The 115,343-nt window shown below is 54.1% G+C and carries 100 protein-coding genes, 4 pseudogenes and 1 riboswitch (2 of these 105 cut by a window edge); of the genes and pseudogenes, 48 read left to right on the forward strand and 56 right to left on the reverse strand.

Features of this window, described 5'->3' with window-relative positions:
- The 3 genes from N1689_RS08040 to N1689_RS08050 all read left to right on the forward strand — a co-directional run.
- A protein-coding gene (locus N1689_RS08040) for a sugar phosphate isomerase/epimerase (RefSeq protein WP_260058501.1) crosses the window boundary here: on the forward strand, window positions 1-467 show its final stretch. Its footprint begins 595 nt before the window's first position; only the last 467 of its 1,062 coding nucleotides appear in the window; its start codon lies beyond the left edge, outside the window; its stop codon occupies window positions 465-467.
- A gap of 68 nt (window positions 468-535) precedes the next feature.
- Window positions 536-1,516: a LacI family DNA-binding transcriptional regulator gene (locus N1689_RS08045; protein WP_260058503.1), complete on the forward strand. Its 981-nt coding sequence runs from the start codon at window positions 536-538 to the stop codon at window positions 1,514-1,516.
- Window positions 1,517-1,679: 163 nt separating this feature from the next.
- A complete protein-coding gene (locus N1689_RS08050) occupies window positions 1,680-2,405 on the forward strand; it encodes a pirin family protein (protein WP_161734580.1) in 726 nt (241 codons plus the stop codon).
- A 41-nt stretch (window positions 2,406-2,446) separates the two neighbouring features.
- Here N1689_RS08050 and N1689_RS08055 read toward each other — a convergent pair whose 3' ends face one another.
- The 4 genes from N1689_RS08055 to N1689_RS08070 are packed head-to-tail and all read right to left on the reverse strand — an operon-like array spanning window position 2,447 to window position 7,236.
- Window positions 2,447-3,268: an alpha/beta fold hydrolase gene (locus N1689_RS08055; protein WP_161734582.1), complete on the reverse strand. Its 822-nt coding sequence runs from the start codon at window positions 3,266-3,268 to the stop codon at window positions 2,447-2,449.
- 50 nt (window positions 3,269-3,318) lie between these two features.
- Window positions 3,319-4,947 carry an MFS transporter gene (locus tag N1689_RS08060; RefSeq protein WP_260058506.1) on the reverse strand — a complete coding sequence of 543 codons (1,629 nt, stop codon included), beginning with the start codon at window positions 4,945-4,947 and terminating at the stop codon, window positions 3,319-3,321.
- The gene (locus N1689_RS08065; protein WP_161734587.1) at window positions 4,934-5,356 is read right to left on the reverse strand and encodes a DoxX family protein; all 423 of its coding nucleotides are present in this window, start codon (window positions 5,354-5,356) and stop codon (window positions 4,934-4,936) included. The genes N1689_RS08060 and N1689_RS08065 overlap by 14 nt, the downstream gene beginning before the upstream one ends.
- 2 nt (window positions 5,357-5,358) lie before the next feature.
- Window positions 5,359-7,236, reverse strand: a complete 1,878-nt coding sequence (locus N1689_RS08070; protein ID WP_260058507.1) for an amidohydrolase — start codon at window positions 7,234-7,236, stop codon at window positions 5,359-5,361.
- 289 nt (window positions 7,237-7,525) lie between these two features.
- Between N1689_RS08070 and N1689_RS08075 the strand changes: the two genes are divergently transcribed.
- The 5 genes from N1689_RS08075 to N1689_RS08095 all read left to right on the forward strand — a co-directional run bounded on the left by N1689_RS08075 (window position 7,526) and on the right by N1689_RS08095 (window position 14,726).
- On the forward strand, window positions 7,526-8,218 hold the full coding sequence (locus N1689_RS08075) for a hydrolase (RefSeq protein ID WP_010670331.1): 693 nt from the start codon (window positions 7,526-7,528) through the stop codon (window positions 8,216-8,218).
- A 62-nt stretch (window positions 8,219-8,280) separates the two neighbouring features.
- On the forward strand, window positions 8,281-8,502 hold the full coding sequence (locus N1689_RS08080) for a DUF1427 family protein (protein WP_161734592.1): 222 nt from the start codon (window positions 8,281-8,283) through the stop codon (window positions 8,500-8,502).
- 2 nt (window positions 8,503-8,504) lie between these two features.
- Complete coding sequence (locus tag N1689_RS08085; protein ID WP_260058508.1) at window positions 8,505-8,759, forward strand: XapX domain-containing protein; 255 nt, start codon at window positions 8,505-8,507, stop codon at window positions 8,757-8,759.
- Window positions 8,760-8,802: 43 nt separating this feature from the next.
- Complete coding sequence (locus N1689_RS08090) at window positions 8,803-9,186, forward strand: response regulator transcription factor (RefSeq protein WP_161734598.1); 384 nt, start codon at window positions 8,803-8,805, stop codon at window positions 9,184-9,186.
- Window positions 9,186-14,726: an AAA family ATPase gene (locus tag N1689_RS08095; protein WP_260058510.1), complete on the forward strand. Its 5,541-nt coding sequence runs from the start codon at window positions 9,186-9,188 to the stop codon at window positions 14,724-14,726. The genes N1689_RS08090 and N1689_RS08095 overlap by 1 nt, the downstream gene beginning before the upstream one ends.
- Window positions 14,727-14,754: 28 nt before the next feature.
- On the opposite strand, the gene N1689_RS08100 is transcribed toward N1689_RS08095, so the two are convergent.
- The gene (locus N1689_RS08100) at window positions 14,755-15,375 is read right to left on the reverse strand and encodes a response regulator transcription factor (protein ID WP_161734604.1); all 621 of its coding nucleotides are present in this window, start codon (window positions 15,373-15,375) and stop codon (window positions 14,755-14,757) included.
- Window positions 15,376-16,173: 798 nt separating this feature from the next.
- Between N1689_RS08100 and fdhF the strand changes: the two genes are divergently transcribed.
- Together fdhF and N1689_RS08110 are read left to right on the forward strand one after the other, a co-directional pair.
- Window positions 16,174-19,146 (forward strand): formate dehydrogenase subunit alpha, encoded by a 2,973-nt coding sequence (gene fdhF / locus N1689_RS08105; RefSeq protein WP_260058512.1) that lies wholly within the window; start codon window positions 16,174-16,176, stop codon window positions 19,144-19,146.
- Window positions 19,146-19,631 carry a DUF1641 domain-containing protein gene (locus N1689_RS08110; protein WP_260058514.1) on the forward strand — a complete coding sequence of 162 codons (486 nt, stop codon included), beginning with the start codon at window positions 19,146-19,148 and terminating at the stop codon, window positions 19,629-19,631. The genes fdhF and N1689_RS08110 overlap by 1 nt, the downstream gene beginning before the upstream one ends.
- Before the next feature lie 16 nt (window positions 19,632-19,647).
- Here the strand turns inward: N1689_RS08110 and N1689_RS08115 are convergent, their stop codons facing one another.
- Together N1689_RS08115 and N1689_RS08120 are read right to left on the reverse strand one after the other, a co-directional pair.
- Window positions 19,648-20,058, reverse strand: a complete 411-nt coding sequence (locus N1689_RS08115; protein WP_260058515.1) for a GFA family protein — start codon at window positions 20,056-20,058, stop codon at window positions 19,648-19,650.
- A gap of 156 nt (window positions 20,059-20,214) precedes the next feature.
- The gene (locus tag N1689_RS08120) at window positions 20,215-20,985 is read right to left on the reverse strand and encodes a DeoR/GlpR family DNA-binding transcription regulator (protein WP_161734612.1); all 771 of its coding nucleotides are present in this window, start codon (window positions 20,983-20,985) and stop codon (window positions 20,215-20,217) included.
- Between the two features lie 120 nt (window positions 20,986-21,105).
- Here N1689_RS08120 and N1689_RS08125 point away from each other — a divergent pair, with 120 nt between their 5' ends.
- On the forward strand, window positions 21,106-22,257 hold the full coding sequence (locus N1689_RS08125; protein WP_260058516.1) for an MFS transporter: 1,152 nt from the start codon (window positions 21,106-21,108) through the stop codon (window positions 22,255-22,257).
- 82 nt (window positions 22,258-22,339) lie between these two features.
- On the opposite strand, the gene N1689_RS08130 is transcribed toward N1689_RS08125, so the two are convergent.
- From N1689_RS08130 to N1689_RS08145, 4 genes are all read right to left on the reverse strand, one after another.
- Window positions 22,340-22,981, reverse strand: a complete 642-nt coding sequence (locus tag N1689_RS08130; RefSeq protein WP_222925846.1) for a DUF1109 domain-containing protein — start codon at window positions 22,979-22,981, stop codon at window positions 22,340-22,342.
- A complete protein-coding gene (locus N1689_RS08135) occupies window positions 22,968-23,522 on the reverse strand; it encodes a sigma-70 family RNA polymerase sigma factor (protein ID WP_161734687.1) in 555 nt (184 codons plus the stop codon). The genes N1689_RS08130 and N1689_RS08135 overlap by 14 nt, the downstream gene beginning before the upstream one ends.
- A 71-nt stretch (window positions 23,523-23,593) precedes the next feature.
- Window positions 23,594-24,835 carry a protein-disulfide reductase DsbD gene (locus N1689_RS08140; protein WP_260058517.1) on the reverse strand — a complete coding sequence of 414 codons (1,242 nt, stop codon included), beginning with the start codon at window positions 24,833-24,835 and terminating at the stop codon, window positions 23,594-23,596.
- Window positions 24,836-24,859: 24 nt separating this feature from the next.
- Window positions 24,860-25,417: a peroxiredoxin gene (locus tag N1689_RS08145; RefSeq protein WP_222925844.1), complete on the reverse strand. Its 558-nt coding sequence runs from the start codon at window positions 25,415-25,417 to the stop codon at window positions 24,860-24,862.
- Window positions 25,418-25,784: 367 nt separating this feature from the next.
- On the opposite strand from N1689_RS08145, the gene N1689_RS08150 reads away from it, so the two are divergent.
- Together N1689_RS08150 and N1689_RS08155 are read left to right on the forward strand one after the other, a co-directional pair.
- Window positions 25,785-26,993, forward strand: coding sequence for an aldose 1-epimerase family protein (locus N1689_RS08150; RefSeq protein WP_222925869.1), 1,209 nt, complete (start codon window positions 25,785-25,787; stop codon window positions 26,991-26,993).
- Between the two features lie 272 nt (window positions 26,994-27,265).
- Window positions 27,266-27,409 (forward strand): annotated as a pseudogene (locus N1689_RS08155) (type II toxin-antitoxin system ParD family antitoxin); the annotation flags it as partial.
- Between the two features lie 378 nt (window positions 27,410-27,787).
- Here N1689_RS08155 and N1689_RS08160 read toward each other — a convergent pair.
- A complete protein-coding gene (locus N1689_RS08160; protein WP_260058518.1) occupies window positions 27,788-28,561 on the reverse strand; it encodes a 2OG-Fe(II) oxygenase family protein in 774 nt (257 codons plus the stop codon).
- A 99-nt stretch (window positions 28,562-28,660) separates the two neighbouring features.
- On the opposite strand from N1689_RS08160, the gene N1689_RS08165 reads away from it, so the two are divergent.
- Window positions 28,661-29,566, forward strand: a complete 906-nt coding sequence (locus N1689_RS08165; RefSeq protein ID WP_260058519.1) for a LysR substrate-binding domain-containing protein — start codon at window positions 28,661-28,663, stop codon at window positions 29,564-29,566.
- Window positions 29,567-29,670: 104 nt separating this feature from the next.
- Here the strand turns inward: N1689_RS08165 and uca are convergent, their stop codons facing one another.
- The 6 genes from uca to N1689_RS08195 form a co-directional block, all read right to left on the reverse strand.
- Entirely contained in the window at window positions 29,671-33,276 is a 3,606-nt protein-coding gene (gene uca, locus N1689_RS08170) for an urea carboxylase (RefSeq protein WP_260058520.1), read from the reverse strand.
- Between the two features lie 128 nt (window positions 33,277-33,404).
- Entirely contained in the window at window positions 33,405-34,040 is a 636-nt protein-coding gene (locus N1689_RS08175) for an urea amidolyase associated protein UAAP2 (RefSeq protein WP_260058521.1), read from the reverse strand.
- Between the two features lie 10 nt (window positions 34,041-34,050).
- Window positions 34,051-34,779: an urea amidolyase associated protein UAAP1 gene (locus N1689_RS08180; RefSeq protein WP_253418205.1), complete on the reverse strand. Its 729-nt coding sequence runs from the start codon at window positions 34,777-34,779 to the stop codon at window positions 34,051-34,053.
- Window positions 34,776-35,561: an ABC transporter ATP-binding protein gene (locus N1689_RS08185; protein ID WP_222925838.1), complete on the reverse strand. Its 786-nt coding sequence runs from the start codon at window positions 35,559-35,561 to the stop codon at window positions 34,776-34,778. Before N1689_RS08185 ends, N1689_RS08180 begins: the two co-directional genes overlap by 4 nt.
- A complete protein-coding gene (locus N1689_RS08190) occupies window positions 35,558-36,373 on the reverse strand; it encodes an ABC transporter permease (RefSeq protein ID WP_222925837.1) in 816 nt (271 codons plus the stop codon). Before N1689_RS08190 ends, N1689_RS08185 begins: the two co-directional genes overlap by 4 nt.
- Before the next feature lie 24 nt (window positions 36,374-36,397).
- Entirely contained in the window at window positions 36,398-37,453 is a 1,056-nt protein-coding gene (locus tag N1689_RS08195; RefSeq protein ID WP_161734653.1) for a putative urea ABC transporter substrate-binding protein, read from the reverse strand.
- A 60-nt stretch (window positions 37,454-37,513) separates the two neighbouring features.
- Window positions 37,514-37,612: riboswitch (guanidine-I (ykkC/yxkD leader) on the reverse strand.
- A 286-nt stretch (window positions 37,613-37,898) separates the two neighbouring features.
- Here N1689_RS08195 and N1689_RS08200 point away from each other — a divergent pair.
- Window positions 37,899-38,948, forward strand: coding sequence for an ABC transporter substrate-binding protein (locus N1689_RS08200; protein WP_260058522.1), 1,050 nt, complete (start codon window positions 37,899-37,901; stop codon window positions 38,946-38,948).
- On the forward strand, window positions 38,948-39,634 hold the full coding sequence (locus tag N1689_RS08205) for a molybdate ABC transporter substrate-binding protein (RefSeq protein WP_260058523.1): 687 nt from the start codon (window positions 38,948-38,950) through the stop codon (window positions 39,632-39,634). The genes N1689_RS08200 and N1689_RS08205 overlap by 1 nt, the downstream gene beginning before the upstream one ends.
- A gap of 62 nt (window positions 39,635-39,696) precedes the next feature.
- Here the strand turns inward: N1689_RS08205 and N1689_RS08210 are convergent, their stop codons facing one another.
- Both N1689_RS08210 and N1689_RS08215 read right to left on the reverse strand, forming a co-directional pair.
- Window positions 39,697-40,278 (reverse strand): DJ-1/PfpI family protein, encoded by a 582-nt coding sequence (locus N1689_RS08210; protein ID WP_260058524.1) that lies wholly within the window; start codon window positions 40,276-40,278, stop codon window positions 39,697-39,699.
- Window positions 40,279-40,444: 166 nt separating this feature from the next.
- On the reverse strand, window positions 40,445-40,828 hold the full coding sequence (locus tag N1689_RS08215; protein ID WP_161734662.1) for a cupin domain-containing protein: 384 nt from the start codon (window positions 40,826-40,828) through the stop codon (window positions 40,445-40,447).
- A 273-nt stretch (window positions 40,829-41,101) separates the two neighbouring features.
- Here N1689_RS08215 and N1689_RS08220 point away from each other — a divergent pair, with 273 nt between their 5' ends.
- Window positions 41,102-41,899 carry a MetQ/NlpA family ABC transporter substrate-binding protein gene (locus tag N1689_RS08220; protein WP_161734665.1) on the forward strand — a complete coding sequence of 266 codons (798 nt, stop codon included), beginning with the start codon at window positions 41,102-41,104 and terminating at the stop codon, window positions 41,897-41,899.
- Window positions 41,900-42,032: 133 nt separating this feature from the next.
- On the opposite strand, the gene N1689_RS08225 is transcribed toward N1689_RS08220, so the two are convergent.
- Window positions 42,033-42,740 carry a phage antirepressor KilAC domain-containing protein gene (locus N1689_RS08225; protein WP_161734668.1) on the reverse strand — a complete coding sequence of 236 codons (708 nt, stop codon included), beginning with the start codon at window positions 42,738-42,740 and terminating at the stop codon, window positions 42,033-42,035.
- Between the two features lie 390 nt (window positions 42,741-43,130).
- On the opposite strand from N1689_RS08225, the gene N1689_RS08230 reads away from it, so the two are divergent.
- Both N1689_RS08230 and N1689_RS08235 read left to right on the forward strand, forming a co-directional pair.
- Complete coding sequence (locus N1689_RS08230; RefSeq protein ID WP_033735722.1) at window positions 43,131-43,565, forward strand: 6,7-dimethyl-8-ribityllumazine synthase; 435 nt, start codon at window positions 43,131-43,133, stop codon at window positions 43,563-43,565.
- 55 nt (window positions 43,566-43,620) lie between these two features.
- A complete protein-coding gene (locus tag N1689_RS08235) occupies window positions 43,621-44,094 on the forward strand; it encodes a nuclear transport factor 2 family protein (RefSeq protein WP_161734671.1) in 474 nt (157 codons plus the stop codon).
- Window positions 44,095-44,137: 43 nt separating this feature from the next.
- Here the strand turns inward: N1689_RS08235 and N1689_RS08240 are convergent, their stop codons facing one another.
- Entirely contained in the window at window positions 44,138-44,533 is a 396-nt protein-coding gene (locus N1689_RS08240) for a hypothetical protein (RefSeq protein WP_222925750.1), read from the reverse strand.
- A 360-nt stretch (window positions 44,534-44,893) separates the two neighbouring features.
- On the opposite strand from N1689_RS08240, the gene N1689_RS08245 reads away from it, so the two are divergent.
- From N1689_RS08245 to N1689_RS08255, 3 genes are all read left to right on the forward strand, one after another.
- Window positions 44,894-45,664: a MerR family transcriptional regulator gene (locus tag N1689_RS08245; RefSeq protein ID WP_161734678.1), complete on the forward strand. Its 771-nt coding sequence runs from the start codon at window positions 44,894-44,896 to the stop codon at window positions 45,662-45,664.
- Between the two features lie 121 nt (window positions 45,665-45,785).
- Window positions 45,786-46,181, forward strand: coding sequence for a DUF1090 domain-containing protein (locus N1689_RS08250; protein ID WP_253418179.1), 396 nt, complete (start codon window positions 45,786-45,788; stop codon window positions 46,179-46,181).
- Window positions 46,182-46,645: 464 nt separating this feature from the next.
- Window positions 46,646-47,920 (forward strand): Glu/Leu/Phe/Val dehydrogenase, encoded by a 1,275-nt coding sequence (locus N1689_RS08255; RefSeq protein ID WP_161734684.1) that lies wholly within the window; start codon window positions 46,646-46,648, stop codon window positions 47,918-47,920.
- A gap of 41 nt (window positions 47,921-47,961) precedes the next feature.
- Here the strand turns inward: N1689_RS08255 and N1689_RS08260 are convergent.
- Window positions 47,962-48,543 (reverse strand): annotated as a pseudogene (locus N1689_RS08260) (ROK family protein); the annotation flags it as partial.
- Between N1689_RS08260 and N1689_RS08265 the strand changes: the two are divergent.
- A pseudogene (locus tag N1689_RS08265) lies at window positions 48,541-48,675 on the forward strand (ABC transporter); the annotation flags it as partial. The pseudogenes N1689_RS08260 and N1689_RS08265 overlap by 3 nt on opposite strands.
- A gap of 166 nt (window positions 48,676-48,841) precedes the next feature.
- Here the strand turns inward: N1689_RS08265 and N1689_RS08270 are convergent.
- Window positions 48,842-49,222: a hypothetical protein gene (locus N1689_RS08270; RefSeq protein WP_222925746.1), complete on the reverse strand. Its 381-nt coding sequence runs from the start codon at window positions 49,220-49,222 to the stop codon at window positions 48,842-48,844.
- Between the two features lie 901 nt (window positions 49,223-50,123).
- A complete protein-coding gene (locus tag N1689_RS08275; RefSeq protein WP_161736813.1) occupies window positions 50,124-52,064 on the reverse strand; it encodes a methyl-accepting chemotaxis protein in 1,941 nt (646 codons plus the stop codon).
- Window positions 52,065-52,585: 521 nt separating this feature from the next.
- On the opposite strand from N1689_RS08275, the gene N1689_RS08280 reads away from it, so the two are divergent.
- Window positions 52,586-53,716: a Fic family protein gene (locus N1689_RS08280; protein WP_260058525.1), complete on the forward strand. Its 1,131-nt coding sequence runs from the start codon at window positions 52,586-52,588 to the stop codon at window positions 53,714-53,716.
- Window positions 53,717-53,759: 43 nt separating this feature from the next.
- Here the strand turns inward: N1689_RS08280 and N1689_RS08285 are convergent, their stop codons facing one another.
- The 20 genes from N1689_RS08285 to N1689_RS08380 form a co-directional block, all read right to left on the reverse strand.
- The gene (locus N1689_RS08285) at window positions 53,760-54,506 is read right to left on the reverse strand and encodes a glucosamine-6-phosphate deaminase (RefSeq protein WP_161736811.1); all 747 of its coding nucleotides are present in this window, start codon (window positions 54,504-54,506) and stop codon (window positions 53,760-53,762) included.
- 92 nt (window positions 54,507-54,598) lie between these two features.
- A complete protein-coding gene (locus N1689_RS08290; RefSeq protein ID WP_260058528.1) occupies window positions 54,599-55,993 on the reverse strand; it encodes a glycoside hydrolase family 1 protein in 1,395 nt (464 codons plus the stop codon).
- 12 nt (window positions 55,994-56,005) lie between these two features.
- Window positions 56,006-57,865: a PTS beta-glucoside transporter subunit IIABC gene (bglF, locus tag N1689_RS08295; RefSeq protein ID WP_161736809.1), complete on the reverse strand. Its 1,860-nt coding sequence runs from the start codon at window positions 57,863-57,865 to the stop codon at window positions 56,006-56,008.
- 136 nt (window positions 57,866-58,001) lie between these two features.
- A complete protein-coding gene (licT, locus tag N1689_RS08300; protein ID WP_161736808.1) occupies window positions 58,002-58,835 on the reverse strand; it encodes a BglG family transcription antiterminator LicT in 834 nt (277 codons plus the stop codon).
- A 163-nt stretch (window positions 58,836-58,998) separates the two neighbouring features.
- Window positions 58,999-60,330 carry a carbohydrate porin gene (locus N1689_RS08305; protein ID WP_260058761.1) on the reverse strand — a complete coding sequence of 444 codons (1,332 nt, stop codon included), beginning with the start codon at window positions 60,328-60,330 and terminating at the stop codon, window positions 58,999-59,001.
- A 720-nt stretch (window positions 60,331-61,050) separates the two neighbouring features.
- Window positions 61,051-61,392, reverse strand: a complete 342-nt coding sequence (locus N1689_RS08310; RefSeq protein ID WP_161736795.1) for a YebG family protein — start codon at window positions 61,390-61,392, stop codon at window positions 61,051-61,053.
- 156 nt (window positions 61,393-61,548) lie between these two features.
- Window positions 61,549-62,343 carry an SIR2 family protein gene (locus N1689_RS08315; RefSeq protein ID WP_003855101.1) on the reverse strand — a complete coding sequence of 265 codons (795 nt, stop codon included), beginning with the start codon at window positions 62,341-62,343 and terminating at the stop codon, window positions 61,549-61,551.
- On the reverse strand, window positions 62,340-62,900 hold the full coding sequence (locus N1689_RS08320) for a non-canonical purine NTP pyrophosphatase (RefSeq protein ID WP_161736794.1): 561 nt from the start codon (window positions 62,898-62,900) through the stop codon (window positions 62,340-62,342). Before N1689_RS08320 ends, N1689_RS08315 begins: the two co-directional genes overlap by 4 nt.
- A 150-nt stretch (window positions 62,901-63,050) precedes the next feature.
- A complete protein-coding gene (locus tag N1689_RS08325) occupies window positions 63,051-63,950 on the reverse strand; it encodes an ABC transporter substrate-binding protein (RefSeq protein ID WP_161736793.1) in 900 nt (299 codons plus the stop codon).
- Entirely contained in the window at window positions 63,947-64,741 is a 795-nt protein-coding gene (locus tag N1689_RS08330; RefSeq protein ID WP_222925743.1) for an amino acid ABC transporter ATP-binding protein, read from the reverse strand. The genes N1689_RS08325 and N1689_RS08330 overlap by 4 nt, the downstream gene beginning before the upstream one ends.
- Window positions 64,725-65,651: an amino acid ABC transporter permease gene (locus tag N1689_RS08335; protein ID WP_260058529.1), complete on the reverse strand. Its 927-nt coding sequence runs from the start codon at window positions 65,649-65,651 to the stop codon at window positions 64,725-64,727. Before N1689_RS08335 ends, N1689_RS08330 begins: the two co-directional genes overlap by 17 nt.
- 9 nt (window positions 65,652-65,660) lie before the next feature.
- A complete protein-coding gene (locus N1689_RS08340) occupies window positions 65,661-66,179 on the reverse strand; it encodes a GNAT family N-acetyltransferase (protein ID WP_098050091.1) in 519 nt (172 codons plus the stop codon).
- 10 nt (window positions 66,180-66,189) lie between these two features.
- Window positions 66,190-67,131 (reverse strand): ABC transporter substrate-binding protein, encoded by a 942-nt coding sequence (locus tag N1689_RS08345; RefSeq protein WP_161736790.1) that lies wholly within the window; start codon window positions 67,129-67,131, stop codon window positions 66,190-66,192.
- An 11-nt stretch (window positions 67,132-67,142) separates the two neighbouring features.
- Complete coding sequence (locus N1689_RS08350; RefSeq protein ID WP_260058531.1) at window positions 67,143-68,456, reverse strand: LLM class flavin-dependent oxidoreductase; 1,314 nt, start codon at window positions 68,454-68,456, stop codon at window positions 67,143-67,145.
- Window positions 68,457-68,536: 80 nt separating this feature from the next.
- A complete protein-coding gene (locus tag N1689_RS08355; protein WP_253418163.1) occupies window positions 68,537-69,688 on the reverse strand; it encodes an amidohydrolase in 1,152 nt (383 codons plus the stop codon).
- Between the two features lie 19 nt (window positions 69,689-69,707).
- Window positions 69,708-70,706, reverse strand: a complete 999-nt coding sequence (locus tag N1689_RS08360) for an MsnO8 family LLM class oxidoreductase (protein ID WP_260058533.1) — start codon at window positions 70,704-70,706, stop codon at window positions 69,708-69,710.
- Between the two features lie 416 nt (window positions 70,707-71,122).
- Window positions 71,123-71,698, reverse strand: coding sequence for a hypothetical protein (locus N1689_RS08365; RefSeq protein WP_260058534.1), 576 nt, complete (start codon window positions 71,696-71,698; stop codon window positions 71,123-71,125).
- On the reverse strand, window positions 71,695-72,057 hold the full coding sequence (locus tag N1689_RS08370; RefSeq protein ID WP_260058535.1) for a DUF2778 domain-containing protein: 363 nt from the start codon (window positions 72,055-72,057) through the stop codon (window positions 71,695-71,697). The genes N1689_RS08365 and N1689_RS08370 overlap by 4 nt, the downstream gene beginning before the upstream one ends.
- Window positions 72,057-72,518 carry a type VI secretion system tube protein TssD gene (gene tssD, locus N1689_RS08375; protein ID WP_260058536.1) on the reverse strand — a complete coding sequence of 154 codons (462 nt, stop codon included), beginning with the start codon at window positions 72,516-72,518 and terminating at the stop codon, window positions 72,057-72,059. Before tssD ends, N1689_RS08370 begins: the two co-directional genes overlap by 1 nt.
- A gap of 408 nt (window positions 72,519-72,926) precedes the next feature.
- On the reverse strand, window positions 72,927-73,661 hold the full coding sequence (locus tag N1689_RS08380; protein ID WP_222925737.1) for a GntR family transcriptional regulator: 735 nt from the start codon (window positions 73,659-73,661) through the stop codon (window positions 72,927-72,929).
- A gap of 432 nt (window positions 73,662-74,093) precedes the next feature.
- Between N1689_RS08380 and N1689_RS08385 the strand changes: the two genes are divergently transcribed.
- From N1689_RS08385 to N1689_RS08455, 15 genes are all read left to right on the forward strand, one after another.
- Window positions 74,094-74,543: a PTS sugar transporter subunit IIA gene (locus N1689_RS08385; protein WP_222925736.1), complete on the forward strand. Its 450-nt coding sequence runs from the start codon at window positions 74,094-74,096 to the stop codon at window positions 74,541-74,543.
- 47 nt (window positions 74,544-74,590) lie between these two features.
- Entirely contained in the window at window positions 74,591-74,863 is a 273-nt protein-coding gene (locus N1689_RS08390) for a PTS sugar transporter subunit IIB (RefSeq protein ID WP_003855084.1), read from the forward strand.
- Window positions 74,864-74,901: 38 nt separating this feature from the next.
- A complete protein-coding gene (locus N1689_RS08395) occupies window positions 74,902-76,275 on the forward strand; it encodes a PTS ascorbate transporter subunit IIC (protein WP_260058537.1) in 1,374 nt (457 codons plus the stop codon).
- A gap of 549 nt (window positions 76,276-76,824) precedes the next feature.
- Complete coding sequence (locus tag N1689_RS08400; RefSeq protein WP_260058538.1) at window positions 76,825-78,387, forward strand: aspartate aminotransferase family protein; 1,563 nt, start codon at window positions 76,825-76,827, stop codon at window positions 78,385-78,387.
- 1 nt (window position 78,388) lies between these two features.
- Window positions 78,389-79,681, forward strand: coding sequence for a lysine N(6)-hydroxylase/L-ornithine N(5)-oxygenase family protein (locus tag N1689_RS08405; protein WP_260058539.1), 1,293 nt, complete (start codon window positions 78,389-78,391; stop codon window positions 79,679-79,681).
- A gap of 1 nt (window position 79,682) precedes the next feature.
- The gene (locus N1689_RS08410; protein WP_260058541.1) at window positions 79,683-82,037 is read left to right on the forward strand and encodes a GNAT family N-acetyltransferase; all 2,355 of its coding nucleotides are present in this window, start codon (window positions 79,683-79,685) and stop codon (window positions 82,035-82,037) included.
- Between the two features lie 78 nt (window positions 82,038-82,115).
- On the forward strand, window positions 82,116-83,345 hold the full coding sequence (locus tag N1689_RS08415; protein ID WP_260058543.1) for an MFS transporter: 1,230 nt from the start codon (window positions 82,116-82,118) through the stop codon (window positions 83,343-83,345).
- Between the two features lie 213 nt (window positions 83,346-83,558).
- Window positions 83,559-85,193, forward strand: coding sequence for a TIGR04028 family ABC transporter substrate-binding protein (locus N1689_RS08420; RefSeq protein WP_260058545.1), 1,635 nt, complete (start codon window positions 83,559-83,561; stop codon window positions 85,191-85,193).
- A 12-nt stretch (window positions 85,194-85,205) separates the two neighbouring features.
- On the forward strand, window positions 85,206-86,147 hold the full coding sequence (locus N1689_RS08425) for an ABC transporter permease (protein WP_161736337.1): 942 nt from the start codon (window positions 85,206-85,208) through the stop codon (window positions 86,145-86,147).
- Complete coding sequence (locus tag N1689_RS08430) at window positions 86,144-86,989, forward strand: ABC transporter permease (RefSeq protein WP_260058546.1); 846 nt, start codon at window positions 86,144-86,146, stop codon at window positions 86,987-86,989. The genes N1689_RS08425 and N1689_RS08430 overlap by 4 nt, the downstream gene beginning before the upstream one ends.
- Complete coding sequence (locus N1689_RS08435; RefSeq protein WP_260058548.1) at window positions 86,986-88,605, forward strand: ABC transporter ATP-binding protein; 1,620 nt, start codon at window positions 86,986-86,988, stop codon at window positions 88,603-88,605. Before N1689_RS08430 ends, N1689_RS08435 begins: the two co-directional genes overlap by 4 nt.
- Entirely contained in the window at window positions 88,602-89,609 is a 1,008-nt protein-coding gene (locus N1689_RS08440) for a putative FMN-dependent luciferase-like monooxygenase (RefSeq protein WP_222925728.1), read from the forward strand. The genes N1689_RS08435 and N1689_RS08440 overlap by 4 nt, the downstream gene beginning before the upstream one ends.
- Entirely contained in the window at window positions 89,606-90,706 is a 1,101-nt protein-coding gene (locus N1689_RS08445) for an alkylhydroperoxidase domain protein (protein WP_260058550.1), read from the forward strand. Before N1689_RS08440 ends, N1689_RS08445 begins: the two co-directional genes overlap by 4 nt.
- A gap of 2 nt (window positions 90,707-90,708) precedes the next feature.
- Window positions 90,709-91,848: an amidohydrolase gene (locus tag N1689_RS08450; protein ID WP_253418138.1), complete on the forward strand. Its 1,140-nt coding sequence runs from the start codon at window positions 90,709-90,711 to the stop codon at window positions 91,846-91,848.
- Window positions 91,849-91,868: 20 nt separating this feature from the next.
- Entirely contained in the window at window positions 91,869-92,714 is an 846-nt protein-coding gene (locus N1689_RS08455) for a VOC family protein (RefSeq protein WP_260058554.1), read from the forward strand.
- 113 nt (window positions 92,715-92,827) lie between these two features.
- Here the strand turns inward: N1689_RS08455 and N1689_RS08460 are convergent, their stop codons facing one another.
- From N1689_RS08460 to fhuE, 3 genes are all read right to left on the reverse strand, one after another.
- Window positions 92,828-93,238 carry a type II toxin-antitoxin system HigA family antitoxin gene (locus N1689_RS08460; protein WP_260058556.1) on the reverse strand — a complete coding sequence of 137 codons (411 nt, stop codon included), beginning with the start codon at window positions 93,236-93,238 and terminating at the stop codon, window positions 92,828-92,830.
- The gene (locus tag N1689_RS08465) at window positions 93,235-93,546 is read right to left on the reverse strand and encodes a type II toxin-antitoxin system HigB family toxin (protein ID WP_253418132.1); all 312 of its coding nucleotides are present in this window, start codon (window positions 93,544-93,546) and stop codon (window positions 93,235-93,237) included. The genes N1689_RS08460 and N1689_RS08465 overlap by 4 nt, the downstream gene beginning before the upstream one ends.
- Window positions 93,547-93,890: 344 nt before the next feature.
- Window positions 93,891-96,113: a ferric-rhodotorulic acid/ferric-coprogen receptor FhuE gene (fhuE, locus tag N1689_RS08470; protein ID WP_260058558.1), complete on the reverse strand. Its 2,223-nt coding sequence runs from the start codon at window positions 96,111-96,113 to the stop codon at window positions 93,891-93,893.
- 443 nt (window positions 96,114-96,556) lie between these two features.
- On the opposite strand from fhuE, the gene pagP reads away from it, so the two are divergent.
- The gene (pagP, locus tag N1689_RS08475; protein WP_161736328.1) at window positions 96,557-97,129 is read left to right on the forward strand and encodes a lipid IV(A) palmitoyltransferase PagP; all 573 of its coding nucleotides are present in this window, start codon (window positions 96,557-96,559) and stop codon (window positions 97,127-97,129) included.
- Between the two features lie 17 nt (window positions 97,130-97,146).
- Here pagP and N1689_RS08480 read toward each other — a convergent pair whose 3' ends face one another.
- Window positions 97,147-98,286 carry a site-specific integrase gene (locus N1689_RS08480; RefSeq protein WP_260058559.1) on the reverse strand — a complete coding sequence of 380 codons (1,140 nt, stop codon included), beginning with the start codon at window positions 98,284-98,286 and terminating at the stop codon, window positions 97,147-97,149.
- A 276-nt stretch (window positions 98,287-98,562) separates the two neighbouring features.
- On the opposite strand from N1689_RS08480, the gene N1689_RS08485 reads away from it, so the two are divergent.
- Window positions 98,563-100,737, forward strand: a complete 2,175-nt coding sequence (locus N1689_RS08485) for a TonB-dependent siderophore receptor (RefSeq protein WP_202605063.1) — start codon at window positions 98,563-98,565, stop codon at window positions 100,735-100,737.
- A 72-nt stretch (window positions 100,738-100,809) separates the two neighbouring features.
- On the opposite strand, the gene N1689_RS08490 is transcribed toward N1689_RS08485, so the two are convergent.
- Window positions 100,810-101,919 carry an SDR family oxidoreductase gene (locus N1689_RS08490; protein ID WP_260058561.1) on the reverse strand — a complete coding sequence of 370 codons (1,110 nt, stop codon included), beginning with the start codon at window positions 101,917-101,919 and terminating at the stop codon, window positions 100,810-100,812.
- A 591-nt stretch (window positions 101,920-102,510) separates the two neighbouring features.
- Here N1689_RS08490 and N1689_RS08495 point away from each other — a divergent pair.
- The 6 genes from N1689_RS08495 (at window position 102,511) to N1689_RS08520 (ending at window position 110,239) form a co-directional block, all read left to right on the forward strand.
- Window positions 102,511-103,401 carry an antimicrobial resistance protein Mig-14 gene (locus tag N1689_RS08495; RefSeq protein WP_260058562.1) on the forward strand — a complete coding sequence of 297 codons (891 nt, stop codon included), beginning with the start codon at window positions 102,511-102,513 and terminating at the stop codon, window positions 103,399-103,401.
- 170 nt (window positions 103,402-103,571) lie between these two features.
- Entirely contained in the window at window positions 103,572-104,732 is a 1,161-nt protein-coding gene (locus N1689_RS08500; RefSeq protein WP_260058563.1) for an efflux RND transporter periplasmic adaptor subunit, read from the forward strand.
- 1 nt (window position 104,733) lies between these two features.
- Window positions 104,734-107,829: a multidrug efflux RND transporter permease subunit gene (locus N1689_RS08505; RefSeq protein ID WP_260058565.1), complete on the forward strand. Its 3,096-nt coding sequence runs from the start codon at window positions 104,734-104,736 to the stop codon at window positions 107,827-107,829.
- Window positions 107,830-108,000: 171 nt separating this feature from the next.
- A complete protein-coding gene (locus tag N1689_RS08510; RefSeq protein ID WP_260058567.1) occupies window positions 108,001-108,696 on the forward strand; it encodes a response regulator in 696 nt (231 codons plus the stop codon).
- Window positions 108,693-109,790: an ATP-binding protein gene (locus N1689_RS08515; RefSeq protein WP_260058569.1), complete on the forward strand. Its 1,098-nt coding sequence runs from the start codon at window positions 108,693-108,695 to the stop codon at window positions 109,788-109,790. The genes N1689_RS08510 and N1689_RS08515 overlap by 4 nt, the downstream gene beginning before the upstream one ends.
- Window positions 109,791-110,014: 224 nt before the next feature.
- The gene (locus tag N1689_RS08520; protein WP_161736935.1) at window positions 110,015-110,239 is read left to right on the forward strand and encodes a hypothetical protein; all 225 of its coding nucleotides are present in this window, start codon (window positions 110,015-110,017) and stop codon (window positions 110,237-110,239) included.
- Window positions 110,240-110,530: 291 nt separating this feature from the next.
- Here N1689_RS08520 and N1689_RS08525 read toward each other — a convergent pair whose 3' ends face one another.
- Both N1689_RS08525 and N1689_RS08530 read right to left on the reverse strand, forming a co-directional pair.
- Window positions 110,531-110,827 carry a hypothetical protein gene (locus tag N1689_RS08525; RefSeq protein WP_405038674.1) on the reverse strand — a complete coding sequence of 99 codons (297 nt, stop codon included), beginning with the start codon at window positions 110,825-110,827 and terminating at the stop codon, window positions 110,531-110,533.
- A gap of 205 nt (window positions 110,828-111,032) precedes the next feature.
- Window positions 111,033-111,344 (reverse strand): annotated as a pseudogene (locus N1689_RS08530) (hypothetical protein).
- A 212-nt stretch (window positions 111,345-111,556) separates the two neighbouring features.
- Here N1689_RS08530 and N1689_RS08535 point away from each other — a divergent pair.
- Window positions 111,557-112,069, forward strand: a complete 513-nt coding sequence (locus tag N1689_RS08535; protein ID WP_260058571.1) for a hypothetical protein — start codon at window positions 111,557-111,559, stop codon at window positions 112,067-112,069.
- A gap of 402 nt (window positions 112,070-112,471) precedes the next feature.
- On the opposite strand, the gene fetB is transcribed toward N1689_RS08535, so the two are convergent.
- The 4 genes from fetB to N1689_RS08555 all read right to left on the reverse strand — a co-directional run.
- A complete protein-coding gene (gene fetB, locus N1689_RS08540; protein ID WP_161736938.1) occupies window positions 112,472-113,251 on the reverse strand; it encodes an iron efflux ABC transporter permease subunit FetB in 780 nt (259 codons plus the stop codon).
- Complete coding sequence (fetA, locus tag N1689_RS08545) at window positions 113,238-113,906, reverse strand: iron efflux ABC transporter ATP-binding subunit FetA (protein WP_260058573.1); 669 nt, start codon at window positions 113,904-113,906, stop codon at window positions 113,238-113,240. Before fetA ends, fetB begins: the two co-directional genes overlap by 14 nt.
- A gap of 261 nt (window positions 113,907-114,167) precedes the next feature.
- On the reverse strand, window positions 114,168-114,656 hold the full coding sequence (locus N1689_RS08550) for a hypothetical protein (protein WP_222925787.1): 489 nt from the start codon (window positions 114,654-114,656) through the stop codon (window positions 114,168-114,170).
- 188 nt (window positions 114,657-114,844) lie between these two features.
- Window positions 114,845-115,343 carry the 3' portion of a DUF1345 domain-containing protein gene (locus N1689_RS08555; protein WP_161736497.1) on the reverse strand. It continues 161 nt past the right edge of the window, so only the last 499 of its 660 coding nucleotides appear in the window; its start codon lies off the right edge, out of view; its stop codon occupies window positions 114,845-114,847.

Below are 115,343 nucleotides of genomic sequence, written 5' to 3' on the forward strand. Positions count from 1 at the left end.
TTGAGCGTTTTCTGGCGGAGGTGAATCACCATCCGCGCTGCAATATTCTGTTCGACCCCAGCCATCTGCTGTTGCAACACATCGACTATCTGCAGTTTATCGACCTCTACCATCCGCGTATCAAAGCCTTTCACGTTAAGGATGCTGAATATCAGCTTAACGGACGCAGCGGCGTCTATGGCGGTTATCAGCCCTGGCTGGCACGGACCGGACGCTTTCGCTCGCCGGGCGATGGCCAGATCGACTTTGGTCGTATTTTCAGCAAGCTGGCACAGTATGACTATGATGGCTGGGCGGTGCTGGAGTGGGAGTGCTGCCTGAAAGAGGGCGAAACCGGGGCGCGTGAAGGTGCAGAGTTTATCCGTCGCCATATTATTCCCGTGGCTGACCGCGCGTTTGATGATTTTGCTTTAGCAGAGAACGCCCCATCGATACGCCACCAGCTGGGGCTGGATCGCGACGTCTGAGGTGGCCATGTGGATTCAGCGGATGAGCGGTGAGTCGGCTTTACACGCATTAAAACAGAAGGATCGTTATGTCTGTTCAGAAAATCGCCCGGATGGCGGGTGTTTCAGTTGCTACGGTTTCCCGGGTGTTGAATAACAGCGACAGCGTAAAACCAGCTAATCGCCAGAAAGTCCTGGCGGCCATCGAAGAAAGCCATTATCAGCCTAACCTGCTGGCACGCCAGCTACGCACGGCGCGCAGCGCGATGATTCTGGTGCTGGTTTCAGATATCTCCAACCCGTTCTGCGCCGAAGTGGTTAAAGGCATAGAGGCGCACGCCGAGAAAAATGGCTATCGCATCCTGCTGTGCAACTCGGGCGCGGAGATAGAACGTTCGCGATCCAGTCTGCAACTGCTTTCCGGCAAAATGGTGGATGGCATCATTACGATGGATGCCTTCAGCAAGCTGCCGGAGCTGAGCCAGCTGATAGGCGCGGCCCCCTGGGTTCAGTGTGCCGAACATGATGACACCGGGCAGGTCTCCTGCGTCGGTATTGATGATGACGTCGCTGCGCAGTCAGTGGTGCAGTTCCTTGCGGCACGGGGACGGCAGCGCATCGCGTTAATTAATCACGACCTCGGCTATCGATATGCCCGACTGCGTCAGCAGGGCTATACCCGCCAGATCAAAGAACAGCACCTGACCTGGGAGGCGATTGCCTACGCCAGCGAGTTAAGCTTTAGCGCCGGAAAAGCGGCGATGGAGCAGTTGCTGGCGGACAAAACCATTCCTGATGCGGTGTTTGCCGTGTCTGATACGCTTGCCGCTGGCGCCATGACGGCAATTCAGCAGGCGGGGTTGCGGATACCTGACGATATCGGCGTAGTAGGGTTTGACGGCAGCGAACTGGCTGAAATGGTATCGCCGCCACTGACCACCCTGGCGCAACCCTCAAAGGAAATAGGTCGCCGGGCCTGTGAACTGGTGTTGCAGAAAATCACCCGGCCCGATGCGCCTTCACAATGTGTGATCATGCAGGGTGAGCTGGTGGTGCGGTGCAGCAGCTGAAAGCATGACCCGCCAGCCTTTTCCCAATTTAACGACGCCTCTATTGTCCACTAAAAAGCGACAGTGATTGCCCGTTCACACCATTGTGTGACTCTCTTGTTTACTTATATGCTGTTTCCATCGAAGGGCATTCGCACTTCCCGAATCAACGAAGGGGCAGAATATGATTGAGCAAAGATTGTCAGAGCAACGCGGTGTGGGCGATCACGGCTGGCTGAATTCACGTCACACCTTCTCTTTTGCAAACTACTGGGACCCAAAACAGGCGGGCTTCTCTGATCTGCTGGTGATCAACGATGATCGCGTCGCTAAAGGGCGTGGTTTTGGTGCTCATCCGCACAGCAACATGGAGATTATCTCTTATGTGCTGGAAGGCGCGCTGGAGCACAAAGACTCAATGGGCACCGGCTCGGTGATTGTTCCCGGCGACGTGCAGTTGATGAGTGCGGGCAGTGGTGTGACCCACAGTGAGTTTAACCACTCTGGTACTGAGGGCGTGCATTTCCTGCAGATTTGGGTAGTTCCTGCTGAGAAGAACACGCCGCCAGGCTACCAGCAGATCTCCGTCACCGAAGCGGATAAACGCGGTAATTTGCGACTGATTATTTCGCCGGAAGGTGAAAACGGGGCATTACGGGTACGCCAGGATATTCGCATCTATGCGGGACTGTTCCAGGGCGATGAGCAGCAGACGATCACGCTGCCGGACGACCGCTATGCGTATATTCATGTGGCGCGCGGCAGTGTCAGGGTAAATGGCCTGCAATTTAATGCCGGAGACGGTGCGCGGGTTCGCAATGAGAAAACGCTGTCGTTCAGTCACGGTGAAGGAGCGGAGGTGTTGTTATTCGATCTGCGTCCCAACGAAGTGAATCATCCAACCCGTTAAAATGAAAACTGCGCGGCTTTCACCGCGCAGTTTTTTTTGCATCACTGCGCGTTAAGAAACGCCAGCAGATCCTGGTTCAGTTGATCCTGATGCGTCACCGCGAAACCATGCGGCGCATTGTCATAAACCTTGAGTTCAGCACCCTCAATCATCTCCGCCGCCACTTTGCCGGTGGATTCAAACGGCACGATCTGGTCGTTGCTGCCATGGATCACCAGCGTTGGCACATTGACTTTCGCTACGTCGGCACGGAAATCGGTTTCCGCAAACGCGGTAACGCAGTCCACGGTACTTTTTAGCGAAGCCAGCAACGCGATATTCAGCGTCTGCGTCATCACGCCATCTGAAACAGTCTGCCCGGCGTTGGTGCCGTAGAACGGCGTGGCGAACTCTTTGATAAACTGCGCGCGATCTTTGAGCAGGCCATCACGAATCCCCTCGAATACCGACATATCGACACCCTGCGGGTAGTCTGCCGTTTTGCCAAAGATAGGCGTAACGGCACCGAGCAGCACCAGCGCCGCGACGCGATCGCTGCCGTAGCTGCCGATGTAGCGCGTAACGTCGCCGCCACCCATGGAGAAGCCCACCAGCGTCACGTTCTGCAGGTCAAGATGGGTGATCAAATCGTTAATATCTGAAGCAAAGGTATCGTAGTTATTGCCGGTCCAGGGCTGGTCAGAGCGGCCAAAGCCACGACGGTCAAACGCAATCACCCGATAGCCGTTATCGGCCAGGAATTTCATCTGGCTGTCCCACATGTCGGCATCCAGCGGCCAGCCGTGGCTGAATAATACAGGCTTACCGGTTCCCCAGTCCTTGAAGTAAATCTGTGTGCCGTCGGTCGTTTTAAAAGTGCTCATAGTATTGCCCTCTGTATGACGTGATAGATGAGAAGTTGGTACTGCGCCAGTTACACTGGCGCCACCAGATAGCGTACCTCGGGTGAGCGTTCGCCCTGATGAAAAGCGAAAACCCGCCGCTCTATTTTTTTGTCGTTGATGGTGTAGCGCTCTTTCTGACGCAGATGTTCGACCCAGGAACCGACCACAAACGTTTCAACGAAAATGCCGGGCTGCAGAATATCTTCATACAGTGACCAGTTGATGGCGCCACCGCGGCGTCTGACCCGCCGCATATCCTGCATGCAGACTGTAAAAGCATGTACATCATCAATAGTAATCCGGTATTCGTAATTCACCATAACCGGCCCGCGTTCGTGACGAATATCCAGCGCAGGCGCATTGACGCCGTCACCAATCATATCGAGATTGAGATCGGGATCCTGATCGAGCCGCCAGCGCCAGACGGTACTGCTGGCCAGTACCATGCCCAGCGCGGCGATGCAGAGCGACAGCGGAATGCCGAAGTGCGAGGCGAGCTGTCCCCAGAGGGCGCTGCCTGCGGTCATCGAACCAAAGAACACCGTCAGATAAACCGCCAGCGCACGCGCTTTCACCCACTTCGCGGCGCTGCGCTGTGCGCCAAGATTCAGCGTCGACAGCACCGCGATCCAGGCAAAGCCGGTGAAGAACTCAAACGCATTCAGCAGCCAGAAGTGCCGCACAAAGGCCAGCGCCAGCATAGTCAGGGCAAAGATCAGACTGGCAAGCACCATCAGGCGATCGGAACTCAGGCGACGACGCAGACGCGGCAGCAGGACGGCGCCGGTTATCGCGCCGACACCGATGCAGGCCAGCATAATGCCGTAGCCGCCAGGGCCGAGGCCGAGTTCACGACGCGCCACCAATGGCAGCAAAGCCCAGCCTGCGCTGCCAAACAGGAAGAACGCGAAGGTCCGCACAAGCACGTTACGCAACACTGGTGCCGCATGCACATAGCGCAGGCCGGCACGCACCGCCGGGAAGAAGTGCTCGGGCGGGAGGCGCTGCACGCTGGGTTCTGCTTTCCAGCGCCAGAGCACCCAGGTCACGCCCAGCACGGACAACGCATTGAGCAGGAAAACCATCCAGGGCCCGGTGAATGAGAGGATCAGGCCGCCCAGCGCCGGACCGATGGCGCGACTGATATTAATGCCGAGCGAGTTAAGGGCAATGGCTGGACCCAGTTCCTGTTTAGTCACCAGATCCGGCACGATCGCCTGGAAGGGCGGCGAACTCATGGCGGCACCCGCGCTCAGCAAAAAGGCAGCGCCCAGCAGTACTTCAGGGGTTACATGGCCGGTCCAGGCCAGCACCGTCAGCCCGGCCGCGGCGATAAAGGTCCAGAGCTGGGAAAACAGCAGATATTTGCGGCGGTCAACGATATCCGCCATTACGCCTGAGGGCAGCGCGAACAGAAACATCGGCAGGCTGCTGGCCGCCTGCACCAGCGCCACGGCCAGCGGGTCGGCACTCAGCGTCAGCATGCTCCAGTTCACACCCACATCGTTCATCCATGAACCGATATTGGAGACGACGGTGGCGATCCACAGCATGCGGAACACCGGCTGACGCAGCGGCTGTAGCGGTGAAACCTCACCCGTGGGCGTTGCCGCAGGCTGTTCCTGCTCGAGCTGGTGGATATCATTAACCTGTGCCATGACGAACCCCCTGATGTTTCACCGCGCCGATTCGCCAGCCGCCAGGCCCGGTCAGCGCCAGCGTGGTAAAGATAATGAGCAGCAGCCAGCCGAACTGGCCTTCCGCCAGTGACCAGCCAGGGTGTACCACCAGCATCGCGACCAGTAGCACCGCGATGATCGGCAGGCAGGCAATCCGGCTACCCCAGCCGAGAATAATAAAGATCGGGCAGATGACTTCTGCCACTATCGCTGGCAGCAGGCTCATCATCGGTCCCAGACCAAACGGGTCTTCTATACGCGTCAGTTCTTCGCTGAAATGCAGAATTTTCGGCAGCCCATGCACCTGCAACAGCAGCAGGCTGCCGGTCAGGCGCAGGAAGAACAGCCCCGCATTGATACGGGGCGACAGATCCCTAGCGTTATTCATGATTAAAACGCGAAGCAGCTGCAGCCGAGCGCGCCCCAGAAGGCGTTATCTTCGGCGACCGGTACACTGGAACCCCGGGCGATCTCATGCGAGTGTTGATGAACCCCGCACGGGCCGCTGCAGTGGTGGAAGGCGGGCATCATGCCTGCACGGCTCTGCACAACTGGCGGGGCGCTGCGATAGTGACCCGGCACGTTTACCACTGGCGACCACTCAGGCAGGACCGGAATCGCGGGCGGTGCATCCGCGCTGAACGAACCGGCGGCATAGACAATATTGCCATCCACCACCGTCAGCACCGACTCAATGCCTTTAATTTCCTCTTCCGGCACGCTGAAGAAATCTTTGCTCAGCACGGCCAGATCCGCCAGAAGACCTACCTGAATCCGACCTTTTTTATTTTGTTCGCTGGAGAACCAGGCGCTGCCCTGTGTCCAGAGCATCAGCGCCGTTTCACGGTCAAGGCGGGCATTGACGTCATACATCTGCATGCCGCCCACGGTGCGACCAGAAACCAGCCAGTAGAGCGCGGTCCAGGGGTTGTAGCTGGCGACGCGGGTTGCGTCGGTGCCGAGTCCGACCGGGACGCCGGTTTCCAGCATTTTCTGTACCGGCGGGGTGTGGCGGGTGGCTTCAATGCCGTAGCGTTCAGCAAAGTATTCGCCCTGGAATGCCATGCGATGCTGCACCGCAATGCCACCGCCCAGCGCTTTGATACGATCGATATTGCGCTGAGTGACCGTTTCCGCGTGGTCAAAGAACCAGTGCAGACCATTAAACGGGATATCGCGGTTGACCTTCTCAAAGACATCCAGCATCCGGCTGATCGACTCGTCATAAGTTGCATGCAGACGGAAAGGCCAGCGATGTTCCACCAGATGACGCACCACGCGCTCCAGTTCATCCTCCATGCCAGGCGCTAAGTCCGGACGTGGCTCCAGAAAATCTTCGAAGTCGGCGGCCGAGAACACCAGCATTTCGCCTGCGCCGTTGTGACGGAAATAGTCGCTGCCCAGGCCTGGCGTCAGCATGTCCGTCCACTTCTCAAAATCTTCCAGTTCATGACCCGGACGCTGCGTGAAGAGGTTGTAGGCGATACGCAGCGTCATCTGCTTTTTCTGATGCAGTTCAGCGATCACTTCGTAATCTTCGGGATAGTTCTGGAAGCCACCGCCCGCATCAATGGCGCTGGTCAGGCCCAGTCGATTCAGCTCGCGCATAAACTGGCGGGTCGAGTTGATCTGCTGTTCCAGCGGCAGTTTCGGGCCTTTCGCCAGCGTGGCGTAGAGGATCATCGCATTGGGACGGGCGATCAGCAGACCGGTGGGATTACCGTTACTGTCTCGCTGGATTTCACCACCCGGCGGGTTCGGCGTCTCTTTGGTATAGCCGACGACTTTCAGTGCGGCGCGGTTGAGCAGGGCGCGGTCATAAAGATGCAGCACGAAGACTGGCGTATCGGGGGCAGCCTCGTTGATCTCATCCAGTGTCGGCATCCGGCGCTCGGCAAACTGGAACTCGGTCCAGCCGCCTACCACACGCACCCACTGCGGTGACGGCGTGCGCAGCGCCTGCTCTTTCAGCATCCGCAGCGCATCGGCAACCGACGGAACGCCTTCCCATCGCAGTTCAAGGTTGTAGTTCAGACCACCACGAATCAGGTGCAGGTGTGAATCGTTCAGGCCCGGCACGGCGGTGTGACCTTTCAGATCGATCACTTTGGTGCCGTCACAGTGATACTCCATTGCCTCTGCCAGCGTACCTACCGCAACAAATTTGCCATCACGAATTGCCACGGCTTCTGCGACCGGATTGCTGCGGTCAACAGTATGAAATTTGCCATGGGTCAGTATCAGTTCTGCTTTACCCAGCGTAACCATAGATCCTCCTCAACGGGGTTGTCCGACTCAGCGCGGGACAGGAAGTGCCGCAATAAGCAGGGCACGAATAAGCCGGATTATGGTGAGCGGGCTGATGGGTCGTCTAGTTATACAGAGGGATACCTATACCTTCGTATAGTTATACGCAGAGATAATAGTTTGCCGTGTCACCTCGCCCTACACTGCGACCAGACAAGTCAGCAGCAGGATTAATAAACCTGTCCTGACCGTCTTTTTGCTCCGCGCCAGTTGGCGGAAATTCCGTTACTTAACCTCTATGGGTGAACGCATGTCCAACGCAAAGCTTGAAGTCCTCACGCCACATAACAGCCAGATTATCTTCATCGACCAGCAGCCGCAGATGGCCTTTGGCGTGCAGTCGATTGACCGTCAGGTGCTGAAAAACAACACCGTTGCGCTGGCGAAGGCGGCAAAAGTCTTCAACATCCCGACCATCATCACCACGGTCGAAACCGAAAGCTTCTCGGGTCACACTTATCCGGAACTGCTGGATGTCTTTCCTGGTCAGGACATTCTGGAGCGCAGCTCAATGAACTCCTGGGATGACCAGAAAGTGCGTGACGCGCTGGCAGCGAACGGCAAGAAAAAAGTGGTGGTGTCCGGTCTCTGGACGGAAGTGTGCAACAATAGCTTTGCCCTGTGCGCGATGCTGGAAGGCGACTACGAAATCTATATGGTGGCCGACGCGTCAGGCGGCACCACCAAAGAAGCGCACGACTACGCAATGCAGCGCATGATTCAGGCGGGTGTCGTGCCGGTGACCTGGCAACAGGTGATGCTGGAGTGGCAGCGTGACTGGGCTAACCGTGACACTTACGATGCGGTGATGAATATTGCCAAAGAGCATTCAGGTGCCTATGGCATTGGTGTGGATTACGCCTACACCATGGTGCATAAAGCGCCATCACGTCAGAAAAGCGAACACCGTACTCTGGCACCGGTTCACGCGCCGGTCCGCTAAGGGTCGCTCTGCTGATCGGCACGCGCTGCCGGTCAGCAGACGGGCAGCACAGGAGTCCGGTCATGAATCCTTTACTTCTTTCCCTGGCAGCAGGGGTGTTGATTGGCCTGTTTTATGGCCTGCTTAAAGTACGTTCACCCGCTCCGCCCGCGATTGCGCTGGTGGGCCTGCTGGGAATGTTACTGGGCGGGGCGCTGATGCAGGCGGTTATTCCAGCAGCGCATGCGACCGTCCTTCAGCCGCTCAACGCTCAGCCTGAAACATACCTGTTGCGGACAAGCTGAACATGTTGAAATCCTACATCATTTCTCTCGCGGTGGGCCTGCTTGCCGGGGTAATCTATGCGCTGATTAACGTCAACTCTCCGGCTCCGCCGATTATTGCACTGGTGGGGCTGTTCGGCATGCTGGTGGGGGAACAGATCATTCGGCTGGCTAAGCGTCTGCTTCGCCGTCAGCCGGTGACGCTGAAGTGGTTTCGCCATGAGTGTGTGCCAAAAATCAGTGGGACATCGCCACCCGATGGCGATAACACCCCTTAAATCCTCGCGTACCGCTCAGTGAGGCGTTCCGGAGAATAACTGCATGGCGCTGTCACAGCGTATTATCATTGTTGATGATGAACGCGCGGTCCGCAGTGGACTGAGCAATCTGTTGCACTCAGACGGCTACCCGACGCGCTTATATGAGTCCGGTGAGGCGCTCCTGAGCGATGACAATGCCCTTTCAGAGGCGGGCTTGCTGATTATTGATGTCGGACTCAAGGGCATGTCCGGTTTTGAGCTATTTGTCCTCCTGAAACAGCAGACAGAGCTGCCCCCGGTCATCTTTATCTCAGCAGATCTGGAAGAAACAACACTGTGGTATGCCATCGCCCTGGGGGCGGTCACGTTTTTGCGAAAGCCTATTGATGTTGATACGCTGCTGACACTGATCCGTTGCGAGTTATCCAGGGGAGAAGCCCGCTGATGAGCATGCTTTCGGTTAATGTCCAGGAAGGTGACGACGCAGGGATCGCGATTGACCACTTCGACACGCTGACACCGCTGGCGCAGGATGGCTGCCTGCTCTGGATACTGGCGCGCTGCCACTCTGGTGAATCCCTGATTATCGCTACGGGTCAAAGTGACGAGGTCACCTTTCAGGCGACGCAGCGACTTAAAAATGAGCGTGCGCTGGCGGGCTATCTTTCACCGCGCTGGGCAATCACCGCCACCGGCACCACCCGTTATCACAATCGGTACGCCCTGATTTATCCTTGCTTTCCGTTTCGTACTCTGGCTCACAATCTCGCCACTCCACCTGAAAACATCGCCGACTTCCTGCAGGTGGCATTGCAGCTCTGCCACACGCTCGGTCAGGCGCATCATCAGGGTATCGTGCATGGGGATATCAAGCCGGGTCACTTTTTTGTCACTGACGATGGGCGCTTCCGCCTGGGCGGGTTTGGACTGGCCTCGCTGGCAGCGCAGTCGGCGGACAAAACCAGCCTGCGCGCCTCAGGCGGTACGCTGGCCTATATGTCTCCTGAGCATACCGGCCGCACACCGCATCCCGTCAGCAGCCTCAGCGATCTCTACAGCCTGGGTGTGGTGCTGTATGAGTACCTGACCGGCAGACTGCCGTTTGGATCAGCAGAAGCGGGTGAAGCAGAGTGGATTCATCATCACATTGCTACCGCCCCCCGTCCCGCCGATCAGGTCAGAGAGGATGTGCCGCCGATGCTCTCGGTGATTCTGTTGCGCCTGCTGGCAAAGTCGCCCGCAGAGGGGTATCAGACCGTGCAGGGACTGATGGCCGATCTGCGCCGTTGTCAGGCAACCCTCTCAGCGGAAAACACCATTGCGCCGTTTACGCCCGGTTTGCAGGAGCGGTTCAGCAGCAGTTTCCGGCCCGAAACGCTGTTCACGCAGCATCCGCAGGCGCGCCTGTTACTGACCACGCTTGAGGCGGTCAACCGCAGCGGCACGCAGAGCCTGGTGATGCTGAGCGGTGCGCCCGGCTCCGGGAAGTCTGCCATTATCGCCTCCGCACTGAAAAACCTGCAGCACCGACAGATTCTGCTGGCCGCCAGCAAGGCCGATCAGCATTCGCCAGTCGCCCCCTATGCCTCAATCGCCTCCGCCTTTCGCACGGTCACGCTCTATCTGCTGGGTTTGTCCGCCCCGGAAGTCAGCAAATGGCGGGGGCGACTGTTGCGGTTACTGGGCGGGTATACCGATTTAGCCATTGAACTGGTACCCGAATTAAAACAGCTGCTGAATATCCGGACACTGTCGCCCGTGGTGCGCCATGCTCCGGACGCCCGCGAGCAGTTTAACCAGATGGCGTGTGCGCTGATTGAGGCTTTTGCCACGCCGGGTCGCCCGCTGGTGATGCTGATTGATGATGTTCACTGGGCAGATAATGCCACGCTGCAACTGCTGGAAACGCTGATTATTCGTAGTGAACATCTGCCTTTTATGCTGGTGCTCGCTTTCCGGGAGGGTGAATCAATGCCCTGTCCGATGATTGCCGGTTTTCTACTGCGGATCAGAGAATCCGCGGCGCGGGCCGTGGCGCTGACGCCACAGCCGCTCAGCGTGAAAAGTATCGGTCGCTGGCTGGCGGGGAGGCTGCATACCCGTCCCGGCGGCCATCGCGAACTGGCACAGATTATTTTCGACAAAACCGGCGGCAATCCACTCTCTGTGCAGGAGTTCTTTCGTCAGGCGGTGGACGATGGGGTCATTTACTTTCGTCAGAACCCGCTGAAATGGCATTACGACAGCCAGACACTGAGTACGCGTCAGTACACCGACAATGTGGCAACGCTGGTGCTGAATCAGCTGGTACGGATGCCGGAGATAACGCGGCAGCTGCTGGGCGATCTGGCCTGCCTGGGCGCCAGCGGCGAACTCTCCCTGATAAGTCATATCAGCAGAACCCCTGTTAAACGGCTTCAGCAGCAGCTTGAACCGGCAGTCAGTGGTCGTTTTATCACCCTGACGGGCGGTAACTACGCCTTTACCCACGATCGGGTTCACAACGCGGCATTTTCGCTGCCCGACCGCCGGCAGCAACAGCATCTTCACCAGCAGGCGGCGGCCTGGCTGTCAGACGCGGTGGTGACGGCGGATAACGGTGAAACACTGTTCCGCGCGGTTTATCACATTGGCATGATTGCTGAACTGCCGCTGAGTGTCGCAGAGCGTGAGCGGTATTATCCGCTCTGTCTGCGCGCTGCACAGGGAGCGAAACGTGCGGGGGACTATCTCTCGGCGCTGCGCTATCTGCGCACCGCCCAGCGACTTAGCCAGCGGATGGTGACCGGCAATGACTTTATGCTGGGTCTTGATGAGGCGGAGTGCGAGTTTCTGCACGGTAATCTCAGCAACGCACAATCGCTCTGCACCCGACTGCTGCGTGAGCCGGGAAAGCTCAGTGAAAAATCCAGGGCTGCCTGTCTCTCTGCTGAAATTCATATGCGCCAGTCTGACAATCATCTGGCACTGGAAACCGCACTCGCCTGGCTGGCGGTTTTTGGTGAGCAGTTCAACCGTAATCCGAATGACGCGGAGATCGACGCCGAATGGCTGTCGCTCAGAACGCGGATTGGTGACTCCCCGCAGACCGCTTTTTCACGGCTGCCGCTGAACAACAATGCCGAAACGGAGTCGGTGCTGAACCTGATGGCCAGCACAATTTTTGTTTCCGCCTACGACTGCCCGCAGCTGCATCTGATGCTGGTCTGCCGGATGCTGAAGATGACGCTGGACCAGGGCATGACAGGGGCTTCTGCGTTTGGCCTTGCCTGGTTCAGCGTGCTGACTGGCGACCGCTATCAGGCCTGGCAGTTTAGCTATGACTGTGGCCGGGTGGCGCGTGCGCTGGTGGAAGAGCATAACTTTATCCGCTACAAAGCACGCACGCTGCTGCCACTGGATCAGGTAGGGATCTGGACACAGCCGCTGGATGTCGCCGTGGAGTGTGCCCGCGAAAGCTTTCGCGTGGCGGTAATGCATGGCGACCGCTCTTTTGCCTGCCTCTCGCTGCGTCATCAGATCATGAACACGCTGACACGCGGCGACCACCTTGAGTCGGTGCTGACCTCCATTGAGCGTGGACTGGCGTTTACCCGCAAATCGTATTATCCCGACGTCGAGAACGTGCTCGTTATGCAGAAGCAACTGGTGATGCAACTGCGTAATAGCAATGGATTCAGGGCAGAGGATCGCGTCGCCTCTTTGCCGCTGGTAGCGGGCAGTGAGCCGGGGCCGATATCCGGCCCTAAAGCGATGGTGCGGTTCTGGGACGGTCTCTATCGGGGAATGGCGCATTTCTTTGCGGCTGAATACCGGGAGGCGCTGCGCTGTTTTGAGGATATTCGTCCGCTGATTAGCGCAGTGCCCGCTTATATCTATCTGATGGATTTTCATTTCTACAGCGCATTATCACTGAGTCACCAGCCTGAAGCGGCTGACAGCAATGTGCTGCGTGGCCATCTCGACAAGTTTGCTGACTGGGCTGACCTCAATCCTGGTCTGTTTGCAGACAAATATGCTCTGCTCAGGGCAGAGTGCGCGCGTCTGGCGGGCAACACGGGCGACGCTCTGAAGCAGTATGAACAGGCCATTCGTCTCTCCAGACAGGCGGGCTATCTGCACATCCATGCGCTGGCGAATCAGCTGGCGGGTCGCTGCTGCAAAGCCTTACAGCTGGACACCGCCGCAGATGCCTGGATTAAAGCGGCAATGGCAAGCTGGGAAAACTGGGGCGCGCAGGCAATGGTGCGCCAGCTGGAGCAGCGCTATCCGCATCTGTCCGCGCCGCTGCAAAACAGCGCACTGGCGACAATTCCGTTTACCCAGGATGCCGCATTCTATGACATGGAGAGCGTGCTGACCGCCGTGCGCGCCCTGACGGAGGAGATCAACCTTGATCGGTTGATACATACCCTGATGCGCATGCTGCTGGAGCGGGCCGGTGCTCAGCGCTGTCGGCTCATCCGGATTCTGGATGGCAATCTGCCGGAGACGCAGGCCTGGGCAGAGAGCATGGCAGAGGGGGTGCGTGTGCAGATTGTTAAAGAACGACCTCTCGCGTCCGACCTGCCTTTATCCGTGCTGTCAGCGGTGATCCGAACAGGCCAGGAGATACGCACCGGCAAACCGGCGGCGTTCAGTCCCTTCAGCCAGGATCCCTATCTGGTGGCTTCAGGCGCAGCGGTGTTGTGTGTCCCGATGTTCAGGCAGGCCAACATGGTCGGGGTGCTCTATCTGGAGAACCGCCTGATGCCCGACGCGTTTACTGCTGAGCACTCCCATATAGTAAAAACCCTGAGTGCGCAGGCGGCCGTTTCGCTGGAAAACGCACGGCTCTACGCAGAGCTGCTGGAGGAGAACGCTCATCGGCGGCGGGTTGAGAAGCAGTTGCGAGCCAGTAAAACCTCGCTGATGCTCGGCGAGAAGATCAGCCATACCGGCACCTGGCGCTGGGAATTGACAGAGGACATGATGATGGTCTCTGAAGAATATGGTCGCATTCTTGGCCTGCCAGCTGAACAAAAAGGGCTGTCGATGGCTGACTTTCTCACCCGCGTTCATCCCGATGATCATGCGTGCATCAGTGAACTGGTCACGCTTAGCGTCAGCCAGGGGCGCAGTATGCAGGCTGAGTTCCGTATACTCAGGCCGGACGGGGAATGCCGCTATATTAAAGGCATCGGAGAACCGGTGGACAATTTCCCGGAGGTGAAAGAGTATTTCGGCACCATTTCGGATATCACTTTACAGCGTCAGGCAGAAGATAGCGCGCGTATGGCGCAGGCGGACCTGGCTCGGGTTAGCCGCGCCACCACCGTCGGGCAGCTTACTGCTTCCATCGCCCATGAGATTAACCAGCCTCTGATGTCAATCGTGGCTAACGCGGGTGCCAGCCTGCGCTGGTTAAAGCGTGAACCCTTGATGCTGGAAAATGCCAGCAGCAGTCTGAACGAGATCATTAAAGAGGGTAAACGTGCCGGAGAGATTATTCGCGGTCTGCAGGCGCTGACCCGCAATCATGAACCGAGCTTTGCGCCAGAAAACCTGCATCTGATTGCCCGTGATATTCTGGCGCTCTCCCGGATCGAGCTGGAACGGCGGGGCATTTCACTGGAACTGAAACTCAAGGCGGCCAGGGCAGATATTTTCTGCGACCGCGTTCAGATTCAGCAGGTGCTGCTCAATCTGGTCATTAATGCTATCGATGCCATGTCCGATGATTTACCGCGCGCGGCCCTGCTGCGCCTCACCTCAGAGAATCCCACGGCTGAAACGCTGCGATTTGAGGTGCTGGATAGCGGTTGCGGATTGCCTGATGGCGTGCGTGACCGGATCTTTGAGTCGTTCTACACCACCAAGAAAAGCGGCATGGGCATGGGATTAACCATCAGTAAAGGGATCATCAAAAAGCACTGCGGAGAGTTAGGCGCAGAGAACCGGCCAGAAGGCGGCAGCCGTTTCTGGTTTACGCTGCCACTGGAATAAGCGTGTGGGCCAGCTTTACATCGTGGCTTTAGCGACGGCGGGTATGATCAATATTGAGCCGCTCAGCCGCACGCACCAGATCGGTCAGCGAGCGCGCATGCATCTTCTCCATCACTCGCCGCTTGTGGACTTTAGCCGTAATTTCACTGACGCCCATTTCGGCGGCAATCTGCTTATTGAGCAGGCCACTAATCGCCAGCAGCATCACCTCGCTTTCACGCGGCGTCAGGGTCTGGTGCCGCTGGAATATTTCTCGCCGCTCCTCAGAGGCGGCCATATTCTGTTCAGCGATGCGCAACGCTTCCGCTACTGCCTGCAACATATGATCGGGATCAACCGGTTTAGTCAGAAACTCATAAGCGCCGGTTTTCATCGCCCGCACTGTGACCGGAATGGTCCCGAAACCGGTTAAAAAGATGGTGGGGATCGTGTAACCGCGATCGAGCAAAGCCTGTGCGACATCGAATCCATCTGCGCCGGGAAGATTAATATCCAGAATCAGGCAACAGGGAAGGGGAGTGAATGCATGAGCCAGAAAATCATCTGCCGATGAAAACGTGATAACTGTGTAATCGTCGGCGGTGAGCAGATTACGTAATGCTGAAGTCACAGCAGCGTCGTCGTCAACAATATATACGATGGGATTCATAGGGACCTCATTCCAGCCAGAGTTTTACTGATAATTAAATTAAACATGACGCGTAAAGAGGCCCTGAACAGTGAGCCTCCGGCAGGGTTAACAGGATATTACCATAACAGTTATCATTATCATCTTATAATTAACAGCATGTTAATAATCAGATAAATTACTGATAGATATGATTAAAACGTGAGCGTTATTCTGTGGGCTGTGTGCCGTCATTCCGGTCTGCTGGGTATTGGACTATAAGCTGAGCGCCATATTTGTGTAATCAACAGAGCGCTCACTTGCGGCCAGCAGAATAGTGATCGCCATACGCTGAAATAGTCCATAAAATTGCTCACCGGATTAAATCTGCCTCGCTTTTTTAATGCCGTAATAAGTTTATGCCAGTGTGTAATTCATCTCTGGAATAAGCGGCACGGTAACTGACAATCAGTGGTTAACTCACTTCAGACTGAACAGCGCCGCAATTCACGCGATACACAACAAAAAGTCAGTTTATAGTTACAACATACATTTGGCGGATAAATGTATCAGGAATCAGGCAACAGAGTGATCATTGCTAAGCAGCATTCAGATTCCCTTTGTCATTATCACGAAGGTTTTGTCATAAAAAACCCCTGATTTCATCCGGTAAGAAGTCATTACATTTTAAAAAAGCCTTACCTGTCAGCGATTAACCTCAATAAGCGTAGCGGTATTCATGGCACGGCTGATAATCCTCACTAAGCTTGTGAAGTAACCCTTTAAATTTGGGGACATTTTCCAGCCCAGCGCTATCCGCCATGTCGTCATGAGGCTCATATGAGTGAAAATTACTGCACCATTCTTTTCAATGGTGAACGATTAGAAGGATTTGCTGATCAACCGCTTATCGATTTTCTGGATGCTCACGGGAAAAAACTGCCTCATGTCTGTTATCACCCGGCGTTAACGCCGCTACAAAGCTGTGATGTCTGCTGGGTCGATGCTAATGGCGAGCGTGTTCGCGGTTGTACGCTTCGTACTGAAGAGGGTTTGTCGGTCCGGAGTGAGGGCAGTGTGCTGAAAGCCGCGCAGCAGGAGGGTATGGATAGGCTGCTTAATCGTCATGAGCTTTACTGCACCGTCTGCGAACACAACACCGGCGACTGTACGCTGCATAACGCAGTAGCCGATATGCACATTCCGATTCAGTACTATCCTCATCAGCCCAAGCCTTACGCGAAAGATCACTCCAATCCGTTTTACACCTATGACCCTGACCAGTGCATCTTATGTGGTCGCTGTGTCGAGGCGTGCCAGAATGTAGAGGTCAACGAGACGCTCTCGATTGACTATACCCAGGCGCACCCACGCGTGTTGTGGGATGGCGGCACGGAAATCGCCGGCTCCAGTTGCGTCAGCTGTGGGCACTGCGTTACGGTCTGCCCGTGCAATGCACTGCTGGAAAAAACGATGCAGCCCGATGCGGGCCCGTTCACCGCGATGGATGAAGGGCTGAAGCGTCCGCTTATCGACTTTGTGAAAACGCTGGAAAACAGTATCGGCATGGAGCCAATTACCGGTGTGTCAAAAATTGACGTGGCGCTGCGCCAGTCTGAAATCAAACGCACCAAAACAGTCTGCACATATTGTGGCGTGGGCTGCAGCTTCGAAATCTGGACCCGCGATCGTCACATCCTGAAAATTCAGCCGGTCGCCGAAGCGCCAGCCAATGGTATTTCCACCTGTGTTAAAGGCAAGTTTGGCTGGGATTTCGTCAACAGCGCGGAACGCCTGACAACGCCGCTGATTCGCGAGAATGGCCGCTTCCGGCCTGCCAGCTGGGATGAAGCATTACAGCGGATTGCCGATGGATTACGTGGTGTTGCGCAGAACTATGGCGGTGACGCGATAGGCTTTATTGGCTCCAGTAAAGCGAGTAACGAAGAAGCCTATCTCACCCAGAAAATCGCCCGTTTAATCTTCGGCACCAACAATGTCGATAACTCTTCACGCTATTGTCAGAACCCGGCCACAGAAGGGTTATTTCGGACTGTGGGCTACGGTGGCGATGCCGGAACAATAAAAGATCTGCAGGAAACCGATCTGATTGTGCTGGTCGGCAGTAACCTTTCCGAGAACCATCCGGTTATCGCTTCGCACATCAAACAGAGCCATAAACATCGCGGACAGAAACTGCTGGTTGTCGATCCGCGTCGTCACGAAATGGCGGAACGGGCTGACTGCTATCTGCGCATCCGGCCAGGTAGCGATCTCGTCTGGGCCTCAGCGATGGCGAAATATATGTTCGATCACGGTTATGCCGATGACGCGTTTCTGTCACAGCGGGTTAATCAAGTCGAAGAGTACCGCGCTTCGCTCGATGCATTTACGCTCGACTATGCCAGCAAGATCTGTGGCCTGAGCGAAGCCGAACTCACAGAGGCGGCGGAGATGATTGGCCAGGCGAGCAGCGCCTGCATATTGTGGGCGATGGGGATTACCCAGCACAGCCACGGTGCCGACACCAGCACGGCGCTGTCGAACCTGCTGCTGGTCACCGGCAACTATGGCCGGTCTGGCACCGGCGGATACCCGATGCGCGGACACAACAATGTGCAGGGCGCCAGCGACTTCGGCTGCCTGAGCAATCTCTATCCCGGCTATGAAAAAGTCACTGACGCGGCGGTGCGGGAGAAATGGGCGCGAGCATGGGGCATCGCGCCTGAGGCACTCTCCGACCAGCCCGGCGCGGATAACTTCAAAATGGTGCAGGAGGCGGGTGAAGGTAAAATCCGCGCGATGTATATCACCGGCGAAGAGACCGCCTTTGCGGATGCTGACTCAGATTCTGTGCATGCCGCCTTCACCAAACTGGAATTTATGGTGGTTCAGGACATTTTCATGTCGCGCACGGCTGAGTTTGCCGATGTGGTGTTACCCGGCGCGCCCAGCGTGGAGAAAGAGGGGACGTTTGTGAACACCGAGCGACGCATCCAGCACTTCTCGCCCGCCATGAAACCCCTGGGCGACTGTCGTCCCGACTGGCAGATTTTCACCGAACTCGCCGCGCGCCTCGGTCACCCGTGGCATTACCCGAATCCGGGCGCGATCATGGCGGAAGCAGCGGGCATTGCAGATATTTTCGCCGGCGTAAGCTATGAGCAACTGGTCGGCTGGCAGTCGCAACTCTGGCCGGTCAATGCCGCAGGTGAAAGCACGCCGCGTCTCTACACGGAACGGTTTAATTTCCCGGATGGCAAAGCCCGGCTTTATCCGCTGAGCTGGCAGCCACCCGCCGAGCAGGAGGATGCAGAGTACAATCTCCTGCTGAATAACGGCAGGATGCTGGAGCATTTTCAGTCGATGAACCAGACCGGTCAGGGTGGCCGCATGATGTCGCTGTCACCTAATGCCTTTGTTGAGATCTCACCGGAACTGGCTGCCTCGCGCGCGCTGACGGAAGGAGAATGGGTGCGCATCACCTCACGGCGCGGCTCGCTGGATGTGCCGGTTGTTATCACCGAACGCGTGGCGGGCAACGTCATGTTTATGCCAATTCATCATGGTAAGGATGGCGTCAACGCGCTGACCGGCGAACATCACGATCCCGACGTCAACACACCGGCTTATAAAGAGCTTGCCGTGAACATGAAGCGAATCGAACGGCGGACGCAGCCCAATCCGTTGCCGTTACACAACTTCCGTTACGGCAGTCGGACCCCGCTGGATCACCTGCCGATTGAACAAAAATGGCAGCAGGCAGGCTACCGTGAACCGCCTGAACACGTAGACAAACCGGAGAAATTTTAATGGCAGAACGGATGAAATATCAGGTCACGCCGACACGTACTGAGCCAACCGCACGCGAAGCGATGGATGAGCTGATTGAAAATCTCCACCAGCACGGTTTTCTGCGGCTGGCGAACGACCTGGTTAAATCAAATAGCGAGGTGGGGAAAATCCTGGTTTCGGGCCTTAATCAGCCGGGTACGCAGAACGCGCTACAGAATCTCTCGCTACTGATGATGACGCTGGGCAGTGTGCCGCCAGAAAGTTTTAATCATATGCTGCTGGCGGTTCGTGATGCCGCAATGGCGGTTAAACCGGCGCGCGATGAAGCGCGTCAGGAAAAAGCCGCGCCAGGCATCCGCGGCATCATCCGGTTGCTCAATGATGAAGATCTGTGGCGTGGACTGCGCCCGATCTTCGCCGCGCTGGAGGTCTTCTCACAGCAGATTGACCGTGAAGAGCAGAAGCCGATTACCCGCTTCAGTGGCAAGCCCACACGGGAGTAGTTCAGCCTGCGTTCGTTCAGGATTGCGTGGGGGTGTAGATCAGATGACCGGCTACACCGCCCGCGCCGCCATCTTTTGGATGATTGATACCATCGGAGACCGGGACATCGGTGAAATCAAACGGCGAAACCCCCTCAAGGCAGGCGACATTCACCCCGAACTGATCGGGCTGTGAGCGGCTCTGATGAAAGGTGTAAATGCCACAAACCGAACAGAAGTAGTGGCCCACCTCTTTGCTGTTGAATCGATATTCGGTGAGCTGCGCTTCACCCCGGATCAGCTCCACCTTTGTCGCAAATACCACCACCGCGCCGCGCATCCGGCAAAACGAACAGTTGCAGCGGCGCACCGAATGAAATCCATCCTTCAGCGTCACCCGATACGCCACCGCGCCACAGTGGCATTGCGCTGTCATTTCATTTTGCATCCTGATCTCCTGTGTAGTGAAACCAACCAGCTTTCAGCCTACGCCAAAGCCTAGGATTTGGCAGCATCGGGTGCGGATTTGTCGACCATTAGTATAGCCAGGGCAGTGTGCATTTATCGGGTTCGCCTGCGACATGATTTATTTCATCACGCCGTATCAGACAGTAATAAGCATCATCTCTTCCGCTTCAAACGCCTCAAGCAGTTCTTTATCGAGCTTCTCTTCCACGACGAGCGTTGAGATTTCACGGCATTTCGCCACGCTGAATCGCGCTACTGCGGGGATTTTATCCGCTGTCAGCCCGACAATGACCTGATTGCTTTGCGCCATGGCGACTTTCTTGAATTCGCAATCCGCATAGTTAAAACCGGTCAGCCCGGCCTCCGGGCTCATGGCGCAGCCGCCAATAAACGCCTGATCAAACAGAATCCCCTGGATCTGGTTGATCGCGGTTTGCCCGACCGCGCCGCCGGTGCTCTTCTGTATCTGCCCGCCCAGCATAATTACCTCCGCAGCAGGATGGTTGATCAGTAGCGCAGCAATATCGGGCGCATTGGTGACGACGGTGATATTCAAATCTGGTGATAGCGCCTGTGCCAGCGCCAGATTGGTCGTACCGGCATCAACAAAGATGCAGCTATTGGCTTTCACCAGGCTGGCACAGCGCTGCGCAATCAGGGCTTTTGCTGCGTGATCGTGAGCTTTCCGGCTGACAAAGCTGCCCGCCTCCTGCAGCTGTAACACCGCACCGCCATAGACCTTTTTACATAAACCCTCTTTACTGAGTTCATGGAGATCGCGGCGGATAGTGTGCTCTGACACGGCCAGTTGCCTTGCAAGGTCAGCGCAGACCACACGTCCTTTGTCCTTCAATATCTCACGAATCAGCGCTTGTCGCTGCTGCGGGAAAGCTGCATAATCGAGCATATAAACCTCAAATAATTCAAAATCGAGCTATAGTGAGCATAATCGTTCACTGCCGGGCAGGGAGTCAATAGCGATCTCTCAGTCCTGTCAGCTCTTCACGACATCCCTCAAAGGAATGCAATGGCTAATAACGTCTCTTCCACACTGGCAACACGCATTATCTTTTTTATCGCTGGATTTATAACCGCGACCTGGGCGGTGATTGTGCCTTTCGCCCGCGGCAATACCGGCGTTAATGAGGCGCAACTCGGCACCTTGCTGCTTTGTCTTGGCGTCGGCGCGCTGATTGCGATGCCGGTGACGGGCTGGCTGACCAGCCGCTTTGGCTGCCGCCGGGTGATTCTGGTCGCTGTCGCGCTGGTCATCATCAGTACGCCATGGCTGTCGGTGCTCAGCGACCCGCTATTGCTGGCGCTGGCGTTGCTGGTTTTTGGCATCGGCATCGGCGTGACCGACTGCGCCATGAACATCCAGGCGATCCTGGTGGAGAAGCAGGCGGCGAAGCCTGTGATGTCTGGCTTTCACGGCATGTACAGTGTGGGCGGCATTGCCGGGGCGGGCTTTATGACGCTGCTGCTGGCGATGGGTTTTAGCGTGCTCACCGGCTGTTTGCTGGCGGTAGCGGCGGTGATTATCATGACGCTGGTCAGCGCACCGGGTTTACTGACCTACGCGAACCCCGCTGAAGGCCCGGTATTTGCTGTTCCGCGCGGCAGCGTACTGATTATCGGCATCATCTGCTTTGCCGTCTTCCTGACCGAAGGCACCGTGCTGGACTGGAGTGCTGTCTATCTGACCGACGTCCGGGCCATGCCGGCATCACTGGGCGGACTGGGCTATACCTGCTTTGCCATTGCGATGACCGTGGCGCGTCTGACCGGCGATCGCATCATTTCGTCGCTGGGTCGTCTGCCTGTAGTACTGGGTGGCGCACTGATTGCCGCCGCTGGCATGGCGATGGTGACCTTTATCGCCTCCTGGCCGCTGGCGTTGCTGGGCTACACCCTTGTCGGCGCAGGCTGCGCCAATATCGTGCCGGTAATGTTCACCGCCGCCGGACGTCAGAGGGTGATGCCGCAGGCGGTCGCCGTGCCTGCCATTACTACTCTGGGTTACCTGGGGGTACTGAGCGGGCCAGCCGTGATTGGCTACGTGGCGCATTACACGCATCTCGCTTTTTCGTTTTCACTGATTATGGCGCTGATGCTGATCGTCGGTGCGGTCTCTCTGACCCTGGATCTGGGCCGTAGCCGCGCGGGGGAGAATGCATAAAATTACCCAGTCCGCGCTCCTGACAGACTTTCATTGAACGGGGCGCGGATTAATCTTCAGGAGGAACGGAAGTGGCCTGCCATTACTCTCCCAGCCTGACCCAGCGGCGTCCCGCCAGCACCGTCAGCGCCACGATGGTGATGCCCGCAGCCAGATGCATAGAAAAATCGATGGCGTGCAGATGGGTGTCATGACACAGCGACAGCAACATCGATGAGGTAAACGCACTGCCACAGCCGCTCAGCGCCAGACTGCGCGCGGGATAGAGTGAACGGGTGCGCTTCAGGGCGATCACGGACATCAGCATCATCGGCGCGCTGGCCGACAGCATAAACAGATAGCAATGTATCCCTTCACCAAAGCGGCTTGCGCCCGCAGACGTGGTTTCAGATGACATGTTGATCAGATTCAGCCCCAGCCACATCACTGCCAGCATCAGCGGCCAGCGCAGGCTGACTGGTTTTCTGCCGGCGATACTCAGCGTAAACGCAGCCGCCAGCGTGCTGCCCGCGATGACAAGAGAGAGCAGTACGGCGATAAATGCCAGCCATGCGCCAGGCTGACTCCAGTCAGTAAACCTGCTGTGAAACGCCCAGCTGGTCAGTGCGCCAAAAGGCAGAGCAAGCGCGATCCAGCCCGCAACGCGCCAGGCGGTGGGCCAGACGCGCTGCACCGGCTGCGCGGAGGCGCTGAGCTGATTAATTAACTGGTCATGATTTCTCATGATGACCCCGTCCATATTTACGAAGGTTGACCATTGCGCGATGCAACAGGGATTTAACGGCAGAAAGAGACTGATGGGTTTCAGCGGCTGCCTGCGCCAGGCTCTGCTCGCGCAGATGCACGGATTCGACGATCTCCCGCTGACGTAGCGGAAGGGTATCGAGATAGCCTGAGAGAATATCGGCATCGGCTGAGGCTTCTGCACTTTCAGCGGGCCGCTGCTGCAGCGCCTCATCATCCTGAACCTCCTGACGACGACCATGCTGGCGCAGCGTATCAATCGTTCGGGCAGAGGCGATAGCGGCTACCCATGGCAAGATCGGGCGCTGCGGATCGTAGGTATGCCGCACCCGATGGATTGCCAGCAGCGTTTCCTGAATCACATCCTCAACCAGCCCCTCGTCACGCATTTTTTTGCGCACCAGTGCCCGGATGGCCGGAACCATCGCTTTGAGTAACTGGTTATAGGCTGCTTTGTCGCCCGCCTGCGCCCGGGCCATTAAGGCTGGCCAGTGCTGTGCGCGTTGATCAGTGTCTGACATCATTTATCAGCAGGTCAGCACACTGTCGCCGTGTGCTGATACCGGAGCAGAACATCGTTTCATCAATCGTCTCAGGTTTTCTTTCCTTTTTCCGTTGCCTGATCCAGCGCTGAAATCACGATGCCTGGCGTCAGCACCTGCGGGAGTACCACGGGTTTACCACCGTCAGCCGGGTAGACCACGTAGAGGGGTAATCCACCGCGTCCGAAATCGCTAAGCGCCTGTTCAACATCGGGATTGTATTTAGTCGAGTCCGCGACCATGTAAATGGTGCTGGTACGCGCCATGGCTGCTTTTACCGCTTGCGTCGACAACGACGTGCGATCGTTGACCTGGCAGGTAATACACCAGGACGCGGTAAAGTTCACCAGGATGGGCTTGCCCTGGCCTTTGATTGCGTCAACATTCTGGGGCGACCAGGCCACCGCTGCAGCAGCCGGTGAGGTGGTTTCCGTCTCAGCTGGTCCCGTGGCAAAACTGTTGATATTCAACAACGGCACCACGACCAGCGCCAGAAAGAACGCGGTGGCAACATGCATTACCACATGACGCTGTCCCATCATACGGCGTTTCTGCGCCATGCCATACAGCCAGGCAGCAAAACTAAACAGTAAGCAGCAGGCCAGAATCGCGGCCAGCGCAGTCGATCCCGCCTGACGTTCCAGTACCCAGATCAGCCAGCCCACCGCACCCAGCATCGGAAACGCCAGACCCTGTTTTAAGGTGATCATCCAGGCGCCCGGTTTTGGCAATATTCTCGCCAGCACCGGGAAGAATGAGATCAGGGTAAAGGGCGCAGCAAAGCCCAGCGCCAGCGATATAAAGATCACCACACTCACCAGCGGAGGCTGAGTCAGGGCATATCCCACTGCGCTGGCCATGAAAGGTGCGCTACAGGGAGTGGCGACAATGATGGCCAGCGCGCCGGTCAGCGCTGAACCCACTAATCCTCCGCGATCGCCACCCACTTCGCCAACCCGCTGAATCGACAGTCCGACTTCAAACAGACCGAGCAAATTTAGTGCTGAACCCAGCATCACCAGAATCAGCGCTGCAATGACCAGCGGCGATTGCAGCTGAAATCCCCAGCCCACCGAGGCACCGCCCGCCCTGGCCAGTAGCAATACGGCGGTCAGGGCAACCATCGTCACCACGACGCCGAGCAAAAAGGCCAGGCCTTCTGCCCGGGCGTGGGAGGGTGATTCGTGGTGGCGGATCAGGCTCAGTGCTTTCAGTGAGATCACCGGAAACACGCAGGGCATGAGGTTCAGAATAATGCCGCCCAGGAAGGCGGCTACAATCGCAGTCAGCATGGTGTACCTGCTCAGATGATGAAGTTATGCCGGATTGGCCTGACGATATTTTTTAACGGCATCCATCGCTTTCTGGATATGCGTATCAGGATTTTTATCGGTGAAGCTCAGCAGGATTTTGCCATCGGGCGCAATCACGTAAGAGGTCCGGTCTGAAAGCTTCTGACCTTTCATCTCCATGGTGCTCTTATATTCTTCGGCGACTTTGGCTCCCGGGTCGGCGGCTACGGTAAATTTGTCACGGCATTCAAGCTGCGAGAATTTAGCAATCTGATCGGTATTACCGGCGGTGACACCAATGACGGTCGCACCCTGTTTTTTGAATTCATCGGTCGCTTCAGCAAAGTCATGCGCTTCAAGCGTACAACCCGCACTGAACGCCGCCGGAAAGAAGTAAAGCACAACCGGGCCTTTCTTCAGCGCCTGCTGTAATGAAAAGGTGGTCGATTTGCCCGCCAGCGCGGCGTCGAGTTTAAAATCCGGGGCTTTTTCACCGACCTGTAACGCTGCAAAAGCGGATGTTGCCGGAACACTCAGTGCCAGCAGCGTAGCGACGGCCAGGGTTTTCAGGGTGTTTTTCATTGGCGTGACTCTCTCCATTAACGAGCAGACGGGGTTGTCTGACGTCTCATTTTTAAGGTTCGTTTAAAACGAGAAAAAGTTGCGCGGTTTTGAAATTTTTTTAACGATTTTTTTGAGAGGACGTTAACCACAATTTTCAGGTGGTCATTGCATCATTTGCTGAATCGAGTGCAGCTCATGCGTCGTTGAGTCACAGATTGCATCGTGGTTATTCCTGATTAAGTAAAATTTATGTGATTTGAGCCGCAATAATTTTGCTAAAAAGCGCCGGTTTTCTGGCAGGTGAGCATCGTCACGTTTCTGTTCGGCTTCAGACAGTAAATTCCATTTATGGAATGAAAAAACGATTCAGCAAATGAGGCGAATGATGAAGATTAAACTGGCATTAACAGTACTGGCGGTTCTGGTATCAGGTTCAGCAGCGGCGAAAACCTGGGTGCTGACGAGTGCTGAACAGGGCACCGAGCAGGGAAACTGGAAGATTTCCAGCAATGAGCTGAAGTCTCAGGGCAAACCGTTCAGCATCGAACAGAAAGTCCTGCATGGCGGCAAGCAGGAAGGCAGTAAAATTCTGACGATCCGCAGTGAGGATGGCCTGACAATTACGTTAAGTCCGACCCGCGGCATGAACTTACTGCATGTTGAGGGCTTTGGCACCCGCATGGGCTGGGATTCACCAGTGAAAGAGGTCGTCAATCCTGCCTACATCAATCTTGAGAGCCGCAACGGTCTGGGTTGGCTGGACGGCTTCAACGAGATGATGGTGCGCTGCGGCTACGAATGGACCGGTCATCCGGTCACCGATGAAGGACGAATCTATACGCTGCACGGTAAAGCGGGGAATACGCCGGTTTCCCAGCTGGAAGTTGAAGTGGCAGATGCGGCACCACACGAAATCCGTATTCGCGGCCTGATTAAAGAGAGCACCTTTAAAAAAGCTGATTTGCAGACCATGACCGAGCTGCGTTACGTGCCAGGCAGCAACAGTTTCAGCCTGCATGATGTGTTAACCAACCATGCCGACTATCCGCACGATTACCAGATCATCTATCACAGCAACTTCGGCCAGCCTATTCTGGAAGAGGGCGCACGCTTCATGGCACCGATGTCCGGCATCAGCCCGTTCAATGACTACGCGAAAGCCGGGCTAAAAGAGTGGCAGACCTATAAAGGTCCGACCAAAGATTTCGATGAGATGGTGTTCAACATCAAACCACTTTCCGACAGCAATCATCAGACCGTCGCTGCGGTGATAAATAAAGCGGGCAACAGCGGCGCATCCATTCAGTTCGATACGCGTCAACTCCCGATGCTGACCTTATGGAAAAATACCGACACCCTGAAACAGGGCTACGTGACCGGCATCGAACCTGGTACCAGTTACGCCTATCCGGTCACCATTGAACGTGAACAAAAACGCGTGAAGCAACTGCAACCGGGCGCGAGCACGGCATTTGATCTGACGTACACCTTGCTGCACAGCAGCGAGCAGGTGAATGACGTTGAGAAACGCATTAAGGGCATTCAGGGCGAAACGAAGATTGATGTGAGCGAGACGCCAATAGCGAAAGAGTAACGACCCATCATAACCCCAGCTAAATTGTTGGGGTTTTTACTTTACAGGCCAGCGTTCCGTCACGGGATGACATCACAAATGCGAGAAAGTGGCAAAGATCTGCACAGGATACTGGCGATGCTATAAGGTCGCGGGGTTGGTCAACGCAAAGTTACACGCAGGTAAACATCCGGCAAACCTGTGGAAGGGTGTTAAGCCGGAAGTTGAAAGAGAAGAGTAACCCTGAAATACTAACAGTTAATAACTGATAGTAACTCAGCGGGAGAGGAATCATGCCAACCAGCGTAGCACTCAGTCCTTATTTCGAAGCGTTCATCCGCGAACAGATAGAAAGCGGGCGATATAACAACACCAGTGAAGTGATCCGTGCGGGCCTCAGGGCACTGGAAGAACGGGAGCAGCAGATGAAACTTGACGGGAAGCTCTCGCTGAGCAGAATCCTACCGTAAACGTCAGAGCGTGCCGTCCGTAGTAATCATCCAATAAATAATCCTGCAGATTAGTTGCGACACAGCCTCCTGTGTCTGAAGTGAAAACCCGAAGGGGGGGAATTGAGATTACTTAAGCTACCTGAATACATGTGCGATATGTTATTTAACATAAGATAGATTGTGCGCATTGTCTTGTGTCGGGGCAGACAGCCAGTATCTGTCCTGATCCAGGGGTATCTGACCGGTAAAGCTAACTGTCGAGGGATTCTGGCCCTAAGATGCGGACTGGCGTGCATTAGTGGCTTTCCGCACGCAGCAAATCTTTCTGCGCGGCTGGGGTACCCTTGCAGACACGCCATGATGTCATAGTCTGCCGTAAAAGGTCATACGCGCGGTTTCTGACAACTCAATACCCGGCTGCGTATTGTAAGCCAGCACGGCGAGCATCCGGGTGACCTCGCCTTCAGTTGGGGTCACGCGGTGCAGGGAATTACGGCCACGAAACAGCACCAGATCCCCGGCATCTATCTCCAGCGCGTCAACGGTCTGACGTTCTTCCAGCACTGCGTCGACACCGGCAAAGTTCATATCACCGGCATCGGCATCCCGCAGATCTTTCACATACTGAAACACGCCGCCCGCCAGCGGTTTCTGGACCAGTAAGGTGATAGCAAAGGAGGAGTTGTCGAAGTGCCAGCCCAGCTCCTGACCGTGAGGCGCATAGTGCAGGTTAATCGACGAAAGCTGATCGGCGTAGGGATAGAGCGCTTCCTCTCCCAGCACATCGCACAGGAAACGTTTAAACAGGTCATCGTTATAAAGCTGGCGCAGTGGCGAGTCGGCAGCGATAACATCATCCGTAATACAGCCTTTGGTGCTGAGCACATCCCGATTACGCGGATGATCCGCACTGAACGCCTCATCCGGCTTCATCAGATAGACATTGTGTTTACTACGGGTGTGATAGGCCAGATGACGCCGGGCATTGCCCTCTTCGATCATCGCCTCTAAAGCGTGTGGTTGTAAAAACTGACGCAGTACCAGCGCGCCGGAGTGGTTTAACTGCTCACGACAGCGCTGACGCCAGCCCTGGTCGGTCAGCGGATGAAGATCAAGACGAACAAGGGATTCAGACATAGCAACAGCTCTCATGATGGGCAGGTGTGATGTTACTCTACCTGTCGCCTGCCACGCTGCGTAACGATAAAAACTTAATACCCTGATAAGGAAGAGTTAATGCCTGCCCAATTGCCAAGGTTGCCCAAAATCAGCGTCATTCAGTCCTTTAAAGTGGCCGCCGAACTGGGCAGCCTGGCAAAAGCCGCCGCCCAGCTGGCTTTAACCCCGGCGGCGGTCAGTCAGCAGATTCGCCAGCTGGAAGAGCAACTTGGCAGCGCGCTGTTTCTGCGCACGCAGAGCGGCGTGATGCTGACTGAAACCGGCAAAGAGTATCTGCGCTATGTCACCGAAGCCTTTGATATTTTGCACCTGGGTCAGCAAAACATCCGCCATGCGGCCAGCGCGCCAAAACTCACGGTTTACACATTACCGGCGCTGGCGTCCAAATGGCTGTTGCCCCAGCTGGCGAGCTGGCGCGACCATTGCCCGAATATCGATCTCTCGTTACACGGTACGCATTCTCAGGTCGATTTCACCGCGATGCACGCCGATTTTGTGATCTGCTTTGGTGAGGATCGTTACCCGCAGTCAGATAAGCTGAAGTTGTTTCATGATGACGTGCTGCCGGTGGCCAGCCCTGCTCTGTTACATCGTTTTACGCCGGAAACGATCTTAAGCCAGGCGCCTCTGATCCACCTCGACTGGGGCAATGAAGGCCGTTTTCTGCCTGACTGGCGAAGCTGGTTTCAGGCAAAAGGCATGGATGAACCGCTGCCGCAGCCCGCGTTCAGCTTCAATCTGACCTCGCTGGCGATTGATGCGGCTGTCGCGGGAGCTGGTGTGCTGCTGGGGCAGCGACGCCTTATTGCGGCGGAACTGGCGCGGGGCGATCTGGTGGTAGTGGATGATCTTTGCCTGCCGCTGAGCAAACCCTATTACCTTGTCTGGCCGCAACGCACGCTGAGTCAGCCTGGCAGTGAGGCGATGATCGGCTGGTTAAAAGAACTGGGCGCGCGGTGCTGATACCCAGCTGCTGTGATGGCCCGCCAGCATGTAGCCGCTGACGGGCGCAGCGGCAGATTGTTACTTAAGCATGACCTTATCCGGCTGGTCGGTTGTGATCGTCGTTACGCATTGTCTTCAACGATTACCGCCACGCGTTGTCCTGCACGCACTGCGCTGCCTGGCTGGACGCTGACCTGCTGAATTATGCCGCTGCACGGAGCCAGAAGCGGGATCTCCATCTTCATCGACTCCAGCACCACCAGGATATCGCCTTCCTGCACCCGGCTGCCCGCAGTCGCCTGCACCTGCCAGAGATTGCCGGATACCGGACTTTCAACCCCCTGCTCGCCCGGTTGCAGCGGTGCGTCACCGCCTTCATCCGCTACGTTTTCCTGACTGTCGAAATGGGCCTGGCCGCTGGCGATCCAGCGGTCACGTTCCGCATGGAACGCGGCTTGCTGGTGATCGCGAAACAGACCGATGCTCTGCGCTTCACGGGCGAGAAAATCCTGATATTCCGCCAGCCGCAGCGTGCTGTGCTCGATGCGCAGCGGATAGCGACCGAGGGGAAAATCGCGGCGAATCTGCAACAGCTCACTGGCCGGAACCGGATAAAAGCGGATCTGATCGAAAAAGCGCAGCAGCCAGGGTCTTCCGCCAAAATCGGCGACTTCGTGATATCGGTTCCACATCTGCAGCGTGCGGCCCACAAACTGATAGCCGCCCGGCCCCTCCATGCCATAAATACATAGATAAGCGCCGCCGATGCCAACTGAGTTTTCCGCCGTCCAGGTGCGGGCTGGGTTATATTTCGTCGTTACCAGCCGATGACGGGGATCCAGCGGTGTGGCAACCGGTGCGCCAAGATAAACATCGCCCAGCCCCATGACCAGATAACGGGCCTCAAACACGGTGTTCCAGACGGCCTGCTCATCTGGCAGGTCGTTTATCCGGCGAATAAACTCAAGATTACTCGGGCACCAGGGCGCGTCCGGACGCACGGTGGTCATATACTTTTCGATCGCCTTCTGACAGGCGGGATCGTCCCAGGAGAGCGGCAGATGGACTACGCGTGTGGGGACCTGAAGGTCGTCACTCATGCAGACCGTTTCCCATTCACCGCGCACCCACGCCAGCAGCACGTGTGGCGTCAGCGTCTCCGGCTGAAAGTGGATTTGCAGCGAGCGGATGCCCGGCGTGATATCAATAATGCCGTGGCGTGTTTGCGCTTCCAGCGCCTGCATTAACGCGTGAATGCGAAAACGCAGCACCAGATCCAGCTCCGGCTCGCCTGCCTCCAGCAGCAGATGCGTATCGCCTGAAAGCCGCGCGACCAGACGTTTATCCGCTTCACCGCAGGTCATTATTATCGGCGACATCAGTGGCGCAGGCTCCCAGAGAATGTCCTGTGGCTGTAGCGTGGTCAGCTCAATACGCCGCCCCTCTGCCAGCCGCCGTGCCGTCGGGATATCTACCGGAACAAACTGCACTTTGTCACCGGCTTTCAGCTGGCCCAGTTGCCAGAGATCCGCTTCGATGACCGTCACCGGGCAGACAAACCCGCCGAGACTGGGACCATCGGGACCCAGAATGACTGGCATATCACCGGTAAAGTCGACCGCGCCGATCGCGTACGGGTTGTCATGGATGTTTGAGGGGTGCAGTCCCGCTTCGCCGCCGCTGTCGCGTGTCCAGATCGGCTTTGGCCCAATCAGGCGCACGCCGGTTCGGCTGGAGTTAAAGTGCACTTCCCATTCTGTGGCAAAGAACGTCGCAATATAGTCCGGCGCAAAAAATTCCGGCGCACCGTGGGGACCATAAATCACGCGCAGCGTGCGGATTGTGGCGAGGTCTGTGCGCAGCGCCGTGGGCAGTTGTGTTCCGGCTGTGTTCGTAGCCCGCGGCGCGAGATGCAGCACATCACCGCTGCGCAGCGCACGACCAGCGTGTCCGCCAAACTGACCGAGCGTAAAGGTACTTTTACTGCCTAAATAGTCCGGCACCTGAATACCACCGCTCAGGCAGAGATAACTTCTGACGCCTGCACCACGCATCGCGCCCAGCTTCAGTGTGGCGCCCGCCGGGATAGTAAATACGGCGTCCATTACCTGTTCAGCGCCGTCGAGCGTGACACTGAGCGGCGCACCGCAGACCACCGCCTGAATCTCCGTGTTAAATTTCAGGGTGGGCCCGTTCAGCGTGATTTCCAGCGCGGCGTCACTCTCGTCATTGCCCAGCAGACGGTTGCCTGAGCGCAGGGCGCGATCGTCCATCGGCCCTGATGGCGGCACGCCCACCGCCCAGTATCCCAGTCGTCCGGGATAATCCTGCACGCTGGTCTGGGTGCCGGCACTCAATACCTCAACCGTTGCAGCCTGATAGCCGAGCTGCTCCAGGCAGCGTGTCCAGGGGTCGCCAGCGGTAAAAGGCGCAAAGGCTAAGATCTGCAACAGATAGAGGCGGTTGGTTTCAACGCCATAGAGGCGGGTTTCCGTCAGTGCCTGTGCCAGTGCGGCGATAGCTTTTTCGCGTGTGGGATGCCAGGCAATCACTTTGGCCAGCATTGGATCAAAAAATGGCGGGACTTCGCATCCGGCCTCCACCCAGCGGTCGATGCGCAGGTTTTTACCGTCGGCCGCCGGGAAATGGACTTCAGTTAACAGTCCGGGTGAAGGCTGGAACTGCCGTCCCGGATCTTCCGCGTAGATGCGCGCCTGCACGGCATGGCCCTGTGGATTCAGCGTGGCGGCTAATACGCTTAGCGGCGGAAGATTGCCTGCCGCCAGCTCAATCATCCACTGCACCAGATCCACGCCCCACACCTGCTCTGTCACACCATGTTCAACCTGCAGGCGGGTATTCACTTCAAGGAAATAGAACTGCTGTGATGCGCTGTCGTAAACAAATTCAACCGTTCCGGCGCTGCGATAGTTCACCGCTTTTCCCAGCGCGATAGCCGCCGCGCATAAAGCCTCCGCCATACCTGCGGGCAGATTCGGCGCTGGCGTCTCTTCGATCACTTTCTGGTTACGCCGCTGTACCGAGCAGTCGCGTACGCCCAGCGCGATTACCTCGCCCTTCCCGTCACCGAAAATCTGCACTTCAAGATGACGGGCGCGTTCGATATATTTTTCGAGAAATACTCCGGCATCGCTGAAGTTGTTCTGGCCGAGGCGCTGGACCGTTTCAAACGCCTCTGACAGCGCATTTTCATCACGACAGACGCGCATCCCAATACCACCACCGCCCGCCGTGCTTTTCAGCATGACCGGATAGCCGACACGCTCTGCGGCGCGGCAGGCTTCGCTGACATCCGCCAGCAGCTCACTGCCCTCCAGCAATGGCACTTCTTCGGCCTTCGCCAGCGCGCGGGCCGTATGTTTCAGGCCAAAGGTCCTTAACTGCTGCGGCGTGGGACCGACAAAAATCAGACCGGCAGCCTCGCACGCTTCCGCAAAGGCGGCATTTTCCGAAAGGAAACCGTAGCCAGGATGGATCGCTTTCGCCCCGCTCTGCTGCGCGGCGGCGATGATCTTTTCCGTCACCAGATAGGTTTGTGCAGCCGGGCCTTCGCCAAGGCTTAGCGCCACATCCGCCTCGCGGATATGTAAACTGCTCAGATCGGCTTCGGAGTAAACGGCGACCCCTTTCATCTGCATGGGCCGCAGCGTGCGCAGGATGCGACAGGCGATCGCGCCGCGATTGGCAATCAGTAAGGTATCAAACATAGGCGAACTCTCAGGGATGCGGGTCGTCCCGCAAAATTCGATATTCCCTGGGGCCGTCCCCGGGGCTGACCGGCACTTAAGCGGCGTGCGTCGGCGGAATGTTCAGAAGGTCAGTGCGCAAGGCCATATCACTTCCACACCAGCACTTCGGCGGGTGTCGGATTCCAGCCATTACAGGGGTTATTCAGCTGCGGACAGTTGGAGATCAGCACCATTACGTTGCATTCAGCCACCAGGTCGACATATTTGCCAGGCGCAGATAAGCCGTCTTCAAAGGTCAGACCGCCTTCAGGCGTGACCGGAACATTCATGAAAAAGTTAATGTTGGCGCCGATATCCCGCTTGTGCAGACGGCCATCGTGCAGGCAGGCGCAGAGAAAGTTATCCCTGCAGCTGTGCATGTAGCGCTTATCCTGGGCATAGCGCACGGTGTTGCTCTCCTGCGAGCAGGCTCCGCCCAGGGTATCGTGACGACCGCAGGTGTCGGCGACGATAGTCAGCAGCGGATTGCCGAGATTCGAATAGAGCACGCTGCCGGTGGTCAGATAAACGTTTCCCTGACGACGCAGCGTGCGCTGAGGATCATAACGTTCCCGCGGGTTGTCGGTGTTGTAAAACAGGGTATCAATTGCCTGATTCCCTTCGAGGTCGAGCAGGCGCAGCGTTTGCCCTTTTTTGACTTCGAACAGCCACGGCTCGCCTGCCGGGATTACGTGGCGATAGACAGCATCTTCAGGACGACGATCAGAGTGGATAAGGGTCATCGCAGCCTCCTCACAGGGCAAAAAGTTGAGTGTTGTGAAATGCACGCTGGTTTTCACCGCGATTCGCAATCGCATCGCTTACAACCTGCATATCGTCAGCCTGATACCAGCTCAACTGGACCGGACGCGGGAGATAGTCAGTGGCGGGATCCTGCGGATGTGGCAGCGCGGTCAGCACCATCAGCACGTCCATGGGCGCGTAAAGCTCAACGAAATCACCCGCCTGGCTATTGCCTGCGCTGAACCCGAAGCGGCCCTGGTCATCAACCGTGACCTTGCTGAAAAAGTTAACGACCATCAGCAGATCTTCCAGACCCAGATCCCATTTGCCCATCTCAACCAGCAGATTATCTACGCCGTTGCGATAGAAACCGTTGCGCAGCTCCTGATAGCGCCCGGCACCGTATTTTTCCTGTGTTTCCGCCGCGTTGAGTACGCCGCCGAACGGATCGTGCCAGCCGCAGCTATCCGCAACGATCCCGGCCATCACGCGCCCCATATCGGAGTAGAAGCAGTAGCCGGTCGTTAGCCGGGCGGTGTGCTGGCCTTTCAGGGTGTCCGGCAGATTCAGCCGTTCACTTTTCTCGTGCGGATTGAGCATCATCATGCTGACGTTCGCACCGCCCTCAATGTCGGTCAGGCGCAGGATCTGCCCTTTACGCAGAATCAGCGAGGTATGCGCGCCACCGGGCAGCGGCTCTTCGCGCACGCTCGGGGCTGAATGAAAAAGATCTGTCATTGAGCGGTCTCCTTTAAAGGGTAAATGTTGTTTCTGCTGCCGGTCGTCAGCTGCGACAGCCGCGTTTCATTAAGCGGGATGTCGTAAGTGATACGCGCACCCCACGCATTGGGGGCCTGCGGGTCGATGCGCACTTTGTCAAACACCAGCAGCCGGGTTCCCAGATTGAAGCCTTCGGCAAGGTCATGCGTGACCATAAACACCGTCATCCGGGTTTCGCTCCACAGCTGGAGCAGCAGCGCATGCATATCTTTGCGGATGCCGGGATCCAGCGCGCCAAACGGCTCATCCAGCAGCAGCACGCGTGGTTGCATCACAAACGCCTGCGCAATGGCCAGCCGCTGCTGCATTCCGCCGGAAAGCTGCGCCGGATATTTATCCAGCGAATGGCCCAGCCCGACTTTCTCCAGCATCTGTTTTGCCTGCTCACGGGCCTGGCGTTTCCGGGCGCCAGACAGCCGCCCGATAAAGGGTGACGCCGGAAGTTCGAGGCCAATGGTGACGTTATCCAGCACGTTGAGATGAGGGAAAACCGAGTAGCGTTGAAACACCACGCCACGGCTGCGATCCGGCTCTCCGGGCAGCTGCTCGCCATCCAGCGTGATCGTTCCCCGCGTTGGCTTCTCATGACCGAGCAGCAGGCGTAAAAACGTCGACTTACCGCAGCCGGACGCACCCACCAGCGAGCAGAACTCGCCCTCTTTCACCTGCAGATTGATGCGCTCCAGCACCACGTGGTCGCCATACTCCTGCCAGATATTTTTGATATCGATAAAACTCATTCCCGGCCTCCTTCCGCCCAGGGGAAAAAGGTTTTGTGCAGCTGACGCAGCGCGAGGTCCATCAGCCACGCCAGCAGCGTGATCCAGATGACATAAGGAATGATCACATCCATCGCCATATAGCGGCGGACGAGGAAGATGCGATAACCCAGCCCGGCAGTCGCGGAGATGGCTTCGGCGGAGATCAGAAAGAGCCATGCCGATCCCAGCAGCAGACGCAGCGACGTAATCAGCCGGGATAACAGTTGCGGCAGCACGACCCGCAGCACCACCGTCCAGCTGTTCGCACCCAGGGTTTGTGCTTTGATAAACAGCTCTGCGGGGATTTCCCGCGCCCGATGTTCCAGATCGCGTGCCAGCATCGGTGTGATGCCGATGACGATCAGCATCACTTTTGACAGCTCATCCAGCCCGAAGACGATAAACAGCATTGGCAGCAGCGCCAGCGGCGGGATCATCGACACCACGGTCATGAAGGGTGACAGCGCCGCGCGGGTCATCGGAAAGACGCCCGCAGCAATGCCGATGCACAAGCCAATTACCGAAGAGAGCGCCAGGCCAGTCAGCAGACGAGTTAAGCTAATCCACGTATCCGCCCACAGCAGATACTCCCCGCTGCGCTTGTCCGGCGTGAACGCCATCCGGTCGATGGCCGCGATCATCTGCGACAGGCCGGGCAGCAGTTTGTCGTGGGGATTGGCTTCCAGACGCACTGCCGAACTGATAAACCACGCGGCGATCAGCAACACAAACGGTAACAGCATCAGCGTCAGGCGCATTCCCTGCCGGGGATAGCGGTTGATGTGGCGCATAGCAATAACTCCTGAGTACGGTGATTACAGCTTGCCCGCAGCGGCCAGCTTCAGATAGCTGTCGTCAAAGCGCAGTTTGATGTTTGCGGTATCACCGACGGTGACGTTGCCAGGGAAGCTCATACCAATGAAGTCAGCGCTTTGCGCGCCCTCGCCCAGCAACCCTTTATCAAAGGAAAACGCAGCGACACGCTGCATGGTTTTTGCCAGATCGGGGGAAGAGACAAAGGTCTGGGTTTCGGCAGGGGTCCAGAACAGGTGGGTCGTTTTCATCTGCGCTTTGTAACCAGCGAGGTCCGTACCGGAATCGGCCGCCATTGCGCTCAGCGCCTGGGTGTCTCCGGCTTGCATCTTCACCATCATTTCAAACCAGGCACCGGTCAGCGCCTTGCCAAGTGCGGGGTTATCTTTCAGGGTGTCGGTATTCACCACCATCATGTCAATCAGCTCACCCGGCACGGCCGATGAGCTGAACACTTCTGTCGTCTGCGGGGTCTTTTTGATGACCGAAAGCTGCGGGTTCCAGGCCACAGCCGCTTTTACGTTGCTGGTGCCGAACGCTGAGACAATATCGGCATCGGAGGTATTTACGACTTTAACGTCTTTTTCCTGCAGCCCGGCTTTCTCCAGCCCGCGGACCAGAAGATAGTGCGACACCGACAGCGCAGGCAGATAGACCGACATCCCTTTCAGATCGCTGAGCTTTTTATTTTCACCTTTCAGGACTACGCCGTCGTTACCATCAGAATAGCTACCCGTTATCAGCGCCGTGGAGTCAACACCACCTGCCGCAGGAATCGTCAGGGCATCCATATTGGTCATAGTGCAGCCGTCGAACTGTCCTGCGGTGTACTGGTTGATCGACTCGATGTAGTCATTGAGCTGAGTGATATGAATTTTGATGCCATATTTGCTGGCCCATTTATCAATGATCTTCTCATTGCTGATGGTGCCCCAGGGCATCCAGCCCGCGTAAATGGTCCAGCAGATGTTGAACTCTTTTTTGACGGCGGCGAAAGACGGCGCGCTGACCAGCAGCGTCAGAGACAGAATTAGCGTCACGAGGGGAGATTTCTTCATGGTTGACCTCTGGTTGGCACAAAAAAACGGGAGCAGCGCAGGACACCAGATGGTGCCGCTGTCTCCCGGGCTTTTGTCCCGCCGTGTAACCTCGCAGAGGTCGCCAGCTCTCGGACCAGACATTCACCTGCGTGAACCGGAACCCTAGCCAGCTATTTGCTATCAATGTGTCATACGCTGCTTACTGCTAAGACTTGAGCAAATGGCGTGCCAGAAATTAAAGTAAGTCATATCAGTAAGGTAGACGAGTTTTGGTACAGGAAGCACCGGGATGGTGAACCAGCAACGGGCATTGCACATAATCAGTGCTGTGGTGTGGATAAGGGCGATTTGCACAGTCAGTCTCTTTTTCTACCTGCTGCTGTCCCAAAATAATGACCCGGACCGTGACGCGCATCACCCATCGCTATATAATACAATGCATAACGATTTTCGAGGATAGTTAATGAAGCGCTTCTGGCAGGTATGTACACTCGGTTTACTGATATTTCTTCCGCTCTCTTCCCACGCCTCACGCCAGATCACCGACCAGATTGGCCGCCAGGTTACGATTCCTGACCACGTTGACCGCGTTGTTGTGCTTCAGCATCAGACGCTGAACCTGCTGGTGCAGATGAACGCCACCGATAAAATCGTCGGGGTGATGGCGAACTGGAAGCAGCAACTCGGCGACGGCTATGCCCGACTGGCCCCTGAGCTGAACCCTATGGCTACGCTTGGCGATCTGACGCACGTTGATCCGGAGAAGCTGGTGGCGCTGCATCCGCAGGTGGTGTTTGTCACCAACTATGCCCCGCATGAGATGATCGACAGTATTACCGCGCTGGGGATCCCTGTCGTGGCTATCTCGCTGCGTCATGGCCTGCCGGGTGAACAGGACAAAATGAATCCGACCCTCACTGATGAGGAAATGGCCTATGACAAAGGTCTGCGCGACGGCATTACGCTGATTGGCGAGATCGTCAATAAACCCGCTGAAGCGAAAGCGCTGATTGAGGCTACCGATCAGGGGCGCAAAATCGTCAGCGACCGGCTGAAAGATATTCCGGCGGAAAAACGTATTCGCGCCTATATGGCAAATCCGGAACTGACTACTTATGGTTCCGGGAAATATACCGGTCTGATGATGCAGCATGCGGGAGCGGTTAACGTTGCTGCGGCGACCGTGAAAGGATTTAAAACTGTGTCGATGGAGCAGGTGATCGCCTGGGATCCGCAGGTGATTTTTGTCCAGGATCGCTATCCTTCTGTCATCAATGAGATCAACAGTTCGCCGCAATGGCAGGCCATTGATGCAGTAAAAAATCATCGCGTTTATCTGATGCCTGACTACGCAAAAGCCTGGGGCTATCCGATGCCGGAAGCGATGGGGATTGGCGAGCTGTGGATGGCAAAAAAACTCTATCCGCAGAAGTTTCAGGATGTCGACATGAGCACGCTGGCTAGCCGCTGGTATCAGCATTTTTATCGCACCACTTATCAGGGGCCAGAGTGATGCAAATACTGGCGGCGGGCAGCCTGAAAGGCGTCTGGCCAGCACTAATGGCGTACTTTCCGGCGCCGGTTGACACCCGTTTTGGGCCCGCCGGCCTGCTCCGCGAAAGGATTGAGGCCGGTGAGTCGTGCGACCTCTTTGCTTCAGCCAGTGAGGATCATCCGCAGACGCTGCTGGCTGCCGGACGCGCGCTGGCAGTCATGCCGTTTACCAGCAACCGGCTCTGTATTACGGTGCGCAGCGATTGTCTTCTGCCTGGAGACGACTGGTTCACATTGCTCACCCGTGACTCGCTGCGAATCGCCACGTCCACACCTGGTACCGACCCGTCGGGTGACTATACGCAGGTTCTTTTCTCCCGGATGGGTAATGCCGGTGAAGCGGTGCGCCAGCGCGCCCTCCCACTTGCTGGCGGGCGTGACTCACCAGTAATTCCCACAGGAAGGCTGGCAGCAGAGTGGATTATTCAGGCGGATATGGCGGATCTGTTTATCGGCTATGCCAGCTATCGGACAGCCCTGAGTCGGGCTGCGGGGTTGACGGTTTTGGATATTCCGGCGGCTGTTAATCCTGTTGCACGCTATGCCTGTGCGGTCATCACGCCAGAGGCGCAAAAGCTGGCGACGTTCTTAGGTTCAGAGCAGGCAAAAGGGGTATTACGGGATGCGGGATTTGGTTGTGAATAAAAAGCGTTCTTGCTATGACTTTGCGCCCCGTCAGCCTGACGCTTCGGGGGCGAAAAATCGAATCAGAGCTTAGCGAAATCCACCTTAAGCTTATGACTGATGTGTTCCGCCTGTTCGGTGGCTTTGTCGCCCTCACCTGTCAGAGTAAAAGCGATGGCGAAGGCGAAATCAAACGCCGCGCCCAGATCCTGTCCGCTCAGCAGATTGCCATCTTTCACAACCGATGCATTAACATAAACGCCATCAGTCACACCCTCTGAAGAGGTGCCGGAACTGACATAACGCCGTCCCTTTAAAAGCGCGTGAGGTGCCAGCACTCTGGCCGCTGCGGAACAGATTGGGCAGATCAGACGACCCGCTTCATCATGCCGGCGAATAAAATCGATCACCGCAGCATTCGCTGACAGATTTTTGCTGCCGTCCGGGCCGCCTGGCACAATCACCGCATCAAACAGCCGCTCGCGATTTTCCTCCAGCAGCTCATCAGCCACGGCCTTCACCTGATGGTAGCTGGTCACTTCCCGGTAGGGCTGACAGGCCACAGTGGTCACGCGAACGCCAAGCCGTGAAAGAATATCGAGCGTGATAATGGCTTCAGCTTCTTCAAAACCGGGCGCGAGCAGCAGGGCAACGTTCTTATCCATGAAAAATCCTTTTACATTGTGGGTGTGGATGGAGCAAAGAATGTTCATCCTGGTCTGTGCAGGCACACCGTTTACTGATCCGAATCAAATCCGGGCGGGGTTTAGTTCAGGGCTAAAAAGCGGCAGCGGAAACACGGCCGTCATGAGTTATGTCAAAAGCCGCCACCTAAAACTCTTCAGGTTCTCCCGGCAGCGGCTCGGTCAGTTCCTGTCCTTTCACACCGGCATACGTGATCACCAGTTCAGCGGGTTCATCCAGAGTGTAACCACGATGCGCGCTGTTAACCGTTTCATTCAGAGCTTCACCTGCTGTGAACGTGCGCTGTTCGCCGCTCTCTTTATCCTCAACAATCAGGGTGCCGGAAAGAATAAACGCCGCATTCGGCATCGGGTGGGTGTGCCAGGGCAATGACGTATGGGCAGGCAGTGACAGTCGCATCACTGTCAGTTCAGGTTCGCCGGTGGGATAAGCATTAATCACCTCACCGTTCCAGGCCTGGCCGCTGCGCATCACTTCGACTGCGTTAATCTTGTTATCCTGCTTTGACATGGTTAATCCCTGTTGTTAATTAATAGAATGCCAGTAGTGACTGAGCAGTAAGCGTAGAAGAAAATGGCGCTGGGGGTTTCATACGTGATGAACCAGTAAACGATCAGTCAGCCAGTGCAAAAAAATAGCGGGAATGATTAGGCCAGCAGAGTGGGTGGTTAATTAATGTTCGAAATCTGCTTTGCGGTTATAAGATATATTCCGCCGTCAGTACGCAACCTGTGCGTTCTGTATTATCTTTGAAGCCATCTACTATCTGAGGGATTTCTGATAATGAAAGGTTTGTTTACGGCATTACTCGCCAGTTCTGTTTTATTATTATCCGCCTGCTCTAAAGACGACGATAACAAAGTTAAAGTCGCGATTAATACCGGGCCGGATGAAGCAATCTGGCAGGTCGTACAGCAGGTTGCCAAAGATAAATACAAGCTTGATGTCGAAGTCCTTAACTTCAATGATTATGTGCTGCCAAACGAAGCACTGAATAACAAAGAGGTTGATGCCAACGCCTTCCAGAGCCTCCCTTATCTTGAAGACCAGTCGAAAGAGCGCGGCTATAAATTTGCGGTGGTAGGTAAGACTTTCGTGTTCCCGATTGCGGCCTATTCACACAAAATCAAAAACATCAGTGAACTGCCGAATGGCGCTACTGTGACGATCTCTAACGAGGCGACGACACTGGGACGCAGCCTGCTGTTACTTCAGGCGCAGGGTCTGATTAAACTGAAAGACGGTGTGGGTTATTTACCGACCTCGCTGGATATCATCGAAAATCCAAAAAATCTGAAGCTGGTTGAAGTGGACACGCCACAGCTAACCCGCACGTTAGATGATCCGAACGTCTCTTTATCCATCATCAATACCAACTTCTCGGCTCAGGCTGGATTATCAGCGCACCGCGATGGTTTATTTATGGAAAGTGCTTCGTCGCCTTACGTCAATGCACTGGTATCACGTGAAGATAATAAAGACAGCGACAAAATTCAGAAGCTGAAGTCTGCGCTGCAGTCACCGGAAGTCGCGGCGAAAGCGGAAGAAGTCTATAAAGGTGATGCTATTAAAGGCTGGTAAATCGCCCTTAATCGACCCTGAACGATCAAAAAAGGCCGCACTCTGATGCGGCCTTTTTTATATCTGCCCTTTAATCTGCACGTCTGTCGGCACGGTTGCGTACAGGCGACCGTCAGGAAAGCCAGAGGTGAAGTTACGCAGCTGCACCTTTAGGCTGAGCAGAGAGATGCCCTGCCCACAGACTCGCCACCCATTTCACCCCTTTTGAGGTGAAGCGCGCCTGAGAAAAAGCGTGCTGGTTTTCACCGGTGCCGGTATGCAGCGTAAAGTAGCCCGCCTGCATATGGTAGTGTTGCGGCGTCAGGGTTCCTTTGGCGCGGTACATGATGTTGCGCTCCAGCAGGAACTGGCGGAATTCTGGTTCTTTCACTTTCAGCATCTTGCAGAGCTGACGAAAGCCCAGCGAGTCGTCAACTTCCACGAAGCTATCAAAGAACGCCGCCTTGGGAGCCGAAAGGGCCAGCTGCTGCTCTGCCGCCTGACGCTGTTCAAACTGCTCAGCCCATGCGCGAGCCGCTTCAGCCGGGTTAGTGAAGTCAGGCAGATGCGTGGTTTTTTCACGATCCTGCCAGCGGTCCAGCACTTCAGCCGTAAAGCCCGGGGAAAGACGTGCTACAGCCAGCAGAGAGTCACGCTTGCTGAGACGATACTCCTGGCGCACTTCTCCATCCCGCTCATAGTCATTTACTTTGAGTGGCTGAGAAAGACGCTGAGCCGTTTCCAGACTTTTGATTAACCGCTTCACTTCTCCGTGTGTAATGCCGGTCATCTGAGCCAGTTCACGGCTGCTCATTGTGACCGATTGTTCCAGAGATTTGAGGCTTTCAGTCGAAATCATCATGGGTTCACCCCTCGCTAACGCTACCAATACCCGGCGGGCAGTCCATTTATTATACAAACACCTGTTCAAATATCCAGTATTTTATTTAAGCAATAACGTAAATGGAACCGGTTACGCAAACATGGGAGCAGAAAGCGTTTTCCGGTCTGGGAGACGTGTTCAGGGCGAGCTATCGATGGCAGGCGTACTTTTTTTCATGCGGCCAGTAAGGCTAATGATGTCATCTGTTATTTACATATAATCACAATGATGGACACAGACTCTTTACATTGCAGTATAGTGAAGGCTCTCAGCAGGTTACTGACCTGCGATGCTCACTATTTTGATTCGGTGTGCTGAGGCTCAGTCTGGCCCGTTACCACTGAATGTTATCTATTACTGGAGTAAGTCATGCAGCCGTTGAAAGTCGCCTTTATCAAAGCTAACTGGCACAGCGAAATTGTTTCTCAGGTTCTGACCGGGTTTGAACAGGAACTGGAAAGTCGCGGAGCCTCATACGAGATTAAAACATGGGATGTTCCTGGCGCTTTTGAAATGCCGCTGCTGGCGCAACGTCTGGCACAGACCGGCAATTACGATGCGATTGTCTGTGCGGCACTGGTGGTGGATGGCGGCATCTATCGCCATGATTTCGTCGCTCAGGCGGTCGTGAGTGGTCTGATGCAGGCGCAGCTGACGACTAACGTGCCCGTCTTCTCCGTGTCACTCACACCACATAATTTCCAGCCATCGGCCGAGTTCATCGATTTCTATACCCAGCACTTTGTTAAAAAAGGTCAGGAAGCGGCACGCGCTGTCTGTCAGATCCACGCGCTCGACCTCTGATTAACCTGTCATGGATGCGGATAACGCATCTGCCCGCGCCGTTGAGGAGAGAAAGTTGAAAAATTCACGCCCGCCCTTACCGCCATTTACACGGCCTGAACAGGCAATGGAAAAAGTACGGCTCGCTGAAGATGGCTGGAACAGTCGCGATGCTGAACGTGTGGCGCTGGCCTATTCCGCAGATAGCCGGTGGCGTAATCGCGATACCTTTCTGACCGGCCGGGCAGAGATTGTCGCGTTCCTGCAGCAAAAATGGCAGCGGGAGCACCAGTATCGGCTGATTAAAGAGCTGTGGAGTTTTGACCAGAACCGGATTGCGGTGCGCTTTGCCTATGAATGGCACGACGAGCAGCTACAGTGGTATCGCTCTTATGGTAACGAGAACTGGGCGTTTGATGAGCAGGGTTTGATGACGCAGCGTTTTGCCAGCATTAACGATCTGAAAATCAGCGAAGAACAGCGGCTGTTTCACTGGCCACAGGGGCGTCGCCCGGATGACCATCCTTCGCTAAGCGAGCTCGGTTTATAACAGCCGTTTCCAGCGGAGAGCGCTGCTCTCCGCCGTTAATAACTCAGCCCTGCTCGCCCTTGTTCTCGACAAAGGTCGCTTTATTGCGGGTGACCGTATAGGCCACTTTTTTGACATCTTCAGGTGACGTGGTCACTTCAACTGGCGCAATAGTGACACGGCCCATACCAAACAGCGTCGGCACATACCCACCGACCTGATGCTTACCCGCCGGCACATGCAGCAGTTTGCTTTCACCATTCGGCAATCTGCCAGCGTCTTTGCCATCTACCGTCAGGAATACACTGGAGCCATCATCCGCACGGGTCTTGATATGCGAGACATCGATCTGTGTCGGACCAGCAGCAAATTCATCTGGTGCTTCGCTGGCGGCATGTTTCGCACAGCCGGTCAGTACAGCAGCAACCGTCATAACGGCGAGAGTAAAACGATAACGCATTGGACACTCTTTCTCCTGATCATCAGAACCAACTATTTTAGCGGTTTGCAGGCCGGATGTAAGGGGGTGTGAAGTCAGCATGCTCTTAAAATGGATAAAACAGCGCTGCTTTTGCGGACTATCTGCGTAAAGAATATTTACTGAATAAATACACAGTCTTTTTATGATGAGTCATCACGCATTTAACCTGCTGATCACCCTGAATTTAACCTGTTCAAAAACCCGAATAAGCGCAGCGTGATTGGTGCTATTTAGCGCTTTTAACAGGCGTTAACGCTGTTAATTAACGATTATAAGGTTCATAGTGGTTGTTCATCCCCGGTTAATTCCGGCGGCCTTTCCCTCAGCAGAGGGCACGATATGCAATTTCATACTACTGATACTGTTTGTGCGATAACCGGCACGCATCCTGCGAATCTGAAGCGCTGGATGAAGCAGGGATTACTGACATCACAGCAGAATGCTGACGAGTGGAGCAATGCTCATCTCAGCGAAATCCACACTCTGGTTGGCCTGACGGCAACCGGTGCAACACTTAATGAGATCAGGCAGGGTCAGCAGGACGCCTCATCGGTTAAGACCTACGGCTGGGCGGCGCGCAAGGGCGACATGCTCTGGCAGCTTGAATTTGGCACACCGTTGTCGCTTTCACGTCAGATGCACGACATGTCCAGTAACTATAGCGGTGATGATTTAATCATTAATTTGCTGCGACCGCTGAGCGTCTGGCTCTATGCCGACCACCGTCAGGGCGCGGCACGACGCCTTGACCGTTTTGAGAAAACCGTTAAGCAGCAGGCGGACAAAGTGATGCGTGTCTCATCGCGCAGTGAATCGTCCGTTCCTCTGTTTCTGGAAGCGGTAAGCGTACTGGATAAAACGGAAATCTGGCTGGAGGCAATTCGTCTGACGGCGTTGGGCTTTAATGTCGCGGTTGACTCGCGTGCCACTGGACAGCCTGCCATTAAAACCGCCATTCATCAGCATCATGTGATGTGGTGTGGTGCGGGGATCAGTCAGGTGATGCAGGACTATTATGACCAGCAGAGTCAGGATGGTTTTCCGATCATGCTCAGTGGACCTGATCGTAATCTGCATTTTTCACAAACCTCCTCTTCCAGCGCTGCCTGATAGCAGGCAGCTTCACTATTCCCCTGCTTTTCCGCGCCAGTAAATAATTTTTTTCGTTAAGAATCTCTTAAGGTGGCTACGTATACTGGAGTCTCAACCCTGACTCATTGACGAGACTACGATGAAAAAGACTTTACTGACCCTGACCCTGACTCTGTGCCTGTCACCACTCGCTTTCACCGCTGCGCATGCGGCTTCTAATCTGACCGGTTGTGCTGCCAAAAAGCAGGAGATTGAGACACAGCTCTCCTTTGCCCGCCAGCACAATAATACCCATCAGGTTGCCGGCCTTGAAAAAGCGCTGCGTGAAGTGGATCAGAACTGCACTGAAGAGAGCCTGTTAAAGCAGCGCCAGGAAAAAGTAGCAGAGAAAAAGTTTAAGGTGCAGGAGCGTGAAGAGGAGCTGGCAGAAGCGAAAGCGGAAGGACGTAGTGCCAGCAAGATTCAGAAGCGCGAAGATAAGCTGGCAGAAGCGCGTGAAGAGCTGAAAGAAGCCGAACAGGCTTTGCGGCAGTAATGCTTCGGGGCCAGCCTTGCGGCGCTGGCCCGCCAATTTTATTTTCCTCGCCTTATCATTCCTGTCTGTTCTAACCAGATGATTAAGCTGCTTATTTTCCGCTCAACCCATTACTTAAGGTAATCCTTCGATTACTTATTCTCATGCACTTAATTGGTGCAGCAAAGTCAATGAAGTTAAGATCAATTATTTAACTTTTTGAACGTCCTCAAAGAATTGAAAGATAGCGAGCCCCCCCTTATATGCAGGCTGTACGCACCCGTAGCGCATTATTATTCGTCTTTAAAGGGCATCTCTCAAAATCTATTCACTACACGCGCCCCAAAAAGGGGCATGCCTGCACTTTTCCAGGGCGGATACCCCATCTTATTTGTTTCAGAAGTGTTAGATTATGTCCGCGCCATACAATGCGCTCACCATCCACGGCTCCACACAATAAATAACTTCATTAAGAAAGGTTTTTTATGGATAAGTTATCTTATGCGTCTGAAAGCAGCACATCTGCCTGGTCCACCTACTTACAGCAAATCGACCGGGTTGCGCCCTATCTTGGCGATCTTTCACGTTGGATAGATACTTTGCGGCATCCAAAACGCGCACTGATTGTCGACATTCCTCTTCAGATGGATGATGGCTCGATTCGCCATTTTGAAGGCTATCGCGTTCAGCACAACCTTTCACGCGGCCCGGGTAAAGGCGGTATTCGCTATCATCCTGATGTCGATCTTAATGAAGTCATGGCGCTATCTGCATGGATGACGATCAAATGTGCGGCAGTCAACCTGCCCTATGGCGGTGCCAAGGGCGGCATTCGTGTTGATCCTTTCAAACTCTCCGATGGTGAACTTGAGCGGCTGACCCGTCGTTATACCAGCGAGATCGGCATCATTATTGGACCGCAGAAAGATATTCCGGCACCGGACGTCGGCACTAACAGCAAAGTGATGGCGTGGATGATGGATACCTACTCCATGAACCACGGCACCACGATTACCGGCGTGGTGACCGGCAAACCGATTCACCTGGGCGGCTCACTGGGCCGCGAAAAAGCGACCGGCCGTGGGGTGTTTATTACTGGCCGTGAAGTGGCTCGTCGCTCAGGTATTGACATCGAAGGCGCCCGTGTGGCGGTTCAGGGCTTCGGTAACGTCGGCAGCGAAGCGGCACGTCTGTTTGATGAAGCAGGCGCGCGCGTGGTGGTGATTCAGGATCACACTGCAACGATTTATAATTCAGATGGCATTGATATGGCCGCGCTGAGCGAATGGCAGATCACCCACAAGCAGATTGCCGGTTTCCCTGGTGCGCAGAGCATTGATAAAGAGGCGTTCTGGACCACTGAGATGGATATCCTGATCCCAGCCGCGCTGGAAGGTCAGATTACCCGCGAGCGCGCGGAGATCCTGAGCTGCAAAATCGTGCTGGAAGGCGCAAACGGCCCGACCTATCCGGATGCTGATGACATGCTGGCAACCCGCGGCATTATCGTTGTGCCGGATGTGGTCTGTAATGCCGGCGGCGTGACCGTCAGTTACTTTGAATGGGTTCAGGACATGGCCAGCTTCTTCTGGAGTGAAGATGAGATCAATCGTCGCTCCGATAAGATTATGACCGAAGCGATGGTTCATATCTGGGAGAAGTCAAAGGAGAAGGATTGCTCGCTACGTACTGCGGCTTATATCGTGGCGTGTGAACGGATCCTGATGGCGCGTAAAGATCGCGGTATCTACCCGGGTTAATGCTTAGGGCGCTGTTGCAGGTAACAGCGCCCTTTTCTCGCCTATTTCATTAATACCTGAAACTTCGGGTTAAACTCATCAAAAATCGGTAACGCGGCGGCTCCCAGTGCAGCGGTATCGCTGCCGGTCATGCCCCTCTTCAGCCGCATATCTAACAGGTAACGTCCACGTACCGACTGATAAAGCGGCGGCAAGCGCGCGTCCATCTGTTCCAGCAATGGCGCAGGCATCATCCCGCCAATAATCACTGCCTCTGCATCAAACACCGACTCCAGAATATTGATTGCCTGGCGCAACGGCGTTGTTACGCTCTCTATCCATGCAAGGAAACGCGCAGGTTCAATCTGCAGCAGATCTTCAGGCAGCGCCCGCATCGGATCGAGACCACAGAATTCATAGGCGGCCTGCAACGAGACATAACGTTCCAGGCAACCCTGATTTCCGCAGTAGCAGTCGCGGCCGCCTGGCTCCACCACAATGTGGCCAATCTCGCCCGCATTATGGGCGTGACCGGTATAAATGTGGCCATCGGTGAAGATGCCGGCACCCAGACCGGTACCGATATAGAGATAGATAAAGGAGTTGAGGTTGAGATGGCGCGCCGTACCGTGAACACGTTCGCCGGTCTGGATAGCGTCTCTGGCGGGGCAATTCTGCTGGATAAAAAGCAGTTCAACGACCTGAATCCCGCTGACCGGGATATTGTCAGGATGTTTCAGAGCTATGCGCTTTATCCGCATCTGACCGTCGCCGAAATTATTGATTAACACTCTCCCCAACTTCAACAGCAACCAGTCGTCGCTAAAGACGTTTTCAGGGGGGGAACGGGATTGCCCGAATTAATTTTTCCTGAACGGTGGCCGATCTAAATAGTGGACGGCAGAGCCACTGGATGTTATCGCTATTTCTTCGCCAATAACGTCAGCTAAACTTCTTCATCATTTTTTTAAAGAAATGCTCCTCATCTTTAACCTGACAATCAGATATTATTTCTTCAGTAACATTTTTCTCACTAATGTTTTCAACAAGGATCTTAAACCTACGCTTTACTTCTTTACCTGCAGGAGTGCAATCTCCTGAGCTTGCCAGATAAACGGCCGCACTGTATGCCGCATAGCAGTCATCAATGTTGGCCGGATGATCTTTACAACCACTATATACACTATAAGCCAGATCAGCATGACCTTTATAATAATTAATTTCAGGCGTATTTCTTAACTGCGAAAATACACCAGGAAGTAATAGTGCGAAGACCAGACTAAGTGTTACCATTCCCATCAGGACTATATATCTGAACTTCATCGCCTTGCCTTTTTAGTCATTAATGTTAAAAAACCCTTTCTACTGCACGCGCCAGTAAGACTGGTGGTTTGCCAGTGATATTGAAAATAACTCAGTCAATTCGTCATTTCAATACTACACTGTCCCTGGTATTCAACATAGTTGCGTTTCATTTATTAGATAAGGTTGTCTTCTTTCCTGTTATACCTCTTCAGAACAGGCAATTTCCCTTACTTTCCTGGCACAAAAGAATAGTTCTGTGTCCACAAAACAGACAAATTTAGCCAATGCGTTGAAGAACCGTGTATTCATTTTCTATGCCCGGCATTCGTTTTATATATAACAGCCGCAGCCAGTAAATATGCCAGAGCAAACTCATGTCTGACCTCAATTCCCGCAGCGTCAACACGAGCGGATATGAGTTCGGCAGACATTTGTCACGACGATTAAAAGGGACAGAGAGCATCAATGTAGCAAGACCTTATCGCTTTGACAGCTTAAGTTCCGCTGAAACGTATAGCTCTGCACGCTTTATCGCAACTTGCTGTATTACCCATAAAGTGCAGACAAACTTAAATAATGAAAATACAGAAGTATTAAGCTTCCCGAGAATTGGCTTTTTATGTTTGGGGATTTATCCCCCGATGAATTAATAAACAGGATTAGTTTCAGATATGCAGTATGAATTGGATTTGCTGGCATAAAAGGTGACGCTGGGACCATGTGCTGCTAAATAAGTTTCAGTGTGGCAATGGCCACAAGGACGAAGACGGGCGTACTCTGCTTCACCGGTGGTAGTTAATCACCCTATCAGTGTTAGCGAAAAGGGATGGCGCTCTTATCTCTTTGCGAAGGACGTATGCTATTTGAACCGCCGCCGCTTTATCCAGCAGCGACGGTTTTTCAGGAGTATCAGCCCGCTTTACGCCAGATGAAACTGCTCCACCGTCTGTGACAGTTGCTGCGCCTGATCTTCCAGTGAACTGGCAGCCGCCGACATCTGCTGCACCAGCGCGGCATTCTGCTGGGTAACACCATCCATTTCATTAACCGCTATCGTTACCTGACTGATGCCACGTGCCTGTTCGCTTGACGCTGTAACGATCTCACCGATAATTCCCTGCACTGAATTTACCGCCTGCATCATCTCCTGCATGGTCTTACCGGCATCGTTCACCAGCCGGACGCCACTTTCCACCCGTACGCTCGACTCTTCAATCAGTGCGCCGATCTCTTTCACCGCATTAGCACTGCGCTGGGCCAGATTACGCACTTCTGAGGCGACCACCGCAAAACCGCGCCCCTGCTCACCGGCGCGTGCTGCTTCTACCGCCGCGTTGAGCGCCAGAATATTGGTCTGGAAGGCAATGCTATTGATCATCGTGGTAATGTCGCCAATCTTTTTCGAGCTGTCATCGATCTGCGCCATGGTCTGCACCACTTCGCCTACCAGCGAGGCACCGCGACTGGCAATGTGCGTCGCGTTTTCAGTCAGGCTGGTCGCCTGCTGCGCATTGTCGGCATTCAGGCGGATCGTGGCGCTGATCTGCTCCATGCTGGCTGCAGTCTGCTCCAGCGCGGCGGCCTGTTCTTCGGTGCGTGACGCCAGATTCAGGTTGCCGCTGGCAATTTCGCCCGCGCCCTGTCGTACTGATTCACTGGAATCTTTAATCTGCCCGACAATCTGCCGGAGCTGGCTTTGCATAGTATGAAGCGCAAAGAAGAGGCTGCTGCGATCGCCGTTTTTCACTGCAATTGCGTTATCCAGCTTGCCATCCGCGACGGCCAGCGCAATATTTGCCGCTTCAATCGGCTCGCCGCCAATCGGCCGCAGCACCTTACGACTGAACAGCATGCCGAGTACGGTGCCGACCAGCAGAATACTGACCACCATCAGCAGCAGTGCCCACATCAGTTGCCGGTTGGCAGCAGCCATCACCTGACTGACCGGTGCGACAACGCCGAGATACCAGGGTTTGTCACTGTTACCAATCACCACCGGCTGCCAGGTGACTAATGCGTCTTCGCCCAGCACGGCATCAAAATGCTGTACGACTTTCGTCGTAAAACCATCTTTTTCGCCTTTCCAGGGCTTACCGGCTTCCTCTTTCACGGGTGAGGACACCACATTCCCGCCATTCGAGAGCAATAGCGCATAGCCGCTGCCCTGCCAGGGTTTGATCTGATTCACTTTCTGCTGCAGTGAGGCCAGTGAAATGTCAGAGGTGACGATCGCTTTTAAGGTCCCCTGATCGATAATCGCGGCAGCTACGGAAGTCAGCAATGTCGGCACGCCGTTGTAGGCATAGCTATAAGGTTCGGTAAGCGTATCTTTTTGTGATTTTTGCGGGATCAGATAGTAATCGCCCTGACCCGGTGTCAGATAGGAGAGAAGCGGATGCATCGCGTATTTACCTGATGCGTCACGATCCACAAAAAAGGCATAGCGTCCCTGTGGCGCCTGGCCCGGCTGTGACGCGAACTCCGCATCGCGGCCATCAAACGCATTCTGTTCGAATATCACCGACATCGACAGATAATCAGGGTTGGCGCGCAGCGCATACTCCATGACTTTATCGGCCACTTTACGGTCGGTAATAGCGGCCTGAGGCAACGCGATCAGACTTTGCCCGAGATGACTGGCAACATCACGGGCATGCCCCAGCTCCTGCTGCACCTGAAGCGCACGGCTCTGTGCAATCTGCTGCAGATAGTTTTCTGCGAGCACCTTCTGCTCTTTACCCGACTGCCAGCTGAGGACGCCGATGGTCACGGTAAATCCCAGCATAATTGTCAAACCACCCATGATCAGCATCTGCGCACGGGTACTCATTCTTTTCTTATGTGTTAACTGACTGGCCATAGTGATCCCCTGAAATTTACCTGGCTCAATACCTCCTTGTAGTTAAGGTGCTCCTGAGATCATCTATCGGCGGCGTTTTTTTGAACTTTAATGGCCATTTCACCGCCGTGATGGGGGTCTCACAGAGCGTGATTACGGGAAGTTGATCGCAAAGGGATTATGGCGCTGCTAATGAACGGCCTTTTTTTGATCTGCAACAATACTGGTGCCCACCATTACTGTCAGTTTATGTCAACAGTTGCTGTAGCCCCCTTATCGCAGTGGAGATAGAACAATGATCGGTAAATCAGGATTAGCTATCGGGATGGTTGTCTGGCTGGCGTATGTCGCCTGGATCGTTCACTACTATTCAGACACCTTTATGCAGTTCTCCCGCTAAGCAAACAGGACCTTCGGGTCCTTTTTTTTGCCCTCAATTCAGCCGGGTTGACCTGTGAGCCAAATACTCGCTATTATCGGCTCATTCTGTGAGCCGAATAGCCTCCTTTATTCGGCTCATCCACCCTTAGCGTGAGCCGAATATGAGCGTTACCTGGATCTGGCAACAGCCGGACTGGCCCGATTTTCAATGGCAGGATGCCGTGCTGTTACCGCGCCTGCGCCATCTGCAGCAGCAGCGCGGATTGCTGCTGGGCCGTGCCAGCCTGCAGTCAGACAGTGATTCGCAGACGCTGGATACTCTGTTAAGTAATATCCTTTCCTCTTCCGCGATTGAAGAGGAGCGGGTAAACGTACAGTCAGTACGCTCATCGCTGGCACGCCGGTTAGGCGTCACAGAAGAACAGCCTTATCCGGTCTCTGATCGCTCAGAAGGGCTGGCCGCCATGATGCTGGATGCCATCAACAACCGCAGTCAGCCACTGACGCTCGACCGATTATTTCAGTGGCATCACTGGCTCTTCCCGACCGATGAATGGACGGTGCAGCGTCTGAGCGTCGGCACGCTGCGCGGCAGTGAGCCAATGCAGGTTATATCAGGTCGCATTGATCGCCCCACGGTGCATTTTGAAGCGCCGCCGCGACACGGACTGGAGCCGCAGCTCGCGCAGTTTATTGAGTGGTTCAACAGCAGTCAGCAGGATGTGATGCTGGACCCGATGCTGCGCGCTGCCATCTGTCATCTCTGGTTTGTTACGCTGCATCCATTTGACGATGGGAATGGCCGTATCACCCGTGCGCTAACCGATCTGGCACTGGCGCAGGCCGACAGTCAGAGCATTCGCCTTTATGCCATGTCACCCGCTATCCTGGCGCAGCGTGCCGGTTATTACCGCATCCTGGAGCAGACGCAGAAAGGCGGCCTTGATATCACAGACTGGCTGGTGTGGTTTCTTGATATCCTGGATGAGAGCCTGAAGCAGGCGATGCACGTCATCGATCGTACCCAGATGAAAGCGCGTTTCTGGCTACGTCACCAGGGGATGGGATTAAGCGCGGAACAGGTGAAAGTGCTGAACCGGCTGCTGGATGGTGGCGAGCAGGGTTTCGAACGGGGGATCAGCGCCAGTCAGTATCAGAAGGTGGCTAAAGTGAGTAAAGCGACCGCGACCCGTCATCTGGCGGACCTGGTAGAGAAAGGTTGTCTTTACCGGCTTGAGGGTGGCGGCAGAAGCACCCGCTATCAGGTAGTAACAGATGCTAAAAAGCTATAGCGTTAATCACGTGATGTTCTGTAACGTTAACTACCAGGTTAGTTTAACCCTGAACATAACGCTCAAGCGACTCAGTACTTAATTGAGAGGCAGAAGCCCTGTCAGCGATAATTAACAAAGAAGGATGTAATTTCAGAACGGATGCAGGAATCTGCTCCGTCACCGCTCCCTCGATAACCTGTGCCAAAGCCCAGGCTTTATTTTCGCCGCTGACAATGAGTAACAGATTTTTTGCTGCCATAACGCTCATCGGCCCCATAGTTACATAATGATCAGGCACAGAGCTTAAATCACCCTTCATTTCAGTCCGGGCAATGAATTCAGCGAGATCACCCTCTATGGGATGCTTAACCACCGGGTGATGAAATCGGGTCAGGCCAGGGATGTTGCCGCAAAAATGTCCATCTGACCCCAGTCCCATTAGCACTAAATCTAATCCACCCTCCTGCTTTAACAGACGCTCAAAATCCAGAAAATTGTCATCGGTGAGTTTATGAATGTTCGTTTCTTTAATTTGTGCTGGTGACAGAAAAAGCTGACGCAGACTGGATATCGTAACGCCCTCACGATGTTGACCTTTGAACGCAATTTCATCAAAGTTATAGTAATGAACATGTGAATAGCCGGAGCGTCCGCCGATGGCTGAAACAAGATATTCGTACAATTTAGCAGGCGTACGACCTGCCGTTATTGCCAGATTCACACGTCGGTTTTGTGTCATATAACCCAGCATATGATGACTTGCGATCTGGCTCATTTCATTATAATTGTCCGTCACGATCAGTTTCATTTCATCATCCCGTAATCGTTTTACTGACAAACATCAATGTGGCATCGCGACCTGTCGTGAGCCACAATGATGGGTATTAACAGGCAGTCATCTCACCCTTTAAGTGAGGCTCCGTTTGTCGCTATAACCTCCTGATACCAGTAGAAGCTTTTCTTGCGGCTACGCGCCAGCGAGCCTTCGCCATTATCATCGCGGTCAACATAGATGAAGCCGTAACGTTTAGAGAGTTCGGCTTTGGATGCGCTGACCAAATCGATTGGACCCCAGCTGGTATACCCCATGACCTCAACGCCATCTTCAATGGCCTCCCGCACCTGAACCAGATGATCGTGGAGGTAGCTGATGCGGTAGTCATCCTGCACGACGCCGGTGGCATCCGGTATGTCTTTGGCCCCCAGTCCGTTCTCAACGATGAACAGCGGCTTTTGATAACGATCCCACAACAGATTCAGCAAGGTACGCAACCCGACCGGATCAATCTGCCAGCCCCATTCAGAGCTCTGCAGGTGGGGATTAGGCACCATGCTCAGAATGTTACCGCGCATCTGCTGATTCAGCGCCTCATCGGCGGTGACGCAGCCGGACATGTAATAGCTGAAAGAGATAAAATCGACGGTCGATTTGAGTATCTGGCGATCGGCATCGGTAATATCCAGTTGGATATCGTTTTCGCGGAAGAAGCGCAACATATAGCCCGGATAAGCTCCCCGGCACTGTACATCGCCAAAAAATTGCCATTTGCGGTTCTCCTGCAGCGCTTCAAGCACATCATCAGGCTTACAGCTCAGCGGATAGACCAGCCCACCCAGCAGCATATTACCGATACTGGCTTCAGGGTTACTTTCGTGACAGGCTTTAACCGCCAGAGCACTGGCCACCAGTTGATGATGAATCGCCTGATAAATTTCGCCCAGGCTGCTGGTTTCTGGCAGGCCTACGCCAGTCATCGGCGCATGTAAAGACATATTGATTTCATTGAAGGTCAGCCACAACCTGACTTTTTTCTGATAGCGGGTAAACACCGTACGCGCGTAATGCTCAAAAAAGCCAATCACCCGGCGGTTTCCCCAGCCGCCATACTGCTGAACCAGATTCCAGGGCATCTCATAATGTGACAGCGTCACAAGTGGCGTAATGTTATGTGCTGCCAGCTCATCGAATAATCGGTCATAAAAGGCCAGGCCTGCTTCATTAGGTTGTTGCTCGTCACCGTTCGGGAAAATACGCGTCCAGGCAATTGAAACCCGCAGACAGCTAAATCCCATCTCTGCAAACAGCCTGATATCGTCCGGATAGCGGTGGTAAAAATCGATCGCCACATCTTTAAGGCTCTTACTCCCCGCAACGCGATCGACTACCGGGCCAAAAATCCCTTGTGGCTGGACGTCAGAGGTGGAAAGGCCTTTCCCCTCTTCACGCCAGGCGCCTTCAACCTGATTAGCGGCGACCGCACCACCCCATAAGAATGTATCCGGGAAAGTTTTCATCCTGTGCTCCTTTTACTGATGAATGATGCTGAGTAATGGCGTTCCTGCGGTGACAGCTGTCCCTGCCACCGTCAAAACTTCATGATACGCATCGCTGTTAGTGATGATGATCGGTGTTGCAAGGTCATATCCGGCATCAAGAATGGCCTGACGATCAAACGTCAGCAGCAGATCGCCGGGCTTAACCGTGTCGCCCACGTTTACATGTGCCGTAAAAGGTTTGCCATCAAGCCTGACGGTATCGATACCCACATGGATTAGCAGCTCAATCCCACTGTCACTCAACAGGCCGATGGCGTGCCGGGTCTGAAACAGAGAGGCAACTTCACCCGCGAAAGGCGCAATGACTTTGTTGTCGGAAGGAATGATGGCTGCGCCCTGTCCCAGCAGGCCACTGGCAAAGGTCGGGTCGGGCACCTGATCAAGCGCGATTACGGTACCGGTCATCGGTGACAGAATGTCATCTTCGCCAGTTATCACCGGGGTTGCCGTAACTGGCACACTGGTAGCAGGCATACCCGCTACCAGCGTCAGGCTACAGCCCAGTATCAGCGCCAGTGTGGTCCCGGCAATACCACCCCATAACGTGGCGTCGACACCGCCAGGCGGGATCATCTGGGCGATAGTGAAGATGTTGGCAAAGCCAAAGGAATAAACGTGTGTGCTACTGAAACCGACAATGGCACCGCCGATAGCGCCCGCCACACAGCCAAAGATAAAGGGACGACGCAGGGGCAGATTAACCCCATAGACGGCCGGTTCGGTAATACCAAAAATCCCAGCGGTCACGGATGAACCCGCCAGCATCTTCTGCCGCGCATCCCGGCTGCGCAAAAAAACGGCCAGCGCCGCGCCAACCTGGCCCATGACAGCAGGCAACAGCATAGGCAGCATCGAGTCATGCCCCAGTACCGCAAGATTGTTAATCATCAGAGGTACCAGTCCCCAGTGCAAACCAAAAATTACACAGACCTGCCATAGCGCGCCCATGGCGGCGCCAGCCAGCCAGGGAGCCAGCGCATAAATCCACTGGTAGCCATTCGCCAGCATCTGACTTAAGGCCGTGGCCAGTGGACCGATCACCAGAAAGGTCAGCGGCACAGTGATGCTCAGACAGATCAGTGGCGCAAAGAAGTTTTTCATGGAGGCGGGCAGCCGACGGGTACTCTGTTTTTCCAGCCAGCAACTCACCCATGCGGCGAGGATGATGGGTATCACCGACGCGCTGTAATTAAACCAGGTCACAGGGATGCCGAGAAACGCTTCCGTCATGGCGCCGGATTGCTGGCTGGCATTGAAGGCGGCAATCATCGTCGGATGAGTGAGCGCCCCGCCAATCACCAGGGTAATAAAGGGATTCCCGCCAAACTTTTTTCCGGCGGTGTAGCCCAGCACTAGCGGAAAGAAGAAAAACAGCGCATCACTTGCCGCAAACCAGATTTTATATGTTCCACCTTCAACAGAAAGCCAGCCGCAGACCACGGCCAGAGCCAGCAAGCCTTTGAGAATACCCGAGGCGGCAAGTATCCCGATAAACGGCGTGAAAATGCCAGACACAACATCGATCAGGCGACTGAAAAGGTTACCTGACGCCTTATCTTCGGCTGATGCAGGGGCCTCATCCAAAAGTCCCGCTTCAGCACGGACAGCCTGCCAGACATCATGAACATGGTTGCCAATCACCACCTGAAACTGACCGCCGCTTTCGACGACCATAATCACCCCCGGATTTTTCTTCAGTCCTTCCGCATCGGCTTTATGGTTATCTTTCAGTTTAAAGCGAAGCCGGGTGGCACAATGAACCAGACTTACGATGTTATCTCTGCCACCGATATGGCCGAGGATATCCTGCGCCAGCGTGTGATATTCCATCTCGATTTCCTTAAACCGATGTCCATGGACATCCGTTGACTGAGCCAAAAATAAAAAAACCCGAGAACGTCCTCCTTTCAGAGGCCGCGCTCAGGTTTTGCCTGCGTTAAGCAGTAACAATCCTGTTTGATGGGGCTTAGTGCCCCTCTTTCCTCACCCGCTCAATATGAATAGCGAGAAACATAATCTCTTCTGCGGTCAGCTCACGCTGATAGCTTTGTTGCAAATGCTGCGCGATTTTCACCGCGCATTTCCAGGCTTTGGGGTAGTTATCTTTTACTGCCGTATGCAATGAAACATCGTCATCGTCGACTACGGTTCGCGTCAGCATACGCTGCGCGAAAAACTTCAGATGGGTGACAAAACGCTGGTAACTCAGCGACGATTCGTTATATTCCAGCCGCAACTGATACTTCACCAGTTGCAGAATCTCCTGCATTACCCGCGTAACATGCATCACTTCCGGCATTTCGTTATTGAGCTGTGCCGTCACCAGATGTAACGCGATAAACCCGGCTTCATCCTCAGGTAGTTCGACATTAAGACGACGGGAGATGATTGCCCTGGCCTCCTGCCCCAGTTCGAACTCTTTGGGATAGAGACGTTTGATGTCCCACAGCAACACATTTTTAATCGCCAGACCTTTTTTCTGTCTTTCAATGGCAAAGAAGCAGTGGTCGGTCAGCGTGATATACAGACTCTCCTGCAGTTTCCCGAGACGCTGTATCGCAAGATCAATAATGCAATTGGAGGTCGTCATCACTTCAGGCGGGATTTGATGTAACAACTCCTCCAGCCGACGGACCAGCAGATCACTTTGTGGTGCAAACACTTTCTCAATTTGCGCGTCATTGAGACTGTCGCCGACGCGCTTCTGGAAGGCCAGCCCACGTCCCATGACGACCTGCTCGCGCCCCTGCTCATCCTGAACCATCACCACGTTATTATTCAGAATTTTGGCGATTTTCATCGGAACCCCAGAAACAAAAAAACCTGACATCCGGCAGAGGCCAGAAATCAGGTTTTGCCTGCCTAAGCAGTAACAATCCAGTCCGGGCACTCTATCAGTTTTATTCGTGACCTCAATCTGTCAGGGTAAAAAGCGTGACAGCGATCGAAATCCGCTTATTAACTTAAAAAGTAACCACCGTTTTGAGTTCAGTCACCCAGGCATCCTGCGTATGGGCAATACCCGCCGGACGATGCCAGTACTGAAGCCCGGGTTGCAGTTCCAGCCAGGAAACGGGGCGGAATCGGTAATAGAATTCTCCATTCAGTGAATGGCCAGGCACCGGATGATAAGCCGCATCGTTGTAGTCAGAAATACCACTGATCGTGTTCATGTAGCGCTGGTTACGCGCGTATTGATTGCTCATATCTGTCCAGGTCAGGCCAAAACCTATCCAGTCTTCAGGACGAGCGTCAGACAGACCCCGATAGCGGAGCGAAGCCGCATAGACCGAGTGCATGTAGTTAGTGCGTTGATCGGCCAGGCTCATACTGAATGAAGTACTTAACCCGCGACTTGCGTCATCCTGATGTCGCGTCAGTTGCTGATTAAGCCCGGCGTAAAGAAACCCTGTCCGGTTATGCTTCTCATCACCACCGGGATCACTGACTCCCGCGCCACCGGACCGGCCGCGATAGAGTTCAGTTTGCGGAGCATTGGTAAAAACTACGCCCAGGTTGTAGGCTCCCGGCAGGCCATTAATGATTGGGCGGGCTTCGATCTCAACCGGCAGCAGGACACCTTTGCTGCGTCGGGTGGAACCACTCCAGGCGTGATGACGACTGGAAGCGTCCGGGTTCTGCTCCATCACGCCGCCTTTCAAAGTGACAAAGGGCGTTAACCGGTATTCGAGCGTGGTTCCCCATGTATGAACGTTCCAGTTATTCCAGGTTAGTGAGTTCGCGGATTTTCCGCCACACTGTGAAAGCATCTGGAAATCACAGGGTATAATCTGATCGAAGGTCTGAACCTTGTTCATCATTCCGATACGCCATGTTATACGCCGATCATCAAAACTTCGGGCAAAGGTCAGCCAGCCCAGTCGGGTAATAGATTGTCCGCCCCAGCTCTCCTGCGTGAGATCGTTAACATTCACGCGAGGATCCTGCACCCGTCGCGTGGTCAGATCATCGTTGTGATTGCGGTTAACAATGTTCGCTTCAATACGTGCATCGGGAATATTTGTCCAGCGCGACAAATCCTGATTAAAGGTCAAAGCAAACTGATCGATATAAGCGACGTGTGACGCATGATTGTATCCACCGCCGCCATTCCAGCCAATTTCATTCAGATAACCCAGGTTAAAGGTAAATCCATTATTGTTAAGCGATTTACGAAGACCATACATATCACCCAGAACGGGATCCGGTGGAGATTCAAACCCTAATACCGTTCCGCTCCATTCCTGCGCTGTCGACAAGGGTGAAAAGGTCAATAATGAGAGTGCGCACAGCATGCTTTTATATTTCATCTTAGCAACCTGTTTTTGATTTTAATGATGTACGGTTCGCAGGAGAGCCCTGAACCTGCTTTGCTCAACGTCATGTTTCCCTGGCCTGAATAGGTCGATTCGTTATCGCTATGGTTATTAATGATTTACGCTATGACGGAGTAAATTTATGGCAAAAAAAAACCTAAGCCCCCCACAGTGGTTAAGACTGTGGAACGCTTAGGTTTTGCCTGTTATCCAGTAACAACCCTACGCTGAAAACGGCTCTAACCTAACATTGCTTTTTAAAATTGAATAGCACTGCCGGATTATTTCACAAGAAAATGTGAGCCGATTAACAATTAATATCTCTTATTTCATGTGACTGGTGTTAATTAATATTTAAAATGAGGTAAGAAATCACCAGGAGAATATCATATTAGTTTTCTTGCTAATTCATTCAATTAAGACTGATGATGTTTATGCGTAGAGTTAAAATACGCAAACGGCGTCAAAGCTTAAAAATGAATGATCAAAAATCCAGATTATTGAATCCTGATTGATGCTATAGCGCTGAGTTCAAAAATGTAGCTGGTTGATTTGCGTGATTTACAGGGAGATTGCAGGCGGGCATTCAGCACAAGGAAATGACAGGAGGATGTGTTTTGTATGTCCTGACAAAAGGTCGGATAAATCCGTTAATCAGAAACAACAACGCCGGGAGGGTCGCTTCCGGCGTTGTGGCAATTACGCAGCTTTAACGGGGCGTACTTTCTTCGCAGCAGGCTCTTCCACCTGCTCATCCGCACCATTATCTGCCACGGCTTCAGGCTTCGTCGCGCCTGCGGACACGTCCGGCAGTTTGCTGGTACGCAGAATATGCTGCACTGTGTCTTTCTGCTCTGCAATCAGCAGGCCCAGCGTTTCTGCCTGAGATTCATCCAGTGCAGGTTGATGCTGTAACAGCCAGTCAGTAAAGGCTTCGGCCATATCGAGCATTTTGTCGTAGGCATCGGCCTCTTTCTTATTGGCAAACGTCATCTTCTCTTCACCCTTTCTGACTACAACAAATTTTGTTTCAACAGCCATCTTTTCGCCCTCAGGTACTGTGTATACATACAGTATATCATGCCGGTTATGCTTTGCCAGCAGAGAATCAAGTTTACTTGCTACGCGCAGGCTAACCTTAACCGGGCGCAGGTTTTTTTCTTTTTCCTGCCGCTTCTCTGCCAGAAGCCAGGCTGACTACACCAGCAGCTCTTCAAGGAACATCGCCAGCGCCTTACGCGGATCGTCTTCTTCGGAAACGATCACCTCGATCCCCCACTGCCCCAGCACCTCTTTGGCTACCGGGTTATTACGGTTAGTGAACAGATACGATTTGGGCCGGGCTGTCGCCAGCCCGGTGCGGCCCCACATCTTGGTCAGACGGTAAAACAGCAGGCGGATGTTGAAATCGCTGATGCTATAGCCGACAAACAGCACAGAGTTGCCCATTACGTCATGGGTCAGTTTGATGTCGAGCGGTGAGTCGAAATAGAGGCGTTCAAAATAGCTGCTCTCATCAAGCACGATAGAGGTGTCATCATCGAAGTCACCGTGCAGTTTGATAATGTGACGTTTATCTTCGGTCAGTGAGACCAGGTCAGCGGCGTTCGCCACTTTATAATAGGGAACACCGTGCGCATCGTGCGCTGCTTCCAGCCAGCGATCGTAGTTGGTAGTGTAGATACGCGAGAAATTACCCTGAGTAATCATGGTGTGAATTTCTGAAGACCGGACATCGATATCCGGGCGGTGCCACTCGCGATCCATCCAGCTGCGCAGCGGGCCAAGTGAACCTTTCTTCTGTTTGTAATATTCCGCCAGCGACAGATGCGTGCCGTAGGTATTAAAAATCTTAGGATCGTAGCCCAGCTCATTTGCGAGGTGAGCAATCAGTTCATGCCACTCGGGTAAGCCAAAATTGCGCGAAATACCGGCACCGGCAAAAAGAATCAGTTTGCCGGAATCATAGGCGCGTTTGAGTTCAGGTTTCATGCCACTCCCCGCGAGGTTTTTAAAAAGGTGGCGAAGCGATCCAGCGCGATGCGCCGCATTGAGATCTCGTTCTTGAGTTCGCCCATTTCTGCAAAGGTCTGCTCATAGCCTTCGGGAATAAACACGCAATCCCATTGAAAGCCGCGCGTTCCTGCAGGTTTAGGGGCGATGGTGCCGCGCAGTTCACCCGAGAACTGATACATTTTGCGGCCGTCGCAGTAGCCGAGCACCGTTTTGGCCGTCACGGCCTGGCTGTCCAGCCCCTGCACCAGCGCGGTAAAGCGCTCTGCGTCCAGGCGGTTCCAGAAGATGCGGGTCAGACCGGCCGGCAGACCATTCAGGCCGTCCAGATAGAGGCCGGTATGCTCCACAAACAGTGGCCGCCCAATCAGCGAAAAAGCTTTGGTCAGTTTATCGCGCACCAGGTCCAGCTCGTTTTCAGTCTGAATTTCTTCGATGCGACGGGCGATGGGCAGAACTTCGACCCCGATGGGTTCGAGTATTTTGCGCACCTCAGCCAGTTTTGGCTCATTGGCAGAAAGGAATCTGATTTTCATGGGGCTTCCAGGTCAATTACTCCGCCACGCAGTGAGGATTTTTACGAAAACAGGCGGGCAGGATAAATCACTAACGCTGGAGAGTGTAGTTCAATTCTGTGGGCATTAAATTGCAGAACCGGCTTCAGCAGGAGAGCCGGTTCTGTAGCCTCAGTAAACAATGCCCGGTGGATTCACCGTGGAGTGTGTAACCGCTTCATCCTGTTCACCCCAGCGGGCCAGCACCTGCTGATACTGCCCACCTGTAATGGTGCCATCCAGAGCGGCTTGTAAAGCCGGTGCCAGCCCATTGCCCTTTTTGGTGGTCACGGCAACCCAGGCGCGAAATGGACCGCTGCCAACCAGCTTTGTCTGTCCGCGTGAGGCCACTTTCCAGGCGGCCATCGAGTGCGGACCAAAGATCGCATCGGCTCGTCCCGACAGCAGCGTCAGCGTCGCTGAGGCATCATCGGTAAGATAGACTGGCGTCACCGCAGGCAGACCATTGGCCCGATTCTGCTGATCCCAGCTCAGTAAGATGCGCTCCTGATTGGTGCCCGACGAAACGATAATCCGCTTACCGGCAATATCAGGCGGGCTGTTTATCTGGCTGATTTTACTGTCGCTTTTTACCGCAAAGGCGTGGTTATCAGCGCGATAGGTTGCGAAATCGAACTTCTTCTTACGCTCTTCGGTAACGGCAATATTAAACATCGCGACATCATAACGTCCGGCGCTGATGCCCAGCGGCCAGTCTTCCCACGAGGCCGGAACCAGCTTCAGCTTTAATCCCAGACTGTCAGCCAGCAGCCTGGCAATGTCCGGATCGCTGCCGATCCGCGTGACGTTGTCAGACGCCAGCAGCGACAGCGGCGGAGAATTAGTCGCGGCGGTCGCCACCGTCAGCGTACCGGGTTGTATAAAGTGAAAGCCAGCCGGGATTTTCGCGATCGCCTGCGGATTCGCCGGGGCATGGATTGGCGTCTCATTTTTCAGCACATCGAGCTTCTCCGCAGCCGAACAGCTCAGCACCGGGAGCAGCGTCAGCGCTGTTAAGGTCAGCGCCCTCATAACACGCGCGCCAGGAAACGGCGGGTGCGCTCATGGCGCGGATTGTTCAGTACCTGCGTCGTGCTGCCCTGCTCAACAATCCGGCCATCCACCATAAAGACCACGTTGTCCGCCACTTCACGGGCAAAGCCGATCTCATGGGTCACAATCACCAGCGTGGAGCCGGAACGCGCGAGCTTTTTGATCACGTCGAGCACTTCACCGACCAGCTCCGGATCCAGCGCCGAGGTCGGCTCATCGAACAGCATCACGCGGGGATTGAGCATCAGTGCGCGCGCAATGGCGATACGCTGCTGCTGCCCGCCCGACAGATGACGCGGCCAGGCATCGGCTTTATGGCGCAGGCCGACAATGTCCAGCAGTTCACCCGCCCGCGCTATCGCTTCAGATTTCGTCAGCTGACGATGGGCAATCGGCGCTTCAATCAGATTATCCAGCACACTGAGGTGCGGAAACAGATTGAAGTTCTGGAACACGTAGCCGACGTTGATACGCTGCCGCAGAATCGCCTTCTCTTTGAGTTCATACAGCTTGTCGCCGCGCTGCTGATAGCCGATATAGTCGCCATCGATCTGAATGAATCCCTCGTCGACCCGCTCCAGATGATTGATGGTGCGCAGCAGCGTGGATTTGCCGGAGCCGGATGGCCCCAGAATCACCGTGACCGAACCGGGTTCCAGCGACAGCGAAACATCATCCAGTGCTTTGTGTTTACCAAAACGCTTGGTCACGCCGGTAATAGTGATGGCACCTGTTGTGTGAGAAGTACGGTAATCAATGGCTTCGGACATGGCTGATCTCCTCGGTCGGATGAAGTGGCGTGACGCGATTGCGCCATTGTTGCCAGCGCGAAGGCTGCGGCTCACGGTTCACGCTGCGGGCCAGCCAGCGCTCAACGTAATACTGAATCACGGACAGGACGGTGGTGATAATCAGATACCAGGCGGCACCGACCATCAGCAGCGGGATCACTTCCTGATTACGGTTGTAAATCATCTGAATGGTATAAAACAGCTCCGGCATCGCCAGCACGTAAACCATCGAAGTCCCTTTTGCCAGACTGATGATCTCGTTGAATGCGGTCGGAATAATGGCGCGCAGCGCCTGCGGCAGAATGATGCGGAAGGTCCGGCGTGAGGCGGAAAGCCCCAGCGCGGAGGCGGCTTCAACCTGCCCGTGATCGACGCCGAGGATCCCGCCGCGGATAATTTCTGCACTGTAAGCCGCCTGCACCAGCGTCAGACCAGTTACCGCCGCCGGGAACTGGCCCAGCACATTAATCGTCTGAAATGCGCCCCACGACAGGCCGGTAAACGGAATGCCGATCGACAGCGTGTCGTAGAGGTAGGAGAAGTTATAGAGAATGATCAGCACCACGATCAGCGGCAGCGAACGGAACAGCCAGATGTAGCCCCACGCCAGCGTGCTCAGCAGCCACGATGAGGAGAGACGTGCCAGCGCCAGCAGACCGCCGAAAAAGAGGCTGAATATCGTGCCCAGCAGGGTCAGCAGTAGCGTCTGACCCAGACCGTGCAGGATCACCGGATCGAAAAACCAGCGGGCAAACACGCCCCATTCCCAGCGCGGGTTAAAGGCCACTGACTGCACCACACCCGCCAGGATAAACAGCGCCAGAATAGCGCCGGCGGTGCGCGCCGGATAACGTGCCGGGACCACCTGTAGATGTTGATGTTTGCTCATCGTCACTCCTTAACTCGCCTCAGCGACGTTATAAACGCCGATTACTTTAATAAAACGCAGTCGCCCGTCATGTGGCGGCTGGCCGTAACGCTCCAGATCGCCGCTCAGATCGAACTGTGGCTGATAGCCGTGACCGGTATAAAGCCGCACCGCCTCTGGCTGGCGAAAGCCGGTGGTGAGAAACAGCCGCTGATAGCCCGCCTGCAGGGCGCGCCGTTCCAGTTCCTGCAACACCACCAGCGCCAGCCCCTGACGGCGCAGATCGCTGCGGGTCCAGATGCGCTTCAGCTCAGCGGTCTGTGGGTCATAAGGTTTATAAGCGCCCATCGCAATGATTTCGCCGTCGCGTTCCAGCACAATAAACAGCCCCTGCGGCGGCAGATACCATTCCGTCAGCTCCTGCTCCTGCTCGTTACGGCGGGAAAAGAAGTCGCCATAACGTGCCGAATATTCACCAAACAGACCACCCAGAATCGGTTGCAGCTCGGGGGCCTCGGGCGAAACTTCGCGGAAAGTCGATTCACTCATGCTCAGCTCCTTAGTCGCCCAGCCCGGCGGGGTTAATTTCAGAACGATCGATATGCTCCACGCCTTCACCCCAGCGGTTCAGCACCTTCTGATAATCACCATTGCTGATGACGCCATTCAGCGCAGTGCTGATCGGTTCTGCAAGGCCGCTGCCTTTTTTCACCGTAACGGCAATGTGCGCCGCTTTTGGCCAGCCACCATCCACACTGCCGATCAGCCGGGTTTTACCGGTCAGTGCCGCTTTCCAGGCACCAATGACGTTAGGACCAAACCAGGCATCGGCCCGCCCCGCCTGCAGTGCCAGCGTCTGGGCGGCGTCATCTTTGGCGTAGATCGGGGTAAAGCCCTTCAGACCCTTTGCCTGATTCTCTTTATCCCACGCCAGCAGAATCGCCTCCTGATTGGTGCCGGATCCCACAATGATCCGCAATCCGGCAATGTCTTCCGCTTTGGTCAGTGACTTAATCGGGCTGCTGGTTTTGACATAGAAGCCAAGTGAGTCTTTGCGATAGGTGGCGAAGTCGAACTTCTCTTTGCGCTCTTTAGTCACGGTAATGTTGGAGATCGCCGCATCATACTTGCCCGAGGCCACACCCAGCGGCCAGCCTTCCCACGACGTCGGCACGACATTGAGTTTTAATCCCAGGCTATCCGCAACCAGTCGGGCAATATCCACCTCGCTGCCGAGCAGGGTTTTGTTGTCATCGGAAAATACCGTCAGCGGCGGAGAGTTCTGCGCCGCCACGGCCACGGTAAAGGAGCCCGGCACTACAAAGTGATGTCCCGCGGGCAGTTGCGCGATGGCGTCAGGATTCTTCACCGTATTAATCGGCGCTTTATTGGCTTCCAGGCTGACGCGCTGGCCGTTATAGGACACGCTGGTGCCTTCAGCCAGCGCATGGCTGCTGGCGGTCAGAATAAGCAGGGCAAGAAGACGCGATGTTTTTTTCATGACGCAGGCTCTTATTGTGAGGTGAACTGATTAACGGGTTGCTTCAGGGCGAAGCTGTCGCGCAGCGTACTGCCCGGGTAGTCGCGGCGCGTCAGGCCGCGAGCCTGCAGAATCGGCACCACGCGGTCAACAAACCGTTCAAAGGTGTCGGGTGTGCCGCCATTGATAATGAAGCCGTCTGTGGCGTGGGTTTCGAACCAGAGCTGCAGGCCATCCGCGACCTCTTCCGGCGTACCGTGAAACAGCGGACGTGGCGTTGCGGCTTCCAGTGCCGCCTGGCGCAGCGTATGGCCATGCTGCTGTGCTTTGCGTTTGATCTCGTCGGTGGTGCTGCGGAAGCTGTTCTGACCAATGTCGCCGATGTCCGGGAACGGCTGATCCAGCGGATATTGAGAAAAGTCGTGGTGGTCAAAGAAACGACCAAGGTAGTTAAGGGCATCGGGAATCGATACCAGCGCCGCCGTGGTCTGATACTGGCGCTCTACGTCTTCCGCATCATCGCCCACGATCACGCTGACACCCTGGAAGATGTGAAGATCCTCTGGCTGACGACCGTTCGCTACCAGCTGCTGTTTCACATCCTGATAAAACGCCTGCGCTTCTTCGCGGGTGGGCTGATGGGTAAAGATGGCGTCAGCATGACGCGCCGCCAGCTTTTTACCGTCGTCGGACGCACCCGCCTGGAAGATAATCGGACGGCCCTGCGGCGTGCGGGCGATGTTTAGCGGTCCCTGCACCTGGAAGAAGTCGCCATGATGATCGAGCGTGTGCAACTTCGCCGGATCGAAGAACTGCCCGCTCTCCTTGTTGCGCACAAAGGCATCCTGCTCCCACGAATCCCACAAGCCTTTCACTACCTGCAGATACTCGTCGGCAATGCGGTAACGCAACGCGTGTTCCGGGTGTTTCTCGCGGGAAAAGTTTTTGGCGGAACCCTCCAGCGGCGAGGTAACAACGTTCCAGCCCGCACGCCCGCCGCTGAGGTGATCGAGGCTGGCAAACTGACGCGCTACCGTGAACGGCTCGCTATAAGAAGTGGAAACGGTACCGACCAGCCCCAGATATTCTGTAACGCCCGCCAGTGCAGAGAGCAGCGTCAGCGGTTCAAAACGATTGAGAAAGTGCGGGATCGATTTCTCATTGATAAACAACCCGTCGGCAACAAACAGAAAATCGAGCTTGCCCTGCTCCGCCTTGCGGGCGATTTTTTTGGCGTACTCCAGATTAATACTGGCATCGGCCTGCGCCGCGGGATGGCGCCAGGCAGACATGTTTCCCGATGCGCCATGCAGAATAGTGCCCAGCCGAAGTTGTCTTGTGGTCATGATGCTCTCTCTTTTTTAGTCGTAGCGATGCCCGACGAGGGTTGTCAGAACCCCCGTGTTTTGGCGGGCTGCAGATGAATTCAGTTCAGAATGGCGTCCCGACATCGCGCATTGAGGTGTTGCAGCGCCTGGCGTGCCAGTCGGGCGAAGTAGTCGGCGGCGGGGGCAATCAGCGCCTCATCCGGGGTAAAACTGGCATGGTGCAGACCAAAATCACTGGCGCTGCCGATACTGACAAACGCGCCTGGCACCTGTTGCAGATAGAACGCAAAATCCTCACCCAGCAGATGCAGTTCGGCGGACTGCACCCGATAGCCAGCCTGCTGCGCGACGTCACTGCTGAAGGTTGCCCAGTGCGCATCGTTGATTAGCACTGGCGGGCCGGGATGCCAGCTCAGGGTCGCCTGCGCGCCATTGGCTTCAGCAAAGTGTTCAACCAGCGTACGCACCCGCTGTTCCAGTTCGGCACGCAGTTGTAAATCGTGCGTGCGGGCGGTGCCGCCAAACTCAACGCCGCCCGGCAATACGTTCCAGCTTTTGCCGCCGTCGATGCGGGTAATGCTCAGCACCAGACTGTCCAGCGCACTAAAGCTGCGGCTGGTGAGTCCCTGTAAGGCCTGGATGATCTGGCTGGCGGTGACAATACTGTCCACGCCCTGCTCCGGATACGCGGCATGCGCGCCTTTGCCGGTGACGCGAATAATAAATTTGTCCGTATTGGCGTAAAACGCCCCGCTGCGGGTAGCAAACGTACCAACAGGCAGTGAAGGCTCGTTGTGCATGCCGAAAATAGCCTGCACCTCATCCAGCACGCCCGCCTCGATAAACTGGCGTGCTCCGCGAGCAATCTCTTCAGCGGGCTGAAAGAGGATGCGCACCCGACCAGGCAACTGATCGGCCTGGTCGTTAAGCTGTAACGCTGCGCCCAGCATCACAGCGCTATGGAGGTCGTGACCGCAGGCGTGCATCACACCGGGATGACGGGAGTGAAAACGCACACCGCTCGCTTCATGGATTGGCAACGCATCGATGTCGGCGCGCAGGGCGATGACGGTCTCTCCGCTGCCAATTTCCGCCACAAGACCCGTCTCAAGGGGATAGTCGAGCAGCCTGATGCCCGACGCCTGCAACCAGCCCCGCAGCCGGGCGGTGGTGGCGAACTCCTGACCCGACAGCTCTGGCCAGGTGTGCAGTTCACGCCGCCATTCAATCAGTTGTGATGCATTGCTCATGATGACTCTCCACTCAGACTCAGGCTGCAACCAGATGATGCGTAGCCAGTAACTCCAGTGACTGCAGGCGGGCAGCCGGCTCGGTAATCGGCGTGTCGATAACGAACTCATCAATGTCGAAATTATGGTGCAGCGCATCAAGCTGGGCATGAACCTGTGCTGCGGTGCCTTTCAGCAGTGACGGTGTGCGCGGCTCAATCTGATAATCGCGATATCCACCCTGCCGCACATAGCGCTCAGCCTGTTCCAGACTCGCGACGTTAACGCCAGGTCCGCCTTTCACCGACACATGATAATGACGCAGCGTGGAAACCAGCAGGTCAGCCTGGGCGGGCGAGTCGGCCACCACTACCTGAACAGCCACCAGAGCGCGCTGGCCGTTACTGAGGTGAGAGAAAGTACTCAGTGCATGCTCCAGCAACTGGCGGTCGCCATTGAGATGAGCTGCAAAGACAAACTGCCAGCCCAGACTTGCCGCCAGCCGGGCGCTCTCTTCACTGGCGCCCAGCAAAAATCGGTTAGCAGGACGTGATGGCAGCGGCGTCGCGGCTAAACCTTCGACATCAGGCTGCGCCTGTGTGGGTTTAAGCCAGCTATCCAGCAGTTGAAGCTGTTCGGCAAAGCTCCCTTTTTTAGCCGCATCGACACCCTGTTGCAGTGCATGTGTGGAAAGTGGCAGTCCGCCCGGCGCTTTGCCCACACCAATATCAATGCGGCCCGGTGCCAGTGAGGCGAGCAGGTTAAAGTTTTCCGCCACTTTATACGGGCTGTAGTGCTGCAACATCACCCCGCCCGATCCGACGCGAATATGTCGGGTCTGGGCAATGATCCAGGCAATCAATACCTCAGGTGAAGGACTGGCCAGCTGCGCGGTGTTGTGATGTTCCGCCAGCCAGAAGCGGTGATAACCCCACTCCTCTGCTAGCTGTGCCAACTGCAGCGTACGCTGCAGTGCTGCTACAGGCGACTCGCCCTGCAGCACGGGCGCCTTATCTAACAGACTTAATCGATATGCCATTCACCTGGTCCTTGTTCATTCCGGTTGCGGACCAGTGTGCTGCGCAGTCGATAATTGGTAAAACATCATATTGTTTTATGCTTTATTGAATTCGTCATAATGGGGAACAGTGAGAAGTGAAAGAGGGAAAACGGGCTCTGAAACAGGGAATCAGGCAGAAATTTTGCGTATAACGTTTTTCGATGCCTGATATTCAGGTGAGTAAAATCGGCGAACTGGCAAAGGTCTGCAGAAAATCGTCTTACGTATGGAGAGATGACAGTTGTTATTAGCCGCGACTGCAGGAATTTCATTCATCAGGGATGGAGCATTATTGAGTCGACTCTTAACGGGGCAGAAAAATGAGACAGGAAAATAAGTCTTGTAAGCATTCGTACAAGTCAGAGGCTACACAGCATGTAGCCTCCGGAATATTGTTAACTGGCCGTAACCTGGCTGATCATTACGCCCTTGATTGTGCTGTTTTCACGATAATATTGAAGGCAATTCAACTGAGTAAATTCTCCGTATCGACGTGAATCATTGCAATATTGGTTAATTTTCCCTTCTGGCTTACTGGAGAACATCGAGAACAGAGTGTCTGAAGATGCATTGAGTAAAGGGATGCCTGTAACAGAGACATTCAAATACCCTTGATATTCAGAACACTCTTTTTTCGTTCCCTCGCTCGCAATGGCTATCGTCGTTAAGTCTCCCTGCCCCATCTCGTTATCTGAAATAAACCAGAAGTTTACATTTCTGGATGTCAGGCAGAACCACGATGCCTGATTATCGTGGTTAACTACAGCTCCGGTTTGTTTTGCAATGTCTTCAAGGTGGCTAAACTCCATGGCAAAAAGCCTGTCACCAATGATTACTTCGGGAACTAATTCTTTGCGTGTGTCGTGATAAGTGACTGATGATTTGTCATCATAATAACTGGCGCCGAAGCCAGTCATCAGAGCAGCCATCACAGCAGGAGAAAATATTGTAATGATAAGAAGTGATTTCATTTAACATTTAACTCCCTGTCACCACTTGCCCATATGCTTTTTCGTACACTGAGTGAAGCGATTATACAACCTTCAGATGAATCCAGTGGATGCTTCTTGCTTGCTCCATGAATACGAAACGCAGAGCGGCCACACATGGCATTGCTCAGAGCGGGTGTGAGATCGAGAGTATATTTTCCGGTGTGAACTGAATTATGCGGAGAACCAATGGTATAATTACCCTTGGGTAGTGGGCCTTTGCTGCTTACACATTCCTGAGAAAAATCATTCTTATAACCTGTCGCCCCGGCGTAATCTGCGGTGTATGTTTCACCATTGCGGCTGAAGGTGTGTGATGTGACATCATATTTCCATGCCATTATCCATTCCTCTCATTCCATGAATCAGAATAAATGACATTACCGTCCAGATAATGCCATGTAATTTTTTTATAGGAAAAATCAATAAACTCAACATGATTGTGCCTGGCCCACTGGTGTTTTTTAACATCCATCATCAGGGAATCTACTTCTGTAACCTTAATGTTCTCAAGGCTGGTTCGAAAATACTCCTCCTCCTGTCCGTTATTATTTATTCTATAGAATTTAAATACTGCTGACTTTAGTGTCTGCCCCGTAGACAGGGCTTTGTAAAGCCAGGGAGAAGAACTATCAATTTCTTTCATAAATGAGAATGAACTATGTAAGCATTTTGCGGTGATTTTTCCGGTTAAAGCCTCTGTAGGTTGTTGAATAGATTGCATTAGTTCGCTAACTTCTATACTTCCCTCTCTGCCTTTTACATCAACGCTTCCTTTTATGGTCTTACCACTATCATCCATAAGCCATAGCTAAACTGGAATAGCCATTACTAACTCCCTTTTATTATCAGACAGTGTAATAATCATCTGTTATATCTTTTTAGCAAGAGAGTATTGGGAGATTTTTTGATATCAATCAAGTGATGGCATTTCTTTGGGTTTTAGCGAAAAAACAAGTTAAGTCATCGAGTCATTACTCATGTAAATTAAAATCATAATGATATTGAACAATTTTATTTTTAGATGAAAGATCATTTTGTCTGATGATACCGAAAGCGGCTGATTAAAGCATGCTGCCTGGCATACTTGCTTACACGCCAAAGCGCAAACTCTATCCCGGAGTCAGCTGATTCAGGATCGCTTGCCTGTCGATGTCTGCGCAAAGTAATAGCGTTGATATACGTAAAAACAGGCGTCTAAAGCGTATTTCTAAGGCCGTTGCGAGTTTTGTTTCAACGGGAAAAAGCGGGTGTTGATAAGCGCCACATTCACTTCACAGGGAACGCCGTCGTCGAGATAAACGGTTTCATTGAGCTGAATGACAGCATCCCCTTCCGCTAAATTAAGCAGAGTCAGCGTCTGTGAATCAGCGAGATTCACGGCCGTCAGATGCTGATCCCTGAGCTGCACTTTCTTACCGGTAACCTCTTCAATATAGCCATATTTTGAGACCTCCAGCTTGCTGAATTCCAGGCTATTAAACATATTCACCGGCAGGTGAATATGTTCCAGAGCCACGGGGATATCATCGAAACACATCAGGCGTAAAATTTTATAAATCTGATCGCTGTTTTTAATACGGAGCGCCTGCGCCATATCGGCTGAAGGGACTTTAATTATGCTGACCGAAATGATTTTCCTGACGCCTTTATGCCCCTTTCGTTGCGCCTGAAAATCAAACGGTGAAAGCACATGATATCTGTGCGCCTGACTGCTCACTTCAGTAGAGCCCACAAAGATACCTGAACCTTTGACGCGATAAATTCTCTGCTGCTCAACCAGAATACGTGTCGCTTCACGAACCGTCGCACGGGTAATGCCGATATTTTTTGCGATGGATATTTCGGTATCCAGCTTTTCTCCGGGGAGAAGGCCATCATCCTTAATTTTATTGAGGATGTAATCAACAACCTCTTTTTGCTTTTCTGTGATGCCATCAGCCATCGAATGTCTTCCTGTATGCGTGAAGGTGGAACGCCATCAATCCGTATCAGTACAGTTCTGCCTGACATTGCCGGATAAGTACTACTTCGGCGACCTGAATATGTGACCAACTTATCAAGTTGGCACTGATGTTAAGGCTGTTCAGCGATATTTTGACTTTACAGGTTGTGTCCATACACATCGAGGGACATCATCAGGATGACTAGACATCTTCAACATGTACAGATGTGATGACGAAGATGACATACAACCTTACGTCCACGGTCAGCAACTAACTTTCTCGTAACACTATGAGAAGAGGCTTTTTTAATCATCTTAAGCCCTTCATTATCCTGAGCTTCGGTTGTCAGCAGGCTCAGTTAAAAAGTGGTGAAGCAGGAGTTTTGAAAAACTGACTGTACATACTCAGGCATTTTGAGGGAGATCAAAGCGATGTCACACCTGGCGAAGTGGTTAAACAATGAGAAAGTCCAGTACGTTGAACGCGTTGCGGACTGGCAGGAAGCGATAGCGATAGCCGGGCGACCTCTGCTCAGTGAAGGCGCAATATCGCAGGATTATATTGATGCCATTATTCGACAGAAAGAGGAGATCGGTCCCTTTTTTGTTATCGCGCCGCAGATTGCCATGCCTCACGCGCGCCCGGAACAGGGCGCGCACAAACTGGGTTTGTCGATTGTGCTGCTGGGCACACCTGTAAATTTTGACTCTGAAGAGAACGATCCGGTAAAGGCGATTTTTATGTTTGCGGCACCGGACAGTAATAGCCATATCGAAATGATTTCCCAGCTGGCGGAAGTGCTGTCCGATGAAGAGATCATGGCTCGGATCTTTAATGCGAGCAGCCAGGACGCGCTCATGACGATTTTATCAGACGTCTGATCCGCCCGTTAAAAGCGACTTTTAATCAACAGTTAATGAGGTTTGATATGAAGATTATGGCAGTGTGTGGTTCAGGCCTGGGCAGCAGCTTTATGATGGAAATGAACATCAAAAAAGTGCTTAAAACAATCGGCGTTGAAGCGGAAGTTGAACATTCAGATCTTGGTTCTGTTACGCCTGATGTGGCGGATGTTTTTGTGATGGCAAAAGATATTGCCTACAGCGCAAACCTGCCGGAACAGAAGGTCATCATCATCAACAATATTATCGACCTGAAAGAAGTGGAGCAAAAAATACGCGAGTATTTTGAGAAAAACTGACGCTAATAATCAGATAAACGCCTTACCTCGAGGTTAATATGTTTACTCAAAATCTTTTGCAGTTCGTCGTCGATGTACTGAAAGTGCCCTCAATCCTGGTCGGACTGGTGGCATTTTTCGGACTGATTGCGCAGAAAAAGCCGTTTCCAGATGTGATTAAGGGCACGGTAAAAACTATTCTGGGCTTTCTGGTGCTGGCAGGTGGCGCGACCGTTCTGGTCGGTTCCCTGACGCCACTGGGCGACATTTTCAAACATGCGTTTGATGTTCAGGGCATCATTCCAAATAACGAAGCAATGGTCTCTATCGCGCTGGCTAAATATGGCGCGCCAACCACCATGGTCATGGCCTTCGGCATGGTTGCCAACATTGTGGTTGCCCGATTCACCCGACTCAAATATATCTACCTGTCAGGACATGTGACGTTTTACATGGCCTGTATGATCGCGATTATTTTATCGGTTGCTGGTTTTGAAGGTATTCAGCTTATTTATACCGGGTCACTGCTGTTAGGTATTCTGATGGCCACCTTCCCGGCTATCGCTCAGCCCTATATTCGCAAGATCATCGGAGGTGACCATGTCGCGCTGGCGCATACCGGGACAATAGGTTATGTCTTATCAGGTTGGATCGGCTCTTTAGTTGGTAAAGGTTCGAAATCCACCGAAGAGATGAATATGCCAAAAAACCTGAGTTTTTTGCGCGACAGTACAATCTCTATCTCCCTGACGATGATGATTATTTACTTAATCCTGTCGGTGTCTGCCGGTAAAGAGTACGTAGAGTCTAACTTCAGCAATGGTCAGAACTACCTCGTTTACTCCTTCATTCAGGCCATTACCTTTGCCGCAGGCGTCTTTATTATTCTGCAGGGCGTGCGTTTAATTCTGGCTGAAATCGTTCCGGCCTTTACCGGCTTTTCAGAAAAACTGGTGCCGGAAGCCAGACCCGCGCTCGATTGCCCGATTGTCTTCCCCTATGCGCCGAATGCGGTGCTGGTTGGCTTTATCTCCAGCTTTGTCGGTGGTCTGGTCGGACTGTTTGTCCTGGGTCAGCTGCATTGGGTCTTGATTCTGCCGGGTGTTGTTCCTCACTTCTTCTGTGGTGCGACAGCTGGCGTGTTTGGTAATGCGACCGGCGGCAAACGCGGAGCAATCTGTGGCGCCTTCGCTCATGGCCTGTTAATCACCTTCCTGCCTGTCGCCCTGTTGCCGGTGCTCGGACAGATTGGACTGACCAACACCACTTTCTCGGATACGGACTTTGGCGTAACAGGCATCCTGCTCGGTAATATGGCGCACTTTATGGATAAGGGAACCATTACCCTGATTATCACCGGCATTTTTGGCCTGCTTGTGGTTTATAACTTCATGGCCAAAAAGAAAAGTCCTGCTGAAACAAATGAAGTGTAATCAGCCGCTGTAATGCTAACCGGAAAAGGCCCTCCCCCTTTTCCGGTTTTTCACACCCGACCAGACTGACCGAACCCCCGGTATTCCCACACTTACTGGCTGCAGCGCGCCAATCCTGATATCGATTAATGTCATTTCTCCCCTTTGTTTTGCCCGTACGCTGACGCACAACGCCACTGCTCCCCTCATTTCTGGTTCAACCCGGTCCTGATTTTCCATAAAAAAAGGACTATTCCGAACGTAAAAAGTGATCTGAATCACATTTTCAATATTAGACATATTAATAGATAAAATTTAACAACAAAACATTTGAATGATAATGATTAACATTTACACTCTCATCCGCATATAACAAAGCGTTAAACGCTGCCAAATCCACAAATAATATGCGGTATTTTCTCTTTTTAAGGTGAAAACCCTAACCCACGTAATGGTCAGGGTTTTTATCTGGTTAGTTAGTTTTATGTTTACTGGAGTTGTTGAGCGGATTTCTAACGCTGCTGACGTGGTGTCGGCAGGGTCACTGATATTCACGCACAGGAACTGAAAATGCTTTTACGCTCATCCACTCAGACGGCACTGGACCTCGCGCCAGCCTCCAATGCCAGCGGAGCCGAAACGGCTATTTTTAACGATCAGCAACTGGCGGCCTGGTCGCAGCAGACTCAGGAGGTGCTGTCGCTGATGACGCGCACCGTTACTGGCGTAGAGAAGCCTTTCAGCGGGATTCTGCCCCACGAACTGGCGGCGGCGTTCAGCGATGTCGATCTCGATCGTCCGCTGGGCAATAACGATGACGCGCTGGCAGAGCTGAGTCAGCTCTATCTGCGTGACGCTGTCTGGTTCCACCACCCTAAATACCTGGCGCATCTGAATTGCCCGGTCGTGCTGCCCTCTCTGATGGCCGAGCAGATTATGGCGGCAGTGAACAGTTCGGTCGATACCTGGGATCAGAGTGCCGGCGGCACGCTGATTGAGCAGAAGGTGATCGACTGGACGCTGAGCCGTATTGGTCTGCCTGCCGGATCGGATGGGATCTTTACCAGCGGCGGCACCCAGTCCAATCTGATGGCAATGCTGCTGGCGCGTGACAGCTGGTGCGCGGAACATCATCCGGGGCATCTGATCAAACATCGCGGCCTGCCGGAGACAGCGCCGAAGTGGCGGGTATTTACCTCGAAACTCAGCCACTTCAGCATTCAGAAGTCGATGGCGATTCTGGGTCTGGGCTATGACGCGGTTATCGCCGTTGATCACGACGACCACTACCGCATGGACGCAAAATGCCTGGAAAAAGAGATCGCACGCTGCCGCAGTGAAGGGCTAATCCCGATTGCCGTAGTCGCCACCAGCGGCACCACAGACTTTGGCAGCATCGATCCGCTGCCCGACATCGCCCGTCTCTGTGACGATCACGGTCTCTGGATGCATGTTGACGCCGCTTACGGCTGCGGCCTGCTGGTTTCTGAGAATCATCGCGCACGGCTTAACGGCATTGAGCATGCTGACTCCGTCACTGTCGATTATCACAAATCGTTCTTCCAGACTGTCAGCTGTGGCGCCTTCTTTGTGCGCGACAGTCATGACCTGAAGCATGTCACGCACCATGCAGATTACCTGAATCCACTCAGCGCTCAGCAGGAAGGCACGCCCAATCTGGTGAACAAAAGTATTCAGACCACCCGCCGTTTTGACGCCCTGAAGATGTGGCTGACACTGCGTGTGATGGGCCCCGCGGCGCTGGGTGACGCCTTCGATACGCTGATAGATCTGACCCAGGCCACGCACCAGCTGTTAACGGCGCATCCTGCCATTGAAGTGCTGCATGCGCCTGAGCTGACGACCCAGATTTTCCGCTACGTTCCCGGCAAACATGCCAGCGACGCGCAGATCGACGAGATCAACGCTGCCATCCGTAAAGCGCTGTTCCGTTCCGGTAATGCGGTGATTGCGGGCACAAAAGTCGACGGGCGTCAGTATCTGAAATTTACCCTGTTAAATCCCACCACGACCACTGCCGACATTGAAGATGTACTGAGCCTGATTGCGCACTATGGCCGCGAACAGGTGCGTGCCTCTGCGCTGAGCGCGGCGAATCATGGAGAGATCTGAAATGAATAATCCTGTTTACGATTTTATTGGTATCGGCATCGGCCCGTTCAACCTGAGCCTGGCCTGTCTGAGCGAGCCGGTTGAGGGGCTGAATGGTCTCTTCCTGGATGAGAATCCGGGCTTTGACTGGCACACCGGCATGATGCTGGAAAATGCGCATCTTCAGACGCCGTTTATGGCCGACCTGGTGACGCTTGCCGACCCCACCAGCCCGTATAGTCTGCTCAACTACATGAAGGAAAAGGGAAAGTTATACTCTTTTTATATCCGTGAAGATTTCTTCCTGATGCGCAAAGAGTATAACCAGTACTGCCAGTGGGCCAGCTCGCGGCTCTCCAATCTGCGCTGGAACAGTCATGTCGAGTATGTCAGCCATGATGAGGCCACCGGGATCTATCATCTTCAGGTGACCGACACCCGAACGGGTGAAAAACTGCGCTATCAGGCGCGTCATCTGGTTCTCGGCACCGGGCCTAAAGCCTGGATGCCAGCGTGCAGCCAGCCGCATCGTCAGCGCCTGACGCACTCCAGCCACTATCTGGCTAACAAAGCAGAACTGCAGCAGAAGCGTTCAATTACCGTACTGGGCAGCGGCCAGAGCGCCGCAGAAATTTACTACGACCTGCTGACCGATATTGACCGCTTTGGTTATCAGCTCAACTGGATCACCCGCGCGCCGCGCTTTTATCCGCTGGAGTACACCAAGCTCACGCTGGAGATGACCTCGCCAGAGTGGGTCGACTATTTCCACGCCCTGCCCGCCACCACCCGTGATGAGCTGAATGCGCGCCATAAGAATCTCTACAAAGGCATCAACAGCAGCTTAATCAATGACATTTATGACCTGATGTATGTCAAACAGCTCGACGGCGATCTCAACGTCAACCTGTTTACCCACTCGGCGCTGACCGCGATGCGCTGGCTGCCGCAGGGCGAATTCGAGCTGACGCTACATCAGGAGGAGCAGGATTGCACCTTCACCCGTCGCACTGAAGGACTGGTGATGGCGACCGGCTATCACTATCAGCCACCAATGTTTTTAGAGGGCATTACCGCACGCCTGCGCTGGGATGACAAAGGCCGCTACGACGTGCAGCGCAACTACAGCATCGATCATCATAATCAGATTTTCGTACAGAACGCCGAACTGCATACCCACGGCTTTGTCACGCCGGACCTCGGCATGGCTTGCTACCGCAACTCTGTACTGCTGCGTGAACTGACCGGACGCGAGGTCTATCCGATTGAGGGCCAGATCGCCTTCCAGACCTTCCCGGCAAAATCGGAGCACTGAGATGAAATCACTAACACTGTTCAGTGCCGACCGTCCCGCAGGACGGTTTACCCTGAGACCGATGCTTGAGAGTGATGCGCCGCTAATCCACAGCTGGGTTACCCGCGATTACGCACGCTTCTGGGGCATGCAGCAGCAGAGCCTGGAGCAGGTCGCGGCGTTCTACCAGACGCTGACGGCAACGGATCCCCATGCAGCGCTGATTGGCTGCTGCAATGATCAGCCCGTCTGCCTGATTGAGTGCTACCGCGCCTGTGACGACGAGGTTGGCAAGTTTTATCCGGCCGCGTCCGATGATTACGGCATGCATATTCTGATTGCCCCAGCCAGCCAGCCGATCAAAGCCTTTAGCTGGCAGGTCTTCACGCTGGTGATGGACTACATGTTCAGCCGTCCAGAGGTGCGTCGCGTGGTGGTCGAACCGGACGTGCGCAATGAAAAAATTCACGTGCTGAATAAACGCGCCGGATTCCGCTACCAGCACACTATCGACATGGGCCATAAAACCGCTTGGCTGGCCTTTTGCCAGCGGGAAGATTATCAACACGCGTTACAGCAGGAGTCGCAGACCATGAACATTCTCCCTTCACTGACCGACGGCACGCATCTGACGGGCGACAACTGGGCGCAGGCAAACCGCATGCTGATCCGCAAGGCAATTGCTGAGTTCGCGCATGAAAAAATCATTGCGCCGCAGGAAACGGGTGATGGCAGCTATCAGCTGGCCGTGCCGGGCGGAGAAGCGACATATCATTTTCACGCCGCGCGGCTGGCGCTGGATCACTGGGAGATCGACGCAGATTCCCTGCGCAAGCAGGAGAACGGTCACGCGCTGCCGCTGGATGCGCTGAAGTTTATCGTGGAGTTCAACGGTGAGATCGGGATTCCGCAGGCGCTGCTGGCAACTTACATGGAAGAGATCAGCAGCACGCTGTGCAGCAGCGTTTATAAGCTGCAGAAGAATAACCCCGACAGCCAGGCGCTGGTCGCAGCTGATTTCCAGACGGTAGAAGCGGCGATGACCGAAGGCCATCCCTGCTTTGTTGCCAACAACGGACGTATTGGCTTCGATGCACAGGACTATCTGGCCTATGCGCCGGAAGCAGCCGCGCCCGTGCATCTTATCTGGGTCGCGGTCCACCGCCGCAACGCCCATTTCTCCAGCCTCAGCGAGCTGAGCTATGAGCAGCTGATGCGTGATGAGCTGGGCGACACTACCGTGGAACAGTTCAATGCGCAGCTGGTGAACAAAGGGCTGGCGGTGGAGGACTATATCCTGATGCCGGTGCATCCGTGGCAGTGGCAGAACAAACTGCTGACCGTGTTTGCGGCCGATATTGCCAGTCACGATATTGTTTATCTCGGCACCGGCGACGACGCATACCAGGCGCAGCAGTCCATCCGCACCTTCTTTAACCGCAGCCAGCCTGAAAAGCGTTACGTGAAAACCGCGCTGTCGGTACTTAACATGGGCTTTATGCGCGGCCTGTCGCCCTATTACATGGCGACAACACCCGCGATAAACGGCTGGCTGGAACAGCTGGTCGCGGGGGATGCCTGGCTGAAACGCTGTGATTTCCGCATCCTGCGTGAAGTCGCGTCGGTTGGCTATCATAACCGCTACTATGAGCAGGCGATCAAAGGCGACTCCGCTTATAAAAAGATGTTCGCGGCGCTGTGGCGCGATAACCCTGCCGCCAGTCTGCAACCGGGCCAGCGTCTGATGACGATGGCCTCTTTCCTGCACGTCGATCACCACCAGCAGCCACTGCTGCCCGCGCTGATCGCGGACTCCGGTTTACCTGCTAAGCAGTGGATTGAACGCTATCTGACCTGCTATCTTAGCCCGCTGCTGCACTGCTTCTATCAGCACGATTTGGTGTTTATGCCGCACGGTGAAAACCTGATCATGCTGCTGGAGAACAACGTTCCGGTCAGCGCCTATATGAAGGATATTGGCGAAGAGATCGCCGTGATGAACCCTGACGCGGTGCTGCCGGAAGGCGTGCAGCGCCTGGCCGTCGAGGTGCCGGAAGAACTTAAGTTACTCTCTATCTTCACCGATGTGTTTGACTGCATCTTCCGCTTTATCAGCGCGATTCTGGATCAGTCAGAGACACTGCCGGAAGACGATTTCTGGCAGGCAGTGGCGCAGTGCGTGAAGGATTACCAGCAGGCGCATCCGGAGCATGCGACTAAGTTCGCGCGCTATGACATGTTCGCGCCCGAGTTTACCCGCTCCTGCCTGAACCGCCTGCAGCTGGCGAATAACCAGCAGATGATCAACCTCTCCGATCCCGCCGAGAACCTTAAGTTCGCTGGCACATTGATCAACCCGATTGCCCGCTGGCGCTAAGCGTTACACTGTCACTCAATTATTATGCGGTCACCCTGGTGGCCGCTTTTTTTAATGGTTTTATTGCAGGAATCTTTAATGGCTTCTTTTCAACCGCTGGCAAAGCTGACCCGGCGACATCTTATCTTTCCGCTATCGCTGGTATTGTTCGAGTTCGCCACCTATATCGCCCATGACATGATCCAGCCCGGCATGCTGCTGGTGACGCAGGAATTCAAGGTCGGCCCGGAATGGGTTTCCACCTCGCTGACCGCCTATCTGTTCGGTGGCATACTGCTGCAGTGGCTGCTGGGTCCGCTCTCGGATCGCATCGGACGGCGTCCGGTACTGCTCAGCGGCGTGGCCTTTTTTATGCTCTCCTGCATCGCGACCCACTGGGTGCAAAGCATTGAGCAGTTTGTCCTGCTGCGGTTTCTGCAGGGGATCAGCCTCTGCTTTATCGGTGCGGTGGGTTACGCAGCGGTGCAGGAGGCGTTCACGGAGTCGCTGAGCATCAAAATGATGGCGCTGATGGCCAACGTTGCCTTGCTCGCCCCGCTGGCCGGGCCGCTGGCAGGCGCGGCTTTTCTGACCGTAGGTGAATGGCGCACCCTGTTCTGGCTGATTGGGGCGGTTGCGGCGCTGGCGCTGGCCGGGTTGTGGTATGCCATGCCTGAAACAGCAGGCGATCGTCAGAAACCGCTGTCGCTGCGATCGATTATCAGCGGTTACGCGGCGTTGCTGAAGGATCGTCAGGTGATGCGTGGTTCACTGGCTATCGGACTGGTCACCGTGCCCTGCATCGCCTGGGTGGCGCTATCACCTGTGATTTTGATCCACGGCGCGCAACTTAGCCGCATCCACTATGCCCTGCTTCAGCTGCCGGTCTTTGCCGCGATGATTGCGGGCAATCTGATGCTGGGGCGATTGTCCAGCCGTCTGCCGATTGAACAGCCGGTACGGCTTGGTGCCTGGCCCGTGGTCTGCGGACTGGCTATTGCGGTGGTCGCTACTTTGCTGGATCCGCAAAGTTATCTATGGCTCACCGCCGGAATGAGTCTTTACGGCTTCGGCACCGGGCTGATTAATGCCGGACTGTATCGCATGACGCTGTTTTCAAGCAGCGCCGGAAAAGGCAGCGTGGCGGCAATGCTGGGCATGGTAAGCATCCTGATTATTGCGCTGGGCATTGAAGCCGCCAAAACCGCGTATTTCAGCTTTGGAACCGGCGGCTTTAGCCTGGTGAACCTGATCTGCGGGTTGCTGTGGCTGGGTCTGGTGAGTGCGTTCCTGCGTGCCGGACAGCGTAAATTATGTGCCGAATTGTAATAACGCCCCTGCAGGTCGTTAAGAAAATATAAATCCGCGGAATGGCAGATGTTTATTTGCCATTCCGTACATTCAAACCATTCATAAATTCCCACCCACTCCCGCATTTATTATTTTCAGATAAGCTTTGACCAAATCGTTACTTTATCTGTGTGTTGCGTCATTCGATGATGATTCCGCCTGCTGAGGCAATTGATAACAAAGGAATTCACCATGACGACGTTATTTCCCCTTAAACCACGCGCACAGACGCTGGTTTTTACCTTACTTACCGGGATTCTCACCTTTAATGCAGAGGCCGCGCCGGTTAAAGGCGGCACGCTGATTTATCTGGAACAGCAGGCACATACCAACCTCTATCCGCCAGCCGGGGGCTTTTACCCGAATGGCGGCATTCTCAATCAGATCACCGATAAATTAACCTGGCAGAATCCTGAAACATTACAGGTTGAGCCCTGGATTGCGGAAAGCTGGACCACCAATGCCGATAAAACGGAATACACCTTTAAGTTACGTCCTGGTGTGACTTTTTCCGACGGCACGCCATTAGATGCTAACGCGGTGGCGAAAAACTTTGATACCTACGGGCTGGGAAATAAAGCGCTGCGCCTGCCGGTTTCGGAAGTGATTAATAACTACGACCACAGTGAAGTGATTGATCCGCTGACGGTGAAGTTTTATTTCAAAAAACCCTCGCCTGGATTTTTGCAGGGCACCGCCACCATTGGCTCCGGCCTGGTGTCGCTGAGTACCCTGGCGCGCAGTTTCGATCAGCTGGGTGATGCCCGGCATATCATTGGTTCCGGACCATTTGTGGTCAGTGATGAGAAGCTCGGTCGCGAAGTGGATCTGGTGGCGCGCAAAGCGTACCAGTGGGGCCCGAAAAACATCAGGCAGCAGGGTCCGGCTAACCTCGACGGAATTAAAGTGATTGTGACGCCGGAAGACAGCGTGCGCATCGGTGCGCTGCTGGCGGGTCAGGCGGGACTGATTCGTCAGGTGCAGGCTTATGATGAGAAGCAGGCGAAAGATCAGAACTTCCCGGTTTATGCCGCGCCGACCCGTGGCGTCAACGACAGCCTGAGCTTCCGTCCTGATAATCCGCTGGTGAGTGATATCCGGGTGCGTCAGGCGCTGCTGCACGCCACCAATGCGAAGCAGGTGGTTGAAACGCTCTTCTCTCCCAACTATCCGCAGGCAACCTCGGTCGTCGCGACCACCGCTGCCGGCTACGTCAATCTGGCGGACAAACTGACGTTTGATTTGGCAAAAGCGAAGGCATTGCTTGACCAGGCAGGCTGGAAACCCGGCGCAGATGGCATCCGTGAGAAAGCGGGTCAGCGGCTGGCGTTAACCGTCTATGAGTCCCTGCCGCAGCCGCAGAACAAAGAGGTGCTGCAACTGGTCGCGCAGCAGTGGCGACAGGCGGGGGTTGCCCTCACTGTGAAAGCCGGTGATGCAGGCAGCAAAACGCTGGATAACCTGGATCCTCTGAAAACGCCGCTGAATGTCACGGAAGTTGGCCGCGCCGATCCCGACGTGATTAAAAGCAGCTTCTACCCGGCTAACCGCGACAACCTGCTGCAGAAAGGCGGCTCCAGCGACAAAGTAAAAAACTTCCGTGATGACCAACTCAATCAGCTGCTGGTGGACGTCTCCTCCGAAGTTGATCCGGCAAAACGACTGCAGCTGACCGGTGATGTTCAGCGCTATCTGCTGGACCAGGCCTATGTGATTCCGATCTTTGAAGAGCCGCAGGTTTATGCGGGCGCGCCCTGGCTGAAAGGGGTCAGTTTTGAGGCGGTAGGCCGTCCGGCACTCTATGGTGCCTGGCTGGAAAAACAGTAACCGGAGGTGAGGATGCGCCACTATCTGCTGCAACGCGCCGGTCTGGGACTGCTGGTACTCTGGGCTGCCTTTACCCTGTCATTTGTGCTGTTGCAGGTGCTGCCGGGTGATGCGGTGCTGATAAAGTTTCAGAATCCGGATCTCGGCCTGAGTCCACAGCAGATTGCTGAGATGCGTCAGGCCTATGGCGCAGACAGCCCGCTGTGGCAGCAATATCTGCATACGCTGGCGGCGATGCTGCATGGTGACTTCGGCTATTCGGTGCAGGCGGGCGTACCGGTCAGTGAACTGCTGATCAGCAACCTGCCCGGCACGCTGCGACTGGCGCTGTGCGGATTTCTGCTGGCAACGCTGCTGGCTTTTGTGCTGGCGACCCTCTCCAGACTGCCCGCCCTGCGCTTCCTGCGGAATCTGCTGCAGTCCCTGCCCGCGCTGTTTATCTCCGTGCCGACCTTCTGGCTCGGCATCGCCCTGATTCAGCTCTTCTCATTCCAGCTGCGCTGGATCCCGGTCATCAATCCCTCGCCGTGGCAGGGACTGATTCTGCCCATTATCACCGTCGCCGTTCCGATCTCAGCGCCGCTGGCACAGATTCTGCTGCGCAGCATTGATGAGGTTTCCACCCGGCCTTTCGTGGCGGTGGCGCGTGCCAAAGGCGCCAGCGAGCACTATGTCCTGTGGCGACACATCCTGCGTAACGCGATGCTGCCGGTGCTTACCGTGGCGGGTTTGCTGCTCGGGGAACTGATTGCTGGCGCGCTGATTACCGAAACGGTGTTTGGCCTGGGGGGGCTGGGTCAGCTGACGCAGCAGGCGGTGAACAATCAGGATGTGGCGGTGTTGCAGGCGGTGGTGATGATCTCCGCGCTGGGTTTTGTGGTGATCAACCTGCTGGTGGATCTGCTGATGCCGCTGTTTGATCCGCGCTTACAGCTCTTAAGAGGTGCAACATGAGTCTGGTTGATTACGCGGCCGCCCGGCAATCCGTCCCGTCCAGGCGTTACCGCTTCGCGCCGGGCCTGTGGCTGGCCCTATTCGTGATGGTGCTGGCCGTGCTGGCGGCCCTTTTCCCGGCCCTTTTTACCCAGGCCAACCCGCTGGAAGGCATCGCGGGCGCACAGCGGCTGGCACCGCAGGCCGGACACTGGCTCGGCACCGATCAACTCGGCCGCGATCTCTTTGCCCGCATCGTTTACGGCGCGTCACATTCCCTCTCTGCCGCCGTCATGTCAGTGGCCATCGGCCTGCTGGCCGGAACCGCGCTGGGCGTCCTGGCAGGCGCCACGGGCGGCAAAACTGAATCGATAGTGATGCGCGCTGTGGATGTATTACTGGCGATCCCCTCACTGCTGCTCTCCCTGAGCGTACTGATTCTGCTCGGCTTCGGCACCCTGAATGCCGCGCTCGCAGTGGGCATCGCCTCCATTGCCAGCTTCGCCCGGTTGGCGCGGGCCGAAGTGGTGCGCATCCGCCACAGCGAGTATGTCGAAGCCGCTTACGGCAGCGGCGGCCGGTTTTTCAGCGTGCTGTGGCGTCACATTCTGCCCAATGCACTGACGCCGGTGATCGCCTATGCCGCCCTGCAGTTTGGTCAGGCTATTCTGGCGCTGTCGACCCTGAGTTTTCTCGGCTATGGCACGCCGCCGCCGATTCCGGAATGGGGTCTGTTAATCGCTGAAGGCCGTAATTATCTGGCTACCGCCTGGTGGCTGACAACATTTCCTGGTGTGGTGGTAGTGGCTGTCGTGCTCGCTGCGAACCGCATCAGTCAGCAACTTTCAGGAGGACGCCGATGAGCGCTCAGCCGTTACTCGCCGTCAACAACCTGACGTTAAGCTATCGCCGCGGCAACCAGTGGCAGCCGGTGGTGAATAACGTCAGCTTCGAACTGCACGCCGGTGAGATGGTGGCACTGGTCGGCGAATCCGGTTCCGGCAAAACCACCACGGCACAGGCCATTATGGGCCTGATGGCAGAAAACGGCCGCCGCGAAGCGGGCGAAATCCGGCTCAACGGCGTTGATATCAGCCAGTGGTCGCAGAAGCGCGTCGACTCGCTGCGCGGTGCGCGCATCAGCCTGGTGCCGCAGGATCCCGGCAACTCACTGAATCCGGTTAAAACTGTCGGCGAACAGGTGGAGGAGATCCTGCGCCTGCATCTGCGATTACCGGCAGCACAGCGCAAGCAAAGGGTCATTGATCTGCTGACCCGCGTCGGTCTCAGCCACCCGGAACAGCGGGTCAGGCAGTTACCACATCAGCTCTCAGGCGGCATGAAGCAGCGTGTTTTGATCGCTATCGCCCTCGCCCTGCAGCCGGAGATCATTATTGCGGATGAGCCGACCAGCGCACTGGATGTCACGGTGCAGAAGCGCATTCTCGATCTGCTGGATGACCTGCGGCAGGAGTCTAATACCGCCGTGCTGTTTGTCACCCATGACCTGGCGCTGGCAGCACAGCGTGCAGACCGCATCATTGTTTTTCGCCACGGTGAAATTCAGGAAGCGGGACGCACCGCCCAGGTCATCAGCGCGCCATCACATCCCTACACCCGTCAGTTACTGAACGATGCTGCGCCAGAGCGACCGGCCCGCGTAAAACCTGCGGCCGCCCGTTTTTCTGCTCCGGCAATTCGGGCAACCGGCGTGATGAAAAGCTTTTCGCTGGGTAAACAGCAGCGGTTACAGGCGCTGAATAACGTCAGTTTTCAGGTGGCACGTGGCACCACGCATGCGCTGGTCGGCGAATCCGGATCCGGAAAAACGACGCTGGCACGTATCATTCTGGGCTTTGAAACCGTCGATAGAGGCGCAGTGACGCTGAACGGCATTGTAGTCAATGGATTGCGCGGCGCGGCAATGCGTCAACTGCGCCGTAAGATCCAGGTTGTCTATCAGAACCCGTTTTCCTCGCTCGATCCCCGTCAGACGGTCTATGCGATTATCGAAGAACCTCTGCGTAACTTTGACCGGCTGAACCGCAGCCAGCGCCGCGAACGGGTGGAAGCGATCACCTCGCGGGTGGCACTGCCGCTCTCTCTGCTGTCACGTCAGCCGCATGAACTTTCGGGCGGTCAGCGGCAGCGTGTCGCCCTGGCGCGAGCGCTGATCTGTGAGCCTGAAATCCTGGTGCTGGACGAGGCGACGTCGGCGCTGGATGTCACGGTGCAGGCACAAATCCTCAACCTGTTGCAGCAGCTTCAGGCCGAACTGGGGCTGACTTATCTCTTTATTACGCACGATCTGGCGACGGTGCGACAGATTGCCGACAGCATCACCGTATTAAAAGCGGGCGAAGCGGTAGAGCAAGGTGACGTTGTCACAATATTCAGCGCACCTCAGCATCCCTACACGCCCGAACTGATCGGTGCGATTCCTCCGCTCATTCCGTTAACGCATAAGGAGTCAGCATGAGCCGACGTCTCGGATTTTTTACCCGACTGCTGGATAACGTCCCGGCTAAACAGCGCTATCAGTTGGCCACTGAGCAGATTCAGCATGCCGAGCACTGTGGCTTTGATACGGCATGGATTGCTCAACATCACTTTCATGAGGATGAGGGCGGACTGCCTTCGCCACTGGTTTTTCTGGCGCACGCCGCCGCCCATACCCGCACCATACGGCTCGGCACTGCCATCATCACGCTACCGATGGAAAATGCATTACGGGTCGCAGAAGATGCCGCAGTACTGGATTTGCTGTCGGACGGACGGCTGGAGATCGGGCTGGGTTCGGGCGGCACGCCGGACTCGTTTTTACCCTTTGGGCTGACGTCTGGCGAACGCGGCGCGGCATTTGCAGAGAATCTGCATACGCTGCTTAGTGCCTGGCGCGGTGATTCGCTGGGTCATCCTGATAATCATCTTTATCCTGCCGCGCCGCAGCTCGCCGGACGCGTGTGGATCGCCACCTTTTCGGTTGAGGGCGCAATCCGTGCCGGCCAGGGCGGACACGGTCTGATGCTGTCGCGCACCCAGCCACGGCCAGCAGGCCAGGCCGGACTTCCGCTCGATGCGCTGCAGAATCCGCTGATTGATGCCTATCTCGCGGCACTTCCGGCGGGAATTGAGCCGCGTATTCTTGCCTCCCGCACTGCATTTGTCGCGGATTCAGACCACTACGCGCGTCAGATCGCTGAACCTGGCATTCGCAAGCAGGCTGCTCAGTACCGTGGCGAAATACGCGGGGAAAGCTTTGATGACCTGCTGGCACAGTTTGATGCCCATGTTGGCGGCATCGATCAGGTCGCGCGCTCGCTGGTGCAGGACAGCGTGCTGCCTCGCGTCACAGACATCTCATTCCAGGTGCATTCAGCAGAGCCTTCGCATGCCGATACGCTGCGCTCGATTGAGCTGATTGCCGGACATATTGCGCCCGCACTTCGTGCTGCTGGCGAACCAGACAGGAGAATTTCATGAGTCAACCTGACGATTTGATTGCCACACTGGCCGATATCGACCCCGATTCCGGACTGGCCCACGCGCGCCAGACACGCCACGCCGCGACGCGCCATGCCCAGTGCAGCTACGAGGTGCTGTTCAGCCAGGGCGATGACGATTTTCCGTTAACCGAGCGGCGCCTTCTGGCGGCAAAGGTCGCAGACTGGCATGGACAGCCTGGTCTGCAGGCGCACTATCAGCCGCAGCAGCCCGTGCCCGATAGTGATCGGATTAGTGCCGCGCTGAATTTCGCGCATCGCCTCACCTTCGAGCCGGTTGCCGCCACACCTGCCGATCTGGAGGCGCTGAAGCAGGCGGGCTGGAGTCCGCGTGGCATTGTCACGCTGGCGCAACTGGTGGCGTTCGTCAGTTTTCAGAGCCGTTTAATCACAGGCCTGCGCAGCCTGCAGGGCCATGAAGCAGCGGTTGAAGCTGCACCGGTCGTCGCCGGTCACTGGCATGAGGCACTGCAGACCGCCAGCGGCAAAACGGCGCTGACCGCGTTTACGCAGCTGGAACTCGGCTGGGAACCGTGGCTGCCCGCCAGACCGCTGGCTGAATTCAGTGAGGAGGAGCAGGCGACGCTGGCAAAATTCGGTCACACCGATTCCGACTATTTCCGTCTGCTGGGGCGTAACCTGCCGCTGCTGGAGCAGCGTACCCTGACCGACAAAGGCATTTTCTATAGCGCTGGCGGGCTGCCGCGCGCCGAGCGTGAGCTGGCCGCCACGGTGGTCAGTAAGGTCAACGGTTGTATTTATTGCGCCTCGGTTCATGCGCGTAAAGCCAGCCAGCTTTCGAAGCAGGATGACGCAGTACAGAAGCTGCTGAATGTTGCGCCCGGCGCAGTGTTATCCCACGGACACACTGCCCGCTGGCAGGCGATCATCGCCTTTTCGGCAGCGCTGTCGCTGACCCCTGCGCAACCTGCCCGGTCGCAGATCGCTGCACTGCGTGAGCAGGGTCTGGATACGCTCGACCTGCTCGACCTGATTCAGTCCACCGCCTTCTTTGCCTGGGCCAATCGCCTGATGCTGACGCTGGGCGAGCCTTTTCTGCCGGAAAAACAGGGATAAACATGACATTGCCTTTAACTGAACAACTGGTGCAGTGGCGTCGCGAACTGCATCAGCATCCGGAACTTTCAAACCATGAATTTGCCACAACTGAGCGTATTGCCGGCTGGCTTGAACAGGCGGGTATCCGGCTGTTGCCGCTGGGACTGAAAACTGGCGTGGTGGCAGAAATCGGTCACGGTGAATCACTGATTGCCCTGCGCGCGGATATTGATGCATTGCCGATTGATGAAATCACCGATCGCCCGTGGCGATCGCAGGCGCCGGGCGTCATGCACGCCTGCGGTCATGACCTTCACAGCGCGGTGATGCTGGGCGTTGCCCTGCAGCTTAAACAGCAGGAAGCCTCGCTGCCAGGCCGTGTACGGATTCTGTTTCAGCCCGCCGAAGAGACGTTTGATGGCGCACGTCAGCTGATTGATGCCGGTGCGCTGGAAGGCGTACAGGCAATATTTGGCCTGCACAATGCGCCCGACCTGCCGCTCGGTACACTGCGTAGTCGGGCGGGCGCGTTTTATGCCAACGTCGATCGCTTTGTGATCCGCGTTGAAGGTAAAGGCGCGCATGCGGCACGACCGCAGGAGGGCATCGATTCGATTGTGATTGCCAGCCATATTGTGACCGCTTTACAGACGCTGCCGAGCCGGGTTTTCAGCTCGCTGGAGACGGTGGTGCTGAGCGTGACGCGCTTTACCGCCGGAAATACCTGGAACGTGTTGCCGCAAAGCGTTGAGCTGGAAGGCACCGTGCGCACCCACAATGGTGAGATCCGGGCGCAGATCCCACACCGCATCCGCTCGCTGATTCAGGGCATCGCCGCCGGATTTGGCGCGACCGCGGAGCTGGCGTGGACCGAGGGGCCACCTGCCCTGATTAACACCCCAGGCTGGGTGGATTTGGCACTGGAAATCGCACAGCAGAGCGGTTATCTCGCGGAGCATGCTGAGTCACCGCAGATGGGCGGAGAAGATTTTGCCTTCTATCTGCAACAGGTGCCGGGCGCTTTTGTCAGTATCGGCAGCGCCAGCGAATTTGGCCTGCATCACGCCGCCTTCGATCCGGACGAAGCACTGATCGGCCCGGCAGTAGAATACTTCACGCAGCTGGTCCCGCGCGCGTTGCAGATTGTGGCGGCGCAATGACCAAAAAAAGGAGTGCAGCGATGTCTGTTCCGGTTCCGCAACCGATTCTGGATCACGCAGTGATTAACGTGGCCGACCAGCTCGAAAGCGCCAGCGCACGCTTCCGGCGGCTTGGCTTTCAGCTCACAGAGCGCGGTCATCATTCGCTGGGTTCGAGTAATCATCTGGCTATCTTTGGCGAAAATTATCTTGAGCTGCTCGGTTATGAACCCGGCAAAGGCAGCCAGCGCGCCGATCTCTGGCAATCGCAATTAGGATTGAGTGGCCTGGTGTGGAAAAGCAGTGACGCCGATAGTGAGTTTCAGCATCTGGAACGTCAGGATCTGGATGGCGATCCACCCGCCTCTTTTCATCGTCCTGTCGATCTGCCCGACGGTACGGTAACTGAAGCGCGCTTTCGAACTGTGCGGCTGCGCCCTTCGCTGATACCCAATGGTCGCAGCTTTTTTTGCCAGCACCTGACGCCTGAAGCGGTATGGCAGCCTGCCTGGCAACGCCATCCCAATGGCGTGCGGAACATCAGTGAATTTGTCATTGTGGCGCAGGATCCGGCGCACTCGGCTCAGGTCTATAGTCGTCTCTTTGGTGCCGCAAAAGTGCTGGCCTGTCCTGAAGGCGCCTTTGTCCTGCGCGCCGGTGCCGCCACAGTTCGGTTTGCATCAGCAGAGTATGCGCAACGTCGCTTTGGTCCGCTGCCCGAAGACTATGATGGTAGCGCCCGCATGGTCGCGCTGGGCTTTGAGACCGGCGATCTCGCGCAGGTCAGAAGCGCACTGCAGGCAGGTGATATTGCGTTTCAGGAGCACCCTGAGGCGATTGTCGTGGAGTCAGGTGAAGGATTTTATCTGGCCCTGCGTTTTACGTGAAGCACGGGCCTGCGTTGTGATGAAAAACGCCTCGGCTGAGGCGTTTTTTATCAATCGGAGTGATACGTCATAATCACTTTTGGCGTTCGATCGGCGTTTGGCGTCGTCTTAAATCAAAAAAACAACGATGGTGACAGGCCAAATCGCGCGCACAACGCCCGTATGTGTGACACGGTCAACTGACGATCGCCGCTGAGGATTCGGCTGACCAGCGACTTTTTGCCAATTTCATTTTCGAAGTCACTCAGGCTGAGGTTGTGCTGCTCGATCAATACCCTCAGAACGCCAGGTCCGGTGCTGATTTCACGCTGGCGGCTATTGAAGTCGGCCATCGCAGGATCATTATCTTCATAATGAGCAATGCGGGTACAAAGCAAATCTACCAGCGGATTATCCGGCTCATGTTCAATAAGGTATTCGACCAGTTCCAGTGCTTCTTGATAATCATGTCGCTGGTTGCTGCCGGCCAGCAGCGGCACCGCTTCTGCCAGCTGGTTTGACAGCCTGATAGCTTCAGTATTCATTCGGTTACCTCCCGATATTTCTTAACAAGCTTGTCGTACTCAGCGTGCGTGCAGATATGTTTGATGAAGATTTTGCTGCGCTCAAAATCCGCGAAGAATATCACGCGCAAATGGTTGCCACTGACGTCAATGACCCACCATTTAGCGCGATACTTCATACGATCAAGGCTTGCATAAAGCGCCCTGAGATCGTCAGGACCACTGAAATTGCCCTGTCTGAGGTGACGGTAAAGCAGATCCAGTGCTGCCGCTGCATTGGGATGTTTTCTGGCCGCCTCGTCAAACGGCACGCATGAAATAACATGCATTCCATTGGCTCCTGACTGTTTCCATTATGGAAACCATCTTCTCAAAACGGCTGAGCGTTGACAAGCCGGAAACGCAGAAACCTGCTGGTTCCCGAGTACTTAATGCGCCTTAAGCTGATGTAAAAATCTGGCAGAAGCTTCACCAATATGAGAATGGATGAAGGGTTACTGATAAGAATCATCGAAATGCACAGGCAACATTGCAGTTTTCTGTCGGACGATAATCCTGCCTGTGCTCTGAAATCTTTTCTGGAAAAATTGTGCCAACAGAGGCGAGAGATAGCTGGCTGGATAAAAAAAACGCCTCAACCGAGGCGTTTTTCACAGGCTTACCCGCAGATAAATCAGAAGGTATAGCTGGCGGTTACCGCGAAGTTGCGTGGCTGGCCGTAGACAACGGAGCTGGCGACGTTGGTGTCATACTCTTTGTCGAACAGGTTATTCAGGTTGCCCTGCAGCGACAGATTTTTGTTCACCTGATAGCGGGCAAACAGATCAACCAGTGCATAGCTGCCCTGTCGGGCGCGCCATGTGCCGTTGCCTTCCGGTCCACCGACGTCGTTCCAGATATGTGTCTGCCAGTTCACGCCGCCGCCCAGCGTAAGCTGCTGCAGGGTCGGCAGGCGATAGCTGCTGAACAGGTTAAAACTGGTCTGCGGTAACTGTGGATTAAAGGTACTGCCGTCCCGGTTTTCCGCTATGTAGCGCGTGCCGCCAAAGGTCATCTGCCAGTTGTCGGTCAATGCGCCATTGACCTCAAACTCGACGCCACGACTCACTACGCCTTTACGGCCAATGTAGGCCACATCGCCTGAACCCTGAATGGTCTGGGTGGTCGCCTCGCCAGCGTTATCCAGTTCGGTGCGGAATACAGAAACAGAGGCAGTCAGGCGACTGTCCATCCAGTCAGATTTCAGCCCGGCTTCGTAGTTTTTCCCAATAACCGGCGACAGATAAGCGCCACTGGCATCACGATAATCCTGAGGCTGGAACACCGAGGTATAGCTGGCATAAGCAGACCAGTTTTCAGCAAAGTCATAAATCAGCCCGCCATACGGGGTGATGTTATTTTCTTCCGCTTCCCCGCCTGGCGTTTCACGATTCCAGTTGGTGTAGCGTGCGCCGAGGATCAGGTGCAGCGGATCGGCAAGCGACAGTCGGGTCGCCATGTACGTCGACTTCTGGCGAACCAGCTGGGTATCACTGGCGGGCAGACGTGGCGTCCAGTCAGATTCCGGGTACTGGCCATTGAAATCGTTGAAGTTGCCCAGCGACTCAGAGGAAATATTCTCAAAGGTGCTGAAGTACTTGTTATCCTGGCGGGTATAATTGACGCCCACCATCAGCTCGTGCTGACGGCCCAGCAGTTCATACGGGCCGCTGGCAAAGGCATCGACGGCATCTACTTTGCGCTTCCCGGTGTTATAACCGGTTCCGCCCACCACAGGATAATTGGCATAGGAAGAGACGCCCGCACCCGTGCTGCGATCAAAATAGCCATCAAGATAGATCTGCTTACTGTCCAGACGCATATCGGTGTGCGTGCCGTTTAACGTCAGGTTCCAGCCGTTGTCGAAGTCCTGCTTCAGGTTCACAAAGACTTTACGGTTCTCTTTATCGTTGTAGGCCCAGTCTGGCGCCGTGTTATAGCCGCGTCGGGTATGTATCTGCGTGCCGTCGGTGTACCAGCGCGGTGCGCCGCCCCACATTGTGGAGTCTGTATTGACCTGGCTGAACTCATAACCCACCGACAGCGTGGCAGAATCGGTGAGATCGGCGTCAATCACGCCATAGAAAAACTGTTTTTTAGCACCGTAGCGCTCAATGAAACTGTTGTTGTCCTGCCAGCCGGCGACCATGCGGCCACGAACATTGCCGGACTCACTGAGTGGCGTGGAAAGATCGGCCACGTAGCGCTGTTTGTTCCAGCTGCCGTAACTGGCGGAAACGGTGCCACCGAACGTTTTGCTGTCCGCGTGCTTGCGCACCATGTTGATGGCAGCAGACGGATTGCCCGGCCCGGTCAACAGCCCGGTCGCCCCGCGTACCACTTCAACGCGCTCATACAGCGCCATATCGGTCTGAGCATCGCCCAGATTCCAGCGCTCCGCAAAGGCGGTAGGAATGCCATCAACCATGTAGTTGTCGATTAAAAAACCACGCGCATAGTAGTTAGTGCGGTCCATATCGCCACTGATACCATGAATGCCGGTGGTGTTGGACAGCACATCATTCAGTGACTGGAGCTGCTGATCGGCCATACGCTGAGTACTGACGATGCTGACGGACTGCGGCACATCACGTACGGTGCCCAGCATTTTGGTGCCAGCACGGGTAACCGGAACGCTGTAATCCGTTTGCGGTGACGTTGTCACGGCATTGTCGGCTGACGCGCTGACCGTTAGCGTCTGACCATCGCTGGCAGCGGGTGTGGACGTTTCTGCGGCACTGGCGGCGTTATGCGTCAGCGACGAGGCGATGATGGCGGCCAGTAAGGAGAATCGGAATGGGCGTTGCAGCGCAGACGCCCCTGTAGCCCTGGGGTCCTGAAGATCGAAAGCGTTCATTAATTCCTCAATTATCTTTATGTTTTTATGCTGCCACTGTCACGACCTTGCATCCTGCGGGCATCGCTGCCCTGCTTTGGGTTTGAGGAACCAGAAACCCTGTCCGTGAGCGCCTGTGCGCGGGTGTGATGAACTTTCAAAGCAAATGAGAAATATACGCATTGCGATTATCATTGCAAGATTTTGTTAACAAATAATGCGAGTTTTTTCAGGATATCGTCTGCACGTTAAGCTTTTTCAAAGCCTGCTATTAAGGAGAGAGTCTTAAAATAGCCGATGGATAAACGAACGATCTGAGCAGCAGAAATGCCACATCGCTTTTATTAATTATAAAATCCTGCATCAACCGCTCATTGACCTTAAGTTGCCACTCTTTGTGCGACAATACTCGTCTTAAAGCTTTTATTTCCTTATTTAACACCAGACTTAACAGGTATTCGCACATGCGCAAAACTTCAACTCTTAAAGCGCTGATGATGACAACCACCGTTCTCACTGCTTTTACAGCTCACTCCGCCACACTGGTTCAGAATGTCAGCGCAGGCTGGGAAAGCTTCAGTGATAAGGTTGCCACAACATGGCAGCAGCCAGAGGGAATCGACTTTTATCTGCCTGCGATTACGTGGCACAACCGTGCCACGTACGATCGGGAACACATCAATAAATATAATGAAAGGCCCTGGGGCGCAGGCGGGGGGATTTCCCGCTACGATGAAAAAGGCAACTGGAACGGCATCTATTTAATGGCGTTCAAAGACTCCTTCAATAAATGGGAGCCCTTTGGAGGTTATGGCTGGGTAGCCACATGGCGTCCGCTGGCTGACCAGAATTTTCACTGGGGTGCAGGTTACACGGCAGGCGTTACCGCCCGGCATAACTGGGACTATATACCGGTGCCTGCGTTGCTGCCGCTGGCCTCAATCGGCTATGGCGATCTCGATTTCCAGATGACCTACATACCGGGTACGCATAATAACGGTAACGTCTATTTTGCCTGGCTGCGCTACCACTTCTGATCGTGAAAACCGCAGCCTTAGCGTGACATCGACATGATGGAGAGATTGCTCAAAGTGAGGGTCTCGCCATCATAGCGATGTCGCAGCAGATGATAACTTTCGCATTCAATAATCTGCTTAACCGCATCTGAAAAGGTATTCATTGCGCTACGCATCTGGCTCAGATAGTCATGGGTGTCATAGACCCGATCAATCCCCTCCAGCGCATGGTTCATGATTTTGCGGGCGACATCATTAGGCGTGTCGAGGGCTGAAAGTTTTGATCGGGCGGTTCGGCGCAGATCGCGTGGGGTAAACGGCTCCAGTCCCAGCCCACGCGGAGCGCGGATCATCCGGCGCAGCGCCTGATTCAGCGCACCTTTTGACAGCGGCTGTTGGGGATCGCGTGGTGCGGGCACCAGCCAGGGCGAATCCGGATCGGCAGCATTAACTAACGCTTCGATGCACAGCCGCATCAGCGGTGAAATCGGCAACACATGCTCGCGCTGTGATTTATTACGGGTGCCCTGCATCCACAATCCTAACTGCAGATCGAATTCCCCTTTCTGCGCCTGCACAATCTCATCCGGCCGTCGGGCGCTGACCAGACATAAGCGCAGCGCCCAGCGTGCCTGTTCCGATAATGCCCAGTTATCCAGACCGTGCCAGAAAACCCAGATTTCCGCATCGGTGAGTTGCCGATTGCGCGGTGGCGTAGCGCGGCCTGCGACATCCCGTTTTTTCATCGAGGCAATAGGCGAATGATCGAGATAGCCCTGCATCTCGGCCCAGGCGAGAAATTGTTTGGTCAGCGCGAACACCCGACGCGACTCCTCCTTTTTACCGTCGGCAATCAGGATGTTGTAAAGCCGGTTAAGGCGCAAACGGTTCAGCGTTTTGAGCGGCTGCGATCCGATGTTGGGCAGAACATGTTTCAGCAGAGACGAAATGGCGATCTCAGGACGCCGCCGGCTGATCAACAGTGACAGTTTTACCCAGACCTTCATCACCTGCTCTACCGTGCCTTCATCGCCAAAATTATCCAGTTCGCTCAGCGAAGCCGCTTTAACCTGCTCCAGCCAGATAAGGACATGACGGCCAACATGTGCTGAACGCGCTGTGGTTATTGTCGAATCTGTTATCACATTATTACCTGTTGCCCGTTTAAGAGCCGCCATTCTACCCATCGTTAAGTTATGACTCCAGACCTAATAAGTCTGGAGTCACAATGACGTATTCTGAGCCATTCTGAGAAACTTTTCGGGTCATGACTAAGAAGCATTTTTATGCGCTGTTTTGCTCATCTGCGTGATCAGACTGATGAATAAAAAGCCCACTGTCAGGGGATGTAAAAAATGCCTTAACGAGATATACAATGATAACTATTATCATTATCATACGCATTTGTTTACAGACCTTAATAATTCAGGGAGATTTTCTAAGTGAATGTAACCATGCGTGTCCATAAGCGCCCTGCCGCTCTGCTGCTGGCAGGTTTGTTAAGTACTTCTGCTAACGGCGCTACTCAGGAGGAGACAGAAAGGCTGGCTGATGATGAAACAATGCTGGTCACCGCGGAGCAGGAATTAAAACAGCAGCCCGGTGTTTCAGTGATTACCTCACAGGACATTGAAAAGAATCCGCCGGTCAACGACCTCTCCGACATCATCCGTAAAATGCCGGGCGTCAATCTTACCGGTAACAGCGCCAATGGTGTGCGCGGTAACAATCGTCAAATCGATATTCGCGGTATGGGACCGGAAAACACGTTGATTCTGATCGACGGTGTGCCAACAACCTCTCGCAATTCGGTGCGTTACAGCTGGCGCGGCGAGCGTGATTCCCGTGGCGACTCCAACTGGGTACCGCCGGAAATGGTTGAACGGATTGAAGTTATTCGTGGACCAGCGGCAGCCCGTTACGGTTCAGGCGCTGCTGGGGGTGTGGTTAACATCATTACCAAACGTCCGACAAATGACTGGAGCGGATCGCTGTCGCTCTACACCAACCAGCCGGAAGATGATAAAGAAGGGGCAACCCGACGCGCCAACTTTAACCTGAGTGGCCCGCTGGCGGGTGATGCACTGACTATGCGGCTTTATGGCAACATCAATAAAACCGACAGCGATGCTTTCGATATCAATCAGTCGCATAACGGCTCCGGCGCGGCCGGTCGTGAAGGCGTTCGCAATAAAGACATCAATAGCGTGTTGTCCTGGAAGATTACGCCATTGCAGGTGCTGGATTTCAGCTATGGCTACAGTCGTCAGGGCAATATTTACGCCGGGGATACCCAGTACAGTAACGGAGCCGGTAATAAGCTTATCGAATCTCTCGACGGCTCGGAAACTAATCGTCTTTACCGTCAGACCTGGGGCCTCTCGCACAATGGCATCTGGGACTGGGGACAGTCAAAACTGACTTTTAACTATGAGAAGACCAATAACACCCGTCTGAACGAAGGCACCGCGGGCGCGGGCGAAGGCCGAATCAACAGCAGTACGTTTTCGACCAGCCGCTTTGAAAGTTACCGGGCAGGAGGTGAAGTCAGCTTCCCGCTGGAACTGCTGCGTGAACAGACCGTTACGCTGGGCGCCGAGTGGAACCGTGATGAGCTGAACGATCCCAACTCCATGAATGGCACCAGTGCGCCAGGCGTTTCGATTGACGGTATCAGTGGTGATGCGGGCAGCCGCAACAGTAAAAACAGTGCGACGCTGAGTTCGCTCTATTTCGAAGATAATATCGCCGCGACCGACAGTACTGAGGTGATCCCGGGTCTGCGCTTTGATTATCACGATACCTTTGGGGCTAACTGGAGTCCGTCGCTGAATATTTCTCAGGCGCTGGGAGAAAGTTTTACCCTGAAAGCCGGTATCGCCCGTGCATTTAAAGCCCCTAACCTCTATCAGTCCAGCGAAGGCTATTTACTGGCTACACGAGGTAATGGTTGTCCGGTCAACATTACACGTGGCAGTTGCTATCTGCTGGGCAATCAAAATCTTGATCCTGAAGTCAGCGTCAATAAAGAGCTGGGTATTGAGTTCAGTCAGAGTGGATATGTGGCGGGTCTTACCTGGTTCCGCAATGATTATAAGAACAAGATCGTCGCCGGGACCGATGTGCTGGGTTACGCCTCTAATGGCAACAACATTCTGAAGTGGAGCAACGGCGGCAAAGCGGTGGTTGAAGGTCTGGAAGGTAACGTTACGATACCGTTGGTCCGTGACGAACTTGAGTGGCGGACTAATGCCACTTACATGATCCAGTCAAAGGATAAAAAGACCGGCAATCCGCTGTCGATTATTCCGGAATACACCATCAACGCCATGCTGGACTGGCAGGTGACGCAGGATTTCTCTACCAACCTGAACTGGACAATGTATGGCCGCCAGAAACCAAGGCAGTATGCAGAATCCCGCACAGAAAATGGCTCAATGTCGACTCGGGAAGTCGGGGCTTACTCGGTATTCGGGGTTAATTTCAATTATGACATTACCAAAAATCTGCGGGCCAACGCCGGCATCAATAACCTGCTGGATAAGCAACTCTACCGGGAAGCAGATGGGGCATCGACCTATAACGAACCAGGCCGTGCTTATTATGCGGGTCTGACCATGACGTTTTAATTAACCGAAGCGCTTCCAGCCGGAAGCGCTTTTTTCAGGAAAAACAACCCTCTTCCCTTACTTCGTTCCCAACTACTTAAAATCGACCTGCATCAATTCGGCAATTGTTGAATCACGTGTTGTCAGCACACAGCGATCCAGATACTCGGTGAATCTGGAAGGCTTATTCATGCCAAGCTGCAGCAGTTTGGTGTTATCAAACACCACATTCAGGTTTGAGAAGTGCCCATACAGGTTCATCGCGCGCAGCATGATGCGTTCATTGCAGGGGCCAAACAGATCCTTAAACGTTCTTCTGCTATCTGACAGCTGTTTATAGGACACCTTCTGATAATCCACACCCAGCGCCTTGTTTCCTGACGCTCTGGCCATCGCCTCATCAATTTCTGCAAACGTAACACTGCTGTGTGTTCCGGCAGAAATGTGAATGACTTCATTAATGACGTTATCTGCGTCGAGCAGCAGAACCAGTGCATCCGCGCAGTAATCAACCGGAACCACATCAATACGATCGTCAAGTTCGCAGGTGAATTTACCCAACGCCAGTGCCATCCTGAATACCCAGAAAATGCTGGCTGAAGGCAGGCATCCCTGATCGGAATGACCCACCACAATCGACGGACGGGCAATCACCAGTGGCAGGCCTGGCAATTTCTCTGTCATCAGCTTTTCAATCGAAGCCTTACTCCATGTGTATTCAACGATATGCTGATCCCGACTGGAGTTGAGTCCGCCCTCAGTCACCAGTGAGCCAGGTTCCGGCGCACAGGACATAGCGGTTCCAACGTGGATAAATTTTTTCAAGCCTTCAACCCGGCTCATTCGTTCGGCAAACCGGAACGTGCCTTCAACGTTCACTTTCCAGATGGCAGGATTATTACCAAATGAGGCGACGGCGGCGCAGTTAATGACATGGGTAACGTCATTAAGTCGTGAGTCATGAATAAAATTATCCGTAAATGCCAGGTCACCCAGGATAATATTTTCAGGTGCTATCGAATTGATTACTGACTCCTTTAAGCCAAAATTCTTCAGGTTGGCTGTAAGCCTCTTCAACCCTTCATCAACGGTCTCGCCTCTGACCAGCAGCAGCAGTCGATCCTTAACGCTGTTCTGTAATAAATTTGCGACGACAGCCCCGCCTAAAAAACCTGTAGAACCGGTAATAAGGATTTTTTTCATGATAGTGCCATTTAATCTGGTTGATCAAAGGAAAGCATTAACAGAACGCTTCCCGAACAGGAAAAATTATTGTGGTTACCATATTTATGGTGGTCTTAAAGATAAATTAAGGTTTGACGCCAAATCCTAAACTGACGACTTAAACACTTCTCAGCCTGAGAACCAGACCAGTATAAAGGTAATAACTATCGTCAGGCTCAACAAGACTGAAGATATTTCATTAAACTTGTTCATTTAGATTCTGTTTATATTCCATGATCAGAGTGCCACCTTTAAATATTTACACCCTCTGTTGAACTCACGATCTGATTTGAACAATTTTTGCCATTTGGGATCAAGATTTTTTTAAAATTTTTTTCCTGAACTTATTATTAATTTAAAGAATGAAGTTTGTTGGTAGGTTATTTATGGAGAGTCAGTTCAGACTGTGTGTAGAACATGTGTAGAAGCTAAACAAAAACGATTTATCATATAAATCCCTGCACTTGTTTATCCATTGTTTAATGTTCATCAATTACACCCTTGGCCGTTATAAAATATTTCCGGGCAGACTCTCCGGCGCATTCTCGCGTTGCACTTCAGGTGACAGGCATGTTTACAACACACTTAAAACTTAAAAATACCGGCTGGGAAGAGTGCACCCTTTCTGCTTATGCTCAGCTTTACACTGCATTTGGGGGAAGCGTATGCACCCATCCCCGTGTTCTCGCCTATCTTTCTGAGCGTGAAGGCGTCTGTATTCAGTACTATATAAAAAGGCGACATGGACAACCCATTGCTGGGGTATTTTCAATTAATGGCTCTCTGGAATATAAAAAATCAAAGCTTCCCTTTGTTTTTGATGATTTAATCCTCCCGATTAAATCGGGTGAGAAAATTATCCTCCCTTTTAAAACCAAACGGTTATCGCCCCATTCTCAGGGCGTAATTTTTAACAGCATCCGTCACAACCTGTTTAAGAAAAAAATAGCTCACATCAAGTCCGACTTTTCCATGAAAACCGCTAAGAAGCGTACCGGAGAGGTACGGCGATTCAGAAAAGCGGGTGGAACAGTCGAAGATGTCTCCTCTTTTTCCCCTGCTGAATTGTCGGCTATTTATCAGCACCTGTTCGATTTGCGGTGGCAAAACACCCTTACGTGTACTGACACCAGCATCCTGACTGAGACGTTCACTACGTTCAGAGATATGATTTTCGGCAAAGTCTTATTCATCAATGACTCACCCTGCGCTTTTGACCTCAATTATAAAGTTGAATGCCCATCATGGTTTTATTTCGAGGACGTTAATGGCGGAATTGACCCGCAGTTTAAATCGATGGGGGTGGGTTCTGTCTTACTCTGGGAAAACATTCAGCACGCCAGAGCGTTAGCGGCGTCATCGGATAAGAAATTTATTTTTTCTCTGGGGGCTTACAACCCAGGCTGGCATTATAAAAAACAGTGGTGCGATATTATGCCCTCAGGCCGTACGCTATTCTGAAGCGAGATCCTTTTAGGTGATTGCATTGCAAACTGAATTTCATCCCGGCAATGCAATCATCTTTTAAACGTTAAATAATTTAGCGTCTACACACAATCTCAACACACCCTCAACTGAGAATAAACGCGTGTCCGATAACATGGGTTATCACTTTTAGAGACGAGAAATCCATGTTATCCCGCAAACATTTTTCGCTGCCTTTACTTTTGGTTGCCCTGATTGCCGCGCTGACGGGCTGCGATGAAAAAGCGATTATGGAAACTGAAGCCCCTGCTCCTCAGGTTGCCATTGAGGTGATCCAGCCACAGGTTTTATCGGTCAGCGAGACGCTTCCAGGTCGCGTTAATGCGCTGCACACTGCAGAAATACGGCCGCAGGTCAGCGGTATTATTCAGCGCCGCCTGTTTGAACAGGGCGCAGACATTAAAAAAGGCATGCCACTCTTCCAGATTAACGCGGCGCCTTTTGAAGCGGAAGTTGCCAGTGCTCAGGCCGGTTTACTGCGTGCCAAAGCCGGCAATGACAAAGCCCAGCAGCAGGCTGCGCGTCTGCGACCACTAATGAAAACGGGCGCAGTGAGCCGTCAGAGCTTTGATGAAGCCATTGCGAATGCCCGCCAGACGGCGGCAGATGTCGCGCAGGCCAGCGCTGCGCTCAGGCGCAAAGCGCTTGATCTGAGTTTTGCCACCGTTGAAGCACCGATATCCGGACGTATTGATCAGGCTCTGATTTCCGAAGGGGCGTATGTGACAGCCAGTGATAGCACCCCGCTGGCTCGCATCTACCAGACAGACCCTATTTATGTGGACGTCCACCAGCCCGCTGAGGTTTACCAACAGCTGCGCCAGCAGGCAGTGAGTCAGCAGAATGCCGCTACAGGCGTGCCGGTAAAGATTTTGTTACCCGGTGGCGCTGTCTATCACCAGCCAGGCAGGATCCTGTTCTCCGGCATGAGCGTCGATCCCGCAACGGGTGACGTTATGGTGCGCATTGAAGTGAGTAATCCTGACCGCGAACTCCTGCCCGGCATGTTTGTTCGGGTTGAGATCCTGCGTCAGCACTATGACGATGCGCTGCTGGTTCCCCAGCAGGCTGTATCACTTCAGGAGGGTCACGCTGCGCTTTGGGTAGTTGACGACAGGCAACAGGCCCGTCAGGTCAACGTGCACGTCGGGGAATTAATCCATGGCGCCTATCGCATTGCCGAAGGATTACCTGCCGGCAGCCGTGTTGTTGTCCAGGGCATGGATAAGCTCAGCAACGGCACCCAAGTCGCGGCAGTGATTTCAACTGCCTCCCCTGCAAATCTGACCATGAAGGCCGGAGAGTAATATGGCTGAGTTTTTCATCAGGCGCCCGGTTTTCGCCTGGGTTGTCGCCTTGTTCATCATTCTGTTCGGGATCATTGCGATCCCCAAACTGCCGGTGGCCCGTTACCCCTCGGTTGCACCACCGAATGTCAGCATCACCGCGACCTGGGCAGGCGCTTCGCCGCAGACGATGAACGACACCGTCGTCAGCCTGATTGAGCGCGAACTCGCCAGCGTCAAGAATCTGCTCTATTTTGAATCATCCACGGACACCTCGGGTCAGGCGACCATTACGGTCACATTCAAACCGGGCACAGATGCCGAACTGGCTCAGGTTGATGTACAGAACCGCATCAAGACGGTGGAATCCCGCCTGCCGCAGACGGTGCGGCAGAATGGGCTTCAGGTTGAATCGGCTGACACCGGCTTCCTGATGATTGTCAGTCTGACCTCTAAAGCCGGGAAAACAGACAGTGAAGCGTTAAGTGACTACATGGCCAGAAATGTGGTTGAAGAACTGCGCAGACTGCCTGGCGTAGGACGGGTTCAGCTGTTCGGCGCGGAAAGCGCGCTACGCGTCTGGATCGATCCCGCCAGACTGCTTTCACTCAACCTGACGATGAACGACATTTCTGCCGCCATCACCCAGCAGAATGCCCAAATCGCCCCGGGACGGGTCGGTGACGAGCCCGCGTTGCCCGGTCAGATGGTTACCCTTCCCTTAACGGTGGAGGGTCAGCTAACCACGCCTGAGCAGTTCGGCCGCATTGTGCTGCGCGCGAATCAGGATGGCTCCAGCGTCAAGCTCTCTGACGTGGCAAGAGTGGAGACCGGTTCTCAGAGTTACAGCATGCTGATGCGTGAAAATGGTCAGAACTCAACGGGTGCAGCGATTATGCTGGCGCCCGGTGCCAACGCGGTAAAGACCGCAGAGGCGGTGTCGACCCGGATGAAAGAACTGAGTCTGTCGATGCCGGAGGATATTCGTTACGCGCTCCCTTTCAATACCGCACCCTTCGTAAAGCTCTCAATCGGGAAGGTGATCCACACCCTTCCCGAAGCGATGGTGCTGGTATTCGTGGTGATGTATCTGTTTTTACAGAACATCCGCTATACCTTCATACCCGCCATTGTCGCGCCGATTGCCTTATTGGGCACGCTATCCGTCATGCTGCTCGCTGGCTTCTCCGTCAATGTTCTCACGATGTTTGGACTGGTGCTCGCCATCGGCCTCATCGTTGATGATGCGATTGTCGTGGTTGAAAACGTTGAGCGCATCATGCGTGAGGAGAACCTCAACCCCCGCGAGGCGACCTCAAAAGCGATGCGCGAAATAACGGGTGCCATCATCGGCATTACGCTGGTGCTCACGGCGGTCTTTATCCCCATGGGATTCGTCAGCGGTTCAGTCGGCATTATCTACCGTCAGTTTGCCCTCTCAATGGCGACCGCAATTCTGTTTTCCGCATTGCTGGCGCTGACACTGACCCCCGCACTCTGCGCCACGCTGCTTAAAATGCCTTCCGATCATGCCCGGCGCGGTTTTTTCGGCATGTTCAACCGCGGCTTTGATCGACTGACTAGCCGCTATTCCGGCTGGACAGCCATTACCCTGAAACGCTCCGGCCGAATGATGCTGTTGTTTATTGCACTGTGCGCAGGAACCGGACTGGCATTCAGTCAGCTATCTTCCGCTTTTCTCCCCGAAGAAGATCAGGGCTACTTCATGACGGCGTTTCAGCTTCCAGCGGAGGCAACGCAGCAGCGGACACTGGCTGTGGTGAAAAAATATGAAGATGCCCTGAGTTCGCGTCCCGCCATCGCAACTAATCAATCCATCATTGGCTTTGGCTTTTCCGGCGCTGGGGCAAACACCGCACTGGCTTTCACCGTCCTGAAAGAGGGCAAGGAACGCGGTGATAACACCACCCGGGGGGAAGTTGAATTTGTCGGGCAGGCGATGCGCGACTCACCGGAAGGCACCATCATGACGATGATGCCCCCGGCTATCGAGGAGTTGGGAAACTCTTCAGGCTTTACGCTGAGGCTGGAGGATCGCGCGAATCAGGGTTATGCAGCGCTGGAAGCTGCACAGACTAAGCTTTTGCAGCTTGCCGCTAAAAGCAGCAAAGTCACGCAGGTTTATCCTGACGGCTTGCCGCCGGGAACGACTGTCCGGCTGAATATCGATCGTGAAAAGGCCAATGCCATGGGTGTCTCGTTCTCCAGCATCAGCGACACGCTCTCCGCTGCGATGGGTTCGCTCTACGTCAACGATTACCCCAATAAAGGTCGAATGCAGCAGGTGATTATTCAGGCTGAGGCGAAAGATCGTATGCAGATTGATGACATCCTCAATTTGTATGTCCGAAGCAGTGAAAACCGGATGGTCGCGATGAAAGCCTTCGTTACACCGGTATGGTCATCCGCGCCTCTCCAGCAGGTCCGCTATCAGGGTTATCCCGCGATGAGGCTCTCAGGCAGTGCTGCGCCGGGTGTTTCAAGTGGTGATGCCATGAAAGAGATGGAAGCGCTGGCAAAACAGTTGCCGCCGGGTTTCGCGGTTGAATGGACCGGCCAGTCGTTGCAGGAACAGCAGTCTGCTGCACAGGCACCCATGCTGATGGTGCTCTCCATCCTGGTGATCTTCCTGGTGTTAGCTGCGCTCTATGAGAGCTGGGCCATTCCGCTCTCCGTATTGATGGTGATTCCTTTGGGGATCGCGGGCGCTGTCGCTGCCGTAATGATTCGCGGATTGCCTGATGACGTGTTCTTCAAGGTCGGGTTGATTACTGTTATCGGGCTATCTGCCAGGAACGCCGTGCTGATTATTGAATTTGCCAGACAGTTATACCAGGAGGGCAAGAGCCTGCGGGAAGCAGCAATCACCGCGGCCAGAATGCGTCTGCGTCCGATTATCATGACGTCAATGGCTTTCGGATTGGGCGTCGTCCCGTTAATCATTGCCTCCGGACCCGCCAGTGAAACCCAGCATGCTATCGGCACCGGGGTTTTTGGCGGCATCATCAGTGCTACGATTCTGGCCGTTATTTTTGTACCGCTGTTTTTTGTCATCGTGATGACTCTGCGAAATAAGCTGATCACTCATGAAAAATGATATGCAAACTGCGCTTCCAGCGGGTATCTCGTCTGATTTATTGTTTCACAGACCTGATATCATGATGGCAACGGCTGTAACACAATAGCGTTTATAGCGCACCCGGCGGCGCTCTTCAGAATAAGCGCTGAGCCGCCGTCCGGGCCGATTCAGATCGATGACAGGATAAGGATGAATAGCAGCGTGATTTTAATTGTCGAAGATGATGTCGAAATAGCCGCCATATTAACTGCCTATCTGCAGAATGCAGGTTTGACGGTAAGCCATGCGGAAAACGGAGCGTTAGCATTAGCGTTTTGTGCAACATCCTCACCTGATTTGATCGTACTGGATGTCCGTATGCCGATTATGGACGGCTGGCAGGTCCTGGCCGAAGTGCGTCGCCGGGGAAATATCCCGGTTATTATGCTCACGGCTAATGACGATGATGTGGATAAACTTTCTGCATTACGCATCGGAGCCGATGATTACGTCGTTAAGCCGTTTAATCCTGCTGAGGTGGTGGCACGAGTCCAGGCCGTGTTAAGACGTACCCAGGTTATCACACGCTCGAAAGATATTTACTCGACCCGATCGCTTTCCATTAACCTACAGCAGCACAGCGTTGTTGTTAAACCTGACGGGGTGGATATTGCCTCACGCCTGACAACAACCGAGTTCAGGCTAATCACCCAGTTCGTGCGCGAACCCAGCCGGGTATTTAGCCGGGATGAACTGCTGGAAGCGTGTTTTCCGGAAGGTGACACATTACCGCGAACTGTTGACAGCCATATCAGTAAATTACGCAAGAAACTCGATGATGCGGGTGCGTCAGGACTGCTGCAGAATGTGAGAGGCTTCGGATATCGCCTGGGAGAGAGTAAATGAAGCAACGTGGTCTTAGCGGGCAACTGAACTGGCTCATCGTCAAAGTCACGATCTACTCTTTTCTGACCTCCTTTGCCACCTATTCACTTTACCCGACCGTTATCGGATTATTTTCAGGTCAGCTGTTGCCACTCGACTTAGACATGGGGACAACCGGCGACTGGATTACCACGCTGGTGTCGACGCTGTTAACGATAGCCGTCTCGGTGTTTTTTTCTGCCCGCTTTGCGCGCCAGATGATCGTTCCGCTGGAGTCGCTGACTCACAGTGCAAAACGCGTGGCTGAAGGGGATTTAAGCGCGCGAGCCAGTCAAGGTGCCATAGAAATTGGCGAGATTAATGCGCTGGTCAAAGACTTCAACCGCATGGCGGAAACACTGGAAACCCTGTCAAATGATAGCCGGACCTGGAACGCCGCTATCGCTCATGAGTTAAGAACCCCGGTGACGATATTGCGTGGGAGACTTCAAGGCTTAGCGGACGGCATATTTGCGCCCGATCATAAGCTCTTCGTTAATCTGATTCATCAGACTGATGGTCTGACGCGGTTAATTGAGGATCTCAGAACCCTGAGTCTGGCGCAGTCGGGACATCTGCATATTCACTATGAGCGAGTGAATATTAAAAGTGAGATTGAATCGTTAGCTGAACTGGTGAAAGAGGATTTCAAAGCCAGTCACCACTCACTCGTGCTGAAAGTGAATCCGGCTATTATTGAATGCGATGCTTTACGCTTCCGACAGGTGATGCTGGCCTTTCTGGAAAATGCCCGCCGTTATTCCATCCCGGGCGTTGTCATGATTTCCTGTGAGCAGGATGCAGCAGGCGTCGCTGTGCACATAGACGATGAGGGGCCGGGAATCGATCAGGATTTTGCCAGGACGATATGGGATGCGTTTGTGCGCACCGATGATTCCCGTTCCCGCCTGAGTGGCGGGACAGGCTTGGGTCTGGCGGTTGTAAAAGCCATCGTGCTGGCCCATGGTGGAAAAGTCTGCTGCGAAAAAAACAAATTAAACGGCACGCGATTCTCTTTCTGGCTGCCCGATGCTAAAACAAGTCAACCTGTGCTCAACCCCGTCATCTTATCCTGATGCGCATCATTTCTCGCTTATATCCCATCTGAAAATGATGCCAGCCTGACTTCATGATTAATAATGCATCACCTGCATTTGTCATTGCCCTGGTCATTGCCCTAAAAGCGTAACGACAGGTAACTAACTTCGTGATTCGTGTATCCTGGCGAGCGTAACATCTCAAAGCCTGGCTATGCTCAGCGGAGTTCAACCTGCAACTATGACTATCAGGATATAAAAAGATGAAAAAATTATCAGTTATTGTTATGGCTACCGGTCTGTTTTTGTCTGTGAATTTACAGGCTAACGCCGAAGGATGTCTGAAAGGAGCCGCAGTCGGCGGCGTGGCAGGTCATGTTGCTCATCATCATGGTGTTGCCGGGGCCGCAGCCGGTTGCGCAGTCGGTCACCATATGGCGAAGAAAAAACAGAAAGAGGCCGAGAAAAATCAGCCGGCGCAGAATTAAGCTGAGCTTTGGTTCTGATGTAAAATAGCTGATTGCCGGACACGCTGTTGTCCGGCAATCGCGTAAGACTAATTTTTTTATAAAATAGCAGATAAGAGGTTTGACAGTTTGCGGGATATTATCTTTCAGATTTATCAGGTGTAAAAGGAGCCACGTTGACCGGCAATATTCTTTTTATACTGACTCGTTAAAAAATAACAGTAGCAGACTTAAACCATAACCGGCTATTCAGGTATGTTCTTAGCTGACTATTACGTTATTTCCTTCCCTGAGATGTATTCGCTCGACGGCCTAAGCGTCGTGGCTATTACGCCACTCTTCAATTCGCTCCTTTGAGACTTCTTTTTTATAACAAATCGGTGCATATCCGCCCTGCTTGCTCCATGCGCTGCGCCTGCCACAGCTACTGCCGTTACGTGCGGAGTTAAAGGGGCATGCACAAACACCCGGGTATGAGTCGATTGAATCCTCTATGATGAGCTGGCGAATCTGATCATCGGTTTGCTTAGATGTTTTACCTTCAGATGCGCTAACCCAAAAAATCATCATGCCCATACACAGAGAAAAGACGATTTTTCTGTTATTCATGATTTCCTCCAGAAGTGAGGAGGTTACGTTAACGCAGAATAAAATCGGGCGATCCTCTGAATAAAAGGCTAAAGATTGTCAACCCGGAGGGATGTTCTTCGCCCGGGGGGAAAGTGACTGATTTTACTGAACCAGGCCAATACGTCTTCTGAGAAAATTTGCTGAATCAGACATAAGCCGCCGCCGGGCGGCAGCGGGGAAATAATTATAAAGGCATTACTTTCTGCACCTCATGCTGAAAAACGTAGGGATCGGAGAGCAGTTCAAACTGCTCATCATCCGGATATGTCACGGCAATCTGATACTTTTCGCCTGCAAAGGCTTTAATCGCCTCGACGTTTTCCCAGTATGTAGCAAGAAAAAAATGCTCCCATTCACCCTGCGTTTCCCTGCGCACTCAGGCTCCCAGATTTCCCGGTGTCCCTTCTGAATGTTCTACACCGGTCTTTTGCAGGTGAGTCGCAAAGCCCTCTGCATGCCTGAGCGGTACGCATCCGTGCCATGTTCTGACAATCATTTCGCTCTCCTCATGTTGTGGAACGATTTAAAACATAAAAAAAGTCCATGCTCTTTGTCTATGGTAAGAGCAGCATGATAATCTTTAACCGCAAAATAATTTCGCCTGATCCATGCCCCACCTTACTACCTGCAGGTTCAGAGAATGTGCCAGTCGCGCCGTTATTCTCGTGACTCGTACTGCTTAAAACTGACTCATGGAGCGAGTTACAGATGAATTCCTGTTCGACACCTCGTCTGGCGCTGATAATCACTAGTGCTTTGGGCTGCATATTTACTTTTTTTGTGTGGCTCAATGAAATCGACCGCACTACCTTTCTGGCACAACCCGTACTTAAAGCACTATGGTGCGCCGTTCTCCCTCTGGGACTGTCTGTTTTTTTGATCATAAAAAAATGGGGTAAGGGGGAGCCTGTGAAAGGCATGATGAATAACATCAGGCTTTTCGCAGGTGCCGTTCTGATGGTTATCTTTTTAGGTTACATGCTGCTCACCACCCTAGTCTGGCTACTTCCGGGTACCATCAGCACCTATACGGCATATAGCGAGTTTTCGGCTGGCAGTCGTAACAGTTGTTCTGGCGTAGATGTTAACGATCCAGATCTGCAAAGACGGATTAAAGTGTGCGAACCTGCGGGCAATTATTTTGGTGGAGGAATGCTTAGTGTTACCAAACGTAGTACTGCGGCAGGCATGACCATTGTTAACTCAGTTCTTAAAGATTGAGACGCAATCCGTCTCTATTCCTCGCCCCGAAAAGACGACCGCAGGCGGGTAAATCGGGCCAGATAATTTTCACTACAGTACTAAATTTGGCAGGCTGCTAAACCCTGTTTACAGACGTCTGACTTACTTCCAGGCGATATAGCCGCCTGGTATGTCGCCTGGAACGCTCCTGAAAGCACGGCATTATGTATGATGTAACTAATTTTAATGGCTGACCCAGCGCGATTAGTTCAGCATTTCGGGAGAATCCCTGTCCTTTATAAAAGCAATCTTAACCGGGTAAACGGAGGCAACCAATATCTCCCATAGTCCTGATCACATCCGCACGCTTAAATGTTTAATTCTGATTTTAAAAAATGATGTATTCAATGACTGCAATATTTACCACAGCCATCAGCACGATTAATTCTGCTTTGTACCCGATATCTTCAGCTGCGCCCTGGCATTATAGAAACGTCGATAGGATAACCAGACGGCGATGATGGTTGACAGGCTGGCGGTGCCTATCAGCATGAACGTCACCATAATCTGATACTTAATCGCCTTGAGCGGATCGATTCCGGCGAAAATCAGTCCGGACATCATGCCGGGCAGGCTGACCAGTCCGACGGTTTTGGCTGCATCCACTGTCGGGATCATCGCTGTGCGAATGCTGTCAGCAATAATCCGGCCTGAGGCGAGCTTCACCGATGCACCCAGGCTCAACATCTCCATAATTTTCTGGTGGTTGTCACTGAAGCGCTGATTCAGGTTGCTGAAACAGAGCCCCACTGCAACCATGGCATTCCCGGCGATCATGCCTGTAATGGGAATGACCTGCATCGGCACAAACGCTATCGCGCCGCTCAGTACCAGAATCGTCAGTGTTATGACGGTGCCGCTGAAGATTGAAACAAGCGCTATCGCAAACGCGTTATCAATATTCTGACTGCGTTTGCGGGCGTTAATCGCGGCATTCACGCAGATAAACAGCACCATCAATACTGTCAGCCAGCGGTTATTGACATCAAAAATCGACTTCAGCACAAAGCCGACGATGACCAGCTGAACAATCGCCCGACAAACACTCCAGACAATATCTTTGCCCATGCCAAGTTTTTCTTTCTGGCTGATCAACAGCGCGATGACGACCAGCGTCAGTGACAGCAACAGCGAAGTGTCACTGATATTATGCTGATTCACGCTCGTTTTCCTTCTCTGACGGTTCAAGGCGCAGCACGTGCCCGGCCTGCTGAATATCGCTGACATCATGACTGATCCGTACCACGGCCACCTTTTCTTCAGCTACGATCCGGTTAATCAGTGAAAGTACAGCCAGCCTGTTCTCCTCATCAAGGGCGCTGGTCACTTCATCCAGTAACATTACGTCAGGCATAAACTGCAGATTGCGGAGCAGTCCGACACGCTGCTTTTCTCCGCCTGAAAGTTGTTCAACCGATTTTTCCAGCATGTCAGGAGAAAGTTTAACGCTTTCCAGCGCAGCAACGAGCTTGTCCCGCTGTGGATTCTGACGGCGAATCTCCCAGGGCAGCGCAAGATTGTCATAAACTGTCTGGCCGAACAGTTGTGGCGTCTGAAAACAGTACGAAACCTGCTGACGATAGGTCTCGGCTTTTAGCGTGGTGATGTCACTGTTCCTGAAAAGGATTTGACCTGTCGTTGGGGTAATAAGTGAAGCAAGGATTTTCAGAAGCGTGCTTTTTCCGCTGCCGGATGGACCGGTCAGTAACACATAATCGCCCTGATTTAACTGCAAAGATACCGGTCGCAGTAACTGGCGGTCCCCAACCGAAAAAGTCACATCCTGCACAGCCAGCAGGGGCAAAGCTCTGTCCATATTTACGCCTCGGGGCCTGACAAAATTCAGAATGACTGGAGTTTAGTATCCGTAAAAAGCGGGCGTTATGACTCACAGACTGATTACCGGTAGTGTACTTCCCTGCCCTTAAGCACAACCGGAATAGCGCATCAGGGGCATCTACTGAGAGGAAAAGCATAGGGCATTACGCTGCGGCTGTTCATCTTTTGATGAACAATTGTGACCGGCCATGTTGCAGCCGGTCAAAACTGGAAGCGTGACAGACATGCCAGGCGAGACTTATTTTTTTTCCCAGCTTGTTGAAACCGGATTGGTTACGCTGTTTTTTTCCTGCGTATAGGTGCCGTTCTGCTGCGCGATAGCCTCGCCGGTATCCACAATCGCGTTCTGAATAAAAACGTTCTGCTTTTCATTTCTGATAAAGGTTAACTGGTGAAAGGCCGTTTTATTGCCCCAGTCGGATGAAGGCAGTGAGATAAAGCGTACGGTGAAGGTTTCATCCTCAAACCTGCCCTGCATGACATAAACGCCGTAATGGTTTTCACCCTGAGAAATGATCTTATAGGTGCCGTTATCGTAGTAATAAATCTCCGCATCCGGAAATGGTTTTTTGTCATACATTTTTCGATAGTGCAGAACCTGTTTGATGGTGGGCTGACCAAAGCTGACGGAAAGCTTGTTACCTTCTGCTGATGTCGTCAGACCTTTAGCGTGAGCACTGCTCATCAGCATTAACAGGCTTGTAGTGATCATGGCGGTGGCTTTCACTCTATTCCTCCTTATCGGATTTGGGGGCCAATAGCGTAAATCACCCACGAACTTACACGGCAGCGGGTGTCTGGTGAAGAGGCAGCTAACACCTTATTACACATTGTTATAATCACGACAGGTGACCAGATTATTTCAGAAGCTCACGTCGGATAAACGTTGCCCGGCTGTCGATTGATGACAACAGCCTAATTAAGCAAACTGGCGCCGACATTGACCGATAAACCCAAAATAGCCAGGTTAAAAATAAATGAGATAACAGACTGCAATAACGTCAGCTTACGCATCTCTGTTGTTCCGGTGGCGACGTCCGCCGTTTGCGAGGCAACCGCAATGGTGAATGAAAAGTAGAGAAAATCCCAGTAGCCAGGATTTTTTGTTTTATCCGGAAATCTCAGCGGACTCACGCTGTTATCCCGGTAAAGATAGTGCTGATGGGCATAATGCATCGCAAAGGCGCTGGGTAACATGGCCCAGGATGCAATCAGGGTCAGTGCCGTCAGCAATAAATGCAGCAGTCTCGGCGTGCCGGTGAGACCTTTAAGCGTGGGGAGTTCACTCAGTATGGCCACAATGCTGACGATACAGGCCACGATCACAATGCCCAGCACCAGTGCAGCACTCTGATCCTGCTGTTGAGCAATGCGCCTGATGCCCGTTGCATCGGTACGCAGCATGCGAAACCAG

This window comes from Pantoea sp. XY16, from assembly GCF_025153065.1.
GTDB lineage: Bacteria > Pseudomonadota > Gammaproteobacteria > Enterobacterales > Enterobacteriaceae > Pantoea > Pantoea alfalfae.

Excerpts from the sequence above, each read along its gene's own strand:
- N1689_RS08045 (WP_260058503.1), top strand. The coding sequence starts at position 536 with ATGTCTGTTCAGAAAATCGCCCGGATGGCGGGTGTTTCAGTTGCTACG.
- N1689_RS08050 (WP_161734580.1), top strand. The coding sequence starts at position 1,680 with ATGATTGAGCAAAGATTGTCAGAGCAACGCGGTGTGGGCGATCACGGC.
- N1689_RS08055 (WP_161734582.1), bottom strand. The coding sequence starts at position 3,268 with ATGAGCACTTTTAAAACGACCGACGGCACACAGATTTACTTCAAGGAC.
- N1689_RS08060 (WP_260058506.1), bottom strand. The coding sequence starts at position 4,947 with ATGGCACAGGTTAATGATATCCACCAGCTCGAGCAGGAACAGCCTGCG.
- N1689_RS08065 (WP_161734587.1), bottom strand. The coding sequence starts at position 5,356 with ATGAATAACGCTAGGGATCTGTCGCCCCGTATCAATGCGGGGCTGTTC.
- N1689_RS08070 (WP_260058507.1), bottom strand. The coding sequence starts at position 7,236 with ATGGTTACGCTGGGTAAAGCAGAACTGATACTGACCCATGGCAAATTT.
- N1689_RS08075 (WP_010670331.1), top strand. The coding sequence starts at position 7,526 with ATGTCCAACGCAAAGCTTGAAGTCCTCACGCCACATAACAGCCAGATT.
- N1689_RS08080 (WP_161734592.1), top strand. The coding sequence starts at position 8,281 with ATGAATCCTTTACTTCTTTCCCTGGCAGCAGGGGTGTTGATTGGCCTG.
- N1689_RS08085 (WP_260058508.1), top strand. The coding sequence starts at position 8,505 with ATGTTGAAATCCTACATCATTTCTCTCGCGGTGGGCCTGCTTGCCGGG.
- N1689_RS08090 (WP_161734598.1), top strand. The coding sequence starts at position 8,803 with ATGGCGCTGTCACAGCGTATTATCATTGTTGATGATGAACGCGCGGTC.
- N1689_RS08095 (WP_260058510.1), top strand. The coding sequence starts at position 9,186 with ATGAGCATGCTTTCGGTTAATGTCCAGGAAGGTGACGACGCAGGGATC.
- N1689_RS08100 (WP_161734604.1), bottom strand. The coding sequence starts at position 15,375 with ATGAATCCCATCGTATATATTGTTGACGACGACGCTGCTGTGACTTCA.
- fdhF (WP_260058512.1), top strand. The coding sequence starts at position 16,174 with ATGAGTGAAAATTACTGCACCATTCTTTTCAATGGTGAACGATTAGAA.
- N1689_RS08110 (WP_260058514.1), top strand. The coding sequence starts at position 19,146 with ATGGCAGAACGGATGAAATATCAGGTCACGCCGACACGTACTGAGCCA.
- N1689_RS08115 (WP_260058515.1), bottom strand. The coding sequence starts at position 20,058 with ATGCAAAATGAAATGACAGCGCAATGCCACTGTGGCGCGGTGGCGTAT.
- N1689_RS08120 (WP_161734612.1), bottom strand. The coding sequence starts at position 20,985 with ATGCTCGATTATGCAGCTTTCCCGCAGCAGCGACAAGCGCTGATTCGT.
- N1689_RS08125 (WP_260058516.1), top strand. The coding sequence starts at position 21,106 with ATGGCTAATAACGTCTCTTCCACACTGGCAACACGCATTATCTTTTTT.
- N1689_RS08130 (WP_222925846.1), bottom strand. The coding sequence starts at position 22,981 with ATGAGAAATCATGACCAGTTAATTAATCAGCTCAGCGCCTCCGCGCAG.
- N1689_RS08135 (WP_161734687.1), bottom strand. The coding sequence starts at position 23,522 with ATGTCAGACACTGATCAACGCGCACAGCACTGGCCAGCCTTAATGGCC.
- N1689_RS08140 (WP_260058517.1), bottom strand. The coding sequence starts at position 24,835 with ATGCTGACTGCGATTGTAGCCGCCTTCCTGGGCGGCATTATTCTGAAC.
- N1689_RS08145 (WP_222925844.1), bottom strand. The coding sequence starts at position 25,417 with ATGAAAAACACCCTGAAAACCCTGGCCGTCGCTACGCTGCTGGCACTG.
- N1689_RS08150 (WP_222925869.1), top strand. The coding sequence starts at position 25,785 with ATGAAGATTAAACTGGCATTAACAGTACTGGCGGTTCTGGTATCAGGT.
- N1689_RS08160 (WP_260058518.1), bottom strand. The coding sequence starts at position 28,561 with ATGTCTGAATCCCTTGTTCGTCTTGATCTTCATCCGCTGACCGACCAG.
- N1689_RS08165 (WP_260058519.1), top strand. The coding sequence starts at position 28,661 with ATGCCTGCCCAATTGCCAAGGTTGCCCAAAATCAGCGTCATTCAGTCC.
- uca (WP_260058520.1), bottom strand. The coding sequence starts at position 33,276 with ATGTTTGATACCTTACTGATTGCCAATCGCGGCGCGATCGCCTGTCGC.
- N1689_RS08175 (WP_260058521.1), bottom strand. The coding sequence starts at position 34,040 with ATGACCCTTATCCACTCTGATCGTCGTCCTGAAGATGCTGTCTATCGC.
- N1689_RS08180 (WP_253418205.1), bottom strand. The coding sequence starts at position 34,779 with ATGACAGATCTTTTTCATTCAGCCCCGAGCGTGCGCGAAGAGCCGCTG.
- N1689_RS08185 (WP_222925838.1), bottom strand. The coding sequence starts at position 35,561 with ATGAGTTTTATCGATATCAAAAATATCTGGCAGGAGTATGGCGACCAC.
- N1689_RS08190 (WP_222925837.1), bottom strand. The coding sequence starts at position 36,373 with ATGCGCCACATCAACCGCTATCCCCGGCAGGGAATGCGCCTGACGCTG.
- N1689_RS08195 (WP_161734653.1), bottom strand. The coding sequence starts at position 37,453 with ATGAAGAAATCTCCCCTCGTGACGCTAATTCTGTCTCTGACGCTGCTG.
- N1689_RS08200 (WP_260058522.1), top strand. The coding sequence starts at position 37,899 with ATGAAGCGCTTCTGGCAGGTATGTACACTCGGTTTACTGATATTTCTT.
- N1689_RS08205 (WP_260058523.1), top strand. The coding sequence starts at position 38,948 with ATGCAAATACTGGCGGCGGGCAGCCTGAAAGGCGTCTGGCCAGCACTA.
- N1689_RS08210 (WP_260058524.1), bottom strand. The coding sequence starts at position 40,278 with ATGGATAAGAACGTTGCCCTGCTGCTCGCGCCCGGTTTTGAAGAAGCT.
- N1689_RS08215 (WP_161734662.1), bottom strand. The coding sequence starts at position 40,828 with ATGTCAAAGCAGGATAACAAGATTAACGCAGTCGAAGTGATGCGCAGC.
- N1689_RS08220 (WP_161734665.1), top strand. The coding sequence starts at position 41,102 with ATGAAAGGTTTGTTTACGGCATTACTCGCCAGTTCTGTTTTATTATTA.
- N1689_RS08225 (WP_161734668.1), bottom strand. The coding sequence starts at position 42,740 with ATGATGATTTCGACTGAAAGCCTCAAATCTCTGGAACAATCGGTCACA.
- N1689_RS08230 (WP_033735722.1), top strand. The coding sequence starts at position 43,131 with ATGCAGCCGTTGAAAGTCGCCTTTATCAAAGCTAACTGGCACAGCGAA.
- N1689_RS08240 (WP_222925750.1), bottom strand. The coding sequence starts at position 44,533 with ATGCGTTATCGTTTTACTCTCGCCGTTATGACGGTTGCTGCTGTACTG.
- N1689_RS08245 (WP_161734678.1), top strand. The coding sequence starts at position 44,894 with ATGCAATTTCATACTACTGATACTGTTTGTGCGATAACCGGCACGCAT.
- N1689_RS08250 (WP_253418179.1), top strand. The coding sequence starts at position 45,786 with ATGAAAAAGACTTTACTGACCCTGACCCTGACTCTGTGCCTGTCACCA.
- N1689_RS08255 (WP_161734684.1), top strand. The coding sequence starts at position 46,646 with ATGGATAAGTTATCTTATGCGTCTGAAAGCAGCACATCTGCCTGGTCC.
- N1689_RS08270 (WP_222925746.1), bottom strand. The coding sequence starts at position 49,222 with ATGAAGTTCAGATATATAGTCCTGATGGGAATGGTAACACTTAGTCTG.
- N1689_RS08275 (WP_161736813.1), bottom strand. The coding sequence starts at position 52,064 with ATGGCCAGTCAGTTAACACATAAGAAAAGAATGAGTACCCGTGCGCAG.
- N1689_RS08280 (WP_260058525.1), top strand. The coding sequence starts at position 52,586 with ATGAGCGTTACCTGGATCTGGCAACAGCCGGACTGGCCCGATTTTCAA.
- N1689_RS08285 (WP_161736811.1), bottom strand. The coding sequence starts at position 54,506 with ATGAAACTGATCGTGACGGACAATTATAATGAAATGAGCCAGATCGCA.
- N1689_RS08290 (WP_260058528.1), bottom strand. The coding sequence starts at position 55,993 with ATGAAAACTTTCCCGGATACATTCTTATGGGGTGGTGCGGTCGCCGCT.
- bglF (WP_161736809.1), bottom strand. The coding sequence starts at position 57,865 with ATGGAATATCACACGCTGGCGCAGGATATCCTCGGCCATATCGGTGGC.
- licT (WP_161736808.1), bottom strand. The coding sequence starts at position 58,835 with ATGAAAATCGCCAAAATTCTGAATAATAACGTGGTGATGGTTCAGGAT.
- N1689_RS08305 (WP_260058761.1), bottom strand. The coding sequence starts at position 60,330 with ATGCTGTGCGCACTCTCATTATTGACCTTTTCACCCTTGTCGACAGCG.
- N1689_RS08310 (WP_161736795.1), bottom strand. The coding sequence starts at position 61,392 with ATGGCTGTTGAAACAAAATTTGTTGTAGTCAGAAAGGGTGAAGAGAAG.
- N1689_RS08315 (WP_003855101.1), bottom strand. The coding sequence starts at position 62,343 with ATGAAACCTGAACTCAAACGCGCCTATGATTCCGGCAAACTGATTCTT.
- N1689_RS08320 (WP_161736794.1), bottom strand. The coding sequence starts at position 62,900 with ATGAAAATCAGATTCCTTTCTGCCAATGAGCCAAAACTGGCTGAGGTG.
- N1689_RS08325 (WP_161736793.1), bottom strand. The coding sequence starts at position 63,950 with ATGAGGGCGCTGACCTTAACAGCGCTGACGCTGCTCCCGGTGCTGAGC.
- N1689_RS08330 (WP_222925743.1), bottom strand. The coding sequence starts at position 64,741 with ATGTCCGAAGCCATTGATTACCGTACTTCTCACACAACAGGTGCCATC.
- N1689_RS08335 (WP_260058529.1), bottom strand. The coding sequence starts at position 65,651 with ATGAGCAAACATCAACATCTACAGGTGGTCCCGGCACGTTATCCGGCG.
- N1689_RS08340 (WP_098050091.1), bottom strand. The coding sequence starts at position 66,179 with ATGAGTGAATCGACTTTCCGCGAAGTTTCGCCCGAGGCCCCCGAGCTG.
- N1689_RS08345 (WP_161736790.1), bottom strand. The coding sequence starts at position 67,131 with ATGAAAAAAACATCGCGTCTTCTTGCCCTGCTTATTCTGACCGCCAGC.
- N1689_RS08350 (WP_260058531.1), bottom strand. The coding sequence starts at position 68,456 with ATGACCACAAGACAACTTCGGCTGGGCACTATTCTGCATGGCGCATCG.
- N1689_RS08355 (WP_253418163.1), bottom strand. The coding sequence starts at position 69,688 with ATGAGCAATGCATCACAACTGATTGAATGGCGGCGTGAACTGCACACC.
- N1689_RS08360 (WP_260058533.1), bottom strand. The coding sequence starts at position 70,706 with ATGGCATATCGATTAAGTCTGTTAGATAAGGCGCCCGTGCTGCAGGGC.
- N1689_RS08365 (WP_260058534.1), bottom strand. The coding sequence starts at position 71,698 with ATGAAATCACTTCTTATCATTACAATATTTTCTCCTGCTGTGATGGCT.
- N1689_RS08370 (WP_260058535.1), bottom strand. The coding sequence starts at position 72,057 with ATGGCATGGAAATATGATGTCACATCACACACCTTCAGCCGCAATGGT.
- tssD (WP_260058536.1), bottom strand. The coding sequence starts at position 72,518 with ATGGATGATAGTGGTAAGACCATAAAAGGAAGCGTTGATGTAAAAGGC.
- N1689_RS08380 (WP_222925737.1), bottom strand. The coding sequence starts at position 73,661 with ATGGCTGATGGCATCACAGAAAAGCAAAAAGAGGTTGTTGATTACATC.
- N1689_RS08385 (WP_222925736.1), top strand. The coding sequence starts at position 74,094 with ATGTCACACCTGGCGAAGTGGTTAAACAATGAGAAAGTCCAGTACGTT.
- N1689_RS08390 (WP_003855084.1), top strand. The coding sequence starts at position 74,591 with ATGAAGATTATGGCAGTGTGTGGTTCAGGCCTGGGCAGCAGCTTTATG.
- N1689_RS08395 (WP_260058537.1), top strand. The coding sequence starts at position 74,902 with ATGTTTACTCAAAATCTTTTGCAGTTCGTCGTCGATGTACTGAAAGTG.
- N1689_RS08400 (WP_260058538.1), top strand. The coding sequence starts at position 76,825 with ATGCTTTTACGCTCATCCACTCAGACGGCACTGGACCTCGCGCCAGCC.
- N1689_RS08405 (WP_260058539.1), top strand. The coding sequence starts at position 78,389 with ATGAATAATCCTGTTTACGATTTTATTGGTATCGGCATCGGCCCGTTC.
- N1689_RS08410 (WP_260058541.1), top strand. The coding sequence starts at position 79,683 with ATGAAATCACTAACACTGTTCAGTGCCGACCGTCCCGCAGGACGGTTT.
- N1689_RS08415 (WP_260058543.1), top strand. The coding sequence starts at position 82,116 with ATGGCTTCTTTTCAACCGCTGGCAAAGCTGACCCGGCGACATCTTATC.
- N1689_RS08420 (WP_260058545.1), top strand. The coding sequence starts at position 83,559 with ATGACGACGTTATTTCCCCTTAAACCACGCGCACAGACGCTGGTTTTT.
- N1689_RS08425 (WP_161736337.1), top strand. The coding sequence starts at position 85,206 with ATGCGCCACTATCTGCTGCAACGCGCCGGTCTGGGACTGCTGGTACTC.
- N1689_RS08430 (WP_260058546.1), top strand. The coding sequence starts at position 86,144 with ATGAGTCTGGTTGATTACGCGGCCGCCCGGCAATCCGTCCCGTCCAGG.
- N1689_RS08435 (WP_260058548.1), top strand. The coding sequence starts at position 86,986 with ATGAGCGCTCAGCCGTTACTCGCCGTCAACAACCTGACGTTAAGCTAT.
- N1689_RS08440 (WP_222925728.1), top strand. The coding sequence starts at position 88,602 with ATGAGCCGACGTCTCGGATTTTTTACCCGACTGCTGGATAACGTCCCG.
- N1689_RS08445 (WP_260058550.1), top strand. The coding sequence starts at position 89,606 with ATGAGTCAACCTGACGATTTGATTGCCACACTGGCCGATATCGACCCC.
- N1689_RS08450 (WP_253418138.1), top strand. The coding sequence starts at position 90,709 with ATGACATTGCCTTTAACTGAACAACTGGTGCAGTGGCGTCGCGAACTG.
- N1689_RS08455 (WP_260058554.1), top strand. The coding sequence starts at position 91,869 with ATGTCTGTTCCGGTTCCGCAACCGATTCTGGATCACGCAGTGATTAAC.
- N1689_RS08460 (WP_260058556.1), bottom strand. The coding sequence starts at position 93,238 with ATGAATACTGAAGCTATCAGGCTGTCAAACCAGCTGGCAGAAGCGGTG.
- N1689_RS08465 (WP_253418132.1), bottom strand. The coding sequence starts at position 93,546 with ATGCATGTTATTTCATGCGTGCCGTTTGACGAGGCGGCCAGAAAACAT.
- fhuE (WP_260058558.1), bottom strand. The coding sequence starts at position 96,113 with ATGAACGCTTTCGATCTTCAGGACCCCAGGGCTACAGGGGCGTCTGCG.
- pagP (WP_161736328.1), top strand. The coding sequence starts at position 96,557 with ATGCGCAAAACTTCAACTCTTAAAGCGCTGATGATGACAACCACCGTT.
- N1689_RS08480 (WP_260058559.1), bottom strand. The coding sequence starts at position 98,286 with ATGGCGGCTCTTAAACGGGCAACAGGTAATAATGTGATAACAGATTCG.
- N1689_RS08485 (WP_202605063.1), top strand. The coding sequence starts at position 98,563 with ATGCGTGTCCATAAGCGCCCTGCCGCTCTGCTGCTGGCAGGTTTGTTA.
- N1689_RS08490 (WP_260058561.1), bottom strand. The coding sequence starts at position 101,919 with ATGAAAAAAATCCTTATTACCGGTTCTACAGGTTTTTTAGGCGGGGCT.
- N1689_RS08495 (WP_260058562.1), top strand. The coding sequence starts at position 102,511 with ATGTTTACAACACACTTAAAACTTAAAAATACCGGCTGGGAAGAGTGC.
- N1689_RS08500 (WP_260058563.1), top strand. The coding sequence starts at position 103,572 with ATGTTATCCCGCAAACATTTTTCGCTGCCTTTACTTTTGGTTGCCCTG.
- N1689_RS08505 (WP_260058565.1), top strand. The coding sequence starts at position 104,734 with ATGGCTGAGTTTTTCATCAGGCGCCCGGTTTTCGCCTGGGTTGTCGCC.
- N1689_RS08510 (WP_260058567.1), top strand. The coding sequence starts at position 108,001 with ATGAATAGCAGCGTGATTTTAATTGTCGAAGATGATGTCGAAATAGCC.
- N1689_RS08515 (WP_260058569.1), top strand. The coding sequence starts at position 108,693 with ATGAAGCAACGTGGTCTTAGCGGGCAACTGAACTGGCTCATCGTCAAA.
- N1689_RS08520 (WP_161736935.1), top strand. The coding sequence starts at position 110,015 with ATGAAAAAATTATCAGTTATTGTTATGGCTACCGGTCTGTTTTTGTCT.
- N1689_RS08525 (WP_405038674.1), bottom strand. The coding sequence starts at position 110,827 with ATGAATAACAGAAAAATCGTCTTTTCTCTGTGTATGGGCATGATGATT.
- N1689_RS08535 (WP_260058571.1), top strand. The coding sequence starts at position 111,557 with ATGAATTCCTGTTCGACACCTCGTCTGGCGCTGATAATCACTAGTGCT.
- fetA (WP_260058573.1), bottom strand. The coding sequence starts at position 113,906 with ATGGACAGAGCTTTGCCCCTGCTGGCTGTGCAGGATGTGACTTTTTCG.